Origin of the sequence: Streptomyces cylindrosporus (assembly GCF_022698165.1) — a bacterium.
Classification (GTDB): domain Bacteria; phylum Actinomycetota; class Actinomycetes; order Streptomycetales; family Streptomycetaceae; genus Streptomyces; species Streptomyces cylindrosporus.
The window spans coordinates 1-109148 of record NZ_JALDAY010000003.1 but is presented as its reverse complement, the minus strand read 5'-3'; the positions used below and the strand labels follow the sequence as shown (position 1 = coordinate 109148).

The 109148-nt window shown below is 71.4% G+C and carries 120 protein-coding genes and 2 pseudogenes (1 of these 122 running past the window's edge); 86 read left to right on the top strand and 36 right to left on the bottom strand.

The genetic code is table 11. The features are described 5' to 3' along the window. The 12 genes from MQP27_RS09925 to MQP27_RS09870 form a co-directional block, all read left to right on the top strand. Positions 1 to 192: the 3' portion of a hypothetical protein gene (locus MQP27_RS09925; protein WP_242763993.1), read on the top strand. 114 nt of this gene lie to the left of the window's left edge; only the last 192 of its 306 coding nucleotides appear in the window; its start codon lies off the left edge, out of view; it ends in the stop codon at positions 190 to 192. A 109-nt stretch (positions 193 to 301) separates the two neighbouring features. Continuing rightward, on the top strand, positions 302 to 520 hold the full coding sequence (locus MQP27_RS09920) for a helix-turn-helix domain-containing protein (protein ID WP_242763990.1): 219 nt from the start codon (positions 302 to 304) through the stop codon (positions 518 to 520). Then, the gene (locus tag MQP27_RS09915) at positions 520 to 768 is read left to right on the top strand and encodes a hypothetical protein (protein ID WP_242763987.1); all 249 of its coding nucleotides are present in this window, start codon (positions 520 to 522) and stop codon (positions 766 to 768) included. The genes MQP27_RS09920 and MQP27_RS09915 overlap by 1 nt, the downstream gene beginning before the upstream one ends. Next, positions 765 to 1190, top strand: a complete 426-nt coding sequence (locus MQP27_RS09910) for a hypothetical protein (protein ID WP_242763984.1) — start codon at positions 765 to 767, stop codon at positions 1188 to 1190. The genes MQP27_RS09915 and MQP27_RS09910 overlap by 4 nt, the downstream gene beginning before the upstream one ends. A gap of 57 nt (positions 1191 to 1247) precedes the next feature. Further along, complete coding sequence (locus MQP27_RS09905; protein ID WP_242763981.1) at positions 1248 to 2108, top strand: hypothetical protein; 861 nt, start codon at positions 1248 to 1250, stop codon at positions 2106 to 2108. Next, positions 2105 to 2332, top strand: a complete 228-nt coding sequence (locus MQP27_RS09900) for a helix-turn-helix domain-containing protein (RefSeq protein ID WP_242763979.1) — start codon at positions 2105 to 2107, stop codon at positions 2330 to 2332. Before MQP27_RS09905 ends, MQP27_RS09900 begins: the two co-directional genes overlap by 4 nt. A gap of 50 nt (positions 2333 to 2382) precedes the next feature. Beyond that, positions 2383 to 3000 (top strand): hypothetical protein, encoded by a 618-nt coding sequence (locus MQP27_RS09895; RefSeq protein ID WP_242763976.1) that lies wholly within the window; start codon positions 2383 to 2385, stop codon positions 2998 to 3000. Beyond that, positions 2997 to 3581 carry an Lsr2 family DNA-binding protein gene (locus MQP27_RS09890; RefSeq protein WP_242763973.1) on the top strand — a complete coding sequence of 195 codons (585 nt, stop codon included), beginning with the start codon at positions 2997 to 2999 and terminating at the stop codon, positions 3579 to 3581. The genes MQP27_RS09895 and MQP27_RS09890 overlap by 4 nt, the downstream gene beginning before the upstream one ends. Positions 3582 to 3720: 139 nt before the next feature. After that, on the top strand, positions 3721 to 4074 hold the full coding sequence (locus MQP27_RS09885) for a hypothetical protein (protein ID WP_242763970.1): 354 nt from the start codon (positions 3721 to 3723) through the stop codon (positions 4072 to 4074). Then, positions 4071 to 4553, top strand: coding sequence for a hypothetical protein (locus tag MQP27_RS09880; RefSeq protein ID WP_242763967.1), 483 nt, complete (start codon positions 4071 to 4073; stop codon positions 4551 to 4553). Before MQP27_RS09885 ends, MQP27_RS09880 begins: the two co-directional genes overlap by 4 nt. Positions 4554 to 4576: 23 nt before the next feature. Beyond that, the gene (locus MQP27_RS09875) at positions 4577 to 4783 is read left to right on the top strand and encodes a hypothetical protein (RefSeq protein ID WP_242763964.1); all 207 of its coding nucleotides are present in this window, start codon (positions 4577 to 4579) and stop codon (positions 4781 to 4783) included. A 124-nt stretch (positions 4784 to 4907) separates the two neighbouring features. Next, a complete protein-coding gene (locus tag MQP27_RS09870) occupies positions 4908 to 5711 on the top strand; it encodes a hypothetical protein (protein WP_242763961.1) in 804 nt (267 codons plus the stop codon). 283 nt (positions 5712 to 5994) lie between these two features. Here MQP27_RS09870 and MQP27_RS09865 read toward each other — a convergent pair whose 3' ends face one another. Continuing rightward, complete coding sequence (locus tag MQP27_RS09865; RefSeq protein ID WP_242763959.1) at positions 5995 to 6429, bottom strand: DUF6233 domain-containing protein; 435 nt, start codon at positions 6427 to 6429, stop codon at positions 5995 to 5997. A 59-nt stretch (positions 6430 to 6488) separates the two neighbouring features. Next, the gene (locus MQP27_RS09860; protein WP_242763956.1) at positions 6489 to 6788 is read right to left on the bottom strand and encodes a helix-turn-helix domain-containing protein; all 300 of its coding nucleotides are present in this window, start codon (positions 6786 to 6788) and stop codon (positions 6489 to 6491) included. A 160-nt stretch (positions 6789 to 6948) separates the two neighbouring features. On the opposite strand from MQP27_RS09860, the gene MQP27_RS09855 reads away from it, so the two are divergent. The 9 genes from MQP27_RS09855 to MQP27_RS09815 all read left to right on the top strand — a co-directional run bounded on the left by MQP27_RS09855 (position 6949) and on the right by MQP27_RS09815 (position 10373). Continuing rightward, complete coding sequence (locus tag MQP27_RS09855; protein ID WP_242763954.1) at positions 6949 to 7137, top strand: hypothetical protein; 189 nt, start codon at positions 6949 to 6951, stop codon at positions 7135 to 7137. After that, positions 7137 to 7328: a hypothetical protein gene (locus tag MQP27_RS09850; RefSeq protein WP_242763951.1), complete on the top strand. Its 192-nt coding sequence runs from the start codon at positions 7137 to 7139 to the stop codon at positions 7326 to 7328. The genes MQP27_RS09855 and MQP27_RS09850 overlap by 1 nt, the downstream gene beginning before the upstream one ends. Positions 7329 to 7394: 66 nt before the next feature. Next, the gene (locus tag MQP27_RS09845; RefSeq protein ID WP_242763949.1) at positions 7395 to 7778 is read left to right on the top strand and encodes a hypothetical protein; all 384 of its coding nucleotides are present in this window, start codon (positions 7395 to 7397) and stop codon (positions 7776 to 7778) included. Continuing rightward, entirely contained in the window at positions 7760 to 7939 is a 180-nt protein-coding gene (locus tag MQP27_RS09840) for a hypothetical protein (RefSeq protein ID WP_242763946.1), read from the top strand. Before MQP27_RS09845 ends, MQP27_RS09840 begins: the two co-directional genes overlap by 19 nt. 3 nt (positions 7940 to 7942) lie before the next feature. After that, positions 7943 to 8449: a hypothetical protein gene (locus tag MQP27_RS09835; protein WP_242763944.1), complete on the top strand. Its 507-nt coding sequence runs from the start codon at positions 7943 to 7945 to the stop codon at positions 8447 to 8449. After that, a complete protein-coding gene (locus MQP27_RS09830) occupies positions 8446 to 9084 on the top strand; it encodes a hypothetical protein (protein WP_242763941.1) in 639 nt (212 codons plus the stop codon). The genes MQP27_RS09835 and MQP27_RS09830 overlap by 4 nt, the downstream gene beginning before the upstream one ends. A 69-nt stretch (positions 9085 to 9153) precedes the next feature. Beyond that, positions 9154 to 9333: a hypothetical protein gene (locus MQP27_RS09825; protein WP_242763939.1), complete on the top strand. Its 180-nt coding sequence runs from the start codon at positions 9154 to 9156 to the stop codon at positions 9331 to 9333. 43 nt (positions 9334 to 9376) lie between these two features. Next, positions 9377 to 9895 (top strand): hypothetical protein, encoded by a 519-nt coding sequence (locus MQP27_RS09820; protein WP_242763937.1) that lies wholly within the window; start codon positions 9377 to 9379, stop codon positions 9893 to 9895. Positions 9896 to 10058: 163 nt separating this feature from the next. Continuing rightward, positions 10059 to 10373 carry a hypothetical protein gene (locus tag MQP27_RS09815; protein ID WP_242763935.1) on the top strand — a complete coding sequence of 105 codons (315 nt, stop codon included), beginning with the start codon at positions 10059 to 10061 and terminating at the stop codon, positions 10371 to 10373. 56 nt (positions 10374 to 10429) lie between these two features. On the opposite strand, the gene MQP27_RS09810 is transcribed toward MQP27_RS09815, so the two are convergent. Beyond that, positions 10430 to 10615 (bottom strand): hypothetical protein, encoded by a 186-nt coding sequence (locus MQP27_RS09810; RefSeq protein WP_242763933.1) that lies wholly within the window; start codon positions 10613 to 10615, stop codon positions 10430 to 10432. A gap of 70 nt (positions 10616 to 10685) precedes the next feature. Between MQP27_RS09810 and MQP27_RS09805 the strand changes: the two genes are divergently transcribed. The 26 genes from MQP27_RS09805 (at position 10686) to MQP27_RS09680 (ending at position 33159) form a co-directional block, all read left to right on the top strand. Then, a complete protein-coding gene (locus MQP27_RS09805) occupies positions 10686 to 11231 on the top strand; it encodes a helix-turn-helix domain-containing protein (protein WP_242763930.1) in 546 nt (181 codons plus the stop codon). Further along, on the top strand, positions 11218 to 12495 hold the full coding sequence (locus tag MQP27_RS09800) for a PBSX family phage terminase large subunit (RefSeq protein ID WP_242763927.1): 1278 nt from the start codon (positions 11218 to 11220) through the stop codon (positions 12493 to 12495). The genes MQP27_RS09805 and MQP27_RS09800 overlap by 14 nt, the downstream gene beginning before the upstream one ends. Further along, the gene (locus tag MQP27_RS09795; protein ID WP_242763924.1) at positions 12495 to 14087 is read left to right on the top strand and encodes a phage portal protein; all 1593 of its coding nucleotides are present in this window, start codon (positions 12495 to 12497) and stop codon (positions 14085 to 14087) included. Before MQP27_RS09800 ends, MQP27_RS09795 begins: the two co-directional genes overlap by 1 nt. Beyond that, positions 14047 to 15207 carry a phage minor capsid protein gene (locus MQP27_RS09790; RefSeq protein ID WP_242763922.1) on the top strand — a complete coding sequence of 387 codons (1161 nt, stop codon included), beginning with the start codon at positions 14047 to 14049 and terminating at the stop codon, positions 15205 to 15207. Before MQP27_RS09795 ends, MQP27_RS09790 begins: the two co-directional genes overlap by 41 nt. A gap of 276 nt (positions 15208 to 15483) precedes the next feature. Continuing rightward, positions 15484 to 16230 (top strand): hypothetical protein, encoded by a 747-nt coding sequence (locus MQP27_RS09785; protein ID WP_242763919.1) that lies wholly within the window; start codon positions 15484 to 15486, stop codon positions 16228 to 16230. 14 nt (positions 16231 to 16244) lie between these two features. Further along, the gene (locus tag MQP27_RS09780; RefSeq protein WP_242763918.1) at positions 16245 to 17447 is read left to right on the top strand and encodes an SU10 major capsid protein; all 1203 of its coding nucleotides are present in this window, start codon (positions 16245 to 16247) and stop codon (positions 17445 to 17447) included. Between the two features lies 1 nt (position 17448). Continuing rightward, positions 17449 to 17796, top strand: coding sequence for a hypothetical protein (locus tag MQP27_RS09775; RefSeq protein WP_242763916.1), 348 nt, complete (start codon positions 17449 to 17451; stop codon positions 17794 to 17796). Next, on the top strand, positions 17796 to 18305 hold the full coding sequence (locus MQP27_RS09770; RefSeq protein ID WP_242763913.1) for a hypothetical protein: 510 nt from the start codon (positions 17796 to 17798) through the stop codon (positions 18303 to 18305). Before MQP27_RS09775 ends, MQP27_RS09770 begins: the two co-directional genes overlap by 1 nt. Positions 18306 to 18316: 11 nt before the next feature. Further along, positions 18317 to 18736, top strand: a complete 420-nt coding sequence (locus MQP27_RS09765; protein ID WP_242763910.1) for a head-tail connector protein — start codon at positions 18317 to 18319, stop codon at positions 18734 to 18736. Then, entirely contained in the window at positions 18733 to 19050 is a 318-nt protein-coding gene (locus tag MQP27_RS09760; RefSeq protein WP_242763907.1) for a hypothetical protein, read from the top strand. The genes MQP27_RS09765 and MQP27_RS09760 overlap by 4 nt, the downstream gene beginning before the upstream one ends. Continuing rightward, the gene (locus MQP27_RS09755; protein ID WP_242763903.1) at positions 19047 to 19397 is read left to right on the top strand and encodes a minor capsid protein; all 351 of its coding nucleotides are present in this window, start codon (positions 19047 to 19049) and stop codon (positions 19395 to 19397) included. Before MQP27_RS09760 ends, MQP27_RS09755 begins: the two co-directional genes overlap by 4 nt. Next, positions 19390 to 19815 carry a minor capsid protein gene (locus tag MQP27_RS09750; RefSeq protein ID WP_242763901.1) on the top strand — a complete coding sequence of 142 codons (426 nt, stop codon included), beginning with the start codon at positions 19390 to 19392 and terminating at the stop codon, positions 19813 to 19815. The genes MQP27_RS09755 and MQP27_RS09750 overlap by 8 nt, the downstream gene beginning before the upstream one ends. Before the next feature lie 66 nt (positions 19816 to 19881). Then, on the top strand, positions 19882 to 20331 hold the full coding sequence (locus MQP27_RS09745; protein ID WP_242763898.1) for a phage tail tube protein: 450 nt from the start codon (positions 19882 to 19884) through the stop codon (positions 20329 to 20331). After that, a complete protein-coding gene (locus tag MQP27_RS09740; RefSeq protein ID WP_242763896.1) occupies positions 20328 to 20795 on the top strand; it encodes a hypothetical protein in 468 nt (155 codons plus the stop codon). The genes MQP27_RS09745 and MQP27_RS09740 overlap by 4 nt, the downstream gene beginning before the upstream one ends. A 161-nt stretch (positions 20796 to 20956) precedes the next feature. Further along, positions 20957 to 24163: a phage tail protein gene (locus MQP27_RS09735; RefSeq protein WP_242763893.1), complete on the top strand. Its 3207-nt coding sequence runs from the start codon at positions 20957 to 20959 to the stop codon at positions 24161 to 24163. A gap of 3 nt (positions 24164 to 24166) precedes the next feature. After that, a complete protein-coding gene (locus MQP27_RS09730; protein WP_242763890.1) occupies positions 24167 to 27985 on the top strand; it encodes a carbohydrate binding domain-containing protein in 3819 nt (1272 codons plus the stop codon). 12 nt (positions 27986 to 27997) lie between these two features. Next, positions 27998 to 28393, top strand: a complete 396-nt coding sequence (locus MQP27_RS09725; RefSeq protein ID WP_242763887.1) for a hypothetical protein — start codon at positions 27998 to 28000, stop codon at positions 28391 to 28393. Positions 28394 to 28403: 10 nt separating this feature from the next. Beyond that, on the top strand, positions 28404 to 28649 hold the full coding sequence (locus MQP27_RS09720) for a hypothetical protein (RefSeq protein ID WP_242763884.1): 246 nt from the start codon (positions 28404 to 28406) through the stop codon (positions 28647 to 28649). A gap of 64 nt (positions 28650 to 28713) precedes the next feature. Then, positions 28714 to 29034 (top strand): hypothetical protein, encoded by a 321-nt coding sequence (locus tag MQP27_RS09715; protein WP_242763880.1) that lies wholly within the window; start codon positions 28714 to 28716, stop codon positions 29032 to 29034. Then, the gene (locus MQP27_RS09710) at positions 29034 to 29942 is read left to right on the top strand and encodes an N-acetylmuramoyl-L-alanine amidase (RefSeq protein ID WP_242763877.1); all 909 of its coding nucleotides are present in this window, start codon (positions 29034 to 29036) and stop codon (positions 29940 to 29942) included. Before MQP27_RS09715 ends, MQP27_RS09710 begins: the two co-directional genes overlap by 1 nt. Before the next feature lie 3 nt (positions 29943 to 29945). Further along, entirely contained in the window at positions 29946 to 30239 is a 294-nt protein-coding gene (locus MQP27_RS09705; protein WP_242763875.1) for a hypothetical protein, read from the top strand. After that, on the top strand, positions 30236 to 30487 hold the full coding sequence (locus tag MQP27_RS09700; protein ID WP_242763872.1) for a hypothetical protein: 252 nt from the start codon (positions 30236 to 30238) through the stop codon (positions 30485 to 30487). The genes MQP27_RS09705 and MQP27_RS09700 overlap by 4 nt, the downstream gene beginning before the upstream one ends. Before the next feature lie 130 nt (positions 30488 to 30617). Next, positions 30618 to 31346 (top strand): DUF6879 family protein, encoded by a 729-nt coding sequence (locus MQP27_RS09695; protein ID WP_242763869.1) that lies wholly within the window; start codon positions 30618 to 30620, stop codon positions 31344 to 31346. Between the two features lie 17 nt (positions 31347 to 31363). Then, positions 31364 to 32203 (top strand): helix-turn-helix domain-containing protein, encoded by an 840-nt coding sequence (locus MQP27_RS09690; protein ID WP_242763867.1) that lies wholly within the window; start codon positions 31364 to 31366, stop codon positions 32201 to 32203. Positions 32204 to 32290: 87 nt separating this feature from the next. Next, complete coding sequence (locus MQP27_RS09685) at positions 32291 to 32758, top strand: hypothetical protein (protein ID WP_242763864.1); 468 nt, start codon at positions 32291 to 32293, stop codon at positions 32756 to 32758. Next, positions 32755 to 33159, top strand: a complete 405-nt coding sequence (locus MQP27_RS09680; protein WP_242763861.1) for a hypothetical protein — start codon at positions 32755 to 32757, stop codon at positions 33157 to 33159. Before MQP27_RS09685 ends, MQP27_RS09680 begins: the two co-directional genes overlap by 4 nt. Before the next feature lie 83 nt (positions 33160 to 33242). On the opposite strand, the gene MQP27_RS09675 is transcribed toward MQP27_RS09680, so the two are convergent. Next, positions 33243 to 33476: a helix-turn-helix domain-containing protein gene (locus MQP27_RS09675; protein ID WP_242763859.1), complete on the bottom strand. Its 234-nt coding sequence runs from the start codon at positions 33474 to 33476 to the stop codon at positions 33243 to 33245. Positions 33477 to 33967: 491 nt separating this feature from the next. On the opposite strand from MQP27_RS09675, the gene MQP27_RS09670 reads away from it, so the two are divergent. Continuing rightward, on the top strand, positions 33968 to 35302 hold the full coding sequence (locus tag MQP27_RS09670; protein WP_242763856.1) for a winged helix DNA-binding domain-containing protein: 1335 nt from the start codon (positions 33968 to 33970) through the stop codon (positions 35300 to 35302). A gap of 3 nt (positions 35303 to 35305) precedes the next feature. Here MQP27_RS09670 and MQP27_RS09665 read toward each other — a convergent pair whose 3' ends face one another. After that, positions 35306 to 35953, bottom strand: a complete 648-nt coding sequence (locus MQP27_RS09665) for a LysE family translocator (protein WP_242763855.1) — start codon at positions 35951 to 35953, stop codon at positions 35306 to 35308. Positions 35954 to 36020: 67 nt separating this feature from the next. Here MQP27_RS09665 and MQP27_RS09660 point away from each other — a divergent pair, with 67 nt between their 5' ends. Both MQP27_RS09660 and dmpI read left to right on the top strand, forming a co-directional pair. Continuing rightward, positions 36021 to 36887, top strand: coding sequence for a LysR family transcriptional regulator (locus tag MQP27_RS09660; RefSeq protein WP_242763852.1), 867 nt, complete (start codon positions 36021 to 36023; stop codon positions 36885 to 36887). Between the two features lie 92 nt (positions 36888 to 36979). Beyond that, positions 36980 to 37162 (top strand): 4-oxalocrotonate tautomerase DmpI, encoded by a 183-nt coding sequence (gene dmpI, locus MQP27_RS09655; RefSeq protein ID WP_242763849.1) that lies wholly within the window; start codon positions 36980 to 36982, stop codon positions 37160 to 37162. A gap of 57 nt (positions 37163 to 37219) precedes the next feature. Here the strand turns inward: dmpI and MQP27_RS09650 are convergent, their stop codons facing one another. From MQP27_RS09650 to MQP27_RS09640, 3 genes are all read right to left on the bottom strand, one after another. Beyond that, the gene (locus tag MQP27_RS09650; protein ID WP_242763847.1) at positions 37220 to 38011 is read right to left on the bottom strand and encodes a S1 family peptidase; all 792 of its coding nucleotides are present in this window, start codon (positions 38009 to 38011) and stop codon (positions 37220 to 37222) included. A gap of 205 nt (positions 38012 to 38216) precedes the next feature. Continuing rightward, positions 38217 to 41039, bottom strand: a complete 2823-nt coding sequence (locus tag MQP27_RS09645) for a helix-turn-helix transcriptional regulator (RefSeq protein WP_242763845.1) — start codon at positions 41037 to 41039, stop codon at positions 38217 to 38219. Positions 41040 to 41195: 156 nt separating this feature from the next. After that, a complete protein-coding gene (locus tag MQP27_RS09640; RefSeq protein WP_242763842.1) occupies positions 41196 to 42050 on the bottom strand; it encodes a helix-turn-helix transcriptional regulator in 855 nt (284 codons plus the stop codon). Between the two features lie 116 nt (positions 42051 to 42166). Here MQP27_RS09640 and MQP27_RS09635 point away from each other — a divergent pair, with 116 nt between their 5' ends. Both MQP27_RS09635 and MQP27_RS09630 read left to right on the top strand, forming a co-directional pair. Beyond that, a complete protein-coding gene (locus MQP27_RS09635; protein WP_242763839.1) occupies positions 42167 to 43840 on the top strand; it encodes an AMP-binding protein in 1674 nt (557 codons plus the stop codon). Beyond that, positions 43837 to 45429, top strand: coding sequence for an AMP-binding protein (locus tag MQP27_RS09630; RefSeq protein WP_242763837.1), 1593 nt, complete (start codon positions 43837 to 43839; stop codon positions 45427 to 45429). Before MQP27_RS09635 ends, MQP27_RS09630 begins: the two co-directional genes overlap by 4 nt. A gap of 46 nt (positions 45430 to 45475) precedes the next feature. Here MQP27_RS09630 and MQP27_RS09625 read toward each other — a convergent pair whose 3' ends face one another. Beyond that, positions 45476 to 46153 carry a hypothetical protein gene (locus tag MQP27_RS09625; protein ID WP_242763835.1) on the bottom strand — a complete coding sequence of 226 codons (678 nt, stop codon included), beginning with the start codon at positions 46151 to 46153 and terminating at the stop codon, positions 45476 to 45478. Between the two features lie 181 nt (positions 46154 to 46334). Between MQP27_RS09625 and gcl the strand changes: the two genes are divergently transcribed. Next, on the top strand, positions 46335 to 48119 hold the full coding sequence (gcl, locus tag MQP27_RS09620) for a glyoxylate carboligase (protein ID WP_242763832.1): 1785 nt from the start codon (positions 46335 to 46337) through the stop codon (positions 48117 to 48119). A 215-nt stretch (positions 48120 to 48334) separates the two neighbouring features. Here gcl and MQP27_RS09615 read toward each other — a convergent pair whose 3' ends face one another. From MQP27_RS09615 to MQP27_RS09600, 4 genes are all read right to left on the bottom strand, one after another. Then, positions 48335 to 48574 (bottom strand): hypothetical protein, encoded by a 240-nt coding sequence (locus MQP27_RS09615; RefSeq protein ID WP_242763830.1) that lies wholly within the window; start codon positions 48572 to 48574, stop codon positions 48335 to 48337. Positions 48575 to 48875: 301 nt separating this feature from the next. After that, the gene (locus MQP27_RS09610; protein ID WP_242763828.1) at positions 48876 to 50333 is read right to left on the bottom strand and encodes a catalase; all 1458 of its coding nucleotides are present in this window, start codon (positions 50331 to 50333) and stop codon (positions 48876 to 48878) included. Positions 50334 to 50456: 123 nt separating this feature from the next. Next, complete coding sequence (locus MQP27_RS09605; protein WP_242763825.1) at positions 50457 to 51350, bottom strand: 2-hydroxy-3-oxopropionate reductase; 894 nt, start codon at positions 51348 to 51350, stop codon at positions 50457 to 50459. Positions 51351 to 51377: 27 nt separating this feature from the next. Next, entirely contained in the window at positions 51378 to 52199 is an 822-nt protein-coding gene (locus MQP27_RS09600; protein ID WP_242763823.1) for a TIM barrel protein, read from the bottom strand. 109 nt (positions 52200 to 52308) lie between these two features. Here MQP27_RS09600 and polX point away from each other — a divergent pair, with 109 nt between their 5' ends. The 9 genes from polX to MQP27_RS09555 all read left to right on the top strand — a co-directional run bounded on the left by polX (position 52309) and on the right by MQP27_RS09555 (position 60388). Beyond that, on the top strand, positions 52309 to 54051 hold the full coding sequence (polX, locus tag MQP27_RS09595; RefSeq protein WP_242763821.1) for a DNA polymerase/3'-5' exonuclease PolX: 1743 nt from the start codon (positions 52309 to 52311) through the stop codon (positions 54049 to 54051). Positions 54052 to 54097: 46 nt separating this feature from the next. Then, entirely contained in the window at positions 54098 to 54349 is a 252-nt protein-coding gene (locus tag MQP27_RS09590; RefSeq protein WP_242763817.1) for a thiamine-binding protein, read from the top strand. Beyond that, positions 54346 to 54714, top strand: coding sequence for a helix-turn-helix domain-containing protein (locus MQP27_RS09585; protein WP_242763815.1), 369 nt, complete (start codon positions 54346 to 54348; stop codon positions 54712 to 54714). The genes MQP27_RS09590 and MQP27_RS09585 overlap by 4 nt, the downstream gene beginning before the upstream one ends. A gap of 76 nt (positions 54715 to 54790) precedes the next feature. After that, positions 54791 to 55300 (top strand): 2-oxo-4-hydroxy-4-carboxy-5-ureidoimidazoline decarboxylase, encoded by a 510-nt coding sequence (gene uraD, locus MQP27_RS09580; protein ID WP_242763812.1) that lies wholly within the window; start codon positions 54791 to 54793, stop codon positions 55298 to 55300. Between the two features lie 7 nt (positions 55301 to 55307). After that, complete coding sequence (gene uraH / locus MQP27_RS09575) at positions 55308 to 55703, top strand: hydroxyisourate hydrolase (protein ID WP_242763810.1); 396 nt, start codon at positions 55308 to 55310, stop codon at positions 55701 to 55703. Between the two features lie 3 nt (positions 55704 to 55706). After that, a complete protein-coding gene (pucL, locus tag MQP27_RS09570; RefSeq protein WP_242763807.1) occupies positions 55707 to 56630 on the top strand; it encodes a factor-independent urate hydroxylase in 924 nt (307 codons plus the stop codon). A 104-nt stretch (positions 56631 to 56734) separates the two neighbouring features. Continuing rightward, positions 56735 to 58114 carry an 8-oxoguanine deaminase gene (locus tag MQP27_RS09565; protein ID WP_242763804.1) on the top strand — a complete coding sequence of 460 codons (1380 nt, stop codon included), beginning with the start codon at positions 56735 to 56737 and terminating at the stop codon, positions 58112 to 58114. A gap of 243 nt (positions 58115 to 58357) precedes the next feature. Next, on the top strand, positions 58358 to 59725 hold the full coding sequence (locus MQP27_RS09560; RefSeq protein WP_242763802.1) for a nucleobase:cation symporter-2 family protein: 1368 nt from the start codon (positions 58358 to 58360) through the stop codon (positions 59723 to 59725). Between the two features lie 42 nt (positions 59726 to 59767). After that, positions 59768 to 60388, top strand: a complete 621-nt coding sequence (locus MQP27_RS09555) for a TMEM175 family protein (protein ID WP_242763799.1) — start codon at positions 59768 to 59770, stop codon at positions 60386 to 60388. A gap of 14 nt (positions 60389 to 60402) precedes the next feature. Here the strand turns inward: MQP27_RS09555 and MQP27_RS09550 are convergent, their stop codons facing one another. Further along, positions 60403 to 61200: a helix-turn-helix domain-containing protein gene (locus MQP27_RS09550; RefSeq protein ID WP_242763796.1), complete on the bottom strand. Its 798-nt coding sequence runs from the start codon at positions 61198 to 61200 to the stop codon at positions 60403 to 60405. Between the two features lie 87 nt (positions 61201 to 61287). Here MQP27_RS09550 and MQP27_RS09545 point away from each other — a divergent pair, with 87 nt between their 5' ends. Further along, the gene (locus tag MQP27_RS09545) at positions 61288 to 62145 is read left to right on the top strand and encodes an NAD(P)H-binding protein (protein ID WP_242763793.1); all 858 of its coding nucleotides are present in this window, start codon (positions 61288 to 61290) and stop codon (positions 62143 to 62145) included. On the opposite strand, the gene MQP27_RS09540 is transcribed toward MQP27_RS09545, so the two are convergent. Beyond that, positions 62033 to 63592 (bottom strand): MFS transporter, encoded by a 1560-nt coding sequence (locus tag MQP27_RS09540; protein WP_242763791.1) that lies wholly within the window; start codon positions 63590 to 63592, stop codon positions 62033 to 62035. The genes MQP27_RS09545 and MQP27_RS09540 overlap by 113 nt on opposite strands. On the opposite strand from MQP27_RS09540, the gene MQP27_RS09535 reads away from it, so the two are divergent. Further along, a complete protein-coding gene (locus tag MQP27_RS09535; RefSeq protein WP_242763788.1) occupies positions 63591 to 63998 on the top strand; it encodes a winged helix-turn-helix transcriptional regulator in 408 nt (135 codons plus the stop codon). The two genes, MQP27_RS09540 and MQP27_RS09535, sit on opposite strands and share 2 nt — an antisense overlap. Positions 63999 to 64024: 26 nt before the next feature. Here the strand turns inward: MQP27_RS09535 and MQP27_RS09530 are convergent, their stop codons facing one another. Beyond that, positions 64025 to 64447 (bottom strand): acyl-CoA thioesterase, encoded by a 423-nt coding sequence (locus tag MQP27_RS09530; RefSeq protein WP_242763785.1) that lies wholly within the window; start codon positions 64445 to 64447, stop codon positions 64025 to 64027. Positions 64448 to 64501: 54 nt separating this feature from the next. Next, a pseudogene (locus tag MQP27_RS09525) lies at positions 64502 to 64909 on the bottom strand (hypothetical protein); the annotation flags it as partial. Here MQP27_RS09525 and MQP27_RS51890 point away from each other — a divergent pair. Continuing rightward, positions 64829 to 65116, top strand: coding sequence for a hypothetical protein (locus MQP27_RS51890; RefSeq protein WP_278196045.1), 288 nt, complete (start codon positions 64829 to 64831; stop codon positions 65114 to 65116). The pseudogene MQP27_RS09525 and the gene MQP27_RS51890 sit on opposite strands and share 81 nt — an antisense overlap. A 450-nt stretch (positions 65117 to 65566) precedes the next feature. On the opposite strand, the gene MQP27_RS09515 is transcribed toward MQP27_RS51890, so the two are convergent. Then, the gene (locus MQP27_RS09515; RefSeq protein ID WP_242763783.1) at positions 65567 to 66166 is read right to left on the bottom strand and encodes a histidine phosphatase family protein; all 600 of its coding nucleotides are present in this window, start codon (positions 66164 to 66166) and stop codon (positions 65567 to 65569) included. Positions 66167 to 66234: 68 nt separating this feature from the next. Beyond that, positions 66235 to 67443 carry a pyridoxal phosphate-dependent aminotransferase gene (locus MQP27_RS09510; RefSeq protein ID WP_242763780.1) on the bottom strand — a complete coding sequence of 403 codons (1209 nt, stop codon included), beginning with the start codon at positions 67441 to 67443 and terminating at the stop codon, positions 66235 to 66237. Between the two features lie 87 nt (positions 67444 to 67530). Between MQP27_RS09510 and MQP27_RS09505 the strand changes: the two genes are divergently transcribed. Next, positions 67531 to 68175: a winged helix-turn-helix transcriptional regulator gene (locus MQP27_RS09505; protein WP_242763778.1), complete on the top strand. Its 645-nt coding sequence runs from the start codon at positions 67531 to 67533 to the stop codon at positions 68173 to 68175. Between the two features lie 88 nt (positions 68176 to 68263). Here the strand turns inward: MQP27_RS09505 and MQP27_RS09500 are convergent, their stop codons facing one another. From MQP27_RS09500 to MQP27_RS09490, 3 genes are read right to left on the bottom strand one after another with little or no spacing between them, the layout of a single operon-like run. Beyond that, positions 68264 to 69073 carry a hypothetical protein gene (locus tag MQP27_RS09500; protein WP_242763774.1) on the bottom strand — a complete coding sequence of 270 codons (810 nt, stop codon included), beginning with the start codon at positions 69071 to 69073 and terminating at the stop codon, positions 68264 to 68266. After that, complete coding sequence (locus MQP27_RS09495) at positions 69073 to 70347, bottom strand: VWA domain-containing protein (protein WP_242763771.1); 1275 nt, start codon at positions 70345 to 70347, stop codon at positions 69073 to 69075. Before MQP27_RS09495 ends, MQP27_RS09500 begins: the two co-directional genes overlap by 1 nt. Positions 70348 to 70403: 56 nt before the next feature. Beyond that, a complete protein-coding gene (locus MQP27_RS09490) occupies positions 70404 to 71903 on the bottom strand; it encodes an IucA/IucC family protein (RefSeq protein WP_242763769.1) in 1500 nt (499 codons plus the stop codon). Between the two features lie 93 nt (positions 71904 to 71996). Between MQP27_RS09490 and MQP27_RS09485 the strand changes: the two genes are divergently transcribed. Continuing rightward, positions 71997 to 73475, top strand: a complete 1479-nt coding sequence (locus MQP27_RS09485; RefSeq protein WP_242765049.1) for an IucA/IucC family protein — start codon at positions 71997 to 71999, stop codon at positions 73473 to 73475. A gap of 36 nt (positions 73476 to 73511) precedes the next feature. Here the strand turns inward: MQP27_RS09485 and MQP27_RS09480 are convergent, their stop codons facing one another. Genes MQP27_RS09480 through MQP27_RS09470 form a run of 3 tightly spaced genes read right to left on the bottom strand, consistent with a single transcriptional unit; the run spans position 73512 to position 78338 of the window. Then, on the bottom strand, positions 73512 to 74243 hold the full coding sequence (locus MQP27_RS09480; protein ID WP_242763767.1) for an ABC transporter ATP-binding protein: 732 nt from the start codon (positions 74241 to 74243) through the stop codon (positions 73512 to 73514). Beyond that, complete coding sequence (locus MQP27_RS09475) at positions 74240 to 77026, bottom strand: branched-chain amino acid ABC transporter permease/ATP-binding protein (RefSeq protein WP_242763764.1); 2787 nt, start codon at positions 77024 to 77026, stop codon at positions 74240 to 74242. Before MQP27_RS09475 ends, MQP27_RS09480 begins: the two co-directional genes overlap by 4 nt. Positions 77027 to 77066: 40 nt before the next feature. Next, positions 77067 to 78338 (bottom strand): ABC transporter substrate-binding protein, encoded by a 1272-nt coding sequence (locus tag MQP27_RS09470; RefSeq protein ID WP_242763761.1) that lies wholly within the window; start codon positions 78336 to 78338, stop codon positions 77067 to 77069. A 395-nt stretch (positions 78339 to 78733) separates the two neighbouring features. Here MQP27_RS09470 and MQP27_RS09465 point away from each other — a divergent pair, with 395 nt between their 5' ends. Continuing rightward, complete coding sequence (locus MQP27_RS09465; RefSeq protein WP_242763758.1) at positions 78734 to 79639, top strand: HipA family kinase; 906 nt, start codon at positions 78734 to 78736, stop codon at positions 79637 to 79639. Beyond that, positions 79636 to 79917: an Rdx family protein gene (locus MQP27_RS09460; protein WP_242763755.1), complete on the top strand. Its 282-nt coding sequence runs from the start codon at positions 79636 to 79638 to the stop codon at positions 79915 to 79917. The genes MQP27_RS09465 and MQP27_RS09460 overlap by 4 nt, the downstream gene beginning before the upstream one ends. A gap of 1 nt (position 79918) precedes the next feature. On the opposite strand, the gene aceB is transcribed toward MQP27_RS09460, so the two are convergent. Together aceB and MQP27_RS09450 are read right to left on the bottom strand one after the other, a co-directional pair. Further along, positions 79919 to 81544: a malate synthase A gene (aceB, locus tag MQP27_RS09455; RefSeq protein ID WP_242763753.1), complete on the bottom strand. Its 1626-nt coding sequence runs from the start codon at positions 81542 to 81544 to the stop codon at positions 79919 to 79921. A gap of 184 nt (positions 81545 to 81728) precedes the next feature. Next, positions 81729 to 82328, bottom strand: a complete 600-nt coding sequence (locus MQP27_RS09450; protein ID WP_242763750.1) for a nucleotidyltransferase family protein — start codon at positions 82326 to 82328, stop codon at positions 81729 to 81731. A 219-nt stretch (positions 82329 to 82547) separates the two neighbouring features. On the opposite strand from MQP27_RS09450, the gene MQP27_RS09445 reads away from it, so the two are divergent. Then, positions 82548 to 82835: a DUF5955 family protein gene (locus MQP27_RS09445; RefSeq protein ID WP_242763747.1), complete on the top strand. Its 288-nt coding sequence runs from the start codon at positions 82548 to 82550 to the stop codon at positions 82833 to 82835. Positions 82836 to 82875: 40 nt separating this feature from the next. On the opposite strand, the gene MQP27_RS09440 is transcribed toward MQP27_RS09445, so the two are convergent. After that, positions 82876 to 83301, bottom strand: coding sequence for a VOC family protein (locus MQP27_RS09440; RefSeq protein WP_242763744.1), 426 nt, complete (start codon positions 83299 to 83301; stop codon positions 82876 to 82878). A gap of 24 nt (positions 83302 to 83325) precedes the next feature. Further along, positions 83326 to 84117: an IclR family transcriptional regulator gene (locus MQP27_RS09435; protein WP_242763741.1), complete on the bottom strand. Its 792-nt coding sequence runs from the start codon at positions 84115 to 84117 to the stop codon at positions 83326 to 83328. A gap of 271 nt (positions 84118 to 84388) precedes the next feature. On the opposite strand from MQP27_RS09435, the gene allB reads away from it, so the two are divergent. Together allB and alc are read left to right on the top strand one after the other, a co-directional pair. Then, positions 84389 to 85726, top strand: a complete 1338-nt coding sequence (gene allB, locus MQP27_RS09430; RefSeq protein WP_242763739.1) for an allantoinase AllB — start codon at positions 84389 to 84391, stop codon at positions 85724 to 85726. A 38-nt stretch (positions 85727 to 85764) separates the two neighbouring features. Beyond that, positions 85765 to 86880 (top strand): allantoicase, encoded by a 1116-nt coding sequence (gene alc / locus MQP27_RS09425; RefSeq protein ID WP_242763736.1) that lies wholly within the window; start codon positions 85765 to 85767, stop codon positions 86878 to 86880. Between the two features lie 54 nt (positions 86881 to 86934). Here alc and MQP27_RS09420 read toward each other — a convergent pair whose 3' ends face one another. Next, the gene (locus MQP27_RS09420) at positions 86935 to 87681 is read right to left on the bottom strand and encodes a 3-oxoacyl-ACP reductase family protein (protein WP_242763733.1); all 747 of its coding nucleotides are present in this window, start codon (positions 87679 to 87681) and stop codon (positions 86935 to 86937) included. Between the two features lie 100 nt (positions 87682 to 87781). On the opposite strand from MQP27_RS09420, the gene MQP27_RS09415 reads away from it, so the two are divergent. The 3 genes from MQP27_RS09415 to MQP27_RS09405 all read left to right on the top strand — a co-directional run bounded on the left by MQP27_RS09415 (position 87782) and on the right by MQP27_RS09405 (position 89814). Then, positions 87782 to 88594 (top strand): AIM24 family protein, encoded by an 813-nt coding sequence (locus MQP27_RS09415; RefSeq protein WP_242763731.1) that lies wholly within the window; start codon positions 87782 to 87784, stop codon positions 88592 to 88594. A 74-nt stretch (positions 88595 to 88668) separates the two neighbouring features. Continuing rightward, a complete protein-coding gene (locus tag MQP27_RS09410; RefSeq protein WP_242763727.1) occupies positions 88669 to 89295 on the top strand; it encodes a dihydrofolate reductase family protein in 627 nt (208 codons plus the stop codon). Between the two features lie 132 nt (positions 89296 to 89427). Further along, positions 89428 to 89814, top strand: coding sequence for a guanyl-specific ribonuclease (locus tag MQP27_RS09405; protein ID WP_242763725.1), 387 nt, complete (start codon positions 89428 to 89430; stop codon positions 89812 to 89814). 68 nt (positions 89815 to 89882) lie between these two features. Here MQP27_RS09405 and MQP27_RS09400 read toward each other — a convergent pair whose 3' ends face one another. Continuing rightward, the gene (locus MQP27_RS09400) at positions 89883 to 90083 is read right to left on the bottom strand and encodes a hypothetical protein (RefSeq protein WP_242763723.1); all 201 of its coding nucleotides are present in this window, start codon (positions 90081 to 90083) and stop codon (positions 89883 to 89885) included. Positions 90084 to 90251: 168 nt separating this feature from the next. On the opposite strand from MQP27_RS09400, the gene MQP27_RS09395 reads away from it, so the two are divergent. The 3 genes from MQP27_RS09395 to MQP27_RS09385 all read left to right on the top strand — a co-directional run bounded on the left by MQP27_RS09395 (position 90252) and on the right by MQP27_RS09385 (position 93786). Next, the gene (locus tag MQP27_RS09395; protein WP_242763720.1) at positions 90252 to 91508 is read left to right on the top strand and encodes a sensor histidine kinase; all 1257 of its coding nucleotides are present in this window, start codon (positions 90252 to 90254) and stop codon (positions 91506 to 91508) included. A gap of 325 nt (positions 91509 to 91833) precedes the next feature. Further along, positions 91834 to 92514: a response regulator transcription factor gene (locus tag MQP27_RS09390; protein ID WP_242763717.1), complete on the top strand. Its 681-nt coding sequence runs from the start codon at positions 91834 to 91836 to the stop codon at positions 92512 to 92514. A 72-nt stretch (positions 92515 to 92586) separates the two neighbouring features. After that, positions 92587 to 93786 carry a cytochrome P450 family protein gene (locus MQP27_RS09385; RefSeq protein ID WP_242763715.1) on the top strand — a complete coding sequence of 400 codons (1200 nt, stop codon included), beginning with the start codon at positions 92587 to 92589 and terminating at the stop codon, positions 93784 to 93786. Positions 93787 to 93882: 96 nt separating this feature from the next. Here the strand turns inward: MQP27_RS09385 and MQP27_RS09380 are convergent, their stop codons facing one another. Next, positions 93883 to 94905: a Gfo/Idh/MocA family protein gene (locus tag MQP27_RS09380; RefSeq protein WP_242763712.1), complete on the bottom strand. Its 1023-nt coding sequence runs from the start codon at positions 94903 to 94905 to the stop codon at positions 93883 to 93885. A 129-nt stretch (positions 94906 to 95034) separates the two neighbouring features. On the opposite strand from MQP27_RS09380, the gene MQP27_RS09375 reads away from it, so the two are divergent. From MQP27_RS09375 to MQP27_RS09360, 4 genes are all read left to right on the top strand, one after another. Next, the gene (locus MQP27_RS09375; protein ID WP_242765047.1) at positions 95035 to 95772 is read left to right on the top strand and encodes a GntR family transcriptional regulator; all 738 of its coding nucleotides are present in this window, start codon (positions 95035 to 95037) and stop codon (positions 95770 to 95772) included. A 126-nt stretch (positions 95773 to 95898) separates the two neighbouring features. Beyond that, a complete protein-coding gene (locus MQP27_RS09370) occupies positions 95899 to 97047 on the top strand; it encodes an ROK family glucokinase (RefSeq protein ID WP_242763710.1) in 1149 nt (382 codons plus the stop codon). After that, a complete protein-coding gene (locus MQP27_RS09365) occupies positions 97044 to 97625 on the top strand; it encodes a sugar kinase (RefSeq protein ID WP_242763707.1) in 582 nt (193 codons plus the stop codon). Before MQP27_RS09370 ends, MQP27_RS09365 begins: the two co-directional genes overlap by 4 nt. A gap of 101 nt (positions 97626 to 97726) precedes the next feature. Then, complete coding sequence (locus tag MQP27_RS09360) at positions 97727 to 100555, top strand: SCO1167/SCO6262 family helicase (RefSeq protein WP_242763704.1); 2829 nt, start codon at positions 97727 to 97729, stop codon at positions 100553 to 100555. Positions 100556 to 101595: 1040 nt separating this feature from the next. Here MQP27_RS09360 and MQP27_RS09355 read toward each other — a convergent pair. Beyond that, entirely contained in the window at positions 101596 to 101751 is a 156-nt protein-coding gene (locus MQP27_RS09355) for a hypothetical protein (protein ID WP_242763701.1), read from the bottom strand. Positions 101752 to 102024: 273 nt separating this feature from the next. Between MQP27_RS09355 and MQP27_RS09350 the strand changes: the two genes are divergently transcribed. From MQP27_RS09350 to MQP27_RS09335, 4 genes are all read left to right on the top strand, one after another. Next, positions 102025 to 103512, top strand: coding sequence for an SWIM zinc finger family protein (locus MQP27_RS09350; RefSeq protein ID WP_372511151.1), 1488 nt, complete (start codon positions 102025 to 102027; stop codon positions 103510 to 103512). A gap of 187 nt (positions 103513 to 103699) precedes the next feature. Continuing rightward, positions 103700 to 105013: a bifunctional 3-oxoadipate enol-lactonase/4-carboxymuconolactone decarboxylase PcaDC gene (pcaDC, locus tag MQP27_RS09345; protein ID WP_242763695.1), complete on the top strand. Its 1314-nt coding sequence runs from the start codon at positions 103700 to 103702 to the stop codon at positions 105011 to 105013. A 97-nt stretch (positions 105014 to 105110) separates the two neighbouring features. Continuing rightward, positions 105111 to 105746 carry an MBL fold metallo-hydrolase gene (locus MQP27_RS09340; protein ID WP_242763691.1) on the top strand — a complete coding sequence of 212 codons (636 nt, stop codon included), beginning with the start codon at positions 105111 to 105113 and terminating at the stop codon, positions 105744 to 105746. A 68-nt stretch (positions 105747 to 105814) separates the two neighbouring features. Beyond that, a complete protein-coding gene (locus tag MQP27_RS09335) occupies positions 105815 to 106594 on the top strand; it encodes an exodeoxyribonuclease III (RefSeq protein WP_242763689.1) in 780 nt (259 codons plus the stop codon). A 3-nt stretch (positions 106595 to 106597) separates the two neighbouring features. On the opposite strand, the gene MQP27_RS09330 is transcribed toward MQP27_RS09335, so the two are convergent. The 3 genes and pseudogenes from MQP27_RS09330 to MQP27_RS09320 form a co-directional block, all read right to left on the bottom strand. Continuing rightward, a complete protein-coding gene (locus MQP27_RS09330) occupies positions 106598 to 108349 on the bottom strand; it encodes an SGNH/GDSL hydrolase family protein (RefSeq protein ID WP_242763686.1) in 1752 nt (583 codons plus the stop codon). A 94-nt stretch (positions 108350 to 108443) separates the two neighbouring features. Beyond that, positions 108444 to 108764, bottom strand: a complete 321-nt coding sequence (gene fdxA, locus MQP27_RS09325; RefSeq protein ID WP_242763684.1) for a ferredoxin — start codon at positions 108762 to 108764, stop codon at positions 108444 to 108446. Continuing rightward, positions 108761 to 109148, bottom strand: a pseudogene (locus MQP27_RS09320) (2-oxoacid:ferredoxin oxidoreductase subunit beta); the annotation flags it as partial. The gene fdxA and the pseudogene MQP27_RS09320, both read right to left, overlap by 4 nt.

Here is a 109148-nt window from a genome sequence, read left to right as displayed (position 1 = left end):
CGGGGCTGCAGCAGGAGCATTCCCGAGCCCGAGGTGATCCCGAGCTTCGACGGCAAGGGCCGCGTTGTGGAGCGGGTCATCGAGCCCGGCGACGGGCTCGCCTCCATGAGCGACAGCCCGACCGTCAGGACGTGCCCCTGCGAGGCATGCGTGGCCCTCTATGCACAGGTCACCGCCACACAGCCCGCCTGACCACGCGGCCGCACGCTCAGGGCGCCCCCACGCCCGCGGCCGCCACCCCGGGAGCCCGCGCCCCCCAGCGCGGGCTCCCGGACCCGCATCGACCCCAGACAGGAACACCATGACCGATCCCGCCCCGGGCGCCGTCCTCAGAGGCGAACGCCGTGAGGAAGTCGCCCGCCGCGCCGCCGAGTTGTACCTCGCGGGCTGCTCGATCAAGTCCACCGGCCGACAGATCGGCCGCTCGTACGGTGCCACGCACACCCTGCTCCTGGAGGCCGGCGTCACGCTCCGGCCCCGCGGCGGCATGCGCACCCGCGCCGGATCGGCGGACCGCTGATGGCCCGCTCAATCGGCATGGCCGCCGATGCCACCGTGTACCGCGCGGTCATCGAGTTCACGAACCGGGACGGCACCAAGGACACGAAGCACGAGGGCCCGTACGGCTCCATCGCGGCTGCTCGTGCCCGCGTCTCGTTCTGGGCCAACTACTTGGCCGACCGCGACGAAGAGACCGGCGAGCGCACCGGCACCAGCCGCGCGAGCGGCTACGTCGAGCGCGGCAGCGTCGAGTGGGAGCGGGCATGACGCGCTACTTCCACGGCGGCATACCTGACCTGAAGCCCGGCGACCTGATCACCCCGCACGCGCCGAACGTCGTCGACGGCTGCGCGATCTGTGCCGCCAAGGCCGCAGGACAGCAGCCCGTCGTCGAGGGCCTCGGCGTTGTCGACCCGCTCACCGAACGCACCGACCGCGTGTACGTGACCAGCGACCGCGAGTACGCCCGCTTCTACGCCTCGAAGTACCCGCTCGGCGACCTATACGTCATCCAGCCGGTCGGCGAGCTGGAGCCGTCCATGGAGGACCACTTCCCCTCCTGGACAGTCCTGGCCGCGCGCGTCGTCAGCGTCTACGACCGCGCCGTACGGCTCACCCCGCACCGCCGCAGGACGCTGCTCCGCCGCTGGCAGATCGCGGACCTCAAGCACGCGCGCGCCCGCGAGTAGACGCCTCGCACGGATCTTGCCGTATCGGTTCCGCAACATCACGGAAAGCAGAGGCAGTTGAGCAACGCCGAGCAGGACCCTCGCGCCCCAGGCAGCGTGCCGAACGCCTTCGGCAACGCGCTGGCCTGGCGTTGGGCACGCGAGATGCCCAGGGCCCTCAAACCCGGCCTGCTCACACTGCTCTACGCCCTGCGCGCCATGGCCAACGCCTCCGGCGAGCTCCGCTTCGGGAGCGGCAAGCCCATCCGGATCCAGGACCTCGCGAAGGCCGCCGGCGCCGACGAGCGGGACGTCCGCGACCGCCTGGAGGCAGCGATCCGGGCGGGGGTCGTCAGGGTCCTCGGGGAGCGCCGCCGGGGCCGTCCCGCGCTGTACGCCCTCGCCATGGCTCCGTGCCCGGACTGGGCTGCCGCGGTGGCCTACCTCGACGGCGTGAAGCAGCTGCGCGAGGAGGCGAAGAAGGAGCGCGCGGCGAAGAAGGGGGCGGCTCTGAAGGCGGGTCCGTGGGCCGACGAGGAGGCCGACAAGTTCGAGGGGCGGACCCCTGAACTTCCCGGCACAGAGTTCGAGGGACCGACCCCAGAAGTTACCGCCGGTACGCGAAACGAAGTTCAGGGGACCGACCCCCGATTGAGTTCGGGGGACCGACCCCCGAATGGTTCAGGGGACCGACCCCCGAACAACCCAGGTAGTAACCAAGGGTCTTTCCATGAGGTGGCTGAGGTTGTTGATCAACCTCAGGTGGATGGGACGCCAGGGACTCCCGACAGCGACCTCCACGACAACCAGCACCCCAACGCCCAGACGTCCGGCTGGACCCTCTGCGCCCGCTGCGGCGACCCCATGCTCCCGCGCTACGGCCGCACCACCCACGCCCACTGCCAGCCCATCACCGAACCCGACAGGACCGCGTCATGAGCACCACCGACGCCGACGACATCCGCGCCGTCGTCCACGACCGCCTCCCCGACACCGGGCTCAGCCGCACCGCACGCCGCACCGCCACCCGACAACTCACCGCCGCCGGCGCCCCCGCCGACGAGATCGCCCGACTCATCGGCGTCACCGAACGCACCGTCTACCGCTACCGCGCCGCCGACCGCCGACACGACACACACGAAACCCAGACCAGCAGCACCTGACCCGCCGTTCATCCGGTTCCGCCCGCCATCGCGCACAGAGAGAAACGATCATGATCGACCGTCTCAGCCTCACCCGCGACCAGCTCGCCGCGCTCCTCGCCCACCACGCCGACGTCCTCGCCGCCGGGTTCCGCGCCGATCTGTCCACCGCGATCCCGGAAGACCAGGAGGGGATTGGTCGTGCGGCTGGCCTCCTGGACCTGCATGCTCAGCGCCTGACCGCCGACGAAGAGACCGTGGCGGTAGCCGAGCTCCTCGACTCGATGATGACGTGCCCGGTCGACCAGCCGGCCGTGGAGCCTGCCGACCAGCCGCGGCTGTTCCACCTCCAGCGCGACCACGACGTCTCCGGTGTCTCTGGCACCGGCCGCGTCGCCAACGGCGTCCTCTGGCCCGACGGCACGGTATCGCTGCGCTGGATAGGCGAGCGCCCGTCCACCGTCCACTGGGACCGCCTCGCCGACGCCAAGCACGTCCACGGCCACGGTGGGGCCACGCGGATCGTGTGGGCCGAGGAGCAGCTCGCTGCACTGACCGAGGCCGACCGCCGCTTCCTGACCTTCGCCCTCGACCAGGCCGCCGAGGAGATGTCCCTCGGCGACGGCTTCACCGATGCCGACCAGTCCGCGCTGGACAAACTCCGCCGCATCGCCAACGAGCAGCCGTGACCATCGCCGCCCTGCGCCGCCTCCTCGACGAGATCGACGAGCAGGGCGGCCCCGAGGCCGCACGCCACTGGCGCCTCCAAATCCCCGACGAGCTGCCCGACGAAAGGACCAGCGCACCCATGTCCCAGCCCATCCCGACCGCCCCGGCCCCGATCGTCGACGTCCAGCTCAAGACGTCCGCCGACGTCCGCCTCCGCGAGCCCGAGAACCTCCCAGTCGGCCAACTCCTCAAGTGGGGCGACAACCACCCCGACCCCGACATCCAGGACCAAGCCGCCCGTGCCCGCGCCACGTTGGCCGGCCTCCGCCAACGCCACGCCGCCGACCAGGAGCTGACCGCGATCACCACGGAGGCCGAGCAGCTGGAGAAGCGCCTCGCCGAACTCCGCGCGCGTGAAGCCGAGCTGGCGCCCAAGCCGAAGCGGAAGCCCACCTCGTACGTCCGCGACTACGACACCCGCGAGGTCCGCGCCTGGGCCGACGCGAACGGCATCGACTGCCCCCGCGTCGGCCAGCTCCCGAAGCGCGTCCTCGACGCCTGGCGCGCGTCCCGGCCGCAGGCCTCCGAGGAGCCGCAGTGATCGCCGTCCTCGGGTTCGTCGCCCTCGTCGTCCTGTGGACCGCTGCGCCACTGATCGCGCTGGCCCCACGCCGAAGCCCAGGCCCGTCGTGGGCCCGCGGCCCCATCCGTGCCGCCCTCTACGCCCGCCGGAGCACCCGATGAGACGCACCACCCACTTCCTCGCAGCCCTCTACACCGTCCTCGCCCTCGGCCTCCTCCGCTGCGCCCTCGTCAGCTACCAGGCCGACGCCTGGGGCTACACCGCCTTCTTCACCGCGGCCTCCATCGGCTCGGCCCTCGCGATCGTCCACGGCTCGTGGCTCCTCGACGAGTACCGCCACCTCCTCGCCCGCGCCGACGCCGACAACCGGGCACACGCCCGCGCCAACGCGAACGACGACGAGACCGTGCGCCGCGTCCTCTCGGCTGCCTGCTGCGAGACCTGGTGGACGTCCTGCGGCTTCCACCACGACCCGACCTGCCCCAACGACCAGCACCGGAGCAACGCATGACCGACCGCCTGACTGCCGACACGATCACCAGCGACCAACTCACCGACCTGTACGAGCGCCTGGCGCAGACCGAGGAACTCCTCCGCGTTGCGAACGACACTTCCAACCGGTCCGAGGCCGAGCGCGCTAAGGCAGTGAGGCGCGCCAAGCTGGCCGACTCGGTGACCGCTGAGACGAAGCGGCTGATGGAGCGCCGCACGACGACTCTGCGCGAGCGCGCCGAGCGGGCCGAGGCCACCAACGCCCGCGTGCGCTCCCTGGCCGAGCAGTGGGTGAAGGCCGGGCCGCCGCCGCTCGGCACGTCCATGTCCCGCTGGTGGGACGCCCGCCTCGCCGAGCTGCGCACCGCCGTCATCAACGAGCCCGACCACGGCGCCGAGGACACCACCACGTTCCTCGTCGACCGCCCGTTCCGCTCCCACCGCACGTCCGCCTGCGGCTGCACGTACGGCGAGCGCTGCCCCAACTGTCGCGACTGACCAGGACCACGGAGGACTGACCCATGCCCGAGATCACGGACGAGCAGCGCGACCGGATGCTCGAACGCATCGTCACCGTCGTCGCCGAGATCCGGAAGATGGCCGAACTCGTCGCGCCCGCCATCGTCGCCGCCGTCGCCCAGATGAAAGAGGCGATGGACGGGCTGCGCGAGGCCGGACTCCTCGACGAGGACTACAAGCCCATCAAGCCCACCGACCGGCCCGCCTGACAGTCCCCATACGGGCCACCGCGCCGCCGCTGAGCATGCGGAAGGGGCGCGCTCAACGTCTCCCCAGACCAGCGCGCCCCCAGGCGGAGATCACCATACGCCCCACAAGCACCCGGAGCGCACGATGACCACCGCCCCCCAGCACCTCCTCACCGTCCTGCGACACTGGTCCGACCTCCAAGACGCCCTCGGTGCCCAGACCGCCCCCGTCTGGCCCCCCGCCGGCCGCATGTCCGACTTCCTTCGCGCCCTGGACCAGCGCGACGCCGAAGAGGTCGCCTACGAGCGCTCGCAGGCCCTTCTCGATCGCATCCTGGAGCGGGCCGACAGCGCCTCGGACGCCCCCGGCGAGCGGCCCATCCCGATCCGGCTGACCATCCACGAGACGATGCGCGTCGTCCAGGCCTCCCTGGTCCACTGCGCCGACGTCACCGCGGCCGCCGTGCAGCGCTCCCCGATGCCCGGCCCGCCCGCCCACTGGCCGGCCGCCGACCGTACCCGCCGTGAACTCCTCGCCCTCCGGGACTCCAAGGACCCGCGCCGTTGGAAGTTCGTCGGTGACCGTACGGCCGTCGACGCCGCGCTGTGGCTGTACTGCCGCGTCACCGACCAGCACGGCCCCTTCCGGCCGCTCTCCGAGGCGCAGCGGGGGCAGATCGCCAACGTGGCGGCGGGAGCAGCCGAGCGCGTCGAGCAGGCCCTGGACGTCGGCGAGCGCACTGTCCCGCTCACGCGCCCCTGCCCGGAGTGCGGCGGCCGCATCGAGATGCACGGAGGGGCTGGCGTCTCACCAATCGCTCGCTGTACCTCCTGTGGGCACATCTGGACCGAACAGCCCAACCCCGCCGCGTTGTTCAAAAAGGATCAGCCGGAAACCTGCATGAGGTTCAGGCAGAAGGACACAAGTCAATCAGCCGAGAGCCACTGAGCCTCCCGAAACCAGCTTGGCGGCAGTCCGGGAGGCCTTCAGCGGTTCAACCAGATGGATCCGAGCAGGGTAGGTGAACCACCTTGAATTGCGATTGCCCTCCTGGCAGGGCTCAAACCCGTAAGAAGACAATCCGTCGCGTAGTGCACACGGCGCTCTTCAGCGCGACCCGGGGTGCCGCGTATGGACTCGGGGTTGCCGCAGCGAGTGGCCTCGCTGCTTGGTGGGCCAGCACTCGCTAGGCAGTTCAGCGCCGAGCCCCCGCACCCGGCGGTGCGGGGGCTCAGTCGAGGATGCCCAGCTCGGTGTCCGGGCGGCAGAACGCGCACGCGTCGAGCTGGGCATCCGTGAGGGCCAACCGTGCCTCCTGCGGCTTCACCGGATGCGTGAGGTAGGCCGTCATCTGGCAGTCGTCCATATGTACCTTGGCCTCGATCGGCCCGTCCGGCGTCCGCCGCTGCTCGATCATGAACCCCGTGGAGCCGCGCTCGCTGCGAGTTGGTGAAGGCCCCAGCGCGGTCGGACGCACGGCCGCGTGGCGAGGCTGCGGGGTGCCGGCCTTCACGGGCTGCCCAGCCTCGGCCACTGCCAGGGCGCGGCGTACGGCGTCCGCCTGGAGCCGCAGGTAGATGACCACGGCCTCTTCCTCGGCGAGCTGCTTGTCCAGGAACGCCAGGATCGCTGGCAGGCGGGGCGGATCAGGGGGCAGCTCGTGCATGTGTTCGATTCAAACATCAAGCCCCCGCCTGGTCGAGGTGGGGGCTCGCGTGCGGTCGTCTACTGCTCGGTCTGGTCCTTCTTCGGCCGGGTGGTGCCCGAGCCTTTGTAGCCGCGGAACACGTCCTGGACGGTGCTGAGCTTGATCTTGAGGTAGTCCGCGATCTCCCGGTACGACATGCCCTCGCCGTCGGCGTTGAGCTCGCGGATGAGCTCGGATCGCTCCTTGGACCACTCTGGGTTCCGGCGCACCTGCTCGGCCATGATCCGGCTCTTCGCGCGCACTCGCTCCACGCGATCAGTGATCTGCTCGACCGCATCCAGGGCGTCCGACACGCGGCGCACCTCCTCGTCGCTCATCCCGGCCCTTTCATTCCGGTGGGCCGCTTGCTCTGGACTGTAGGGGACCCCTACAGTCATGGGCAAGCAGCACGCGCTGCACAACAGTGAGCCCCCGACCCGGAGTTGCCGCTCCATATGGGCCGGGGGCGCCCACCTTCAACACCACGAAGAGGCAGGCATGCCCGAGCGTATCCACCGGCCCCCTGACCAGCCCAGCCCCGTCGTCGAGGACGCGCACGCCACCGCGCCCCAGCTCCTCGCGCGAGCCCACGTCGACTACCAGCACAGCCAGTACGCCACCCAGGAGCACCAGGCCCAGGGCGGCGCCGGCGTCCGCGAGGGCGTCCTCCCGGGAGGTTCGAGCTGATGAGCCTCCGCGACATCGCCCGCAGCCTCCGGCCGGGCAACGACCAGCAGCTGGCCACCGACCTCAGCACCCAGCGCCGCCAAGGCCACCACCGCAGCGTCGGCAAGGCCGCGGCCGAGGGCCAGGCCTGGGAGGACCGCGACCGCAAGCTCGACCGACTCGGCGACCGCCAAACCGACTGGGACGACTGACCATCACCGACCGGCCGGGCCCGCGAAATCCCCCACGCGGGCCCGGCCACGCCTCTTGGAGCCCCCATGAGCACCCCGCCGCCCGTCGGCAAGCCCATCTCCGTCAAGGTCGACGCCCAGCTGTACTACGACCTCCAGACGATGCTCTCCACCGGTATGACGATCACCGACGCCGTACGGTCCGCGATGCGAATCGTGGCCGGCACCTACCGCAAGGTGTGGGATCACACCGACGTCCCGTCCGGCGTCCGTCCGACGATCGAGCGCTTCTGGATCACACGGTATGACCCTGGTGACGAGCCCGAGCGCGGCACATCCCAGTCGACCGTCCCTACCGCGTACTGGCTCCGTGCGACGCCCGAGCGCACCGAGACAGCCCCACGTCCTACCGAAGCGCCAGCGCCTGCGGCGGCGGTACGACCGGAGGGGCCATGGCCGGACTCGCAGTGATCCAGGCGATCCTCTGGCCGGTCCTCGCCGCCCTCAGCGCGGCCGGCCTGCTCGCCATCGCACCTCGCCGCGCCCCGCTGCTCTACCTCGGCCCGGCCGCGTGCACCGTCGCCCTCATCACCCTCGCCGTGGCCTACGCCGCGGCCGACTGGAGCCACTGACCCATGCCGTACATGGCCATCAACCTCGGAGGCGTCACCGCCGGCGTCTCCGTCATCCTCTGGTTCGCCGTCCGCTGGTGGTTCGCCGAGCACCGACGCTGGACCGCCCTCGTCCCGTTCGTGCTCGCCCTCCTGTACGGCATGCTTGCCGCGCTCGCCGCCTTCGGCTCCGCGTCCGCCCTCGGCCTCGCCGTGTGGCTGAACCTCTGGGCTGCGAACGTCGCCGGGTACGTCGGATTGGTCTGGGGCGTCGGCGGTAACGCACCCGACGTCACCCGCGCCAGCCAGCTGGCCCTCACCGACGGCGGATACGTCACCGTCCTGCTCATGACCGTCGTCTTGATCGCCCTGTGCAAGTTCGCGAAGAAGATCCCCACGGGAAAGATCGTCGCGGGCGCGTTCGCGGGCATCGCCATCGCCCTCTCCGGCAGCGTGGCCGGCGTCGCAGCCATCCCGCTCGGCTCCGGCGCCAACTTCATCGGCGCCGGCTTCGCGCAGGCCTTCGGATGAGCACCGCAGAGAGCGAGCCCGAGGAGCCGACCGCTGAGGCCGCCGACGCCGAGGAGCCGGGGGAGAGGGCCGAGAAGGCCGCCCGCCTTGTGCTCACCGTCGTCGCCGGTCTCGCACTGTGGGGCCTGATCGCCGCGTTCCCGTGGATCGCGTACGTCGTGGTCGGGATCCTCGGCACCGTCGGCTGGCAGAAGATCCGGGCCTGGTCCGCAGCGCGCCGCGGCGAGACGGCCGAGCCCGCCGAGGAACCTGCCGCGCCGGACGTCGGCGAGGCCCTGCGGCGCCTCGTCGGCGACGACAAGGGCGTCCTTCTCACCGCGCTGCGCGAGGACTTGAAGCTCCCCGACACCAAGGCCGTGAAAGCGCTCCTGGCGGCCGAGGGCATTCCGTGGAAGGCCGGTCGTACACGAGCGGGGAATGGGCCGTCCGTACGCCGGGAGGACATCCCGGCCGCCCCCTCCCCGGTTGCTGGCGGCCCTCACCGCGACGGTTGTTGTTGCAGGTCAGGCGGCAACACCAACAGCAACAACGATCCCGAAACTGGCTCGGGGGAGGGGTTGCGTGTCGTGGTCATCGGCAATGACGGAAAGATCATCTACGACCCGAGGGACAACACAAGCCACCACGTCCAGTAGCCCGCCTCACACCTCGGCCCTGTCGCGAACCCCTCCCGCGGCGGGGCCTTCGTGCGCCACCATGAGCCCATGCCTGCCTCCCTGACGTTCCGCGGCGACGACAAGGACATGACCTTGGACGAGCTCGCCGACTTCATCGAAGCCGCCCGCCGAGCTGGTGTGCCGAAGACGAACCCGGTCCGAGCCGAGCTGTCGACGAGCGGAAAGATCAAGGAAGTTGAGGTCGCACTCTCCGAGGACGACGACTGAGCGCCTGCACGCGGAATCCGGGCGGACGACGTAGCCTCCGCGCGTGGACTGGAAATGGACCATCACCGCCGTACTGCCCGTCATCACGTTGGTCCTTGGCGCGTGGCTGAACCAGCGAAGCGATGAACATCGCGAAGAAGCGGCGCTGCGGCGTGAAGAGAGGCTCCGCCAACTGGAGCGAGAGCACGCACGGTTGGACCGCAGGGAGTCGTTCGAACTGACTCATCTTGAAGAGGTCTACGCAGCCCTGAGAAAGGCAAACACGGCAGCCCTCAAGTTCCGTGTAGTCCGTACGTCCGGCGGCGATGTAGACGCGCCTGGTCGGGAGCTCAATGAAGCAAACCGCGAGCTCAGCAGCTTGACGCGACTCGTCCTTGACGATGACATCCGGGAGAAGGTGCAGCAGGCGCAGATTGACGCCGGTGCCATGGCTATTGACCCAGCTACTCATGCTGACGCCCCTTCGACGGGAGTGCAGGCTCAGCACAGTCTGGGTGAGGCCCAGGAAGCGATCGCTAAGCGCCTCAGGGAGATCTATGGGCCACGACCACTGCGCCCGTAGTTGCACTCTGCACGATCATGTCGCATCCTGGCCTCACGTCCGGCGTGCCCGGACCCAGACACCCCGAAGGCCCACCAAAGCGTGGGCCTTCACCGTTTCCCCACCAACCGCCCAGGTCCCATGCGATTCTGACCTCCAACGCGACTCCTGGGGGGAGATGAGCATGGGCTCGACACAGCGCGTCGTCGAGAAACGTGGCGCGAACCACGGACTGCACCTGGTCCTCACGATCCTGACCTGCGGCATCTGGGCTATCACCGGCTGGCCGATCGCGGCCGCCATGGGCCGCAAGAAGGTCACGCACATGCCCGTACAGCAGCAACTGCCGCCGCCTCAGCAGGCGTACGGCTACCCGCCGCAGCAGCCCTACCCGCAGCAGTACGGCCAGCAGCCCCCACCGCAGTACGACGCCCCGCCCGCCGGCACCCCGCCGTACGGCTACCAGCAGCCCCCGGGGCAGTACCCGCCGCAGCAGTAGCTTCGCCCCCGAGACTGGCCCGGCTCGCGCCCCTGCGCGGCCGGGCCTTCGCACGCCTACGCGGTCGTGGCGATGTCTCCCACGTAGTGGAGCTGCACGGTGTCGGGGAGCCCGTTGATCGGACCGTCCCCGTCGTTGATGGAGTACCGGCAGTGGATGCCCGGCTCGGTGGGGTGCGGGAGGTGGAACTCCGTTGGCCCTGCGGTCGCTTCGAGCGTCTGGCCCTGGTGTGGCCCGCTCATGATGTGAAGGTTCATAGCGGCGCACCCTGCATCCTTGGCGCGTAGATATGCAAATCGGGCGGAGGTGGCCATGCCCAACCAGTGGACCCCGGTCACCGTCGAGGACCGAGCCGAGATCATCCGCCTCCACGGCGAAGGCAAGGGCCGCAACGAGATCGCCCGGCTCACGGGCCGCGCCCAGCGCACCGTCAGCGTCATCTGCGCCGAGGAAGGCCTCGTGTTCGACGCGTCGATGACCGAGGAAGCCACTCGGCACCGCGTCGCCCAACTTGCCGCGCTCCGGGCCGACACCGCCGTTGACCTTCACCTCGACGCGCTCCGGCTCACGCAGCAGATGTGGGAGCCCGCGACCATCTACAACTTCGGGGGCAAGGACAACACCTACAACGACCACCACGTGGACGAGCCGCCCGCCGGCGACAAGAAGAACCTCATGGCCGCGGCCGGGATCGCCCTGGAGAAGTCCCTCAAGCTCGTCCCGCCCGCGGACGACGCCGGCGCCGAGGACGCCCGCTCGATGCTCGGTCAGCTCATGGTCGGCCTCAAGGCCGCCTACGACCAGGCCGTCGCCGAGGAGGGCAGCACCGGCGAGGAGGCGGAGGGTGAGTCTCCTTGATGCGCTGCCCCTGTCCCGCAAGCAGATCATCTCCGTCGTGGAGGCCGACTCGCGGATCAACGCCTGGGAGGGCTCGGTCCGTTCAGGGAAGACCATCGCCTCGCTGCTGCGCTGGCTCATCTTCGTCGCGAACGCCCCCACTGGTGGCGAGCTGGTCATGGTCGGGCGCACCCGCGACTCGCTGTACCGGAACGTCATCGCACCGCTGACCAACCCGGAGATCTTCGGGAAGCTCGCCAAGCAGGTCGACTACAACCCCGGCGCGCCGATCGCGATCATCATGGGCCGGATCGTGCACGTGATGGGCGCCAACGACGCGAAGGCCGAGCCCAAGGTCCGCGGCATGACCTGTGCCGGCGCGTACGTCGACGAGGCGACCACCCTCCCGCAGTCCTTCTTCGACCAGCTGGTCGCGCGCTGCTCGGTCAAGGGCGCGAAGATCTTCACGACGACCAACCCCGACAACCCGGCGCACTGGTTCCGCCGCGACTACCTGAAGCGGCCGGCCGAGACGCGCCTCCGCTCCTGGCACTTCACCCTCGACGACAACCCGTACCTCGACCCCGAGTACGTCGCCAGCCTCAAGTCCACGTACGTGGGCCTGTTCTACCGGCGGAACATCCTCGGACACTGGGTCCAGGCAGAGGGCGCCATCTACGAGGCCTTCGACGAGCAGCGGCACGTCGTCGACGAACTTCCGCACATCCAACGGTGGCTGTGCGACGCGATCGACTACGGCACCACCAACCCGTACTCGGACCTGTTGATCGGTCTGGGCGTCGACCAGCGGCTCTACGTCGTCTCCGAGTACCGCTGGGACTCGCGCGCCGAACGGCGGAAGAAGACCGACGCCGAGTACTCGGCAGCCCGACGGCAGTGGCTCGCCGGAGTCGCGCACCCGCACTCCAACGTCCTGGGTGTGCAGCCGGAGTGGACGGTCGTCGACCCGTCCGCCGCCTCGTACATCGAGCAGCTGCACCGCGACGGCGTCTCCGGCGTCACCCCCGCCGAGAACACGGTGCTGGACGGCATCCGCACGGTCTCCTCGCTGTTCGCGGGCGACCGTCTGCGAATCCACCCGTCCGCCGTCGGCCTGATCGAGGAGATCCCGGGCTACTCCTGGGACGACGAGGCCGCGGAGAAGGGCGAGGACAAGCCCATCAAGGTCAACGACCACTCCTGCGACGCGCTCCGGTACGGCGTCCGTACGACTGAGGCCCTGTGGCGGCCGCACATCCCGATGCTCCTGGAGGTGGCCGCGTAATGCCTCTGCCCACCGCAGACACCCCGTGGCCGCCGATCGACGACCGCGTACAGAACGCCCTCGCCGACTGGGACGCCTGGTACTCCAGCGAGCCCGACCGCCTCGAAGCCCGCTACACCGGCCGCGGCTACCGCGAAGCCGTCGACCGGCCGGCCCAGTACCGCGGCGGCATCGTCGGACGCCTCGCCCGCTGGTTCTGGGGCAACCCCACCCCCGAGGGCGAGAAGCGCGACAAGCTCCATGTCCCCCTCGCTGGGGACATCGCCCGTACGTCGTCCGAGCTGCTCTTCTCCGAGCCTCCGAAGCTCGTCGCCCCCGAGGGCGCCAGCGACGCCACCCAGCAGGCCCTCGACGACCTCATGGAGAAGGGCCTCCAGCCGACCCTCCTGGAGGCCGGCGAGGTCTGCGCCGCGCTCGGCGGCGCGTACCTGCGCGTCGTCTGGGACGAGGACGTGTCGGACCGGCCATGGATCGACACCGTGGCCGCCGACCGCGCCGTCCCCGAGTTCCGGTACGGCCGGCTCGTCGCGGTCACCTTCTGGACCGTGCTGGAGACCGAGGGCCGCGCCGACAACCGGGTCTTCCGGCACCTGGAGAAGCACGAGAAAGGGCGCATCTACCACGGCCTGTACGAGGGGTCGACGACGAGCCTCGGCGCGGTCCGGCCGCTCGACGACCACCCCGCCACGGCACCGCTCGCCTCCATGGTCGACGCGGAAGGCGGCCTCGACACCGGCGCCCCGGACCACCTCACCGCCGCGTACGTGCCCAACGTCCGCCCCGCACGCGCCTGGAGGCACATCCCCACGGCCGCCTACTGGGGACAGTCCGACTTCCAGGGCATCGAGGGCCTGATGGACGCCCTCGACGAGACCTACTCGTCGTGGATGCGGGACGTGCAGAACGGCAAGGGCCGCATCGTCGTGCCCCAGTCGATGCTGGAGTCCCAGGGACCCGGGCAAGGGGCATCGTGGAGCGAGGAACGCAGGGTCTACAGCGGACTCAACATGCTCCAGCGGCCGGGCGACCCCAACCCGCTGGAAGTCGTGCAGTTCGAGATCCGCGTCCAGGAGCACCGCGACACCTGCGCCGAGCTGATCGAGCAAGCCGTACGACAGGCCGGCTACTCGGCCAGCACCTTCGGGGAGACCGGCGACGGGTCCGCCATCACCGCGACCGAGATCCGCGCCCGCGAGCGCCGCAGCATGAGCACGCGCGGGCGCAAGGCCCTGTACTGGGGCCCGGCCATCGCGGACATCACCGCGGCGCTCCTGGCCGTCGAGGCAGGCGAACGGTTCCGCGTCCAGGGCCTGGAGCTGGAGCCGCCGAAGGTTGAGTTCCAGGACTCGATCAGCGAGGGGCCGACCGAGCTGGCGACCACGGCCGAGCTGCTCCGCCGCGCCGAGGCCGCCTCCACGGAGACGCTCGTCCGGATGGTCAACCCCGACTGGGACAAGGACCAGGTCGCCGCCGAGGTCGACGCGATCCTCGGCGAGTCAGGCCGCGTGGTCGCGGACCCGACGCTGACCGGAGCCGAAGGGGGCGCGCCGGATGCCGGTTTCCCCAGCGATGGCGGAGGATCTGGCGGCTGAGGTCGCCCTCCTGTACGAGGATGCCGAGGCCGCGCTCCTGGAGCGCCTCGCCAAGGCGCTGGAGGCCGACATCGAGTCGCCCCGGTGGGCGGAGCTCAAGCTCGCCGCGATCGGCAACCTGCGGACCGCCGTCGAGACCGTGGCCGAGGCCCTCCAGCGGGACAGCGACGGCGCCGTACGCCGCGCGCTGATCGAGGCATACAACCGCGGCCGGCAGGCCGCGGTCGCCGAGCTCGGGGCGCTCGACATCGGCCGGGAGCTGGTGGCCCGCAGGACGCTGCCGAACGCGCCCGCCGTGGACCGGCTGGCAGCGTCCATGGCCCAGGACACGCGCCCCGTGTACGCGCGGATCACCCGCTCGGTGATGGACGCCTACCGGCGCGTGGTCGCCCGCGCGTCCGGCAACGTCCTGCTCGGCACCACGACCCGCCGGCAGGCCGCGCAGCGCGCCCTGGACCAGTTCGCCCAGCGAGGCATCACGGGGTTCGTCGACCAGTCGGGCCGGTCGTGGGACATGGCTTCGTACGCCGAGATGGCCGTCCGCTCGGTCACCGCCCGCGCCGCCGTCGAAGGCCACGTCGACGCCCTCGCCGAGATCGGCGTGGGGCTGGTCATCGTGTCGGACGCTCCGCTGGAGTGCCCCCTGTGCCGACCGTGGGAGGGCGAAGTCCTCGCCCTGTCCGGGCCGTCCGGCCCGCACACCGTGCGCGCCGAGCACGTCGCCCCGCCCGCGCAACCCCGCCGCGGACTACTACGCCGCGGCGGCCCGGCGCCGACGGTCGTCGTGCACGTCGCCGGATCCCTCGTCGAGGCGCGCGCAGCAGGCCTGTTCCACCCGAACTGCCGGCACTCGCTGTCCGCGTACCTACCCGGGCTGACGACGCGGCCTCCGCACCACGCGACCCCGGGTACGACGTACGAGGACACGCAACGGCAGCGGGAGATCGAGCGGCACATCCGGGCGTGGAAGCGCCGCCAGGCCGCGGCGGTGGACGAGGCCGCACGTCGCCGCGCTGGCGCCTTCGTCCGCAAGTGGCAGGCGGAGATGCGCGGGCACGTGGCCGCGCACCCGGACCTGCGCCGCAAGCCGCAGCGCGAGCAGATCGGCGCCGCGCACTAGTCGGCGGGATGCTCCCGGTTGAACTGGGTCAGCTCCTGCTCGGTGCAGTTAGGACAACGCGGGGAGCCCTGGGGCTTCTTGATGCTTGGCCCACCCCAGGAGCGCTGCTCGAACACGCGCTGCACCAGACCAGCACCACACCGTCGGCACTCCCCGCTTGCGGGGACGTCGTAAGTCGCCATGCCCTCACGGTAATCCGCTGTACAGCGGCTCGGGGCTGGCACAGCAATTGAGGTGATCCGCACGGATCCCTCGAACCCGAAACGGGAGAACACCATGCAGGTCCCTTTCAAACACCCGCTCGCCACACACCACGCCATGGAGGTGCTCGGCTACCGCCGCAACGGCTCGCCGATCTACGCCATCGCGGGTGGCAACGGCGAGGGCGCAGGCGGCTCCGGATCCGGCGCGAGCAGCGGCGGTGAGGGAGGCCAGGGCGGCTCCGGCGACGGTGGCGCGGCTGGCGGCAACGACGGCCAGGGCTCCGGCCAGCAGGGCGCCGACGGAGGCCAGGGCAGTACCGGGTCGGGCAGCGAGCCCGACTGGAAGGCACTCGCCCGCCAGTGGGAGAAGCGCGCCAAGGACAACAAGGATGCGGTCGACGAGCTCGCCGCTCTGAAGGCGTCCCAGATGAGTGACCAGGAGAAGGCCGTCGCCGACGCCGAGAAGCGGGGCCGCACGGTCGCCGCCATCGAGCACGGCAAGGAACTCGCCGCCGCCCGCTTCGAAGCCGCCGCCTCGAAGGCCGGCGTCGACCTGGGCGAGGCAGCCGAACTGATCGACACCGCACGGTTCGTCGACAAGGACGGCAAGGTCGACAGCGACGGCATCACGGCCGCCGTGAAGAAGCTCGCCAAGCTCGCCCCGAAGGGCGCCGGGCGCTCCGGCGGGGACATGGGCGGCGGAGGCGGCTCCGGCGACCAGGCCGCATCCATCGACAAGCAGATCGAGGACGCCACGAAGGCCCGGAATTTCCCCGAGGTCTTCCGACTCAAGCGGCTCAAGTCCGCACAGACCACATGACCTGAGGAGGCACCATGGCCGGCATCACCGGAATGGGCACCACCTTCAACCTGCCCAACTACGCGGGCGAGCTCTTCGCGATCACGCCCGACGACACCCCGCTGCTGTCGGCCATCGGCGGCCTCACCGGCGGCGGTCAGACGACGTCGACCGAGTTCGAATGGTCCACCTACGACCTGCGCGACCCGGCGCAGCGCACCAAGACGGAAGGCGCGACCGCGCCGACCGCCGAGGAGAGGGTGCGCGGCAACGTGCGGAACGTGTGCCAGATCCACCAGGAGAAGGTGTCCGTCTCGTACACCAAGCAGGCCGCCGTCGGGCAGATGGCGACCCCGCAGTCCGCGCCCTTCAACAGCGTGAACGGGTCGAACGCGGTCACCAACGAGCTGGACTGGCAGACCGCCCAGGCCCTGAAGTCTGTCGCCCTGGACGTGAACTGGAGCTTCATCAACGGCTCGTACGTCAACCCGACCACCAACGCGACCGCGCGGCAGACCCGCGGCCTGCTCCAGGCGATCACCACGAACCGCATCGCGAGGGGCACTTCGGTGTCCGGCGCGACCTCGGCGACGGACACGATCACCGCGACCGCGCACGGGCTGTCCGTCGGCAACAAGATCGTGTTCACGGCGATCGGTGCGATGGCGGGCGTGGTGCCGGGCCGCATCTACTACGTCGTCACGGTGACCGACGCGAACAACTTCAAGATCAGCAGCACGTCCGGCGGCGCGGCGATCACCGTCGGCACCGCGACCGGCATCGCCTTCACGAAGCCGTGGGCGACCGCGCTGACCACCGACCACGTCAACGACATGCTCCAGCTCGCCTACGACAACGGCGGCATCAGCGAGCAGGAGACGGCGACGCTGCTGTCCAACAGCGTCCAGAAGCGGGCCATCACCAAGGCGTTCGCCTCGGCCTACGGGCAGTACCGGGAGACCTCCCGCAACGTCGGCGGTGTCAACATGACCACCATCGTCACGGACTTCGGCACGCTGAACCTGATGATGGACCGTCACATGCCGCAGGACACCATCGCCGCGGTGTCCCTGGAGCAGCTGATGCCGGTCTTCCTGAACATCCCCGGCAAGGGCGTGTTCTTCGACGAGCCGCTCGCCAAGACCGGCGCCTCGGACGAGCGCCAGCTGTACGGCGAGATCGGCCTGAAGTACGGGCTGGAGCGCGCGCACGCCGTGCAGACGGGCCTGGTGATCTGACATGGCGATCTACCAGCGTGGCGCGGGCGACCACATCGCCGAGCGCGTGCAGCCGGAGCCCGGCAGCGAGGAAGAGCAGCGGCTCGAAGAGCTGGTCGCCCGCAGCGAGGGCGGCTGGCACCGAGCCGAGGACGAGGCGCCGGCCAAGCTGGCGCCGAAGGACCCGCCTGAGGGTGGCGGTGGTGAGGGGAGCGGTAGCGGGCCGGAGGACGTGAAGCCTCCGGCCCGTTCCGCGTCCAAGGCGGACTGGGTGGCCTACGCCGTCGCCCAGGGCGCCGATCAGGCCGAGGCGGAGGGCAAGACGCGCGATCAGCTTGTCGAGCTCTTCGCGGACGGGAGCGGTGACTGATGGCCCTGACGCGCACACGGGTGTCGCTGTCCCTGGCGGCTACGCAGACCAAGCCGGACGATCTGTCCGTCCCGCAGGATGTCGTCGAGTACCTGAAGTCGCTGTCCTTCGCGGACGGGGCGGGGGCGGGCGCGGCGAACCTGATCTTCCACGATCAACGGACCGTGGCCGCATCCGCGACCGACACCCTGGACCTGGCGGGGACCCTGGCCGACAAGTTCGGCCAGACCCTCACCTTCGCCCGCATCAAGGCGATCATCGTCGTCGCGGCCTCGGCGAACACGAACAACTGCCAGGTCACCCAGCCCGCCTCCAACGGTGTTCCGGGCGTCTTCCTCGCCGCGGGCGACGGCATCGTCGTCCAACCGGGCGGCATGTTCATGTGGGTCGCCCCGTCCGCCGCGGGCGCCGTCGTCACCGCGGGCACCGGCGACCTGTTGGCCGTGACCAACAGCGCGGCCGGCACATCGGTGACCTACGACGTGCTGATCCTCGGCGCGGCGACGTAGGGGGGTGCCCGGTGGCCCGGACCTACGCCACGCAGGCGGACTACCAGAGCTTCACCGGGCAGACCCCGCCCACGGACATCAACGCGCTGCTCGCCAAGGCCTCCAGGTTCCTGGAGAGCAACGTGTTCCGGCTGTGCCGGTACGAGGTCGACGCCGACGGCTACCCCGCGAACACCGTGGTGAAGCAGGCCTTCACCGATGCCGTGTGCGCGCAGGCCGAGTGGTTCGACGAGACCGGCGACACCACTGGCGCGGCCGGCGCCGGGTGGGGCAGTGTCTCGCTCGGCTCGGCCCAGCTGTCCCGGTCGGTCACCAACGTGACCGGGAACGCGTCACCCGCGCGGGAAGTCGCCCCGGCCGCGGTGGATGCGCTGTCCTCGCCGGACCTGACGCCGGACATCTTCCGGCTCGGGGAGGTGTGCACCTGGTGAGACTTCCCGGCATGTGGCTGCGCCACCAGGTGACCGTGGAGCCGTACGAGGGGGATTCCGCGGTCGGCCCGCTGTACGGCGACCCCGTGGTGGTGCGGTGCTTCCTGGAGGAGAAGAACCGGCTCGTGCGCGCACCGGACGGCCGCGAGGTCACCTCCGGCGCCACTGTCTACTGCCGCCTCGACGCCGTCGACGCGCCGCCGGAGTCCAGGGTGACGCTGCCCGGCGGCCGGCAGACGACGGTCATCGACCAACTGCGGCGCGACGGCGGCGGGTTGCCGCTCCCCGACCACCTGGAGGTGCAGCTCGTATGAGCCAGTACACCCGCTTCCGGTTCGAGGGCCGCCGCCTGTGGACCACACGGGGCCAGCGCCTCGCGAGCGAAGGGCTGCGGCGCGGCCTGGAGCACGTCCTCGCCGAGTCGAGGAAGATCGTGCCGCTGGAGGAGGGCACCCTCGAACGCTCCGGCCGCGTGGACGTCGACGGACTCAACGGCGCGGTGTCGTACGACACCGTGTACGCGCGTCGGCAGCACGAGGAACTGACCTGGAAGCACTTGCCGGGCCGCAGCGCGAAGTACCTGGAGATCCCGATGAACCGGGAGCGGGACGTCGTGCTGCAACTGATGGCGGTGCCGCTGCGGAGGTGGCTGCGTGGCTGACCTCCTCGACGGCATCGCCCGCCACCTCCAGGACAAGGCGCTGGTGTCGTACCAGACGGCGTCGGCGGCCGGTGACTGCTTCCTGGAGTCCATGCCGCCCACGCCGGACGAGGCGGTCTCCCTGACCATCTACGACGACGGCCGCGAGCCGGATAGCCGCCTCGGCTACGACGAGCCGCGCGTGCAGGTCCGCGTGCGCGGCACCAAGGACCCACGGGTGTCCCGCCAGCGGTGCGCGGCGATCCGCGACGAGCTGCACGGCCTCGGCCCGCTCACGCTGCCGGACGGCACCCAGCTGATCCTGTCCGTCGCCCTCCAGAACTCGGCAGCCTCCATCGGTATCGACGAGCTCGGCCGGCACGAGCACGTCGCGAACTTCCGCATGGAGATCCGCGCGGTGACCCAACACCGCGTCTGACCCCAACTCCCTTATCCAGCCCGGGCGGTGGTCGCTGCGGGCATTTCGTCATGCCCGGAGGAGATCATGGCGCTCCAGAAGTACAACGCCCGCGACGTCGACTTCCAGATCGAGGACTTCCTGTCGCCCGGCACGTGGATCACGATCGGCGGCCTCAACACCTTCACCAAGGGCCACAGCGAGGAGACCACCGACACCACGACCTACGCATCCGCGGGACAGGAAGAGTCCCAGAAGATGCAGATCGGCAAGACCCTCGGTCTTCAGGGACTGCGGCTGCGGGACGACACGACCGGCGCCGGCGACTCGGGCCAGGCCAAGGTGGAGGCCCTGGCGGAGCGCCTCGGAGAGAACAGCCTCGGCCGGGTCCGCTTCTCCCACAAGAACGACACCACCTGGCTCGTCTGGACCGCCCACGTCGCCCTCGGCGACCAGGGCGGCGGCAACAACGACAAGGTGTCCTGGGAGTGCACGTTCACCCGGTCCGGGGCCGAGTCCACGGTGGCCAAGCCGTGACGGCCCGCAAGAGCCCCGTGGGGGAATCGTGGGACGCGTTCTGGGCCGAGGTCTCGTCCGGCCGTACGGAGGTCATCCGCGGCGTCGAGGTCCAGGTGCCGAACGACATGCCGCTGATCGTCGAGCGGCGCGTCGAGGAGCTCCAGGACTCCTCCAGGTCTGAGGACGTCGAGGAACTCGTCAAGCTGATCTTCGGCACGGACTGCATGGAGCACTGGCGCGAGGCCGGCATGGGGCTGAAGGAGTTCCAGACCGTACTCACTTGGGGCCTCGCGCACGCCAGCGGACGCGAGATGACCTTCGCCGAGGCGTACGAACTCGTCCAGAACGGCGAGGGGGCGAGCGGGGGAAAAGCGACGCCGAACCGAGCCGCACGACGCGCGCCATCCGCCAGTGGTGGTGGGCGCTCGAAGCGGACTTCCAGCGTGAGTACGGCCTCAACCCGGACGAGATCGCAAACCTGACTCGGCGCCGCTTTTACGCGCTGATCGCAGGCTTGTCGCCCCAGTCGATGTGGCGTCGCCTCGCCGGCGACGAGATCACGATCGTCGACGACGACGAGCAGATCCGCAGGGCCCTGCACTCCTGATCCACCACAACTCAACAGCGGCTGGGGGTGCTTCGGGTGGCCCTCACCATCGGCGAGCTCGTCGGCTACATCCGTACGGACGACACCGGCATGCGCCGCGGCCTCACCGACGCCGAACTGCGCATGCGCGGGCTCCAGCGGTCGTGGGACGGCCGCCTGCGCGACATGCGCGGCCGGTTCACCTCCGAGTCCCGCGGGATGGGGCAGGCACTGGGCAACGGCATCGGCCGCAACGGTGACCGGGCCAGCCTGTCCCTGCGCAGGCTCGGAAGCCTCGGAAGCGTCATCGGGACGGCCGCCTCGCAGGCCGGCCTCATGGCGCTGCGGGTGGGCGCGATCGTCCCCGTGGCGGCCGCGGCCGCGGCGGCGCTCGCGAACATCGCTCCGGCTGCGGCGGTCGGCGCGACGGCGATTCTGTCGCTCGCGCAGGCCACGGCCGCATTCAAGATCGGCACGTCGGGCATCGGCGAGGCGATCGGGGCCGCCTTCAAGGGGGCTGGAGCGGCTGCCGGCGGGGCGGCATCGGGGGCGAACGGTGCCGCGGCCGCACAGCAGGCGCTCAAGGACGCCGTCAAGCAGGCGGCTGAGGCCAACGCGCAGGCCGCGAGGAGGGTCCAGGACGCTGAGCGGTCCCTCGGCGATGCGCAGAAGGAGGCGCGGGCGGCCCAGCTCGCGCTCAACGACGCCCGCAAGCAGGGCGCGAGGGATCTGGAGGACCTGAACAACCAGCTGGCGGACGCCCAGTTGGACCAGCGCGACGCGATCCTCGACGTCGAGGACGCCCAGAAGGCCCTGACCGAGGCGCAGGCAGAGGGCGACCCGGAAGAGGTCGCACGGGCCCAACTCGCCTACGACAGCGCCGTACAGCGCCTCAAGGAGGCGCAGACCCAGACCAAGCGCCTCCAGGAAGACACGGAGAAGGCCAACAAGGCCGGTGTCGAGGGCACGGACGCGGTCCGCGACGCGCAGCAGCGCATCGCGGACACGCAGCGCGAAGTCGCCGACCGTGAGCGGGACCTCGCCGACGCCCGCCGCGAGCAGGCCAAGACCGCAGCGGACGGGATCGAGCAGGTACGGCGCGCCCAGGAGGCCCTCAACCAGGCGCTCGCCGGCGGCGGGGGCGGCGGAGGCGGGGGCATCGACCCCTTCGCCGAGGCGATGGCCAAGCTGGCCCCTGCGGCACGGGAGTTCGTGTACGCGGTGCTCGCGCTGAAGCCCGCGTGGGACGCGCTGCGCCTGGACGTGCAGCAGCACCTGTTCCAGGGCCTCGCCGCGGACCTCACGTCGACGGCCAAGAGCGTGCTGCCGGTCCTGCGTGCGGGCCTGGTGGACTCGGCGGACGCCCTCAACGACATGGCGCAGGGGGCGCTCGCGTCGGCCAAGGAGCTGGCCACGTCCGGCACCCTCGGGCAGGCCATGGCCTCGGCGAGCGCCGGCCTGCACAACCTGTCGGGGCTCCCGGGCATCGCCGTGACGGCCTTCGGGCAGCTCGCGGCGGCGGCCGGGCCGTCCTTCGACCGGCTGACTGCGGCGGCGGGGACGGCTGCGGCGGACATCGGTGACCGGCTCGGCGCCGCGTTCGAGAGCGGCAAACTCCAGGACGCCATCGAGCACGCGATCGACCTGATCGGGGAGATCGTCGACGTCGCCATGAACGTCGGCAGCATCCTGGGCAGCGTCTTCAACGCCGCGCAGGCCTCCGGCGGCGGTCTCCTCGGGGTCCTCAAGGAGGTCAGCGGGGCGCTGGCCGAGGCGTTCGCGACGCCCGAGGTCCAGAACGGGCTGAAGGCCCTGTTCGACACCATGGCGGTCCTGGCGAAGACCGTCGCTCCGCTGCTCGGTCAGGCCCTGGGCGTGATCGGTCCCGTCCTGGCGGCACTTGGGCCGCCGGTGCAGACCCTGATCCAGGCTCTCGGGGACGCGCTGTCTCCGATCATCGACGCGCTCGGGCCCGTTCTCGTGGCGGCCGCGAAGGCGGTCGGTGTCCTCGTCGAAGCCGTCGCACCGCTTCTGCCCGTGATCGGTGATCTTGTTGGGGCGCTCCTGCCTGCGCTCACCCCGCTCCTGGGGGTGGCTCAGGAGACCTTCGGGGCGCTCGCGCCGGTCGTCGAGGAGGTCGCGGGCATCCTCGAGGACACGCTGTCGCCCGTCCTGGCGGTGCTCCCGGGCATCCTGGAGCCCATCGCGAAGATCTTCGCCGACCGGTTGGTGTTCTTCCTCCAGCTCTTCGCGGACATCCTCGTCGAGCTGGGGCCGAGCCTGGCCACCCTCGGCCAGAGCTTCGCGGATCTCCTGGTCGCGGTGTCCCCGCTGATCGAGGCCTTCGCCAACATGCAAGCGCAGGTCCTCGTCGGCGTGCTGCCCGCCCTGCAACCACTGATCAGGCTGGTTGGCACGCTCGCGTCCGACTTCGCTATCGGGCTGGCCGCGATCATCACCAACGTCGTGATCCCGGCCATCGAAGGCTTGATCAAGTTCTTCCAGGGGCTGCAACAGGCCTTCAAGCCCGCCATGGACGCAGTGCTGTGGCTCGTCAACGGCATCGTGAAGCTCTTCGAGTGGCTCTACGACACCCTCGTCGGGCACAGCATCGTCCCCGACATGATCACCGCGATCTTGGGCTTCTTCGCAGGTCTGCCGGGCCGCGCAGTGTCCGTCCTGTCCAGCCTCGGGCCGCGCATCGCCAGCACGGCGAGCTCCGCCCTGAAGTCCATGGGCAGTGCCATCGGGAAGGGCCTCTCCAGCGCCGTCAGCGCGATCGGGGGCCTTCCCGGCCGCGCAAAGAGCGTGCTGTCCGGCCTCGGCGGCACCCTCTACAACGCCGGATGGAGCCTGATCACCGGACTCATCAACGGCATCAAGGACCACATCCCATCCGTCAAGGGCCTGCTCGGGGACCTGACCTCCAGCCTGACGGACTGGAAGGGCCCCGAGTCCGTCGACAAGCAGATCCTCCGCCCCGCCGGCCGTCTGGTCCTCGCCGGCTTCCAGGCTGGCCTCGACGACCAAACCCCGGCCGTGCGCGACCAGTTGCAGGCCCTCACCGGCCAGCTTCCCGGCATGGCCGCCGGTACCAGCGGCGGCGCGTCCGCGGCTCCCGCAGGGACCGGTCGTGTCATCTGGGAGGTCCGCTCCGGCGGAGGCCGATTCGAGGACCTCCTCACGGAGGTCATCCGCCACGCCGTCGACGTCAAGGGCGGCGGCGACGTCCAGGTCGCCTTCGGCAGAGGCAAGAGGAGGTAGCGCATGGCCTCGTTCTCACCGCGTGCCGAGATGCTCCTCGCAGGGGTGTGGACGGACATCACCGACCGCGTCTTCAAGCGGGGCGACCTGCGCCACACGCGGGGCAGCAGTACGCCCGTGGTCATCCCGGACCCGGGCGACTGCCGCCCCCAGCTCAACAACAAGGACGGCCGGTTCAGCCCCGACAACCCTGTGGGGCCGTACTACGGGCAGATCGACCGCAACACGCCCTTCCGCGTGTCCGCACGCGCGGGCACACCCGGCCTGGACCTGACCGGCAACTTCACCGACGCCGCGACCACCCCGGACCTCGCGGCCCTCGACATCACCGGTGACATCGACGTCCGCCTCGACGCCACGCTCGCCAACTGGACCGGCTACACGGCCAGCATCAACACCGTGCACCTGGTCGGCAAGCTCGACTTCTCGGCCGGCACGAAGTCGTGGTTCGTGGGCACGCGGGACGGGCTGTTGTACTGGGAGTGGTCGGCAGACGGCTCCAACGCGCTGTCGGCGTCCTCGACAGCGCCGCCGCCGGTCGCCAGCAACGGCCGCCAGGCGGTCCGCGTCACCATGGACGTCGACAACGGCGCGAGCGGCCGCACGATCACCTTCTACACCGCGCCGACGATGTCCGGCCCCTGGCAGCAGCTCGGGGACACGGTGGTGCAGGCGGGCACCACCAGCATCTTCAACTCGTCCACGCCCCTGCGGATCGGACAGGCTACGGGCGTCAACTTCACCCCGCCGCTGGGCCGGTTCAACAGCGTGCAGGTGCGCAACGGCATCAACGGCGCCCTCGTCGCGTCGCCCGACTTCACCGTGCAGGCGGTGGGGACCACCGGCTTCACAGACAGCGCGGGCCGCGTGTGGTCGCTGGCGGGATCGGCGTCGATCACCGATCGGCGCGTCCGCCTGTATCACGAGATGGCTGCGCTGCCCACCCGCTGGCACGTCTCCGGCAAGGACGTGTGGGTGGACGGCCAGTCCGCCGGCCTGCTGCGCCGGTTGGGCCGTGGCGGCAAGCCGCTCAAGAGCGCGCTGCGCCGCCGCATCCCCTCGTACGCGCCGCTGGCGTACTGGCCGATGGAGGAGGGCTCGTCAGCGACGAAGGCCTCCTCTCCGATCGCCGGCGTCCGGTCGCTGTCCCTGACTGGTGTCCAGTGGGCTCAGGAGGACAGCCTTCCCTCCTCCGAGGCGCTGCCCGTGCTGAGCAGCTCGACGGGCGTCGACCGCATCATGATGGGCCGGGTGCCCGCGCCGGCCTCCACGCTCACCGAGTGGGGTGTGCAGTGGCTGTACCGGCAGAACTCCGTGAACACGGCGCTGCGTACCTTCATGCGCATCCTGTCCACGGGCACGGTCACGGAGTGGTCCATCCAGATCAAGAACGACACCACTCGCGTGCTGGGCAAGGACGACGACGGCAACACGATCTTCACCCAGGACGTCGCCACCGGCACCGACCTGTACAACCAGTGGATCAAGGTGGAGTTCAACGCCGTGCAGAACGGCGGCAACGTCAACTGGCACCTCGGTTTCGTCAAACTGGACGGCAGCGCAAGCGCCATCAACTCCTCCTTCGCGGGGACGATCGGCCGCCCCACCGCGGTCGCCTCGCCCGCGGCCGGCTACTCGGCCGACCTCGACGGCATGGCCATCGGGCACATCTCCGTCTGGCCGTCCGACGACACCGCCGCGTTCGACAACGCACTCAACGGCTGGACCGGCGAGACAGCAGGCGCTCGCCTGCGCCGCCTGGCCACCGAGGAGGCGCTCCCGCTCCGGGTCAACGGGGCCGTCGCCCTGGAGACACCGCTGGGCCCCCAGCGGACGCGCGCAGTCCTCGACCTGATCGGGGAGTGCGTGGAGGCTGACGGCGGCATGCTGTACGAGGAGCGAGGCCGCGGCTTCCTGCGCTACCGGGACCGCAACTCCCTGTACAACCAGCCGGCGCAACTCGTCCTGGACTACACCGCGCCCGGGCTGGCGCCCCCGCTGGAGCCCACCCCGGACGACGACGGAGTCACCAACGACGTCACCGTGAGCCGCGAGGACGGCGCCTCCGGGCAGGCCGTCTTGGACGACGGACGGCTGTCCGTCCAGTCCCCGCCCAACGGCATCGGGACCGGCTACGACACGTCAACCACGCTCAACCTGGCCACCGACGACCAGGCCGAGCCGATCGCCTACTGGCGGCTGCACCTCGGCACCGTGGAGGGCCCGCGCTATCCGCGCGTGCACGTCATGCTGCACAGGGCCTCGGACCTGGCAGACCAGATCCTGGCCGTCGATATCGGCGACAAGATCATCATCAGGAACCCGCCCGCATGGCTGCCGCCCGGCGACATCGAGCTGATCGTGCAGGGCTACGAGGAGACGATCGACGAGTACGCCTGGGACGTCATCTTCAACTGCACACCTGCAACGCCCTGGACGGTGGGCGACGTGCAGAAGCCCGCTGGAGCGTGGGTGGACACCAGCGGCAGCCAACTCGCCACCGCGGCCACCAGCACGGCCACCACGCTGGACGTGCTCGCCACGGCGGGCCTGCCGTGGACCAACGACCCGTTCGACTCCCCATGGGACCTCAAGATCAGCGGGGAGGAGGTACGGGTCGCCGCCGGCGGCCGCCTGGTCAACAGCAACCCCTTCTTCGACACTGACACCAGCAGCTGGTCAGCGCAGAACGGCAGTATCAGCTGGTCGACCGAGATCGTGCACCCGCAAGCCCGCGGCTCGCTGTTCATCACCCCGAACGGCACGAGCACAGAGGGCGGCGCGACATGCGCGTTGACACCCGTTGGCAGCATCATCCCCGGCGCCTCGTACGTGCTGAGCATGTGGGTGTACAGCCCTTCGGGCCAGACCCTGGACCCGTCAGTAGACTGGTTTACCGCCGGGGGCAGCTACATCAGCACCGGCTTCTCAGCAGGCACCGCCGTGCCGGCCGGGCAGTGGACGTTCCTCAAAATCACGGCGGTCGCACCAGCCACTGCCTCGCGCGCGAGTATGCGTGCGCGGCACGCGGGCACCCCGTCGCAGGCGCAGACGTGGTTCGCCTGGGCTGTCCGCATCACCCAGGCGAAGGCGAGCTGGTTGCACGACGCCTTCGGCCGGACAGTGTCCTCCAGCTGGGGCACGTCGGACGCTGGCCTGGCGTGGAACCAGGTCGGCGGCGGATCGGCGAGCGACTACAACGTGGGTAGCGGGTACGGGTCGCACATCCTGTCCACGCTGGACACCTCCCGCCGCAGCGCGGTCACGGCCCCGCACGCCGACTTCGACATCTACTGCGACATCACCACCTCGGCCCTGGCGACCGGCACGGAGAGCTTGTACGGCGCGGTGACCGCGCGCATGCAGGACGCCTCCAACATGTACATGGCCCGGCTCCAGTTCACGACGTCGAACACGATCGTCTTGTCCCTGCGGAAGGTCATCGCGGACGTCCAGACCGAGCTGGGCACGTACACCCTCGCCGGGATCACGCACGTTGCCGGGACCTTCATCAGGGTGCGCTTCCAGGGGAGGGGCACCGCGTTGAAGGCGAAGGCCTGGCTGGCGTCGTCCTCGTTCGAGCCGGGCGTGTGGAACATCGAGGCGACCGACAGCGCGATCACCGCCGCGAACCAGTACGGCACGCGCAGCATCCGCCCCACGGGCAACACCAACGCGGCCACCGTCGAGGTCAGGTACGACAACTACGACGTCGTCACACCGCAGATCTTCACCGTTGCCCGGAGCCGCAACGCCATCGTCAAGGCCCAGGCAGCGGGCGCGGACGTACGGCTCGCCCGCCCCACCATCGTCGCTCTGTAAGGGAGGCTGACTGTGACCCTGTGGCGTCCCGGCATGCGGATCACGGACGACCGGCTCAACGACGGCCTGGACCCGACGATCGTCACGACCGGTCTCGTCGCTGCAACCGACTTCTCGGTGAACGACTTCTACGCCTCGAAGTCGGGGAAGTCGGTGTTCGTGCACTGCTACCTGCTCTACTCAGGCACCGGTATCAACCTGGTCAGCGGCAACCTGCCGGACACGACGCTGTGCACGCTGCCGACTGGTTGGCGGCCCCCGAACACGATCAACGCTGTATGGGGTGACGGCACTGAGGACGGCGAGTGCACGATCGGTACGACCGGTGCCATCACGCTCCGCTCGTCCACCCTGAGCATCCCCACCAGCCGGAACATCCGTGTGACGGCAGCCTGGAACACGACGTAGGAGGTTCCGCATGCCCCTGGGAAGCCCGCAGGGTCCGACCCAGAGCGAGTGGCGGGTCAGCGCCCGCAGTGTGGCGCACGTTGGCGACTATCCCGTCGACTTCAACATCGCCGTCCTGGTCGACAACCCCGACGACCCGGCCGTTGGCCCGATCGTTCAGAAGCTCGTCGACTTGATCGATGGGTCGGAGGACTTCGACCTGGGTGTGGCCTCGCGCACCTACGCGTACACGGAGGCGATGACGCCTACCGCCTGACGCCCGCTCACCCGTACGCCCCGCGCCACCCGGCCGGGGCTTTCTTCATGCCCTGGAGGGCCCCTTGAAGCCAACGATCGGACGCATCGTCCACTACACCCTCAGCCAGCAGGACGCCGACGCGATCAACAAGCGCCGCGCCGATGCGCACAACCTCAACGCCGCCGGCGTCACCCTGGCGAGCCAGGCACTCGGCCCCCAGATACACGTCGGCAACCACGCCTTCGAGGGCGACGTTTACCCCGCCATGGTCGTCCGGATCTTCCACCCGGAGACGACGACCGCCAACCTCCAGGTGTTCCTGGACGGCAACGACACCTACTGGGCGACCTCCCGAACCCTCGGCGACGGCCCGTCCCACTGGGCATGGCCGGAGCGTGTGTGATGGCGGCCCCGCTGACCGCCGAGCAGCTGCTCACCGTCCTGCGCGCCGAGGGCGTACACGTCGTCGAGCACACGAACTGGCGCACCCACAACCGCAACCACAAGGGCCCCTGGGGGCCGATGAACGGCGTGGTCATCCACCACACCGCCGGCCGTAGCTCGCTCGGCCTCTGCTACGAGGGGACCAGCGACCTGCCCGGCCCGCTGTGCCACACGCACCTCGCCAAGGACGGCACGGCCACGATGCTCAGCGCCGGGCGGGCCAACCACGCCGGAACCTTCGCGAAGAACGCGTACGACGCAGTGGTTGCCGAGTCCTCGACGCACCCCCGGCCCGACAGTGCCGAGCCGGTCGACGGCAACCAGCACTTCTACGGCCTGGAGATCGAGAACATGGGCAACGGCAAGGACCCGTACCCCGACGTGCAGTACGAGGCGGCAGTGCGTTGGGCCGCCGGGCTCTGCCGAGCGCACGGCTGGAGCGCGAACAGCGTCATCGGCCACAAGGAGGGGACGCGCCGCAAGGTCGACCCGTCCTTCGACATGGCGAAGTTCAGGCGCGACGTCGCCGCCCGGCTCAAGACGCAGCCCGGAGGCACCAGTTCGTCGAGCGGCTCGGACAAGCCCGTCATCGACCTGTCCAAGCTCATCGCCGCGGCCAAGTCCGACCCGCCGAAAGCCGGCACCCCGGTGTCCTACGCGGGGACCAAGACCGTGGAGGCCGCGCTCGTCACCGAGGGCCTCCTCGACAAGAAGTACGCCGACGGCCACTTCGGCGAGCTGACCCGCACGGCGTACGCCGCGTGGCAGCGCCGCTGCGGCTGGTCGGGGAAGGCCGCCGACGGCATCCCCGGCAAGGCCTCGCTCACCAAGCTCGGCAAGCGCCGCGGCTTCGACGTCAAGGAGTAACCCATGCTGCTGCCCTCCCTCCTCCGTACGGTCGTGCCGCTGCTCGCCGGGTGGGCCATCACGGTCCTGTCCGGGCTCGGCCTGGTCGCCGACTCAGCGACGATCTCCGGGGGGATCACGGTTGCCGTGGCGGCCATCTACTACCTGATCTTCCGGGTCGTTGAGCGGGCCTCCGAGAAGCTCGGCGGTCCGGCCTGGGTGCGCGCGGCTGCCGGGCTCCTACTCGGCTACGCGAAGCCGCCGAAGTACGAGTCGACGGACGACGTCGCCTCCCTGGTCCGGGCGAGCCGCTCGTGACGGTGCCGGAGGCGTCGGTGGCCGTGGAGTTGGAGCGGCTGCGCGGCACCGTCGAGACCGGTTTCGCGCGGATCGACGGCCAGCTGGCGCTCTTGGTGCAGCGCGGCGACCAGACGGACAAGACGCTGGACGACCACGAGAAGCGCCTGGACGCGATCGAGCGGAACAGGTGGCCACTGCCGGCGATCGCCGCGTTGACGGGCGTGGGAGCGCTTGTCGTGTCGATCTGGCAGGCCACCGGCCGCTGACGCATCGGTTTGCCCCCTCTCGCCTTCGGGCGGGAGGGGGCCCTTTTGTCGTGCGAAGGCGCCCTGTTGCATCCGTCCGGCGTGCCGCTACGGTGCGCGGACAGATCACCCGACCCACGAAGGGACCGCCATGACCAGGCGACTGTGGAAGGTCGGCACCAACAGTGGCAACGACGGATGCCCCACCCTGTACGAGATCACCGGCACGGACCGCTACGTCGTGCAGGGCGACCGCGTCACCGACCCCGGTGAGCTCGGCCAGCTGGAGAACCTCACCGCGGACGAGGACGCCGTCACCGTCCCGCGGGAACTGCTCGCAAACTTCGGCCCCAGGGAGCCCGTGCACGTGCCTCAGTTCATCAGCTTCGCCGAGTTCGGCGGCATGTTCACCACACTGAAGCACTCCGCCTGGCGGCTGGAGACCCGCACCCGATACGCCGAGGACGAGGCCACGGACACCTACCGGCAGTTCGCCGCGGGCGAGCCCGTGACCTGGGATCTCGACGACCCTTGGTGCACCAACCGACGCGAGCAGACCGCGGCCGGCAAGCGGTTCGAGCGCGTACGGATCCTCGACGAGCCCCCGACAGAGGGGCAGCGTTACCTCCTCGACAACGCCCGCCGGAACACCGCGGTCGGCGAGACCATCCGGGTCCTGACCCGCAGCAACGCCGACGAACTCGGCCTGCCCCGAGAGGACTTCTGGCTGTTCGACGCCCGCGTCGTCGCCCTGCTCCACTTCGACCAGGACGACGTCATGACCGGCGTGGAGCTGATCACGAACCCCGTCGAGGTGCTCCGCTACGCGCAGGCCCGCGAGGCCGCGTGGCACCACGCGGTGCCGTACGACCAGGTGTGAGCGGGTAACTTGCCCGTGTGCCCACCGACTTTCAGCAAGGCCGCGAGGCCCTCGGCCGCCGACTGCGCGAGCTGCGCGGCGAGGCGACCCAGCGCGAACTCGCGGCCCTGCTGGAGTGGCCGCAAGCGAAGGTGTCCAAGCTGGAGACCGGACGTCAGACGGCCACGCCCGACGACCTGAAGGCGTGGGCCGAGCACACCGGCCACGTCGAGGTCGCGGGCGAACTCGTCGCCCGCCTTCAGGGCTTGGAGACCCACACGCGGTCGTGGCGCCGCCAGCTGCGCGCCGGCCACCGCCCGGTGCAGGACGTCCTGACCATCGAGTACGAGCGGACCGCGGACTTCCGCGTGTGGCAGGGAGCGATGGTCGTCGGCATCCTCCAGACGCCGGACTACGCCCGGCACGTCTTCTCCCGCATGGCCGAGCTCCAGCAGTCTCCGCGGGACGTCGAGGACGCTGTACGGGCCCGGGTGCGCCGCCAGGAGCTGCTGTACCAGCCGGGCCGGACGTTCCACATCCTGCTGTGGGAGGCCGCCTTGCATGCCGGGATGGCGCCGCCGGACGTGCTCGCCGCGCAGCTGGACCGCCTCGGAAGCGTCATCGGACTGGACACGGTGCGCCTCGGTATCGTCCCCTTCGGTGCGCAGCTGGCGGTGCCCCCGGCCAACGGGTTCTGGGTGTACGACGAGCGCCTCGTCATCGTCGAGGAGTGGCACGCTGAGCTGTGGCTCGACGACGCCGACAGCCTGGCGCTGTACCGGCGGGTGTGGGACAGCCTCGACTCGGCCGCGGTGTACGGCACGCATGCGCGGCGCCTCATCTCCCGGGCGCGGGCTCACTTCGCTGACCTGGCCTGAGCATCACCGCGCATCGGCACGGGCCGGAAGCGAATATTCGCGAATCAGACTGGGTGTTGATTCTCGGGGCTTCCTACGGTGCTGGTCATGGCCCACCCAAGGATGCGGTTCACTGCCGTGTACGAGGCCGGGGACGCGTGGCTCGCCGACTGCTCCGCGCACCCGACCCTCGTCCGCACGGCATGGAGCGCGGAGACACTCGCACCGATTCCATCGGGCAAGGTGTGGCTCGTCGCCGAGACGCTCCTCCTCACCTCGATGAAGGCGCTCAACCGCATTCGCGAGGAGCACCGCGGGCCCGTTCTCGTCGACCCGGAGCTGGACAAGGCCTGGTGGCTCGTACCGCTCGACGCCGCCGAGGAGCTCGCCGATGTACGGCAGGTAACGGTGCATTCGCCTGGCTGGCCCCTGCACTGTCCGCCGACCGGCTGGCATCTCGACACCCGAATGTGGATGTGCCGGCCCGACGGCTCCGGGCGACTCACCGATCCAGCCGTACTCGCCGCCGCGGTCGGGCCAGGCGGGTACCGACCTCGCGCGGAGGCAACACGATGACGACCCCCCAGACCAGAGGCGCCCCCGAAGACGAGGTCGACCTCCCCCAGCTCGGTGAGCTGCTCGTCGCGTCGGCGAAAAACGACCGCGACCGTGCCGCGGCGCAGGCCCTCGCCGAGGAGGAGACCCTCCTCGCCCATGACGGGGTGCGCAGGGCTCTCGTCGTGAAGGAGGGCGGCCGGATGACGGCCGTGTGGGAGCGCCTCATGGGGCGCCTCTACACACTGGGTCTCGATGACCAGCAGCGAGCGTTCCTCGGCCTCGTGCTCTCGATGGTAGGCATCGGCCAGGTCTCGCTCACGGCCGTTGAGTCGCTCGACGAACGGCGCCTGATCATCATGCAGCGCGCGATCCTGCGCCTGGCAGGCAACGACCGAATCGCGGTCGGCACGCGCCTGTGAACTCCCGAGGCCGTCACTCCGTAACCCATGTCCGGCCGGTTTCGGGGCGAGCGGCCGTCTCCGTCCCCCGCGGGGACGGCCGTTCAGCGGACGAGTTCGGTGACGTCGACCTCGAAGGCCCGGGCGATGGCGAGCAGGTGGCTGTAGCGCGCGTCTGCCTGGCCGCGTTCGAGCCGCTGGTAGGTCGTGCGGGGGATGCCGGTTAGTTCGATGGCCTGGTCCTGGACGAGGTTGCGGGCCACGCGCAGCTCGGTGATGCGGTCGCCTAGAGCTCGACGGCGGTCGAGGACCCAGGTCGGTTGATCTTTGGCTGGCACTCGACAAACGTTCTGACCTGCTTAACGATTAGTCAGCACCAGATTTGGGGCTTTTTTTGATCATGGAATCAGCCTCGTAGACGCCCGTCCCGCCGGAGGACCGGAAACCTCTGGTGGGGCGGGTCACCTTTGGCGCGACCGCCGGGTATATGCCCGGACTGCTAGAAAACTTGTTCGAATCCAGATAGCGTTTGTGCGCGACGGCCCCGGATGGGGGAGGACCGGAAACCTCCGCCATCCGGGGCCGCGTCGTGCATGCTGGACGAGCCGCGTCCCACGGCCGCCGTCTCACACGTGTCTCACAGAGCCGGTGCGAGACGATGGCCGTGGTGCTCCTGACCTGGGCCTTTCGTGGACAGTGGAGCCCTCACAGACATCACGAACGCCGTAAAGGATCTACGGGGCAAACGACACCGAGGTGGCCCGGGGAGCCGGGAATCGGTGAGAGTTGCGGACAGAGGGTGTCCGCAAGTGCCGTTAGCGTGCTGAGCATGACGAAGACGACCGCAGCCACGGCCCCCGTTCTCGGCACCCGCGCCCTCGGCCGGGCCACCCTCGCCCGCCAGCTGCTCCTGGAGCGGTCGCCGCTCACCGCCGCAGCCGCCGTCGAGCACCTCCTCGGCCTCCAGGCGCAGAACGTCAAGCCGCCGTACTACGCGCTCGCCGCCCGCCTCGACGGCTTTGAGCCCGAGCAGCTGTCCCGGCTGATGGCCGACCGCGAGGTCGTCCGCATCGTCACCATGCGCTCGACCATCCACACCCACACCGCGGCCGACTGCCGCACGCTGCGCCCACTGGTCCAGCCCGCCCGCGACCGCGAACTCGTCAACTTCCGCAAGGGACTCCAGGGCGTCGACCTCGACCGGCTCGCCGTCCTCGCCCGGGAACTCGTCGAGACCGAGCCGCGCACCATGAAGCAGCTCCGCGAGGCCCTCCTCGCCGAGTGGCCGGACGCCGACCCGCAGTCCCTCGCCATCGCCGCCCGCTGCAAGCTCCCGCTCGTCCAGGTCACCCCGCGCGGACTGTGGGGCCGCAGCGGCCAGGTCGCCCTGACGACCGCGGAACACTGGCTGGGCCGAGACCGCACAGATCAGCCGACCGCCCCACCCACGACCACCTCCGCACCGCGCACCCCGCGCTCGACACTCGCCGCCCCAACCCCGGCCCTCGACCACAGCTCGGCTCCCGCCCCAACCCCGGCCCTCGACCACGGCTCGGCTCCCGACCCGACCCCGGCTCCCGGCCCCACCTCGGCTCCCGGCCCGACCCCGGCTCCCGGCCTCACCCCGCCTCCCGGCCCCACCTCGGCCCCCACCCCCACCCCGTCCCCCGACGCCACCGTCCTCCGCTACCTCGCCGCCTTCGGCCCCGCCTCCGTCAAGGACATGCAGACCTGGGCCGGTCTGACCCGGCTGCGGGACGCCTTCGAGCGGCTGCGGCCCCGGCTGGTGACCTTCCGGGACGAGAACGGCGTCGAGCTCTTCGACCTCCCCGACGCGCCGCGCCCCGACGCCGACACCCCGGCCCCGCCCCGTTTCCTCCCCGAGTTCGACAACCTGCTGCTCTCTCACGCCGACCGCACCCGCGTCGTACCGCCCGAGTACTGGGGCCGCAGCTGGGTCGGCAACATCGCCCACCCCACGTTCCTCGTCGACGGCTTCCTGGCCGGTGTGTGGAAGCTGACCGAGGACGCCCTCGTCGTCCAGCCCTTCGGCAGGCTCACCAAGGCACAGCGGACGGACCTGGTCACGGAGGGCGGGCGGATGCTCGACACCATGCACCCGGGGACGCCGTACGACATCCGCTTCGGGACCGTGATCCCGTAACCCTCAGTCCGCCCGGCCGGTGACCGCCACCGTCAGGCCCAGTCCGATCATCGCGAACCCGCCCGCCCCGCCGATCATCGACAGGCGCCGGTCCGAGCGGGCGAACCAGGTGCGGGCCGCCGATGCGGTCAGGCCCCACAGGGTGTCCGTGACCAGGCCGATCGAGATCGGGATCAGGCCCAGGACCAGCATCTGCGCGGGGACGTGACCAGCCGAGTGGTCCACGAACTGGGGGAGAACGGCCGCGAAGAACACGACCCCCTTGGGGTTGGTGACCCCCACCAGGGCCCCGTCCAGCACGGTCCGCAGGTCACCGCGCGCCGGATGAGTGGGCCGGGTGCTGATCGTCGCGGCCTTCAGCTCCTTGCGGTGCCGGAAGGCATGCACGCCCAGGTGGACCAGGTAGGCCGCGCCCGCCAGCTTCACCGCCAGATACACGGTCTCCGAGCGCTCCACCAGCGAGCCGATCCCGACCGCGACCGCCACCACCAGCAGATACGAGCCGAAGACGTTGCCGATCGCGGTCGCCACGGCGGTCCGGCGCCCGTGTGCCAGCGCCCGGCCGATCACGAACAGCACGCTCGGCCCCGGGATCACGATCACCAGCAGCGACATCGCGGCGAAGGCGAGGAAACGGTCGGCGGACACCATGTCTCATCAACTCCCATCGGGCGCTCATTGAAACAGCCGCCCGCCGCCTCCCTCTAGAGTCGGTCCCATGGAACTGCGGCAGCTCACCTATTTCGTGACGGTGGCCGAGGAGCTGCACTTCGGACGGGCGGCCGAGCGGCTGCACATCGTGCAGTCCGCGGTGAGCATGCAGATACAGCGGCTGGAACGGGAGCTGGGCGCCGAGCTGTTCGACCGTTCCCCGCGCCGGGTGCGGATGACGGCTGCGGGACAGCGGCTGCTGCCCGAGGCGCGGGCCGTGCTGGCCGCGGCGGACCGGGCGCGGGCGGCCGTGGCACCGCCACCGGGGCTGCGCATCGGCACCAGCACGGGCCTGGGCACCCACCTCGACCGGTTGCTCACCGCGTTCGCCCGCCGCGCGCCGGACGTGCCGGTCGAGCTGTTCTCGCTGCCGGTCGCCGACCGCCTCGCCCGGGTCGCGAGCGGGGAGCTGGACGCCGCGTTCGTACGGGCCGTCGAACCGGTGCCGGGCGTACGGGTGCTGCCGCTGTGGCCCGACCCCCTGGTGGCGGCCCTCCCGGCCACCCACCCGCTGGCCGCCCGCCCGGAGATCGGCGTCGAGGAACTGGCCGGGCTGCCCCTCTCCCTCACCGAGCGCCGCAACAATCCCGCCCTGGTCGACCTGGTGATCGGCGCCTGTCAGGAAGCGGGCTTCGAACCACCGCCGGGACCGGCGAGCGGCTCCCTCCAGGACACCCTCGCCACCATCGGCACCCGGCCCCTGTGGACGGTCGTGTACGCCTCCCACGCCCGGGTCCTGAACAGCCCCCGGGTGGCCTTCGTACCGTTCCGGGCGCCCGGCCTCGCCCTCTCCACGGGCCTCGCCGTGTCCGCGGCCACCCCGCCCCCGCATCTGGACACCCTGCTCCTGGCGTGCGGCGATCACGAGAGCTGATCGCTGCGGTCGCGGTCTGCTTCTTGGTCACGGACGCCCGGCGCGATGGACTGGACCCACCGAACAAGCAGCACACTCAAGGGAGTCCGGTCATGCCGATCGTCACCGTCCAGCAGGGTCCCCGCGACATCGAACTCAAGCGGGACCTCGTCAAGCGGGTCACCGACGCGTTCGTGGACGCCTACCGGATCCCGGCCGAGACCGTGCAGGTGTGGATCCACGAGGTCCCGGCGGACAGCTGGGGCGCGGCGGGGAAGCTCACCGCCGACAAGTAGCCACATGGATAGGGGGCGTTGCGGGCTGCTCGTGGTAGCCCGCAACGCCCCCTGGCTTCAGGAGTTGACCTGCGCGGTCACCAGGCTGGAGAAGGTGGTCAGCCGGGTGTAGACACCCGGGTAACCGGCCTCCGCGCAGCCCTCGCCCCAAGAAGTGATCCCTGCCAGGACGCCCCCGATGAGCAGGGGACCGCCGCTGTCGCCCTGGCAGGTGTCTGTGCCGCCGGACGTGTATCCGGCGCAAACCATGTCGGTCTGGACGAAGTCCGAACCGTAGGAGCTCTTGCAGCTGGAGTCGGACACGATCGGGACGGTCGCGGTCCGCAGCTGGTTGGAGGAGCTGCCGTTCTCCGAGGTGGTGCCCCAGCCGAGGATGCGGGCGGTGGTGCCGGCCGCGTACACGCTGGTCTGGGAGGAGGAGACGTACGAGGCCGGGGTGTACGACATCGACGTCGACAGGGTCAGGACGGCCACGTCGTCGCCGTTGGTGGCGTCCGTGTAGTCCGGGTTGATCCAGATCTTGCTGACCTTGCTGACCGTGCCGTTGGTGCCGTTCAGGTAGGTGCGCCCGCCGACGACTCTGACGCTGCTGGTGGTCTCGCCGACCATACAGTGCGCGGCCGTCACCACCTTGGTCGCCGAGACGAGGGTGCCGCCGCAGAACTGGTTCTGCGAGGCGTCCGTGATCTGCATCATGAACGGGTACGCGGTCGTCGTGGTCGTCGCACCGCCGACGATGGGCTGGGGGGCGGCCACAGCGGTGGGGGCGCTGAGCAGGGCCGTTGCTGCGGCGGCAGCGGTCGCCGCCACGACGGCGGCTGTCTTCTTGGCGCGGTTGAGCCCGAACATGAGTCTCCTCAGTGGGGGTTGCCGGTGGGGGTCGCACGGGTGTGGGGGGTGGTGCACGGGGGTCGCGGGACCGACCCCCGTATGCCCGGGCGAGCGGCACGCCCTTACGCTAGAACCCGGTGCGCCCTCACCCCAATGAGGGAACCCCCTAGGGGAGTTGGGCAGGGAAAACCCTCGGTCGCCGCACAGTAAACCCGGACAAAGCTCACTTCGTACGGCGCCCCGCCGCCAGTCGGACGATATCCACCCGAGAGCGGATGCCGAGCTTGCGGTACACCCGTGTGAGCGTCGCCTCGACCGTCTTCACGCTGATGAACAGTCGTGCCGCGATCTCCCGGTTGGTCGCGCCCTCCATGACGAGCGCGGCGACCTGACGCTCCATCGAGGCGAGTCCCTCCAGACCCGCCGGCCCGTCCGAGCCCTCTGACGTGTCGGAGGGCGCGTTCGGTTCCACCGGGTGCACGGCCGCCGCCGCCTCCACCTGCCGCAGCCACGGCAGCGCACGGCAGCGCCGGAAGAGCCGGGCCGCCTCGTCGTACGACGTCGGCCCCGGCCGCCCGCCGCGCAGCGCGGCCAGCGCGAACGCGGCCCGCGCCTCCTCCAGGCCGTATCCCAGCTTGGCCAGCCGGTCCTGAACGGACGTCAGCTGGGCGAGCGCGGCGTCCCGCTCCCCGCGCGCGGCCCGCACCAGCGCCTCCGCCCGGTCCAGAACCGCCAGCACGCTCTCCCGGCCGAGCCGCAGCGCGTGCGTCCGGGCCCCGGCGACGAGTTCCTGAGCCTCGTCGACCTCGCCGATCCGCAGCAGGGCCTCGGCGAGGTCGCCGTGCCAGCGGCCGCGCGCCGGGTCGTTGATGCCGAGGGCGTGCTCCAACTCCCGTACCCGGCGCAGCGAGTGCACCGCGCCCTCGGCGTCCCGCGCGACCAGCTGGGCGTGCCCGAGCGCGGTCAGCCCACGCGAGAGGTACATCTGGTCGCCGGCCTGCTCGGCCAGCTCCACCGCCTCCCGGCCGAGCGCCAGCGCCCGGTCCACGTCCCCGCCCGCGGCCTCGGCGAGCGAGGCGAGCACGGCGGAGGGCACCTCGCCGATCCCGGAGTCGCGGGCCAGCCGCATGGACTCCCGGGCCAGGTCGAGGGCGCGCCCGCAGTGCCCGGAGCGCAGCTCGGTCTCGGCCAGCAGGCGCACGAAGTGCACCTCGCTCTCGACCATGCCGCGCCGCCGCGCCTCGCGCAGCAGCGCGCTGACCGTGGAGCGGGCCTCGGGCAGCTGGTCGCTCATGATCAGCCAGCGGAAGCGGGCCGCGCCGGCGCCGTTGTGGTGGCACGCCAGCTCGGGGAGCTGAGGCTCCTTCAGGGCGCGCTTGATGGTCGCGGGCCCGTCGGGGTGGCCCATCAGGATCTCGGTCTGCGCCTGGAACGAGAGCGCGAGCAGCTCGGTGCGCCGCTCGCCGGCCCGGGCCGCGAGCTCCGCCGCGTGCGCCGCCTCCTGGCGGCCCTCGGCGAAGTCGCCCTCCACGACCAGGGCCCGCCAGGCCAGCTGGTAGTGGACCAGGGCGAGCAGCCGCGGGTCGTCACCGGCGTCGGCGAGCACCTGCGGGTAGACGGTGTCGACCTCGCCGAGCGCCTGCCCGGCCGCCTCGATCACCACCATCCAGGCCCGCACCCGGTCGGCCGGCGCGGTGGCCCGGGTCAGCACCTCGCGGGCGATGTCCCGCGCGAGGTCCACCTCGCCCGCGGTGATCGCGTCCTCGGCGGCCTGCAGCCGGCGCTCGTCGGCGGCCGGGTCGTGGTCGGCCGGGGTGTGCCGGGCGGCGAGCAGACCGAGCGACGCGGCCACCGAGGGGGCCCCGCGGTCCCGGGCCAGCGCCGCGGCCTCGGCGAGCCGGGCCGCGGCCTCCGGGTCGGTGCCCGTGGTCGCCAGGGCCAGATGCCGGGCCCGCTCGATGGGGTCGGAGGCCGCCGTGGACAGCGCGGCGTGCACGGCACGGCGCTCCTGCGCGGGCGCCTCCGCGTACAGCGCGGCCGAGATCAGCGGGTGCGCGAAGCGTACGGCGGGGCCCTCGGGCTCGGTGGCCAGCAGGCCCAGCTCGGCCGCCTGGGCGGTCTCGGCCTCGGCGTTCTCCCGGCCGGCCGCGTGCAGCAGGGCCACCGTGGGGCGGGCGCCGGCGCTGGCCACCAGGAGGGTGCGGCGGGCCTCGGCGGAAAGCATCTCCAGCCGGTTGAGGACGAGGGCGCGCAGCGAGGTCGGCACCGGCAGCGGCTCGCCGGGGCGCGGCGGGGTCGGGTTCTCGGCCAGGGCGCGGCCGAGCTCCAGGGCGAAGAGCGGGTTGCCGGCGCTGGTGCGGTGGATGTCGCGGACCGTGGAGCGGGGCAGACCGGTGTAGCCGCGGTGGTCGAGCAGGGCGGAGACCTGGGCGCGGGAGAACGCGCCGAGCCGTACGGCGAGGGTGTCCGGGGGTGACGCGCGTAGGTGGCGGTCGTACTCCTGGCCATCGGTGCGCACCGCGCACAGCAGCTGCACCGGGGTGTCGCCGAGGCGGCGGGCGGCGAAGCCGAGGAGTTCGGCGCTGGCCGAGTCGAGCCACTGGAGGTCGTCGGCGACCACGAGGACGGGCCCCTCGGCGGCGAGTGCGCGCAGCGTGGACAGCACGGCCAGGCGCAGGGCGAGGGCGTCGCGCTGGAGGGTGGACTCGCGTCCGGTGAGCGCCGACTCCAGGGCCGTGCGCTGGGCCGCGGGCAGCTTCTCGGCGACCTCGTCGAGGACCAGGCCGAGCAGGTCGGCGAGGGCCAGGAACGGGAGATGGGATTCGGACTCGGTCGCCGAGCAGCGCAACACGGTGCGGGCGGGTGTCCCATATTCGGATGCCAATGCCCGCAGGACGGTCGACTTTCCTATTCCGGCGGGGCCGTGGAGCAGCACACTGCCGCCGCGCGCGAGCTGCTCACGCGCGGCCCCGATCAGCTCCTCCCGGCCGATGACCAGGTCGGGGCGGCATCTGGCAGGCTCCTTGAAGTCCCCGCGCACGGTCACCGCTCCCCTCCGTGTGTCGTGTCCGGACCAAATTCTAGGCAATGTCTCTTTGAAATTCGGACGGACGGGGTGGTGAGGGATATAACAATGGTGCAGCACACGGAAATTCAAAGCCCCGCCGCATGAATAGCGAGCCGCCCAACCGGTTGCCGGGAGCTACGGGAGCAGCCCCGCCCGGCGTGCCGCGGCGACCGTCTCGCCCCTGGTGTGGGTGCCCAGCTTGCGCATCGCCGAGCGCAGATAGCTCTTCACCGTCTCCGGGCGCAGCCCCAGCCGCTCCGAGGCCCCGGCGTTGGTCGCGCCGGCCGCGAGACAGGCCAGGACGTCCAGCTCACGGGGGGTCAGCCGGACCCCGGCCGGGCGCGGGACAAGGGGCGCGGCCCCCGGCGTCAGCAGCTCGCAGGCGTCCAGCAGCTCGGCCCGCAGCGCCGGGTCGGCGATCCGCGGGGCCAGCGCCCGCAACGCCGCGTGGGCCTCGCGCACCTGCTCCCAGGCGGCGCCCGCGGCGGGGTCCCGGGCCGCCTCCTCGCTGCGGGGCGTCTGCGCGAGCAGTCCCCGCACCCGGTCCTGCACGGCCAGCGTCTGCTCCACGTCCCGGGCGGCCTCCACCGCCGCGTCCAGCGTGCGGTCGCCCAGCGGCTGGGCCGTGCGCAGGGCGCCGTACAGGACACCGCGCACCCGTCGCCGTACCACCACCGGGACCGCGAGGATCGAGCGCAGCCCCTCGGTGGCGACCGGGACGTCGTACTCGTGGCTGATCTGCCGCGACGAGGAGTAGTCCGTCACGGCGCACGGGCGGGCGAGCGCCACCGCCCGGCCGCCGAGGCCGTTGCCGGAGGTCACCGGGAGGCCGCTCAGGGCGAGGGTCGTGTTCCCGTTGAGCTCGCTGATGCGCACGTGCTGCCGGCCCGGCTCCACCAGGCCCCCGAAGGCCACCGGGAGCCCCGTCGCGCGCCGCAGGCGCACCAGTGCGTTGCGTATCTCGACCGCCCCGGCCGCGTCTGCTGTCACCTGCTCGCCCTTTCCCCGCAGCGCACACCCCCGTTCGGGGGTAGTGAGACCTGCATCACGGATTACACGATGGCAGAGAGCCGCCCGGCAATGGTCCGGTACGAGGAGGACACACGATGACGACGGCGACGGAGGACTTCCGCAGGGCCCGGGACTTCCTGCTGGAGCACCGCGAGGACTACGCGAAGGCGTACGAGGGTTTCGCCTGGCCGCGCCCCGAGCACTTCAACTGGGCGCTCGACTGGTTCGACGTCATCGCCGACGGCAACGACCGGACCGCCCTGCACATCGTCGAGGAGGACGGCAGCGAGGTCCGGGTCTCCTTCGCCGAGATGGCCGAGCGCTCGGACCGAGTGGCCAACTGGCTGCGCGACCGGGGCGTGGCGGCCGAGGACCGCATCCTCGTCATGCTCGGCAACCAGGCCGAGCTGTGGGAGACGGCCCTCGCGGCGATGAAGCTGCGCGCCGTGGTCATCCCGGCCACCCCACTGCTCGGCCCCGCCGACCTGCGCGACCGGGTCGACCGGGGGCGCGTGAAGCACGTGATCGTACGGGCCGGGGACACCGCGAAGTTCGACGACGTCCCCGGCGCCTACACCCGGATCTCCGTGGGCGGTCTGCCGGAGGAGGGCTGGGAGCCGTACGAGGACGCGTACGTCGCCCCCGCCGAGTTCCTGCCCGACGGCCCCACCCTCGCCGACGACCCGCTGATGCTGTACTTCACCTCGGGCACCACCGCCCGCCCCAAGCTGGTCGAGCACACCCACACCTCGTACCCGATCGGCCATCTGGCGACGATGTACTGGGTCGGTCTCAAGCCCGGTGACGTGCACCTCAACATCTCCTCGCCCGGCTGGGCCAAGCACGCCTGGTCCAACCTCTTCGCGCCGTGGAACGCGGAGGCGACCGTCTTCATCCACAACTACACGCGCTTCGACGCGGGCCGGCTGATGGCCGAGATGGACCGTGCCGGGGTTACGACGTTCTGCGCGCCGCCGACCGTGTGGCGGATGCTCATCCAGGCCGACCTGACCCAGCTGGGGGCCAGGCCGCGCGAGGCGGTGGCGGCCGGGGAGCCGCTGAACCCTGAGGTCATCGAGCAGGTGCGGCGGGCCTGGGGCGTCACGATCCGGGACGGCTTCGGGCAGACGGAGACGGCCGTGCAGGTCGCCAACAGCCCGGGCCAGGCGCTGAAGACCGGCTCGATGGGGCGGCCCAGCCCCGGGTACAAGGTCGAGCTCCTCGACCCGGTGACGGGCGCGCCCGGCGCTGCCGAGGGCGAGATCGCACTCGACCTGTCCGCACGGCCGGTCGGCCTGATGACCGGCTACCACGGCGACCCGGACCGTACGGCGGAGGCGATGGCCGGCGGCTACTACCGCACGGGCGACATCGGCGCGCGGGACGAGGACGGCTACATCACGTACGTCGGGCGGGCCGACGACGTGTTCAAGGCCAGCGACTACAAGATCTCCCCGTTCGAGCTGGAGAGCGCCCTGCTGGAGCACGAGGCGGTGGCCGAGGCCGCTGTCGTGCCCGCGCCGGACGAGCTGCGGCTGGCCGTGCCCAAGGCGTACATCGTGCTCGCCGAGGGCTGGCAGCCGGGCCCCGACACCGCGAAGGTGCTGTTCGAGCACTCCCGCGAGATCCTGGCGCCGTACAAGCGCATCCGCCGGCTGGAGTTCGGCGCGCTGCCCAAGACCGTCTCCGGCAAGATCCGCCGGATCGAGCTGCGCGAGGCCACGGCCGCGGGTTCGGCCGACGAGTACCGCGAGGAGGACTTCCGGTGACCGGACTGTCGTACACCCACGGGACGAGCGGGACCGTCCTGCTCGGGGACACCATCGGGGCCAACCTCGACCGGGCCGTCGCGACCTGGCCGGAGCGCGAGGCGCTCGTCGACGTGCCGTCGGGGAGGCGCTGGACGTACGCCCAATTCGGTGCGGACGTCGACGAGTTGGCGCGGGCGCTGGTCGCGAGCGGGGTCGCCAAGGGGGACCGGGTCGGCATCTGGGCGGTCAACTGCCCGGAGTGGGTGCTGGTCCAGTACGCGACCGCGCGCATCGGCGCGATCATGGTGAACATCAACCCGGCCTACCGCACCCACGAGGTCGAGTACGTCCTGAACCAGGCCGGGGTCTCGCTGCTCTTCGCCTCCCTCAGCCACAAGACCAGCGACTACCGGGCGATGGTCGAGGAAGTGCGGGGCAGGTGCCCGGAGTTGAGGGAGACCGTCTACATCGGCGACCCGAGCTGGGCGGCGCTGCTGGGACGCGCGGCACCCGAGGCCACGTACGAGCCGCTGTCCTGCGACGACCCCATCAACATCCAGTACACCTCGGGCACGACCGGCTTCCCGAAGGGGGCCACGCTTTCCCACCACAACATCCTCAACAACGGGTATTTCGTAGGGGAGTTGATCGCCTATACCGAGCAGGACCGGATCTGCATCCCGGTCCCCTTCTACCACTGCTTCGGCATGGTGATGGGCAACCTGGCGGCCACCTCGCACGGCGCCTGCATGGTCATCCCGGCCCCGTCCTTCGACCCGAAGGCCACGCTGGAGGCGGTCCAGCAGGAGCGGTGCACGTCCCTGTACGGCGTCCCGACCATGTTCATCGCGGAGTTGAACCTCCCCGACTTCGCGACGTACGACCTCACGTCCCTCCGCACGGGCATCATGGCGGGCTCGCCCTGTCCGGTCGAGGTGATGAAGCGGGTGGTCGCCGAGATGCACATGGAGCAGGTGTCCATCTGCTACGGCATGACGGAGACGTCCCCGGTCTCGCTGCAGACGCGCATGGAGGACGACCTGGAACACCGCACCGGGACGGTCGGCCGGGTCCTGCCGCACATCGAGGTGAAGGTCGTCGACCCGGCGACGGGCGTGACCCAACCCCGCGGTGAGGCGGGCGAGTTGTGCACCCGCGGCTACAGCGTGATGCTCGGCTACTGGAACGAGCCCGAGAAGACCGCCGAGGCCGTCGACCCCGGCCGCTGGATGCACACCGGCGACCTCGCGATGATGCGCGACGACGGCTACGTCGAGATCGTCGGCCGGATCAAGGACATGATCATCCGGGGCGGCGAGAACATCTATCCGCGCGAGATCGAGGAGTTCCTCTACGGCCACCCGAAGATCGCGGACGTCCAGGTGGTCGGCGTACCCCACGAGAAGTACGGCGAGGAGGTCCTGGCCTGCGTCATCCCGCGCGACCCGGCCGACCCGCCGACGCTGGAGGAGGTGCGGTCGTTCTGCGAGGGACGGCTGGCGCACTACAAGGTGCCGAGCCGGATGCAGGTCCTGGAGGCCTTTCCGATGACGGTGTCGGGGAAGGTGCGGAAGATCGAACTCCGGGAGAAGTACAGCGCCCCGTAAGGGGCGCGGGGAACGGCGCGACCAGCCCCCACTGTCCCGCAGCCGCTTACGTGCCCTTCGCGTCCATTTCGTCGGCGAGGCCGTTCACCGGCTGCGGCGTCCCCGTGAGGTCCAGGACGAACAACGGGACGCCGAGGCTGTCGGCGCGGACGCGGGCGTCGGTGGCGTAGCCCGCGAGGGAGAAGTAGACACAGGTCGCCGACTCCGTCATGGCGGTCAGCCACAGGCACTCCACGTCCCGTGACGAGGCCGGGCGGACCGTCGGGTCGACCTGGGCCAGCAGTCCGCGCGCGGCGAGGCCGATGCCCGACGGCGGCCGCTGGTCGGCCCGCCGGATGTCCTTGAAGCCGAGCCAGCGCAGATACAGCGCGGCGGCCGTGACCGCGTCCCGCGCGGTACGGATGGTGACGGGCTGGAAGCGGGGGCGCCGGCCCCGGGGGCCGGGAGCGCGGGGCGGGCCCGCCAGCGGCACCCGCAGCAGCGTGCCGCACGGACAGCCCAGCTCCGGGCGGGGCCACTGGGCCCGGCGGCCACAGGTCGTGCAGCGCAGGGTGATCCAGTCCTCTTCCCAGACGGGATGGGTGACGGCCGTCGCCGTCCCGTGCCGGTCCAGCGACGGGGCGACCGGCGCCCCGCACACGCACGGATACGACGGCGCCGAGTACAGGTGCTCGCGCCGGCAGGCCGGACAGCGCACCGGGACGCTCTCGGACATGGCCCACATCGTCCTCCAGCCGACCCCCGCTTGTCCGTCTCTTGACGGCCTTCCCTCACCCACCTACATTGCTTCCAGATAGTAGAAATTAGTTTCCACGATACGGAAACTTTGCGGAAGTCGAAGACGGAAGAGCTCACCGCGGGGCGCGACGGGCGTGCGAATCCGACAGCCGAGGCAGGAGTACTCGATGGCACGTATGACCGCTGCCCGCGCGGCAGTTGAGATCCTCAAGCGCGAAGGTGTCGGCGACGCGTTCGGTGTGCCGGGCGCGGCGATCAACCCCTTCTACGCGGCGCTCAAGGCCTCCGGCGGCATCAACCACACCCTCGCCCGCCATGTCGAGGGCGCCTCGCACATGGCCGAGGGCTACACCCGCACCAGGGCCGGCAACATCGGCGTCTGCATCGGCACCTCCGGCCCGGCCGGCACCGACATGATCACGGGCCTGTACTCCGCCATCGGCGACTCGATCCCGATGCTGTGCATCACGGGCCAGGCCCCGACCGCCGTGATCCACAAGGAGGACTTCCAGGCCGTCGACATCGCCTCGATCGCCAAGCCGGTCACGAAGATGGCGGTCACCGTCCTGGAGGCCGCGCAGGTCCCCGGCGTCTTCCAGCAGGCCTTCCACCTGATGCGTTCCGGCCGTCCCGGCCCCGTCCTCATCGACCTGCCGATCGACGTCCAGCTCACCGAGATCGAGTTCGACCCGGAGACGTACGAGCCGCTCCCGGTCTACAAGCCGGCCGCGAGCCGCGCCCAGATCGAGAAGGCGATCGGGATGCTGAACGCGTCCGAGCGCCCGCTGATCGTCGCCGGCGGCGGTGTCATCAACGCCGACGCGGCCGAACTCCTCGTCGAGTTCGCCGAGTTGACCGGCACCCCGGTCGTCCCGACCCTGATGGGCTGGGGCCTGATCCCCGACGACCACGAACTGAATGCCGGCATGGTCGGCCTGCAGACCTCGCACCGCTACGGCAACGCGACCTTCCTGGAGTCCGACTTCGTCCTCGGCATCGGCAACCGCTGGGCCAACCGCCACACCGGCAAGCTGGACGTCTACACGGCCGGCCGCACCTTCGTGCACGTCGACGTCGAGCCCACCCAGATCGGCAAGATCTTCGCCCCGGACTACGGCATCGCCTCCGACGCGAAGGCCGCGCTGGAGCTCTTCGTCGAGGTGGCAAGGGAGTTGAGGGCGGCGGGCCGCCTGCCCGACCGCAGCGCCTGGGCCGCCGCGGCGCAGGAGAAGAAGGCGACCCTCCAGCGCCGTACCCACTTCGACGACATCCCGATCAAGCCGCAGCGCGTCTACGAGGAGATGAACAAGGCCTTCGGCCCGGAGACCCGGTACGTCTCCACCATCGGCCTCTCGCAGATCGCCGGAGCCCAGATGCTGCACGTCTTCAGGCCGCGCCACTGGATCAACTGCGGCCAGGCGGGCCCTCTCGGCTGGACCGTCCCGGCCGCGCTCGGCGTCGCCAAGGCCGACCCGGAGGCGCAGGTCGTCGCCCTGTCCGGCGACTACGACTTCCAGTTCATGATCGAGGAACTGGCCGTCGGCGCGCAGCACAAGATCCCGTACGTCCATGTCCTCGTCAACAACGCCTACCTGGGCCTCATCCGCCAGGCGCAGCGGGCGTTCGACATCGACTTCCAGGTCAAGCTGGAGTTCGAGAACATCAACTCGCCCGAGCTGGGCGTCTACGGCGTCGACCACGTCAAGGTCGCCGAGGGCCTCGGCTGCAAGGCGATCCGCGTGACCGACCCGAACGAGCTGGGCGCGGCCCTGGAGCAGGCGAAGAAGCTCGCCGCCGAGCACCAGGTGCCGGTGGTCGTCGAGGCGATCCTGGAGCGCGTCACCAACATCGCCATGTCGACGACGAACGACATCTCCGACGTCGTCGAGTTCGAGGAGCTCGCGACCGAGCCGGGCCACGCGCCGACCTCGATCAGGACGCTGAAGGTCTGACACGCGAGACAGACGAAGAGGGGCGGCCCGCCGACGGGCCGCCCCTCTTCCGTGTGCCGTGCGGCGGGGCCCGCCGCCCCCGTGTCGGCGGGCCCCGTGTGACGAGAATGTGCCCGCCCCCGGGGGCGGTTGAAGCCTCTTGAATCAGATTCAGAGCTGGATTTGAGGATTGCGTAGACATCCTACGTCCCCAGGTGTACGCGCGTAGTACGCCGTCACGGTTGCTCGTGATGCTCGGAGAGGCCGGGCCAGTCGTCCGGGCCGCCGCCCTGCCACTCGATGAGGTCGCTGCCCTCGACGTCGGTGACGTACAGGTCGGCCAGGCGCAGGATCTCGCCGACGTCGTCGACGTGCGTGGCGACGCCCAGGGTCCTGTCGCCGTCCGTGACCCGCCGGGAGCCGTCCAGGGCCGGCGAGTGCACCACGATGTGCGGATGCTCGGTTGGATGTGCCATGCCATCAGCGTCCTGCGGAAGCGGCGTGGACGCACCCCGTGCACACCGAAAGGCGCCGGATGCGGGACCGTCCGCATCCGGCGCCTTCCGCCCCGGTGAGGCCTTCTGGTGATGTCTTCCGTGATGGCCGGGACCGCGGCGGCGGCGACGGAACCGGGCGCTCCTTCCCTCAGGTCGAAGAAGGAGGGCCCGGCCCTTCACCACCGCACTGGCTCGCACACCGCCGCGGTCCTCGCCTCGCCCGCGACCGCCGACCGGCCACCCCTCATCCGGGCCGTTCGATGGTCGCGGGCCGTCTGGGTCAGTCCTCGCGCAGGGCGTGGACCGCCTCCTCCACGCGCTTGCCGTACTCCGGGTCGGCGGCGTGGAAGTGGGACAGGTTCTTCTCGATCACGTCGTCGCGGGAGACCTGGGAGAGGCCGCCGGCGATGTTGGCGACCAGACGGGACCTCTCGTCCTCGGACATCAGGCGATACAGCTCGCCCGCCTGGAAGAAGTCGTCGTCCTTGGTGTGCTGCGGGGCCTCGTGGGTGCCGGTCCAGCCGGTCACCGCCAGCGGGGCCGACAGCGCGCGACCCGTCTCGACCGGGCCGTCGTAGGAGTTCGGCTCGTAGTTCTTCGCCCCGCGGCCCTGGGAGTTGACCGCCATGAAGCCGTCGCGGCCGTAGTTCTGCGCGGTCGTCGCCCTGGGGGCGTTCACCGCGAGCAGGGTGTGGTTGACGCCCAGGCGGTAGCGGTGGGCGTCCGCGTAGGCGAACAGGCGGCCCTGGAGCATCTTGTCCGGCGAAGGACCGATGCCGGGCACGAAGTTGTTGGGGGAGAACGCGGCCTGCTCGACCTCGGCGAACACGTTGTCCGGATTGCGGTCGAGGACGAGGCGGCCCACCCGCCGCAGCGGGTAGTCCTTGTGCGGCCACACCTTGGTCAGGTCGAAGGGGTTGAAGCGGTACTCCGCCGCCTCCGCTGCGGGCATGATCTGCACGTACAGCGTCCAGGACGGGTGCACGCCCCGCTCGATCGCCTGCAGCAGGTCCGTCTGGTGCGAGTTCGGGTCCTTGCCCGCGAGCTCGGCGGCCTGCTCGGACGACAGGGACCGTACGCCCTGGTTGGTCTTGAAGTGGTACTTGACGAAGAAGGCCTCGCCCTCGGCGTTCGTCCACTGGTAGGTGTGCGAGCCGTAACCGTTCATGTGGCGGTACGACGCCGGGATGCCGCGGTCGCCCATCAGCCAGGTCACCTGGTGCGTGGCCTCGGGGGAGTGGGCCCAGAAGTCCCAGACGTTGTCCGGCTCCTGACGGCCCGTGAAGGGGTCGCGCTTCTGCGAGTGGATGAAGTCCGGGAACTTGATCGGGTCCTTGATGAAGAACACCGGCGTGTTGTTCCCGACGAGGTCGTAATTGCCCTCCTCCGTATAGAACTTGACCGCGAAACCGCGCGGGTCGCGGACCGCGTCGGCGCCGCCCAGCGAGTCGGCCACCGTCGAGAAGCGCAGGAACACCTCGGTGCGCTTGCCGACCGTGCTCAGGAAGTCGGCGTACGTGAAGCCGGTGACGTCGTCCGTCACCTCGAAGTGGCCGTAGGCACCGCTGCCGCGGGCGTGCACCACGCGCTCCGGGATGCGCTCGCGGTTGAAGCGGGCGAGCTTCTCCAGGAGGTGCTGGTCCTGGAGGAGGAGCGGGCCGCCGACGCCGGCGGAGGCTGAGTTCTGGTTGTCGGCGACCGGGGCGCCGGACTCGGTCGTGAGCACGCGCTTCGACATGGTGATCTTCCAGACGTGAACGGTTAGTTGAAGGAGTGGGCGTGGGTATCCGGGCCGCGGCGGCGCCTGGGCGCGACAGGACAGATGTCAGCGCCGCCGCGGCCCGGAAGTCCGGGTGCTGCGTCAGACCTGGGCGCCGGAGAGGCGCTCCACGGCCCGCAGCAGGGCGGAGTGGTCCAGGCCGCCGTCGCCCTGGGCGCGCAGCGACGCGACCAGCTGGGCGACGACCGCGCCGACCGGCAGCGCCGCGCCGACGTTGCGGGCGGCGTCGGTGACGATGCCCATGTCCTTGTGGTGCAGGTCGATACGGAAGCCCGGCTTGAAGTCGCGCTGCAGGAAGTTGTCCTTCTTGCGGGTCAGCACGGTGGAGCCCGCGAGGCCGCCGTTGAGGACGTCCAGGGCCGCCTTCAGGTCCACGCCGGACTTCTCCAGGAAGACCACGGCCTCGGCGCACGCCTGGATGTTCACGGCGACGATCAGCTGGTTGGCGGCCTTCACGGTCTGTCCGGAGCCGTGCGGACCGCACAGCACGATGGTCTTGCCGAGGGCCTCCAGGATCGGCCGCGCGGCGTCGAAGTCGGCCTGCTCACCGCCGACCATGATGGACAGCACGGCCTCGATGGCACCGGCCTCACCGCCGGACACGGGGGCGTCCAGCACACGGATGCCCTTGTCCGCGGCGGCCTTCGCGAGGTCCACCGAGGTCTGCGGGGTGATCGAGGACATGTCGATCAGCAGGGCGCCGGGCCGGGCGTTCTCCAGGATGCCGTCGGGGCCGTACGAAATGGCCTCGACCTGCGGCGACGCGGGCACCATCGTGATGATCACGTCGGCGGCCTGCACCGCCTCGGCGATCGACCCGGCCACCGTGCCGCCGGCGGCGGCCAGGCGGTCCAGCTTGTCCTGCTCCAAGGTGAAGCCGGTGACGTCGTAACCCGCCTTGATCAGGTTCTCGGACATGGGGGAGCCCATGATGCCGAGGCCTATCCAGGCGATCTTGGGAAGGTTGTCGCTCATGCGGGGGTGCCTCTCAATACAGGGTGGTCAGCGGGACAGCCAGGCGAAGGTCTCGGAGCTCGGGCGGTCGCCCGGCTTGTACTCCAGGCCCACCCAGCCGTCGTAACCGGCCTTCTTCAGCTGGTCGAGGAGCTCCTCCAGCGGGAGCGAGCCCGTGCCCGGCGCGCCGCGGCCCGGGTTGTCGGCGATCTGCACATGGCCGGTCTTCGCGGCGTACTCGTCGATCACCGACGGCAGGTCCTCGCCGTTCATGGACAGGTGGTAGAGGTCCATGAGGAAGCGGGCGTTGCCCAGCCCTGTCGCGTCGTTGACCTTGTCGACGATGCCGACCGCGGCGGGTGCGCTCACCAGCGGGTACAGCGGGGACTCCGGCTTGTTCAGCGCCTCGATCAGCAGGATCGCGCCGATCCGGTCGGCCGCCCGGGCCGCGAGGACCAGGTTCTCCAGCGCGAGGGCGTCCTGCTCGGCCGGGTCCACGCCCTCGACGCGGTTGCCGTACAGGGCGTTGAGCGCCCCGCAGCCGAGGGCGGCGGCGAAGTCGGCGGCCACGTCGATGTTGGCGCGGAACCTCTCCGACTCCTCGCCGGGGATGGACAGGGCGCCGCGATCCGGGCCCGGCAGCTGTCCGGCGTAGAAGTTGAGGCCCGTGAGCCGGACGCCCGCGTCCTCGATCGCCTGCTTCAGGGCGTCGAGTTCGGACTGCTCGGGGGTGGGGGAGTCGACCCAGGGCCACCACAGCTCGACCGCGGTGAAGCCCGCCGCGGCGGCGGCCGCGGGGCGCTCCAGGAGCGGGAGTTCCGTGAAGAGGATCGACAGGTTGACGTTGAAGCGCTGGTCTGCGAATCCCATGGGCCGCCGCGCTCCCTTCCGTGTCGAGTGATTCCGTATTGCGGAAGTTCATTTCTGCTTAACGGAAGACTGCCTGTGGTCCGGGAGCCCTGTCAAGTACTCTGAGGTGGTGGCCCGGTCCAACGACGAGGTCGCCGCGCTGCTCCAGGAGTACGCGGACCTCATCTCGATCACCGGCGGAGACGCGTTCAGGGCACGCGTCTACGAGAAGGCCGCACGCGCGGTCGGCGGCCATCACGCCGATGTCTCCACGCTCGACCTCAAGGGCCTCCAGGAGATCCCGAACGTCGGGAAGTCCATCGCCCAGAAGGTCCGCGAGTACGTCGACAGCGGCAGCGTCTCCGCCGTCGAGGAACTGCGGGCGAGGATCCCCGCCGGGGTGCGCCGGCTCACCGCCATCCCCACCCTCGGCCCGAAGAAGGCCATGGCGGTCTACGAGGAGCTGGGCATCTCCTCCGTCGACGAACTCGCCGACGCCATCCACGAGGAGCGCCTGCGCGACCTCAAGGGCTTCGGCCCGAAGACCGAGGAGAACATCCTCCACGGCATCGAACTGCTCCGGTCCTCCGGCGGACGCGTCCGGCTCGACGTCGCGACCGGCCTCGCCGAGGACATCGTGGCCGCGCTCTCCGCGGTGCCCGGCTGCGAGCGGTGCACCTACGCCGGCTCGCTGCGCCGGGGCCGCGAGACCATCGGCGACATCGACATCCTCGTCGCGTCACGGAAACCCGCGCCGATCATGCGGGCGTTCACCGAGCTGCCGTACGTCACCGAGGTGATCGGCACCGGCGACAAGAAGACGTCCGTGCGCACCGGCAAGGGCCTCAACGTCGACCTGCGCGTCGTACCGACGGACTCCTGGGGCGCCGCCCTCCAGTACTTCACGGGCAGCAAGGTCCACAACATCCGCACCCGCGAGCGGGCCGTGCACCAGAAGCTCAAGCTCTCCGAGTACGGGCTCTTCGACGTCGAGAGCGGCGACAAGATCGTCTCCGAGACCGAGGAGGAGGTGTACGAGCGGCTCGGTCTGCCGTGGATCCCGCCCGCCCTGCGCGAGGACCGCGGGGAGATCGAGGCGGGGCTGCGCGGCGCACTGCCCGACCTCGTCACCGAGGCCGACCTGCGGGGCGACCTGCACACCCACACCGACCTCACCGACGGGCTCGCCCCGCTGGAGGAGATGGCCGAGGCGGCCGCCGCGCGCGGCTACGCCTACTACGCGATCACCGACCACGCGCCCGACCTCGCCATGCAGCGCATGACCGACGAACGGATGCTGGCCCAGCGGGCCCGGGTGCGCGAGCTGGACGGCACGTACCCCACCCGGGGCCGGCGCGGCGGGCTGCGGCTGCTGCACGGGACCGAGCTGAACATCGGGCCCGACGGGCGGGTGGACTGGCCGGACGAGTTCCTCGCCGGGTTCGACCTGTGCGTGGCCTCCGTGCACTCGCACTTCAACCAGGGGCGCGAGGCGCTGACCCGCCGGCTCGTGCGGGCCTGCGAGAACCCGTACGTCAACATCATCGGCCACCCCACCACCCGGCTCATCGGCAGACGGCCCGGCATCGACGCCGACCTCGACGCGGTCTTCGCCGCCTGCGCCCGCACCGGCACGGCCCTGGAGGTCAACGCCCACCCCGACCGCCTCGACCTGCGCGACGAGGACATCCTGCGGGCCCGACGGCACGGCGTGCGGTTCGCCGTCAACAGCGACGCGCACGCCGTCCCGCACCTGGCCAACATGCGCTACGGCATCGCCACCGCCCGGCGCGGCTGGCTCACCGCGGAGGACGTGATCAACACCTGGCCGGAGCGGCGACTGCGCGCCTTTCTGCGCAAGACCAAGCCGTAACCGGTGCGGCCACCCGAAAACGTGTCCAGGGCGTTAGGTTGAGCGCGTGCGATTGAGAGTGGAGTTCACGACCGAGCCCTTCGACCTGGACGAGGCACCCGCGCACGCCGTGGTCGCCCGCGAGGTCGTCGAGGCGGCCGAGCTGGACGCGGTGGACGTCGGCCCCTTCGGCAACACGGTGGAGGGCGGTGCCGACGCGGTCCTGACCGCCGTGGACGCCCTGCTGCGCAAGTCCCTGGAGGCCGGCGCCACCCGGATCTCGCTGCAGGTCAACGTGATCGGGGAGGGCGCCGAGTGACCGGCACCGGGGACGAGCCGTTCATCACGGCCGTGAAACCGCTGGTCGACGCCATGGGCGGGGAGATGCTGCCGCCGGACGAGGCCGGACCCGACGACGTCGTGCTCTCCTGGGAGGGCGTCGACGCGGTCGCCGTACGGCTGCCGCAGCTCGCGGACTCGCTCGATCACATCCTGGCCGCCATGGAGCGCAAGCAGGGCAAGCCGCTGGCCGAGCTGGACCGCAAGGCCAAGCAGGAGGTCGTACGGATACTGGAGGCCCGTGGCGCCTTCGCCGTGCGGCACGGCGTGGAGACCGTCGCGGGCGCGCTCGGCGTCAGCCGGTTCACGGTCTACAACTACCTCAACCGTGAGAAGGACAGCTGAGCGCCGTCGGGTTTGTTACCCCGAATTTTCAACAAAGTGTTGACTCGATGTTGCGTGGGGGCGTTAGCTGACTCCCGTGACTTCGACTTCCGCGTCCCCCGGTCTGGCCCGGTTCAACGCCCTGGAGGAGCACGCGGCCTACGCCGCCCTCCACGAGGCGTGCGCCTCCGCGACCTGGGCGAAGCGACTGCTGGCCGCCCGCCCGTACGCCACCGCCGACGACCTCTTCGCCGCCAGCGACGCCGCCATGGCCGAGCTGACCACCGCGGACCTCGACGAGGCCATGGCCGGGCATCCGCCGATCGGCCGCCCCAAGGAGGGCGACCCGACCTCCGCCCGGGAACAGGCGGGCATGGCCGGTGCCGCGGACGAGCTCAAGGCGGAGATGCTCGAACTGAACCTGGCCTACCAGGAGCGGTTCGGCCATGTCTTCCTCATCTGCGCCACCGGCCGGACCGGCGAGCAGATGCGCGACGCGGTCAAGGAGCGGATCGGCAACTCGCCGGAACAGGAACGGGAGATCGTCCGCACCGAGCTGGGCAAGATCAACCGCATCCGGCTCGCCCGACTCGTCGAAGAGGACTGAGACCAGCATGAGCACCAGCACCACCGCCTCGGTGTCGACGCACATCCTCGACACCAGCATCGGCCGCCCCGCCGAGGCAGTCGCCGTCGAGCTCTCCGCCCGCAGCGGCCGGGACGCCGACTGGCGGACGCTCGGCGGCTCGGCGACCGACGCGGACGGGCGGTGCAAGGACCTGCCGGCGCTGCCGGAGGGGACCACACACGTACGGCTCGACTTCGCCGTGGAGCCGTATTTCGAGAAGAAGCAAGCCGATGCGCAGCAGGACGCCCCCGCGAATCGGGACAGCGGTGCGGCCGTGTTCTTCCCGGAGGTGGCGATCACCTTCGCCGTGAAGCCCGGGGAGCACTACCACGTACCGCTGCTGCTCAACCCGTTCGGCTACTCCGTTTACCGAGGGAGCTAGCGAATGCCCACGATTCTGGGACAGAACCAGTACGGCAAGGCCGAGAACCGAGTCGTAAAGATCACGCGGGACGGCGCCACCCACCACATCAAGGACCTGAACGTGTCCGTGGCGCTGAGCGGCGACATGGACGAGGTCCACTACTCCGGCTCCAACGCCAACGTGCTGCCGACCGACACCACCAAGAACACGGTGTTCGCCTTCGCCAAGGAGCACGGCATCGAGTCGGCCGAGCAGTTCGGCATCCATCTCGCCCGCCACTTCGTCACCTCGCAGGAGCCGATCAAGACCGCGCGGATCCGCATCGAGGAGTACGCCTGGGAGCGGATCGAGGCCTCCGACGCCAACTCGCAGTTCATCGGCGCGGACGAGGTCAAGCACTCCTTCGTGCGCAAGGGCCAGGAGACCCGCCTCACCCAGATCACCTACGACGGCTCGTCCTGGGAGGTCGTCTCCGGCCTCAAGGACCTCGTCGTGATGAACTCGACGAACTCCGAGTTCTGGGGCTACGTCAAGGACAAGTACACGACGCTCCAGGAGGCGTACGACCGCATCCTGGCCACCCAGGTCGCCGCTCGCTGGCGGTTCAACTGGACCGACGACGAGCAGAAGATGCCCAACTGGGAGAAGTCCTACGAGCAGGTGAAGAAGCACATGCTCCAGGCCTTCGCCGAGACGTACTCGCTCTCGCTCCAGCAGACCCTCTACCAAATGGGTTCGCGCGTCATCAACAACCGCGGCGAGATCGACGAGATCCGCTTCTCGCTGCCCAACAAGCACCACTTCCTGGTGGACCTGGAGCCGTTCGGCCTCAAGAACGACAACGAGGTCTACTACGCCGCCGACCGGCCCTACGGCCTGATCGAGGCGACGATCCTCCGGGACGGCTGCGAGCCGAGGATCCCGGTGGACCTGACCAACCTGTAGCAACTGCATTGCGGCACCCGCGGCCGGGACTCCGGAACCGGCCGCGGTACTCAAATCTCCAGGGTCCTGCCGTGCCCACTCCACAACAGCGCAAAGGACGAACCATGGCAGCAGCCCAGCGCATCGTCATCGAGAACTGTGCCGTCGCGACCGTCGACGCGAACGACACCGAGTACCCGAGCGGTCATGTCGTCATCGCGGGCAACCGCATCGAGTCGCTCGGCGCGGGCAGGGCCCCCGAGGGCCTGGAGAACGTCGTACGCCGTATCGACGCATCCGGCCATCTGGTCACCCCCGGCCTGGTCAACACCCACCACCACTACTACCAGTGGATCACCCGGGGTCTGGCCACCGACCACAATCTCTTCAACTGGCTGGTCGCGCTGTACCCGACGTGGGCGCGCATCGACGAGGAGATGACGTACTCGGCCGCGCAGGGCTCGCTGGCCATGATGGCCCGCGGCGGTGTCACCACCGCGATGGACCACCACTACGTCTTCCCGCAGGGCGCCGGCGACCTGTCCGGCTCGATCATCCGCGCCGCCCGCGAGATGGGCGTCCGCTTCACCCTCGCCCGTGGCTCCATGGACCGCAGCGAGAAGGACGGCGGACTGCCCCCGGACTTCGCCGTCGAGACCCTCGAAGGCGCCCTCGCCGCCACCGAGGCCACCGTCAAGGAGCACCACGACGCCTCCTTCGACGCCATGACCCAGGTCGCCGTCGCGCCCTGCTCGCCCTTCTCCGTCTCCACCGAACTCCTGCGCCAGGGCGCCGAGTTGGCCCGCCGCCTCGGCGTGCGCCTGCACACCCACGGCTCGGAGACCGTCGAGGAGGAGCAGTTCTGCAAGGAACTGTTCGGCATGGGCCCGACCGACTACTTCGAGTCCACCGGCTGGCTCGGCGAGGACGTGTGGATGGCGCACTGCGTCCACATGAACGACTCCGACATCGCAGCCTTCGCCCGTACGAAGACGGGTGTCGCCCACTGTCCCTCGTCGAACGCCCGGCTGGCCGCCGGCATCGCCCGCGTCCCCGACATGCTCGCGGCCGGCGTCCCGGTCGGCCTCGGCGTCGACGGCACCGCCTCCAACGAGTCCGGCGAACTCCACACCGAGCTGCGCAACGCCCTGCTCATCAACCGCCTCGGCGCCCACCGCGAAGCCGCCCTGAACGCCCGCCAGGCGCTGCGCCTCGGCACCTACGGCGGCGCCCAAGTCCTCGGCCGCGCAGGCGAGATCGGCTCCCTGGAGCCCGGCAAGCTGGCCGACCTGGTGCTGTGGAAGCTGGACACCCTCGCCCACGCCTCCATCGCCGACCCGGTCACCGCGCTGGTCTTCGGCGCGGCGGCCCCGGTCACCGCCTCCTTCGTGAACGGCCGTCAGATCGTCGAGGACAGCCGCCTGTTGCACGTCGACGAGGACACGATCGCCCGCTCCACACGGGAGCAGGCCCAGCGGCTCGCGCGGATCGCCGCGCAGGGCTGAGCGCCGAACACCCTTGTGACGTACGGCAATTGAAGATCTCCGGTCGAGGGGGACGGCCCTCGACCGGTAGCCGTGGACCCCAGCGGTCCCACGGCGGCCGTGTCCGGTGCGCGCATGGACGTGCGCGCACCGGAACGGTCACCGTCCCCGGCCCAGTTCAGGCCTTCGGTCCCGCACGACCGTGCACCACCTCCAAGAAACCCACGTCAGAGCCGACGTGTTAGCTGACCCGGAGGAACCGCCGTGACCGCCCACCCCGTTGACGAGAAACTCCCCGCGCTCAAGATGGCCACCACGGGCCTGCAGCACGTGGCCGCCATGTACGCGGGGGTCGTCGCCCCGCCCCTGATCGTCGGGGCGGCCATCGGCCTCTCCGCCGCCGAGCTGACCTTCCTCACCGGTGCCTGCCTGTTCACCGCGGGCCTCGCCACCTTCCTCCAGACGCTCGGCATCTGGAAGATCGGCGCCCGGCTGCCCTTCGTCAACGGCGTCACCTTCGCCGGTGTCGCCCCCATGACCGCGGTCGTCGCCTCCACCAAGGACAAGTCCGACGCACTGCCGGTCATCTTCGGCGCGGTCATCGTGGCCGGCCTGCTCGGCTTCATGGCCGCCCCCTTCTTCAGCAAGGCGGTCCGCTTCTTCCCGCCGGTCGTCACCGGCACGGTGATCACACTCATCGGCGTCTCGCTCCTGCCGGTCGCCTTCGGCTGGGCCCAGGGCCCCAACCCCGCCGCGCACGACTACGGTTCGACGACCAACCTCGCACTGGCGGGCGCGACTCTCCTGATCGTGCTGGCACTGCGCCGCTTCACCCGCGGCTTCGTCAAGCAGATCGCCGTGCTGCTCGGCCTGGTCGCGGGCACGCTGGTCGCGATCCCCTTCGGCGCCACGGACTTCGGCCCGGTCGCGGACGCGGACGTGATCGGCTTCCCGACGCCGTTCCACTTCGGCGCACCGCAGTTCCAGGTCGCCGCGATCGTGTCGATGTGCGTGGTGATGGTGGTCTCGATGACCGAGTCGACGGCCGACATGCTCGCGCTGGGTGAGATCGTCGACCGACCGGCGGACGAGAGGACCATCGCGGCCGGCCTGCGCGCCGACACCCTCGGCTCGGCCCTCAGCCCCCTCTTCAACGGCTTCATGTGCAGCGCCTTCGCGCAGAACATCGGCCTGGTCGCGATGACACGGATCCGCAGCCGGTACGTCGTCGCGACCGGCGGCGGCTTCCTCGTCCTGATGGGCCTGTGCCCGATGGCCGCCTCGCTCATCGCCGTCGTACCGCGCCCGGTGCTCGGCGGCGCGGGCGTGGTCCTCTTCGGCTCCGTCGCGGCGAGCGGCATCCAGACCCTGGTGCGGGCCGGCCTGGACAAGGACAACAACGTCCTGATCGTCGCCGTCTCGCTGGCCGTCGGCATCATCCCGATCACCGCGCCGGAGTTCTACCACGCCTTCCCCGAGACCGCGCGGATCGTCCTGGACTCGGGCATCTCGACGGGCTGTGTCGCGGCCGTCGTCCTGAACCTGGTCTTCAACCACCTCGGCAAGGACCGCGACGCCCAGGACGTGACCCACCCGATGGAGGCCGGCGACCGGATCGCCGCCGCCCACTGATCCACCGCCCGCGGGGTGCGGCGATGGGGCAGGCTGTCTGCCATGAACGAGTCCGGCCGCGTCGAGGCCTTCAGCGACGGTGTGTTCGCCATCGCCATCACCCTGCTCATCCTGGAGATCAAGGTCCCCGAGGTCGGCGAACACGGCGGCCTGTGGCACGCGTTGGGGCAGCAGTGGCCCTCCTACGCGGCCTATGTGGTGAGCTTCCTGGTCATCGGCATCATGTGGATCAACCACCACCAGCTGTTCAGTTACGTCGCCCATGTCGACCGCACGCTGATGTTCCTGAACCTGCTGGTCCTGATGGTGGTGGCCGCGGTGCCCTGGCCGACGGCGATGCTCGCGGAGTACCTGCGCGAGGACGCGGCCTCGCATGTGGCGGCGGCGGTCTACAGCCTGGTCATGGTCCTGATGGCGCTGACCTTCCAGGCCCTGTGGTGGCATCTGACCCGCACCGGCCACCTCTTCGACGACCGGGTCGACGTCCCCGCCGCCCGGGCGACCCGCGCCCGCTTCGCCCTCGGCACCCTGGCCTACCCGGTCACGGTGGGCCTGGCCTTCGTCTCGGCCCCGCTCACCCTGGCCGCGCACGGCCTGATCGCCCTGTACTACGGCTTCAACCAGGTACCGGTACCGACCCGTCCGGCCCCGGCCGGCCCATGAGGCCGGCCCGACGTTCAGGCGCGGCGGAGGGACTGGCAGGGGGTCGCTTCCGGGAGGCGGCCGGTGAAGTAGGAGCGGGGCGGGACGCCCATCAGGGTGCGGAAGTCGGTCGTCATGTGGGACTGGTCGTAGTAGCCGGTGGCGGCGGCGAGCTCCGCCCAGGGGCGGGTGGCCGCGTGGTCCAGTACCGTGCGGACGCGGTTGATACGGGCGTAGTGCTTGGGGGAGAGGCCGACGCCCTCGGCGAACAGGTTGCGCAACTGCCGCTCGCTGACGGCCAGTTCACGGGCCACGTCGGCGACCTGGGCCGGGGGCCGGCCGGTACGGACCGACAGCGCGTCGACGCCCGCCCGCACCAGCTCGGTGCGCGAACGGTCCGCCGCGGCCCCGAGCCGCTCCGGAAGCACCTCCGCCAGGTGCTCCAACGCCTCGTCCGGCGCCAACCACCGCAACTCGTCGGCCAGTCGGCGGGCCATCACGCCCGGCAGGTCCCCCAGCCGCACCGCACGGCCGACCAGCTCCACCGCCGGGACACCGAGCAGCGGGCGGACGCTGCCGGGTGCGAGCCGCAGCTCCACGCAGGACACCCGGCGCTTACCGCTGTGGTACGACGCCCTCGCCCGCGGGCCGACGACCAGCGTGCTCCGGCTGCCGTGCTCCCCAGTGCGCACGACCACCCTGGTCGCGGCCTCCGGGAGATGCACGAACGGCTCGGTCGGCACATCGCCCACCGACACGGACCCGACCCCGGCGAACCACGGGCGCAGCGCCTCGGGCGTGGGCAGGGTCTCGCGGAGCACGGCGTTCGTCACCCCTCCACGGTAAGCGCGCCGCACGGCCGCCCGGGCCCCGGAACCGTGCCGGAATTTCCAAGAGTTACCGCGCCCCGGCCGCCCACCGTGGTGGACATGATCCTTGTGACCGGTGCCACGGGCACCATCGGCAGTGAAGTCGTACGACAGCTCGCGGCGCGCGGCGAGAAGGTCCGCGCGCTGACCCGGGACCCGGCGGGGGCCCAGGTGCCGCCGGGAGTGGAGACCGCGCCCGGCCACCATCGCGACCGGGCCTCGGTGGCGGCGGCGATGGCCGGCGCGCAGGCCGCCTTCCTGGTGGGCGTGTTCGGACCGGACGACGCCGAGCACGACCGCGGTCTGGTCGAGGCGGCGAAGGCGGCGGGCGTACGGCGGATCGTGAAACTCGGGGCGATCGGCACCGGCGACCCGCGCCTCGGCCGGTTCGGGACCTGGCATCTGCACGGCGAGGAGGCGGTCCGGGCGAGCGGCCTGGAGTGGACGATCCTGCGTCCCTCCGCCTTTGCCTCCAACACCCTGAGCTGGGCGGCGGCCGTCCGGGAGGGGATCCCCGCGCCGAACATGATGGGCGCGGGCAAGCAGGGGGTGGTGGACCCGCGGGACGTGGCCGGCGTGGCGACGGCCGCGCTGCTCGACCCACGGCACGCGGGCCGCACGTACACCCTGACCGGCCCCGAGACCCTCAGCGCCCACGAACAGGCCGCCGTCCTCGCCGAGGTCCTCGCCCGCCCGGTCCCGCTGCACGACCTGACCCCGGAGGAACGCCGCGAACAACTCCTCGCGTCCGGCCTGAACGAGACGTACGCGGACGGCCTGCTGGTGACGGCACGGTTCATCCACGAGGGCGGCAACGACGTGGTGACCGGGGATGTGGAGGAGGTGCTGGGGAGGCCGGCGCGGACGTATCGGGAGTGGGCGGAGGACCACAAGGGGGCGTTCGCCTGAGGGGCGGGGAGGGGGTGGGAGCGCGGTGTGGTGGCCGCAGCACCCCCGCCGCCAGACCCAGCGCCGCCACCGCGATCACCGCCGCGACCCCGAACGCCAGGCGGTACCCTGCCGCCGTCGCTTGCACGAGCGTGGCGCCTCCCGCGAGCAGGGTGGCGGTGTGGTTCGCCGCCAGCACCGACAACACCGCCAGGCCCAGCGAACCTCCCACCACCTGCGTCGTGTTGAACAACCCGGACGCCAGCCCCGCGTCCTCCTCCCGCGCGCCGGACATCGCCAGTCCGGTCAGCGCCGGCATGGCCGCGGCGAAGCCGGTGGCGAGCAGGAGGAGGGGCGGGAGTACGTCGGTGGCGTACGAACCGTCGGCAGGGGCCCGGCTCAGCAGCGCCATCCCGGCGACGATGAGCACCAGCCCGGCCAGCAGCACCCGGTACGCGCCGAACCGCCCGATGGTCCGCGCCGACAGCCCCAGCATCAGCACCCCGATCGCGACCGGCGCCGGCAGGAACGCCGTTCCGGTGAGCAACTCGTCGTAACCCAGCACGCGTTGGAGGTAGAGCGCGCCGATGAACTGGAAGCCGTACATCGTCGCGATCATCAGGATCTGGACGGCGTTGGCACCGCTCAGCAGGCGTGAGCGGAACAGGCGCAGGCGGAGGAGCGGGCGGGCGGCGCGGGCCTGGCGGAGGGTGAAGGACGCGAGGAGGGCGAGAGCCAGGGCGGCGAGCAGGAGCGTGGCCGTGAGGGAGCGGTCGCCGGAGCCGACGATCACGTACACGCTCAGCATCAGCGCCCCCGTGACCAGTGCCGCCCCCGGATAGTCGGCGCCCTTGCCGAGACCAGCGCCCGGCTCGGGGGCGAGCACGCGCACGGCCGCGACCAGCGCGACCGCGCCGATCGGCAGGTTGATCAGGAAGATCCAGTGCCAGCTCAGGGCCTGGGTGAGGGCCCCGCCCAGGAACGTGCCGAGCGCTCCGCCCGCCGCGCCGACCGCGCTGAACACCGCGATGGCACGCGCCTGTTCACCGGGCTCGGGGAACAATGCGACCAGCATCCCGAGCACCACCGCCGAGGTCATCGCCCCGCCAGCCCCCTGGACGGCCCGCGCCGCGATCAGCATGCCCTGGCCGTCGGCCACCCCGCACAGCACGGACGCCGCCGTGAAGACGGCCAGCCCGGCCGTGAACATCCCCTTGCGGCCCAGCAGATCGCCGAGCCGGCCGGCCAGCAGCAACAGCCCGCCGAACGGGATGAGATACGCGTTCACCACCCACGCGAGCCCCGGTGCCGAGAAGGCGAGGTCGTTCTGCATGGCCGGCATGGCGACCGTGACGATGTTGCCGTCCAGGATCGTCATCAGCGTCCCCGCGCACAGCACGACCAGGGACGCCCAGGGTGAGTACGTCCGGTGTGACGCTCGTGTCGATGACTCGGTGAGGGCCGTCATGAGGAACACCGGTGTTACCGCCCAGGTGGTGAACGCGCACGCCTGCCCGGTCCGCGAGGTTCTTGACAGGGTCTCCGGGAAATGGAGTGTGCAGATCCTGGTGGCGGCCGCGCACGGACCCATCCGCTTCACCGAGCTGGAGCGGAGCATCGAGGGCATCAGCCGCCGCATGCTGACCCTCACCCTGCGCAACCTGGAGCGCGACGGCCTGGTCACCCGCACCGTCCACCCGACCGTCCCGCCGAAGGTCGAGTACGAACTGACACCGGTGGCGCGCGAGTTGCACGAAACCCTGCTGCGGCTGACCGACTGGGCCGAGCGCAACAGGGTCTACATCGCACAGGCGCGGGCAGACTACGACGCCGAGCGGGACCCGGAGTCGGAGTCGGAGTCGGAGCCGACCTGACCTGTGGCGTCGGACGGTGTGGGTGTCTAGAGCCCGAACAGGCCTGGGTCGGAGGCCAGTTCCTTGAAGACGTCGCCGGGACGGGTGACCAGGCGCCGCGCCTTGAGGTCCATCAGGCCGCCCACCGCGGTGATCTCGGCCGCCACGGTGCCGTCCTTCTTGCGGATCGTCTGCTGTACTCGGAACGTCTTGCCCTCGCCCCACTCGAAGCCGCAGGTCACCTCCACCTCGTCACCGGCGACCAGTTCCCGCTGGTAGCGGATGGTCGTCTCCAGGGCGACCGGGCCCACTCCGGTGCCGATGAGCGCGGTCTGGGTTATGCCCGCCGCCTCGAGCATCGACCAGCGGGCGTGCTCCGCGTAGTTGATGTACACGCTCTGGTTGAGGTGTCCCTGTACGTCCGTCTCGTACCCGCGGACGGTCACCGGGACGGAAAACGCCTCAGCCACGACAATCCCCTCTCGCACCACGTCAGTTGACGGTCCGATCCTGACACGTGCCCTCTACACCCGGCGCGGCGAGGCCAGCAGATACCGGACCCTGGTCCGCGGCTCGGTGTACTCCCCGGCCTGCCAGCCCGCCCTCTCCAGAGTGATCGCGCAGGTCCGCAGCGCCTCCGCGTCCGGTACGTGCACGGCGACGGCGTCCGGCTGCGGGGTCGCGCGCACCCGGTAGCCGGGCGAGTCCCCCGTTTCCGGTGCGTGCCCCGCCGCCTCCAGCGCCAGCGCGGCGGCCTGCACGAGATGCGTACGCTCCCAGCCGCAGGGCCGGCCGGTGGCGGCGTCGGGATTGGTCATCCGGCGCAGCTCCAGCAACCCCTGCCAGGCGCTGTGCACCTCACGAACCCGAGCGGACGCACGGACCGGCGCACTCTCCTCCCCACCGACCCGAGCAGCGAACACCCCACTCGCCTCGCCGGCCCCGGCCCCGCCACGCCCGGCCCCGGCCCCGCCGACACGTCCGGCCCCGACAGCGGCACCCACACCGGCAACCGCTCCCGAAGCGCCACCACCTCCCACCCCGGCACCGCCACCTCCGACACGACCAGGACCTGGCCCCGCACCGCCTGGATCCGGCCCCGTACCGCCCGCACCCGGCCCCGTACCGCCCACACCTGACCTCGCCTCGGCTGCACCTGACCCCGCCCCACCCGGACCCGGCCCAACACCGCCCGAACCCGGCCCCCTACCGCCCGCACCCGACCCCGCGCCGATCACCCCCAGCCCCTCGACGGCGCCACCCGACCCCCCACCGATCGCTCCCAACCCCGCACCGCCCACCCCCGGCTCCTCGCCCTCCCGTATCCGGTGCCCGGCCGGTGTCAGGAAGTGGTCGTGCGGTGGTCGTGGATGTCGAAAGGCCAGCCCGCGCTTCACCAGCGCCGTGAGCTGCGTCTCCGTACCCCTCAGCCGCCCGGTGACGGGATCGGCGGCGTCGATGACACGCCGCTGGGCGGCGGTCGGCGGTCGTGTCACGGCGTACTCCCTCCGGCACGGGGGAGGCTCCTGCTCCCACCTGCCTCGAAGGTACGACGAGGGTCTGACAGTCGGCCTCGGGGCGGGCCCGGTCTATGCCCCCGGCCGCACGTTCCACCCCGCGATCACCGGCCGCCCGTGCTCCGTCCCCAGCCGGCACACTGTCCCCGTCGCCAGCTGGAAGAGCGCCCCGTCCGAGGGCGGCAGGCCCAGCCGGCGGGCGGTGAGCACCCGCAGGAAATGCCCGTGGGCCACCAGCACCACGCACCCCTCGGTGTTCGCGAACGCCGCGTCCACCTTGGCGAGCATCCGGTCCGCCCGCTCGCCGACCTGCTCCGGCGTCTCCCCGGGATGCTCCGGCGGCCCGGGCGCGACCCCGTCCGTGAACAGGAACCATCCGGGCCGGGTGCGCTGGATCTCGACGGTGGTGATCCCCTCGTAGCCGCCGTAGTCCCACTCCCGCAGGTCCACGTCGACCCGCGTGTCCTGCAGCCCGATCAGCTCGGCGGTCTCCCGCGCCCGCTGAAGCGGACTGACGAACGCGGCCCCGATCCGGTGCGACCGGATGAGCGGCACCAGCCGCCGCGCCTCCTCCCGCCCACGCTCGGTCAGCGGAACGTCCGTCCACCCGGTGTGCCGCCCGGACCGCGACCACTCGGTCTCACCGTGCCGCACGAGGAAGAGATCACCCATGCCTCCCAGGCTAGGAGCCCGGCGGACCCCGCGCCCGACGGCGCTGCCCGACGGCTCTACCGGTCGCGCTACTGGCGGTACCCGCCGAGGAACCGCCCGATCCGGCCGATCGCCGCCTCCAGGTCCTCCGCGTGCGGAAGGGTGAGGATGCGGAAGTGGTCAGGGGTCGGCCAGTTGAAGCCCGTGCCCTGGACCACCTGGATCTTCTCGCGGAGGAGGAGGTCCAGGACGAACTTCTCGTCGTCGTGGATCCTGTGGACCTTGGGGTCGAGACGCGGGAAGGCGTAGAGGGAGCCCCGGGGCTTCACGCACGACACACCCGGGATCTCGTTGAGCTTCTCCCAGGCCACCGTCCGCTGCTGGTGCAGTCGCCCGCCCGGAGCCGTCAGGTCGTTGATGGACTGGCGGCCGCCCAGCGCGGCCTGGATGGCGTACTGGGCGGGCGCGTTGGCGCACAGCCGCATGGACGCCAGCATCGTCAGGCCCTCCAGGTAGTTCTTCGCGTGCTGCTTCGGGCCCGTCACCACCAGCCAGCCCGAGCGGAAGCCGGCCACCCGGTACGTCTTCGACAGGCCGCAGAAGGTGAGGACGACCAGATCGGGGGCGAGTGCCGCGACCGAGTGGTGCACGGCGTCGTCGTACACGATCTGGTCGTAGATCTCGTCGGCGAAGACCATCAGGCCGTGCCTGCGGGCGAGGTCGAGGATGCCCTCGATGATCTCCTTCGGATAGACCGCGCCGGTCGGGTTGTTGGGGTTGATGATGACCACCGCCTTGGTGCGGTCGGTGATCTTCGACTCCATGTCGGTCAAGTCCGGGTACCAGTCGGACTGTTCGTCGCAGAGGTAGTGCACCGCCTTGCCGCCGGCGAGCGTCGTCACCGCCGTCCACAGCGGGAAGTCGGGGGCGGGGATGAGGATCTCGTCGCCGTCCTCCACGAGCGCCTGTACGGCCATCGAGATCAGCTCGGAGATGCCGTTGCCGAGGTAGACGTCGTCGACGTCCACCTCCAGGCCGAGGTTCTGGTAGCGCTGGGCGACGGCCCGGCGGGCGGAGAGGATGCCGCGGGAGTCCGTGTAGCCGTGGGCCTGCGGGAGCATCCGGATCATGTCCTGGAGGATCTCCTCGGGCGCCTCGAAGCCGAAGAGGGCGGGGTTGCCGGTGTTCAGGCGCAGCACGCTGTGGCCCGCCTCCTCCAGCGCGTTGGCGTGCTCGATCACCGGGCCGCGGATCTCGTAGCAGACCTCGCTGAGCTTGTTCGACTGCCGGAACTCCATGCTCGCTCGCCCCTCCGCTTTCGTGTGTTGCTTGGTTTTACCAAGTGCGAGCTTGGAAAGTCCAACAACATGTCTAGACTGCGTCGCATGTCACCACGCCGAAGCTACGACCAGTACTGTTCCGCCGCCCGCGCCCTCGACCTCGTCGGCGACCGCTGGACCCTGCTGATCGTCCGGGAGCTGCTGGCCGGACCGCGCCGCTACACCGACCTGCACGCGGACCTGCCGGGCGTGAGCACCGACGTACTCGCCTCGCGGCTGAAGGACATGGAGCGCGACGGGCTGAGCACCCGGCGCCGGCTGCCACCGCCCGGTGCCGCGTACGTCTACGAACTGACCGACCGCGGACGGGAGTTGATGCCCGTGCTGGCCGCGCTGAGCGCGTGGGGGAGGGCCGAACTGGGCGAGCGGCGGCCCACGGACGCCGTACGGGCGCACTGGTTCGCGCTGCCGCTGCTGCGCGCGCTGGAGGCCGTCGCGGAGGGGCAGGGGGAAGGTCTCGTCGAAGTCCGGCTGGAGGAAGGGGAGTTCCATCTCCACGTCGGCACCGAGAAGGGGCCCGTGTACGGCGACGGGCCCGCGCCCGGCGAGCCCGACGCGCGGCTGGTACTGGACGCGGCGACGTGCGAGGCCGTCAGCCGCGGGGAGTTGAGCCTGGTCGACGCCGTGCGGGCCGGGCGGGTCACGGTGACGGGCGACGGTATGGCGGCCAAGGCGCTGCGCGAGGCATGAGACGCCAGGCATGAGCCGCCAGCCATGAGCCGCCAGGCATGGGAAGGGCCCGCCGACTCCGAAGAGCGGCGGGCCCTTTGACGTACCGTCAGGCGCCCGGCGGCATCCGCCGGGGCCGTCCCGAGCCACGCGTCAGCGCGTAGCCGCCCACTCCCGCGAGCGCGGCCAGCGCACCGCCGATCGCGGTCCACACCCACCGGTCCGACCACCAGCCGGAGGCCCAGCCGTCATCGGGTTCGAGGCTGGAGAGCACCGCCGCCTTGGCCGAATCCCCGTCGCCGTCCCCGGAGTCGGAGGTCGCCGCGATCCCCGGCACCAGCGGCTGCGCCAGCGAGCCGTCCACCGCCGCCGAGCCGCCGATGTCCTTGGAGTCGACCCGCACCGAGGCGTCGATGGGCTGGCCGAGGTCGGCCGTCGTCAGGTTCACCGCGGTCAGCCGGATGTAGTACGTCCCCGGCAGCGGGTCGTCGGCCCACGGCTCCGACCAGGCCCGCACCGTACGCATCACACACGTCAGCTCCACCGACGAGGCACCCTGCGCGGCCGTGCGCGTCTGCGCCCCGTACTGGCAGGCCTGGCGGCGACGCAGGCCGTCGTACACGTCGACCTGCCAGGTCTGGGCCGCGTGCGAGTCCGGGAGCTTCACCGTCGCCTTCACGGTGGGGCGTTGGCCGGCGTCCGCGGGGAACGACCAGTACAGGTAGTCGCCCGTGGAGGCGCTCGCCGTCGCGTCCTGGCCCTGCTCGAACTCGGTCGCCGTACGGAAGGACGTGCCCGCCGAGGTCGGCGCGCCGGCGTCCGAGGAGGCCGAGGGGGACGGCGAGGAGTCGGCGGCGGCCGGTGGGACCGCCAGCCCGAACAGCAGTGCCGCAGTGCCCAACACTCTTGTGATCCGCATCAGTTGGTCCTCCAGACCGCGACCCGCCAGCGCGACACCCAGCCCCAGAGCAGGCCCGCGAGGAACCCGACCAGGACCAGCAGGCCGAGCAGCCACCAGCCGCGTCCGAGGCCGAAGGAGGCCACGTCGGCGGAGTGCGAGGGGCCGTCCACGACGTCGACGGTCAGTTCCAGCGGGAGGCCTGGGGTGGTCTTCACTCCGGCGGCCGGCGAGAAGGAGTTGGTCACCTGGAGGCACACGGTCTCCGCGGCCGGTTTGTCGCTGTCGTCGTCGTCCCGTTCGGGCTTCGGGTACCGAAGTCCCGTGGAGATGACGTCCGTTCGGCCGTTCCCCGCGGCCTCGCCGCGCACGATCTCCCGGCCATGCAGGGTGACGGCCCGCAGCAGCGTGCCGTAGTCGGGGCCGACGGCCCGATCGGCGGACACGCTGACGGAGGCGCGCAGTTCCTGGCCCGCCTGGACCTCCACGCGGTACCAGCGCTCCTGCCCGAACTCCTCGCGGTCGGTGTACAGACCGGACTTGAGCACCGGAGCGTCGGTGCACTGCGCGGCGCCCTCGGTGGCCACCGGCGTCACCACCGGATCGGCCGCCCGGTCCACCAACTGGTTGACCTTGTCGGTGAGTTCATCGGTGTGCTCGACCGAGGTGTACGTGCCGCCGGTCGCCTCGGCGATGCAGCTGAGCTGCTTGCTCAGCTTGGTGCTGGGGACCAGGCCGAGCGTGTCGATGGTCGTGCCGATGCCCTTCGCGGCGATCTCGCGGGCCACCTCGCACGGGTCGAGCGGGGCGCAGGTGTCCTCGCCGTCGGTGATCAGGACGATGCGCTTGGAACCCTCGCCGGAGCCGAGGTCGTCGGCCGCCTTCAACAGGGCCGGTCCGATCGGGGTCCAGCCGGTCGGCGAGAGCGTGGCCACCGCGGTCTTCGCCTCGGTGCGGTCCAAGGTGCTGACCGGGTAGAGCTGCGCGGTGTCCTTGCAGCCCGTCTTCTGGTCGTCGCCCGCGTAGTCGGCGCCCAGCGTGCGGATGCCCAGCTGGACCTCCTCGGGCGTCGCGTCGAGGACCTCGTTGAACGCCTGCTTCGCCGCCGCCATCCGGGTCCCGCCGTCGATGTCCCGGGTCCGCATGGACCCGCTGACGTCGAGCACGAGGTCGACCTTCGGGGTGGCGTCGCCCGTGGGTTCGCCGGCGCTCGCCGCGGCCGGGAACGCGAGCCCGGCCGCCAGGGCGGCGAGCAGAGCGCACACTCCTGCCGCCAGCCGTTGTGTTCTGATCATCGGCGGATCTTATTGATCACAGGCGCCGGGCTCCAAAACGCGCGGTCAGGCCCCCTTCAGCGCAGGGGGTTGGGCAGGCCGGTCCACTGGTCCCCGGGCGTCCCTGGCGACATCCGCATCAGCGTCAACGCCTTCGCGGGCAGCGGTTCTTTGAGCAGCGCGACCAGGTCCGGGGTGCGCGGCAGATCCCGTACGGCCGTCTCCAGCGCCGCCCCCAGCGCGGGCGCCGAACCCGCCGTACCGGCCAGCGCGCCCGCGACCAGCGACCCGAACAGCTTGCGGCGCAGGGCCCGCACGTCGTCCGTGACGATCCGGCCGGTCAACTCGGGGACGGGGACGCCGTGTCGGGCCAGCCGGACCGGGCTGACCCGGATGTCCGCGAGGTCGCGGTAGACCAGCCGCAGCGGGGCACCCGTGTCCGAGAGGACGACCAGGAAGTTCTGGCCGTGCGCCTCGAGGGCCACACCGAGTTCCAGCAGGCGCAGGCCGACGGTGAGGGTGAGGCGGGTGAAGTCCGCGAGCCAGCCGGGGGATTCGGGCAGCTCGGTGGTCGAGAGCGCCGCCACCGGCACTACTCGTTCGCCGCGCTCGGTCGCCGCGTACGTCTGCGGCGACTCCCGCAGTACGGCGGCCAGGTCGGGGGAGCCGGCGGTCGCCGCGCCCAGCGTCCGCGTGACGTGCAACAGGCCGTCCGAGCGGGCCGAGAGGGACTCCGCGAACGCCGACAAGGTCGCCGAGAGCCCGATCGAGTAGGCCGAGATGTCGCGGACCGAGGACGTCAGCCGGGCGCTCAGCGCGGTCTTGACGTGGGGCCCATCCGGCACGGCGAGCGTACGCAGGGACATGAGCGGGTGCGCCGTGAACCCCGCCTCGATCGCCCCTTTCAGCACATGCTTCGCCTGCCACGGATGCACCGGCAGCAACAGCCGCCCCGCGTCCCGCAGTTCCTCCGGCCACACCCCGGTCACCAGGCACTCCTCGGCCCGCACCGGCACCGACCCGAGCTCCACGACCGGCCGGTGCTCGGGCCCGTACGCGAGCTGCTCGGCCACCGAGAAGCCGGGCCGGGAACGGCAGCCCGGGTGGTACGGGTGCCCGTCGACCACCCGCTGCTCCCACTCCCAGTCCCGCATGGGCCACTCTTTCGGGCGGTCCTCCTGCCCGGCCCGGGACAGCGCCAACGAGGCGACGCTGTGCCCGAGTTCGGCCGCGAAGCCCTCGCCGTGCGGTACGGCGAGCTCGGTCATCAGCCGCGCCGGATGGTCGCACGACACCTCGCCGAGCCGTACGGCGGTGACGTACGCGGCGGTCGCGTACGGGTCCGCGGCCGGGCCGTGCAGCCGCCGCCCGTCGCGCAGGCGCAGCGTGAGGCCCTCCCGGCCGGGCTCCCGTCCGCCGATCCACGGCAGCGGCTCGTGCGCGAGCGCCCGCCACAGCCGGGTCAGCACCGCGGCCCGGGCACCCGGCAGCTCGGCCGCGTACCGTGGCAGAAGGCCGGGGCGTACGGCGGCCAGCTCGTCGGCGACCTCGGCCTCCGCGGGGTGGGGACGGTGCACGGGCGGGCTCCTCGGGTACGAGTAGGGCGTCACGAACGGGAGGTGACGACGTACATACTGATCATCTCCGCCCGAACGGACATCGAAGAACGAGTGGATCGCGTGGAACTCATCCCCCCGCCGGCCGGTGACGACGCCGCCGACGCGTACGCGGCAGCACCGCTGCTCAACTGTCTGCTGCGCGAGGTCGCCGAGCCCGCCGGACGCGGCAGGTACCGGCTGCCCGGCGTGGACCGGCTGCTGCGGGTGCGCGGTGGACGGCGCCCCCGCGACCCCGAGGTCTACGCGGCGGGCCGCTGGCACCACATCGGCCACACCGAGCTGGTCAAACTCGTCGCCGAGGAACTGCGCCGCCACACCGGCCTGTCCAACCACGAGCTCCCCGCCGAGATGATCGACAGCCGTGACGCGGTGGCCGCGATCCTCGCCGCGCGCGCCCGGGCGACGCCGCCCGAGGACCCGTACCTGCGCTCCGAGCAGTCCCTCATCACCGGCCACCCCTACCACCCCGCCCCCAAGGCGCGCGGCGGCGGCCCGGTCGCCGGGTGGCTGCCGTACGCGCCCGAGGCGTACGCCCGTTTCCCGCTCACGCTGCTCGGCGTGCGCGCGGACACGGTCGTCGAGGAGGGCGACACCTCCGCGCTCGACGCCCTCGGCGAGGCCCCGCCCGGCTACCGGCTGCTGCCCGCCCACCCCTGGCAGCTCGACCTCCTTGACCTCGACGCCGCCTTCGCCGACGGCCGGCTGATCCGGCTGGGCACCACGTCCTTCGAGGTGTGGCCGACGGCCGCGATCCGCACGCTGTACGCGCCCGGGCCGGACCTGTTCCTGAAGTTCAGCCTCGATGTCCGCATCACCAACGACATCCGCCGGCTGTGGCGCCACGACCTGCGGAAACTGCGCCGCACGGACAAGGCGGTGACGAAGGCCTTCGCGTCGATCGCCGGACCGGCCGCCTGGCTCAGCGACCGCGGCTACCGCACCGCCGATTTCGCCTTCGAGGAACTCGCCGTCCTGGTCCGCGACGGACTGCGCGGCCACCTCCTGCCCGGCGCGACCCCGCTGCTGGCCGCGGGCCTGGTGGAGGGCTTCGAGGGCAGCCCGCTCGCCGCCGCTGGAGAGCCGGACGCCTGGTGGCAGGCGTATCTGAGGGCCGTCGTACCCCCTGCGCTCGCGGCCTTCGACGACCACGGCGTCGTACTCGAGGCACACCTGCAGAACACGCTGGTCGCGGTGGATCCCGAGGGCACCCCCGTGCAGGCGCTGTTCCGGGACGCGGAGGGCGTGAAGCTGCTCGCGGACGTGGGGCGGGCGGCCGGGTGGGAGCGGCTGGTGTACTGCCTGGTCGTCAACCACCTCACGGAGGTCGCGGCGGCCCTCGCCGAGCGCCACCCCGGCCTCGACCCGTGGCCCGCCGCGCGCCGCGCCTTCGCCCGCCACGACCTCCCGGAGATCGCCGGACTGCTCACCTCCCCGACCCTCCCCGGCAAGACGAACCTGCTCCTGCGCTGGACCGGCGCGGACGGCGCCGCCGCCCGCTACCTGCCGCTGCCGAACCCGCTGGCGGGGTGAGCCGCCGCAGGCCGGCCGGTCCGTCCCGGCCGGCCGCTACGGAACGGTTTCCGCCACCGGCTCGCCCAGATACGCCCGTTCCAGCAGCCCGGGGTCGGCCACGAGGCTCGCGGCGGACCCGCTCAGAAGGGTGTCGCCGTGCACCAGGACCACCGCCCGGTCCGCCAGCTCCAGGGCCAACCGGACATGCTGCTCGACGAGCACGACCGCCGTACCGGTGTCCTCGGCGATCCGCCTGACGATCGGCAGCAGTTCCTCGACGATCACCGGCGCCAGCCCCATGCTGAGTTCGTCGATGAGCAGCACCCGCGGGTTCTGGATCATGGCACGGCCCAGGGCGAGCATCTGCTGCTCCCCGCCGGAGAGCATGCCGGCCGCGACCTTCAGCCGCTTGCCCAGCGCCGGGAAGTAGTCGAGCACCTGCTCCAGGGTGCCGCCCCGGCGCCGCCGGGCGAGCGTCAGGTTGTCCCGCACCGTCAGCTGGGTGAACAGCGCCCGGTCGTCGGGTACGAGGACCAGCCCCCGCCGCGCGACCTCACGCGCCCGCCCGGCGTGCGTCGGCCGCCCGTCCAGGGTGACCGACCCGCCCAGACGTGGCAGCAGGCCCGCCAGTGTCGACAACAGGGTTGTCTTCCCGGCGCCGTTGGGCCCCAGCAGCACGGTGATCTCGCCGGCGAGCAGCCTCAGGTCGAAGGCGCGCACCACGGGCCGCCCCTTGGTGTAGCCCGCGTCCACGCCCTCACATGTCAGTAGTTCCCGCCCGGTCACTGGACGACCTCCCCACGTACCTCGCGCTCCTCGACCCCGGCCGCGCCGAGATAGGCGGTGGCGACCCTCGGATCTGCCTTGATCTCGGCGGGAGTTCCGTCCGCTATCACCTTTCCGAGGTCCAGTACGACGATCCGGTCGCACACGTCGAGCACCAACCCCATGTCGTGGTCGATCAGCAGGACAGTCACACCGTCTGCGCGTACGGCCCGCAAGCGGTCGCCCAGCCAGCGGCTCTCGGAGCTGTCCAGGCCGGCCGCCGGCTCGTCGAGGAGCAGCACCCGGGGGCGTCCGGCGAGAGCACGGGCGATCGACACCAACTGCCGCCTGCCCTGGGACAGTTCACGCGCCGGCTGGGACCGGTACCGGCTCAGGTGCAGGGTCTCGAAGAGCCGGGTCCGCAGCGCCGGCCCCTGCATGCTGCCGACATGGTCGCCGCCGTGCCGGGCCGCGGCCTCGCCGACCAGTACGTTCTCCTCCACGCTGAGGTCCTCGTAGAGCTCGATGCCCTGGAACGTGCGCCCGAGTCCGGCCCGGCCCCGCTGATGCGGCTTCAGCGACGAGACCGGCCGCCCGTCGAACTCGACCGTTCCCGTACTGCGGTTGTAACCGCTGATCGCGTCGAGCAGCGTGGTCTTCCCGGCGCCGTTCGGGCCGATCACCCCGACGATCTCACCCGAGCGCACGTCGAAGGAGACGGAGTCGACGGCCACCACACCGCCGTAGCGCACGGACACATCGCGCACCGACAGCACCACCTCGCCCGGATCGGGTACCGGTGCCCGGGCGGGCGGCGCCGTGCCGGTCAGCGCCTCGGAGTCCTGGTCTTCGGCGGTGTCGGCGGCGGGCCGGCGGCGCTGTCGCAGTCTGGCCATCAGCTCGTGCGCCGGTCCGACGAGGCCCTCCGGGTTCGTGATCACGGTGAGCACCAGGCCGATGCCCATGACCACGCCGTACCACTCGCCCATGGAAAGGGCCCGGTCCAGCAGTACGGGCAGCAGCGCCCCGGCCCCCATCACCCCGGCCAGGATGCCGCCGGACAGGGCGGTGATGCCCGCCAGGTACGCGGTGGCGAACAGCCCGAGCCCGCCGATCGCGGTGAACATCTCGGCGTCGGCGACGGACTGCTGGTAGCCCAGCAGAGCACCCCCGAGCCCGGCGATGAACGCTCCGATCGCGAAGGCGACGATCTTCGTACGGGCGACGTCGATGCCCGCTGCGGCGGCCGACCTCTCGTTGGCGCGCACGGCCAGCATCGCCGCGCCGAGCCGGCTGCGGCGCAGCCACGCCACACCCAGCCCGACCAGCAGCAGCACCGCCAGACACAGCAAGGCGAACGGGATGCGCGGATAGTCCTCGCCGGCGCCGATGCCGAGGTCGATCCCGAACAGGTGCGGCGACGGGATCTTCGAGCCGTCCAGGCCGCCGTTGAGTTCGGTGTTGCGGAACCAGAAGGCCTCAAGGGCCACGGCCAGCGCGACGGTCACCACGGCGGCCGGCAGTCCGCGGATCCGCAGGGCGGGAAGCCCGATCACCACGCCGATCACCATGGCCGCCACAGCCGCCAGCAGGGGGGCGAACGGGAAGGGGATCCCCCACCCCGAACTCAGTTTGCTGAGGCTGAAGGCGCCCACTCCGGCCAGGGTCAGCTGGGCGAGCGATATCTGGCCGGCGAATCCGGTGACGACCACCAGCGACAGCGAGATCACCGCCAGGGTCAACGAGGTGATCACCGCGGCACGGATGCTCCCGCGGGTGGCGAGGAGGACGACGACACCCGCGACCGTGCTCACCAGCGTCGGGACCAGGACGCGGTCGGGCCGCGGCGCGCGGCCGAGCGCCTGCTGGATCAGTGCCCCGCGGGTGGGCAGGGGCCTGCCGCGGGCCACCAGGTAGGCCAGGATCACGGCCAGCGGCACCAGTTGGGCCACACCGGTCTGCGGCAGCCAGGACCACTTGCCCTGCAGGAACTGCAACTCCGACTGAAGCATCCCGATCACCAGGCCGGCTCCCACCGCGGGGACCAGCGCGGTGAAGTTGCCGACCAGCGCCGCCGCGAGGGCCGGCACGATGAACAGGGTGTACGAGATCGGCACCAGGGGCACGATCGGCGCGATCAGAATGCCGGACAGGCCGGCGATCGCCGAGCTCAGCGCCCAGTTCGCCACGGCGATCCGCTCCGGTGACAGTCCGCTGACCAGCGCGCCCTTCTCCGACTCCGCCGCCGCCCTGGCCGCCAGCCCGAACCGGGTCAGCCGGAACACCAGCGCCAGCGCGACGGTCAGTACGACGATGACGGCCGCGAACCACAGCCGGTCGCCGGGGATGCGCGTCCCGCCCCAGTCGACGGGGTCGTTCGGCAGGATGGCCCTGACCGACACCGCCGCGGTGCCCACCCGCGCGGCGAGCACGGCCTGGATCACCAGCATCACCCCGATCGAGGCGACGGCCTTGGCCACCGGAGGCGCCGAGCGCAGCTGCCGGAAGACCAGCCCGTACAGCACCGTCCCCAGCACGGCGGCGAGCACCAGCGAGATCGCCATCGCCGGGAGGAGCCCGAGCGGTCCGCCGAGCCCGACCGTGGTCGGCAGGCCCGGTATCGGCACCAGCAACTCACCCTGGCGCAGGAACGCGTAGGTGTACGCGCTGTACAGCGCGATCGCCCCGGTCGCGAAGTTGACCACTCCCGAACTGCGGTAGGTCAGCGTCAGCGCCAGCGCGAGCGCGCCGAACACCGCCCCATTTCCCAGTCCCAGCAACAGAAACACGATGTACTGGCTCATCGGCGAGACCGTTCCTTCCGGCTGCTCCGACTACTTCGAGCTACTTCGAGAACAACGGACTGGGATCGATGACCCGCACCTTCTCCAGCTTGCCGCCGGCCATCGTGCCGGTGACCACGTTCGCCGAGCAGGGCGCGATCATCCCCGGTACCGCCTTGGAGTCGCACGTGAACTTGGTGCCGTGGCCGGCGGGCAACGGGATGTCCTTGGCCGCGTGCAGGGCCGCGGTGATCGTCTTCGGTGTGACCTCGCCGGTCAGGCCGTGCAGCGCGCGCACCAGACCGAGCACTCCCTGGTACCCGACCGCCGCGTATCCCTGAGTCGGGGTGTGGGGGCTGTACCGCTGCATCACCTGGCGGTAGAGCCGGGCCTCGTAGTCGTCGCTGGCCGTGTCGAACCCGCTGAACACCTGCGCGCCGTCCATGGTCGCGCCGACGGCGTCGAGGACCTCGGGGGCCGCGCACGACTGGACGACCTCCCGCGGGATGCCGGCGCCGAGTGTGCCCATCGCCTGCAGCACCGAGGTGCACACGGTCGACTCGCCGATGACGGCGACGCCGTCGGGCTTCTTCGCCAGTGCGGCACTCACCTGGGGCGACGCGTCCGGCGTGCCCGCGGCGATGGTCACGATCTGCAGGTCGATGCCGGCCTTGGCGAAGACCGGCTTGCCGATGGCCTGCATACCGCTGACCGCGGCCGGAACGTCGATCACGAACGCGGCGACCTTCTTGTACCCCTGCTCCTTCGAGTACGAGGCCATCGCCGTCATGTTCGCCACGAAACCGCCCGTCCAGGAGAACGCGTCGGCGCTGGTGGCCTCGGAGTTGCTGGCGCCCACGGCCGTGGTCCAGGGAATTCCGGCCTTGGTCACGATCGGCACCATGGAGTCACCCAGACCGCTGCTCGTCAGGACGACCGCGGCGACCTTCTGCTCGACCATCCGGTTCGCGCAGTCCCGTGCGGTCGCGGGCTCCTCCTTGGTCTTGCAGATCACGAAGGTGATCGGCCGGCCCGCGATCCCGCCGAGGTTGGCGTTGGCGTACTGCCGGGCCGCTTCGGCGGCCTCCCTGTTCTCGGGCTGGCTGGTGGCGGCGCCGCCCTCGTTGGTGATCAGGCCGATCCTGACCGGCGTGCCCGTGGCCTTCTTGCCCGGGAACGCGCTCGCCAGCGCGGCGGGTATCTCGGTGCTGCTCGCGGTCGTGGAGCCACCGCCGCTGTCGGAGCAGCCGGCGAGCAGGACCGCGGCCGAGACCAGCGTGGCCGATGCCCGTGACCGAGGGGAGGAGAAGACGCGTCTGACCGACTCAATCATGTTTGCTTCCCGAAGTGTCGGCGAGTGCCCGGCACTCGCTGCGATCAGCGATCGGCGAATCGGCGGCGCAGCGGCTCGGAGCACGGCTGCGCTGCCGCCTGAGATGTTCGTCAGCCCGTGACGGGCCGCGGGATCGGTAACTGCGGGGGCAGTGCGCTCATCTCCGCTCCTTCGCGACAAGATGCTGCGGCTCCGCAGGCCGAGATCATGTGGTCACTCTGTGTAGCATCCGGCCCGCAAGGAAGAAGAGTATACGCAATTGGCCTCTGCTGGAATATGTTGCGCAGCCTCCCGTTGCGCGGACAGCGTCCAGGCTCGTAATGAGGATGCGGAATTTGGGTCATCCTGCTTTGGTTACTATGTCTACTTCACGCCCGGAGCGGTGGGAGTCGCCCATGTTGAGAGAGGTCACCGCGACCCGCTACGTCGCTCCCCTCCACTCCGGCGGGTCCGTCCCCGGGGTCGTCGAGGCCGACGACCTCGGCGTCTACGTCGTGAAGTTCACCGGCTCCGCGCAGGGGCGCAAGGCGCTGGTCGCCGAGGTGATCGTGGGGGAGCTGGCGCGTGCGCTGGGGCTGCGCTTCCCCGAGCTGGTCCTGGTCCACTTCGACCCGGCGATCGCCGAGAGCGAGCCGCACCAGGAGGTCCGCGACCTGCATGCCGCGAGCGGCGGCGTCAACCTCGGCATGGACCACCTGCCGGGCGCCAGGGACTTCACCCCCGAGCTCGCGAAGCACTTCCGGGTGGACCCCCTGGAGGCCGGCCGGATCGTCTGGCTCGACGCGCTGACCACCAATGTGGACCGTACGGTCCACAGCTCCAACCTGATGGTCTGGCCGACGCTCGGCGTCGCACCCCCGCGGCTGTGGCTGATCGACCACGGCGCGGCCCTCGTCTTCCACCACCGCTGGGACGGCGCGGACCCGGAGAAGGCGTACGACTTCCGGCACCACGCCCTCGGCCACTACGGTCCCGATGTCCGCGCGGCCGACATGGAGTTGGCGCCGAAGGTCACGCGGGAGCTGCTGCGGCGGATCGTCGCGGAGGTCCCCGACGCCTGGCTGACGGACTTCGCGACGCCCGACGAGGCCCGGGACGCCTACGTGACCTACCTCCACGCGCGCGTGCGGGCCTCCGCGGCCTGGCTGCCCACCGACTTCCCCACCCGGGAGGAACTCGCCGCCGAGGAAGCCCTCAGGGCGGCGCGCACACAGGAAGGCCGGCCGAAGTGGCTGAAGCGGGTCCCCGACCTGCACGGCAAACCGGCCGCGGAACAGGATTGGTCGGTGCACCTCGGATGAGTCCCGTCGTACAGATCGAGTACTGCACCCAGTGCCGCTGGCTGCCCCGCGCGGCCTGGCTGGCGCAGGAGCTGCTCACCACCTTCGAGGCGGAGCTGGGCGAGCTGTCGCTGAAGCCCGGCACGGGCGGGGTGTTCGTGGTGCGGGTCGACGACGAGGTGGTCTGGGACCGCAGGGAACAGGGCTTCCCGGAGCCGACGGCCGTGAAGCGGGCCGTACGCGACCGAGTGGCCCCGGGGAAGTCCCTGGGCCACTCGGACAAGGCGTCACAGGAGTAGGTCAGCCCTTGAGCTGCTCGTACGCGGGCAGTGTGAGGAAGTCCGCGTAGTCGTCGTCGAGGGAGACCTGGAGGAGCAGGTCGTGGGCCTGCTGCCAGTGGCCGGCCGCGAAGGCCTCCTCGCCGATCTCCGCCCGGATGTCGGAGAGTTCCTCGGCGGCGATCTTACGGGCCAGCTCCGGGGTGGCGAGTTCGCCGTTCTCGAACTCGACGCCCGCGTTGATCCACTGCCAGATCTGCGAGCGGGAGATCTCGGCGGTCGCCGCGTCCTCCATGAGGTTGAAGATGGCGACCGCGCCGAGCCCGCGCAGCCAGGCCTCGATGTAACGGATGCCCACCTGAACGGCGTTGACCAGTCCGTTGTACGTCGGCTTCGCGTCCAGCGAGTCGATCGCGATCAGGTCGGCCGCCTCGACGTGGACGTCCTCGCGCAGCCGGTCCTTCTGGTTCGGCTTGTCGCCGAGGACGCGGTCGAAGGACTCCATGGCGATCGGGACCAGGTCGGGGTGGGCGACCCAGGAGCCGTCGAAACCGTCGTTCGCCTCACGGTCCTTGTCGGCGCGGACCTTCTCGAAGGCCACCTTGTTGACCTCGGCGTCCCGGCGCGAGGGGATGAAGGCCGCCATGCCGCCGATCGCGTGCGCGCCCCGCTTGTGACAGGTACGGACGAGGAGTTCGGTGTACGCCCGCATGAACGGGGCCGTCATCGTCACGGCGTTGCGGTCCGGCAGCACGAACTTGGCGCCGCCGTCACGGAAGTTCTTCACGATGGAGAACAGGTAGTCCCAGCGGCCGGCGTTCAACCCCGAGGCGTGGTCGCGGAGTTCGTAGAGGATCTCCTCCATCTCGTACGCCGCCGTGATCGTCTCGATCAGGACGGTGGCGCGGATGGTGCCCTGCGGGATGCCGACGTAGTCCTGCGCGAAGACGAACACGTCGTTCCACAGGCGGGCTTCGAGGTGCGACTCCGTCTTCGGGAGGTAGAAGTACGGGCCCTTGCCGAGGTCGAGCAGCCGCTGGGCGTTGTGGAAGAAGTAGAGCCCGAAGTCGACGAAGGCGCCGGGGACTTGCGAGCCGTCGGCGTCGACGAGGTGCCGCTCGCCGAGGTGCCAGCCGCGCGGCCGCATGACGACGGTGGCGAGTTCGGCATCGGCCTTGAGGGCGTACGACTTGCCGGAGGCGGGGTCCGTGAAGTCGATGTTGCGGGTGTACGCGTCGGCCAGGTTGACCTGGCCGAGGACCACGTTTTCCCAGGTGGGCGCGGAGGCGTCCTCGAAGTCCGCGAGCCAGACCTTTGCGCCGGAGTTGAGGGCGTTGATGGTCATCTTGCGGTCGGTGGGGCCGGTGATCTCGACGCGGCGGTCGTTCAGGGCCGCGGGGGAGGGGGCCACCTTCCAGGAGTCGTCGGCGCGGATCGCGGCCGTCTCCGGAAGGAAGTCGAGCGTTGAGGTGCGGGCGATCTCGGCGCGGCGCTCCGCGCGGCGGGCGAGGAGCTCGTCACGCCGGGGCGTGAACCGCCGGTGCAGCTCGGCCACGAAGGCGAGCGCCGCGTCGGTGAGGACCTCCTCCTGCCGGGGCAGGGGCTCGGCGTCGACGATGGCCAGCGGGGACGGCGCTGGTGCGGACATGAGCTGTCACTTCCTTCAGCGGTGGCACCGGGTGCCAGTCGAACCGGGTACGTCGGGAAGCGCCCCTGGAGCGGCAGGGCGCTTCTGAACAGTGGATACTAGTTTCCTCATTGTGGAAGTTCAATGGTTTGTTGATATCGAGATTCTCCGGGTCGAGGCAAGGTGGCGCTGAGTGCCACCACGCTCACTCAAGGTGGACCAGGTCGGCCTCCGTGTCGATGTCGTACGGCTCGGCCACGTCCCCGCACTCGACGAGCCCGACCGCGTCCGCATGCGCCTTGAGGTAGGCCCGAGCCCCCCGGTCCCCGGTCGCGCTCGCGGCGATGCCGTCCCAGTGCGCGGCCCCGAACAGCACGGGATGCCCGCGAACGCCGTCGTAGGCGGCGGACACGAGCGAGGACTCGTCCGCGAAGCCGGCGAGCACCCGGCGTACGGCCGCCACTCCGACCCCCGGCTGGTCGACGAGCGAGACCAGCGCGGCCCGGGCCCCCGTCCCCGCGAGCGAACCCAGCCCGGCCCGCAGCGAGGACCCCATCCCCGCCTCCCACTCCGGGTTCTCCACGAGCACGCACCCGTCCAGCCGCGCCCGCTCCCTCACGTCGGCTGCGCGCGCCCCCAGGACGACATGGACGCGGGCGCAGCCGGCCGCGCGCAGCACGCCGACGGCGTACTCGACGAGCGGCCGGCCGCGGTGTTCCAGCAGCGCCTTGGGCCGCCCGCCGAGCCGCCGCCCACCGCCCGCGGCGAGCACCAACCCGGCCACCTGCTGTTCGTTCTGCGTCATGGGTCCTGCTTACCTGACGCGGAGGCGAGTGCCCGGTTTCAGGGGGCTGAATTTCGGTCCGCACTGTGGCGCACCCGGCATCGGGTGGCGTTTACTGACCCGCGTCCCCGGCGCCCGACCAACGCCACGGGACTGTTTCGCGGGAGCAGGGCACCGAGTGAGGGCGCACGACGGCGTGCGAGGGGGAGAGCTGTGTTGCGGAGCTTGGGACAGAGGCCAGTGACCGGCAGCGACGAGGACCCGAGAGTGGCGGAACTGCGCACGGCGGTCTCCCGCCTGCGCCGTGAACTGGCCGCGCACCCCGCGGAGTTCCCCGACCGCGGCATCGCGGAGGACGAACTGGCCGCCCTGGCCGCGATGACGATCGACGGCGCCCCCGAGATCCCCCGCCTGCGCCGCTCCCTGCTGCTGATCGCGGGCGCGATCGGCTCGGTGAGCGCCCTGTCCCGGGGCCTGTCGGAGGTACGCAGCGCGGTGGAGCTGTTCGGGGAGCCACCGCGAGGCTGAGCCGGCGGGCCGGACAACTCACCGGACACTCACCGCGCGCTCAGTCGATGCAGAACTCGTTGCCCTCGACGTCCTGCATCACGATGCACGAGTCGGTGCCGTCGTACAGCAGCCGCTGGCGTACGGCGCCCAGCGGAAGCAGCCGTGCGCACTCGGCCTCCAGAGCGGCCAGGCGCTCCTCGCCGACGAGTCCGGTGCCCACCCGCACGCACAGATGCACCCGGTTCTTGACGACCTTGCTCTCGGGAACCCGCTGGAAGAACAGCCGCGGGCCCACGCCCGTGGGGTCGACGCAGGCGAACCACGAACCCCGGTCCTCGGGCGGCCGCGTCAGATCGAAGTCGGCCCAACTGGCGAAGCCCTTCGGGGGTGTTGCCTCGTACCCCAGCACCTCGCACCAGAAGCGGGCGACACGCTCGGGGTCCGCGCAGTCGAAGGTGACCTGGAACTGCTTGACCGTTGGCATCGGCGCACCCTAACAGGCGCGCCGCTAGCCGCCGGAGCTGGCCAGCGCCGCGGAGAGCTCGACGGCCACCTGCTGGAGCACCGGCACGATCTTCTCCGTGGCGGCCTCGGTGACCCGGCCGGCCGGACCGGAGATCGAGATCGCCGCCGCCGTGGGGGAGTCGGGCACGGAGACCGCGAGGCAGCGCACCCCGATCTCCTGCTCGTTGTCGTCCACGGCGTACCCCTGCCGGCGCACGTCCTCCAACGCCGCCAGGAAACCGTCCGGCGTGGTGATCGTCTTCTCCGTCGCGGCCGGCATCCCGGTCCGGGAGAGCAGCGCCCGCACCTCGTCGTCGGGGGTGTTCGCGAGCAGCGCCTTGCCCACGCCGGTCGAGTGCGGCAGCACGCGCCGGCCCACCTCGGTGAACATCCGCATCGAGTGCTTCGACGGCACCTGCGCCACGTAGACGATCTCGTCCCCGTCCAGCAGCGCCATGTTCGCGGTCTCCCCGGTCTCCTCGACCAGCCGGGCCAGATAGGGCCGGGCCCAGGTGCCCAGCAGCCGGGCGGAGGACTCCCCGAGCCGGATCAGCCGCGGCCCGAGCGCGTACCGCCGGTTCGGCTGCTGACGGACGTAACCGCAGGCCACCAGCGTGCGCATCAGGCGGTGGATGGTCGGCAGGGGCAGCCCGCTGCTCGCGGAGAGCTCGCTCAGGCCGACCTCGCCGCCCGCGTCGGCCATCCGCTCCAGCAGGTCGAAGGCGCGCTCGAGGGACTGGACCCCGCCGCCGGCGGACTTGACGGGGTCGGTGGTGCTGGCGCTGGACGTCGGCACGGCGCGTTCCTTTCGGGGCGGACAGGAAGGGCAGAAGCCTACCCGGCGGTCGGTTGACTCCCCGGTTGTGCGTAGCTACGTTCTGCTTGCCGGAATTCTAATTCCGCCTTGTGGAAACGTCCAGAGTGGAGGCGTGTGGAGCACTCTGGAGAAGTGTGCCCTTGACGACGCGGAAGCGGGAGTGAAGACTCCTTCAACAGAACGTTGAATTCCGTTACGTGGAAGTAAATCCCGTGTCTCGGAAGCAACGGCGGCAGAGAGAGGGGTCGGGGTGTCCGACGTAGAACTGGTGCTGCGCTCGACGCGCGTCATCACGCCCGAGGGGACGCGCGCGGCCTCGGTCGAGGTCGCCGACGGCAGGATCACGGCCGTACAGCCGTACGACGCCCCCGTCGCGGAGGGCGCCCGGCTGGAGGACCTCGGCGACGACGTCCTGCTGCCCGGCCTGGTCGACACGCATGTGCACGTGAACGACCCGGGCCGCACCGAGTGGGAGGGATTCTGGACCGCCACGCGCGCCGCGGCGGCCGGCGGCATCACCACCCTCGTCGACATGCCGCTCAACTCCCTCCCGCCGACCACCACGGTCGACAACCTCCGTACGAAGCGGGAAGTCGCCGCCGACAAGGCGCACATCGACGTCGGCTTCTGGGGCGGCGCCCTGCCCGACAACGTCAAGGACCTGCGCCCGCTGCACGAGTTCGGCGTCTTCGGCTTCAAGGCGTTCCTGTCGCCGTCCGGCGTGGACGAGTTCCCGCACCTGGACCAGGACCAGCTCGCCCGGTCCCTGGCCGAGATCGCCTCCTTCGGCGGCCTGCTGATCGTGCACGCCGAGGACCCGCACCACCTGGAGGCGGCCCCGCAGCAGGGCGGCCCCAAGTACGCCGACTTCCTCGCCTCCCGCCCGCGCGACGCCGAGGACACGGCGATCGCCCAGCTCATCGCCCAGGCGAAGCGTCTCGACGCGCGCGTGCACGTGCTGCACCTGTCGTCGTCCGACGCGCTGCCGCTGATCGCCCAGGCCAAGGCGGACGGCGTCCGGCTCACCGTCGAGACCTGCCCGCACTACCTCACCCTGACCGCCGAGGAAGTCCCGGACGGCGCGAGCGAGTTCAAGTGCTGCCCGCCCATCCGCGAGTCCGCCAACCAGGACCTGCTGTGGCAGGCGCTGGCCGACGGCACGATCGACTGCGTGGTCACCGACCACTCCCCGTCCACGGCCGACCTGAAGACCGCCGACTTCGCGACTGCCTGGGGCGGCATCTCCGGCCTCCAGCTGAGCCTGGCGGCCGTCTGGACCGAGGCCCGCCGACGGGGGCACGGCCTGGAGGACGTGGTGCGGTGGATGTCGTCGCGGACCTCCGAACTGGTCGGACTCGACCGCAAGGGCGCCATCGAGGCCGGCCGCGACGCCGACTTCGCGGTCCTTGCGCCCGACGAGACCTTCACCGTCGACCCGGCGGCCCTCCAGCACCGCAACCGCGTCACCGCGTACGCCGGCAAGACCCTGTACGGCGTCGTGCGGTCGACCTGGCTGCGCGGCGAACGGATCGTCGCGGACGGCGAGTTCACCGAGCCGAAGGGGCGACTGCTCACCCGGACCGACTGAATCCCACCCATCGACCTCGAAAGGCAGACCTGATCACCGTGACGGCGATACCCAGCTTCACCGGCGACGCGAACCCCTACGGCGGCGGCGACCCCTACGCGGACTACCGCACCGCCGACTTCCCGTTCACCCAGTACGCCGACCTGGCCGACCGCCGGCTGGGCGCCGGAGTCATCGCCGCCAACGACGAGTTCTTCGCCCAGCGCGAGAACCTGCTGGTGTCCGAGCGGGCCGAGTTCGACCCCGAGCACTTCGGGCACAAGGGCAAGATCATGGACGGCTGGGAGACCCGGCGGCGGCGCGGTGCCTCCGCCGAGCACCCCTGGCCCACGGCCGAGGACCACGACTGGGCGCTGGTACGGCTCGGCGCGCCGGGCGTCGTACGCGGGATCGTCGTCGACACGGCCCACTTCCGCGGCAACTACCCGCAGGCGGTGTCGGTCGAGGGCACGTCGGTCGCGGGCTCCCCGTCCCCCGAGGAACTCCTCGGCGACGACGTGAAGTGGACGACGCTCGTCCCGCGCACCCCGGTCGGCGGCCACGCGGCGAACGGCTTCGCCGTCTCCGTCGAACAGCGCTTCACACACCTGCGCGTCAACCAGCACCCCGACGGCGGCATCGCGCGCCTGCGGGTCTACGGCGAGGTGGTCCCCGACCCGAAGTGGCTGGAGACGCTCGGCACCTTCGACGTCGTCGCCCTGGAGAACGGCGGCCAGGTCGAGGACGCCTCCAACCTCTTCTACTCGCCGGCGACCAACACCATCCAGCCCGGCCGCTCCCGCAAGATGGACGACGGCTGGGAGACGCGCCGCCGCCGCGACCAGGGCAACGACTGGATCCGCTACCGCCTCGCCGCCCAGTCGCAGATCCGCGCGCTCGAGATCGACACGGCGTACCTCAAGGGCAACAGCGCCGGCTGGGCGTCGGTGTCGGTGAAGGACGGCGAGAGCGGCGACTGGACGGAGATCCTCCCGCGCACCCGCCTCCAGCCCGACACCAACCACCGCTTCGTCCTCCCGACCCCGGCGATCGGCACGCACGCGCGCGTGGACATCTATCCCGACGGCGGCATCTCCCGCCTGCGCCTGTACGGCTCCCTGACGGAACAGGGCGCGAGCACGCTGGCGGCACGGCACCAGGAGCTGGGCGGCTGACACGCGCGCGTGGGGCGCACCGGTCCGACACTTCCGGTGCGCCCCACGTGGTGCTCACGCCGCGTGGCCTCCGTCCACCGCGAACTCTGCCCCCGTCACGTAGTCCGCCCCCGCCAGATACGCGACGGTCGCCGCCACCTCCTCGGCCGTCCCGAAACGGCCCACCGCGGTCATCGCCGCCTGATCCGCCGCGTACGGCCCGTCCGCCGGATTCATGTCCGTGTCCGTCGGTCCGGGATGCACGATGTTCGCCGTGATCCCGCGCGCGCCCAGCTCCCTGGCGAGGGCCTTCGTCAGGCCGATCAGCGCCGACTTGCTGGTCGCGTACAGCGTCCCGCCGGGCCCCGGCACCCGCTGCGTCATACAGCTGCCGATCGTGATGATCCGTCCCCCGGACGCCATCCGGGAGGCCGCCGCCCGCGAGGTCAGGAACACCCCGCGCACATTCACGGCCAGCACCCGGTCGACATCGGCGAGGGACAGCTCGCCCACCGGCCCGAGCACCCCCACCCCCGCGTTGTTCACCAGCACGTCCAGCCCGCCCAGCGCCCGAGCCGTACGCTCCACCGCGCCCGCCGCCTCGTCCGCGACCGCGGAGTCCGCCCGCAGGGCCACCGCCCGGCGCCCCAGCGCCTCGATCCGCCGTACGACCTCCTCGGCCGCCCCCTTGCCGTTCACATAGGTGAGCGCGACGTCCGCGCCGTCCCTGGCCAGCCGCAGCGCCGTCGCCGCGCCGATGCCCCGGCTGCCGCCGGTCACCAGGGCCACCTTGCCGTTCAGAGATCCGTAAGTGGTTGTCATGGGTCCATCCCAGCGGCCGTCGCCCGAGGGCGCTGGCGGCGAACGGACACCGAGGTCGTACGGCCGGAACTCTTTGCTCCACCTCCGGCGTTCTCCTCACGTGACACTTCAGCAAGAGATCGTCGGCAACGCCATGCAGATGGCGGTCGTCAACCTGCGCCCCGGGCAGACCGTGTACTGCGAGGCGGGCAAGTTCCTCTTCAAGACCACGAACGTGACCATGGAGACCCGCCTCTCCGGCCCGTCCGGCAACAACGGCGGCCAGCAGCAGGGCGGCGGCGGCATGGGCGGCATGCTGCGCCAGGCCATGGGCACCGCCATGCAGGTCGGCCAGCGCATGCTCGCGGGCGAGTCGCTGGCGTTCCAGTACTTCACCTCCCAGGGCGGCGAGGGCACCGTCGGGTTCGCGGGCGTGCTCCCTGGCGAGATGCGCGCCCTGGAACTCGACGGCACGCGCGCGTGGTTCGCCGAGAAGGACGCCTTCGTCGCCGCCGAGTCCACCGTCGACTTCGGCATCGCCTTCCAGGGCGGCCGCACCGGCACGAGCGGCGGCGAGGGCTTCGTCCTGGAGAAGTTCACCGGGCACGGCACGGTGATCATCGCGGGCGCCGGCAACTTCATCGACCTGAACCCGGCCGACTTCGGCGGCCGCATCGAGGTCGACACCGGCTGCGTGGTCGCCTTCGAGGAGGGCATCCAGTACGGCGTCCAGCGCATCGGCGGCCTCAACCGCCAGGGCATGATGAACGCCGTGTTCGGCGGCGAGGGCCTCTCCCTGGCCACCCTGGAGGGCAACGGCCGGGTGATCCTGCAGTCCCTCACCATCGAGAGCCTGGCCAACGCCCTGAAGAAGGCCCAGGGCGGCGACAAGCAGGGCCCGACCGGAGGACTGTTCTCCACCCACGCCGGGTGAAGCGATGAGTTGCGGGGGCCCGCGCGGTCTGAGGTGATGACAACAGACCCCGCACCAGGAAGCAGGCACCCATCATGGGCAAGCTCGTCTCCACGATCTTCGTCACCCTCGACGGCGTCTACCAGGCCCCCGGCGGCCCCGAGGAGGACACCAGGGGCGGCTTCGAACACGGCGGCTGGAGTTTCGTCTACGGCGACGAGGACTTCGGCCGGTTCATCGCCGAGGTCTTCGAACACCCCGCCGCCTTCCTCCTCGGCCGCCGTACGTACGACATCTTCGCCTCGTACTGGCCGAAGATCACCGACCCGGCCAACCGGATCGCCGCCCAGCTGAACGCGCTGCCGAAGTACGTGGCCTCGTCCACCCTCACCGACCCCGAGTGGTCCGCGACCACCGTGATCAGCGGCGACCTGGCCAAGGAGGTCACCGCCCTCAAGGAGCGCACCGACGGCGAGCTCCAGGTGCACGGCAGCGGCGCCCTGGTGCAGTCCCTGCTGGCGCTCGGCCTCGTCGACACCCTCCACCTGGCGACCTTCCCGGTGGTGCTGGGCTCGGGCCGCCGCTTCTTCACGGAGGGCGCCGTACCGACCAGGTTCCACCACACCGGCGGCAGGGTCACCGCGGGCGGGGTCTCCATCCAGACGTACGACCTGGCGGGGCGGCCCGAGTACGGCTCGTACGAGCTCCCGGAGAACCCCTGACGGACCTCTCGTGGGGGCCGTGTGCGCTCGCGCGGCCCCACGTTAACTCCCGGAAAACTCATCGGACTTGCCGGGAAAATCTCCGGAGTTGTCATTGACATGCCACGGTCTACGCGCGTCATCATGTGGGGCATGAGATTCCCCCCACGCGCCACCCGCATCGGCGCCGCAGCCGCTCTTCTGTCCGCCCTGCTCGTGGGCGGCACCGTCGCAGCCACTCCGGCGTCCGCCGCTGTCGGCAGCATCTGCTACAGCGACCTGCCCTCCCAGGCGTACGACACGCTCGACCTGATCGACTCGGGCGGCCCCTTCCCGTACTCGCAGGACGGCACCGTCTTCCGCAACTCGGAAGGCGTCCTGCCCTCCCAGCCGTCCGGCTACTACCACGAGTACACGGTCAAGACGCCCGGTTCGTCCACGCGCGGTGCCCGTCGCATCGTGACCGGTGAGGAGTACCAGGAGGACTACTACACCGCGGACCACTACGTCACGTTCGACCTGATCGACTTCGGCTGCTGAGCGACTTCCCCCGCTCGGTGGCACGGCCGGCCAGGAACGGCGCGACCAGCCGGGAGTCCGGTCCGCGTTCAGCCGGACTTCCGGCTCTCCGCGGCGGCGAACAGCGCGAACGCCAGCACCAGCAGGGCGACGCTCGCGTAGATCCCGTAGCCGTCGAGGAAGCCGAGCCGCTGGACGAGGCCCACATGCCAGTGGGTGAACTCGTGCAGCAGGCCCAGCACACCCTGTACCAGGGCAAGGAGACCGAGTAGCTCCAGCAACCGCTTCATGGCACGACCCTCGCCCCGCGGACCCCCCACGCACATCGTCCGCGGGGCGAGGCGCGTCCGACGGAAGTTCCGCTTCCCGCGGGGCCCGCCGCCGAAAGTCTGAGGCGCCGCGACTTTGGTCGGGGATCCCGCGCGAGGAGAGGTGCCCGGGCCCTGTGCTGCGTAGATTTGTCGACCGTGAACGATGACGAGGCGACGCCGGCCGGGCCGGGAACCGTGGGGCGCAGGTGGCTGTTCCCGTCCGCCGTGCTCCACGAGATCGACCCCGACGCCGGCCGGTCCGGACGGCCCCGGCGCACCGCGCGGGACTGGATCGTCGACTTCACCTGCTTCGTGCTGGCCGTGGCGATCGGCCTCGCCGCCGCCGACACCCTGAACAACGACCCGCACACCCCGCACTCCCTCGCCGTCCTCGACCAACTGCTGGGCGCCCTGGCCTGCGCCGCGGTCTGGCTGCGCCGCCGCTGGCCGCTCGGGCTCGCCGTCGCCATGATCCCCGTGGGCTTCCTGTCGAACACGGCGGGCGGCGCCGCGATGATCGCCGTCTTCACCCTCGCCGTGCACCGGCCGTTCCGGTACGTCGCCTGGATCGGCGGCGCCCAGCTCGCCCTGATCCCGCTGTTCTACTGGATGCGCCCAGACCCGGACCTGCCGTACGCCGGGGCGGTCGCGTTCACCGAGCTGTTCGCCGTCACGGTCGTCGTCTTCGGCATGTTCGTCCGCTCCAAGCGGCAGCTCATGGTGAGCCTGCGGGACCGGGCCCGGCGTGCCGAGACGGAGGCGCGGCTGCGCGCCGAGCAGGCGCAACGGCTGGCCCGCGAGGCCATCGCCCGGGAGATGCACGACGTCCTCGCCCACCGGCTGACCCTGCTCAGCGTGCACGCGGGCGCCCTGGAGTTCCGGCCCGACGCGCCCCGGGAGGAGGTCGCGCGGGCGGCTGGGGTCATCCGGGAGAGCGCGCACGAGGCGCTGCAGGACCTGCGGGAGATCATCGGCGTACTGCGGGCGGGCGAGCCGGACGACGCGGGCCGGCCCCAGCCGACGCTCGCCGCCCTGGACGCGCTGGTCACCGAGTCCCGCGAGGCCGGCATGAAGGTCACCCTCGTCAACCGCGTGAGCGATCCCGCCGCCGTCCCCGCCTCCGTCGGCCGCACCGCCTACCGCATCGCCCAGGAGGCCCTCACCAACGCCCGCAAGCACGCACCCGGCGCGGAGGTCACCGTGACCGTCGAGGGCAGCCCCGGCGACGGCCTTGTCATGACCGTGCGCAACCCGGCCCCCGAGGGGGACGTGACGCCCGTCCCCGGCTCCGGGCAGGGCCTGATCGGACTGACCGAGCGGGCCACGCTGGCCGGGGGCCGGCTGGAGCACGGCGCGGAGGCGGGCGGCGGTTTCCTCGTCCGCGCCCGGCTGCCGTGGGGGTGAGCACGCGCGTGCGCGACGGACCGGCCTCGGCTCGTGCTCACTCGTCAGCGGGCGGCGAGTGCGGGAGGGCGCGCGTGCGCGACGGGACCGGCCCCGGCTCCTGTTCACGCGTCCGACGGCGGGCGAGTACGCGCGCGTGCCCGGCGGGGCGGCCTCGGCTCGGGTTCGCCCGTTCGCGGGCGGTGCACGCGCGCGTGCTCGACAGGCGGGCCTCGGCTTCCGCCCACCGGCACTCGCGCGGCGAACACGCGCGCGTGCCCGCCGGGACGCCCTGGAGTGGCCGACGGGGCATCTCCCGTTGCCGCAACCGTGATTACGTAACCCCATGACTGCGATCAGACTGCTCCTCGTCGACGACGATCCCCTGGTGCGGGCCGGCCTGTCCCTGATGATGGGCGGCGCGGACGACGTCGAGATCGTCGGCGAGGCCGCCGACGGCGCCGAGGTGGAGGCCCTCGTCGACCGCACGCGCCCGGACGTCGTCCTCATGGACATCCGGATGCCGTCGGTGGACGGGCTCACGGCCACGGAGCGGCTGCGGGCCCGCAAGGACCCGCCGCAGGTCGTCGTACTCACCACCTTCCACGCCGACGAACAGGTGCTGCGCGCCCTGCGCGCGGGCGCGGCCGGCTTCGTCCTCAAGGACACCCCGCCCGCCGAGATCGTCGACGCGGTGCGCCGGGTCGCGACCGGCGACCCCGTGCTGTCGCCCACCGTCACCCGGCAGCTGATGGAACACGCAGTCGGCAGCGCCGGCGACACCCGGCGGGCACGCGCGCGTGAACGCATCGACACCCTCAACGACCGCGAGCGCGAGGTCGCCGTCGCGGTCGGCCGCGGCCTCGCCAACGCCGAGATCGCCACCGGCCTCTTCATGAGCGTCGCCACCGTCAAGACCCACGTCTCCCGCATCCTGGCCAAGCTCGACCTCAACAACCGTGTGCAGATCGCTCTGTTGGCGTACGACGCGGGACTGCTGGAGGAACCGGAGGCGAACGGGCACTAGCGGGCCGCCCCGAGCGTTGTCCGTGCACCGGGAGGAGAACCGGACGGGGGACGGGGGAGGGGCGGCAGGAGCATGGCGGAACTGATCGACCTGGCGGAGTTCGGCGACGGCTTCCGCACGGATCCGCATCCCGTGTACGCGCGGCTGCGCGAACTCGGGCCCGTGCACCGGGTACTGGTGCCCGGATTCACCGGCGAGCGGGCCGAGGGCCGGTACGAGACCTGGCTCGTCGTCGGGTACGAGGAGGCACGCGCCGCCCTCGCCGACCCACGGCTGGCCAAAGACGGCAGCAGGATCGGCGTGAACTTCCTCGACGAGGAGCTGATCGGCGATCACCTGCTGACCACCGACCCGCCCCAGCACACCCGCCTGCGCGCCCTGGTCTCCCGCGCGTTCACCATGCGCCGGGTGGAGGAACTGCGCCCCAGGATCCAGCAGATCACCGACGAACTGCTCGACGCGATGCTGCCGCGCGGCCACGCGGACCTGGTGGAGTCCTTCGCCTACCCGCTGCCGATCACCGTGATCTGCGAGCTGCTCGGCGTGCCGGAGATCGACCGCACGGCGTTCCGGCAGATGTCCACGGAGGCCGTCGCGCCAAGGGACTCAGGGAGCGAGTACGAGGCGTTCGTGCGGCTCGCCGAGTACCTCACGGAGCTGATCGAGGACAAGCGCTGCGCCGGCCCGAGCGGCGACCTGCTGAGCGACCTGATCCGCACGACCGCGGAGGACGGCGACCGGCTCTCCCCAGGCGAACTGCGCGGCATGGCCTTCGTGCTGCTGATCGCCGGCCACGAGACGACGGTCAACCTCATCACCGGCGCCGTCCACGCCCTGCTCACCCACCCGGACCAACTCGCCGCCCTGCGCGCCGACATGAACCTCGTGGACGCCGCGGTGGAGGAGGCGCTGCGGTACGAGGGGCCGGTGGAGAACGCGACGTTCCGTTTCGCCGCGGAGACCCTGGAGATAGCCGGCACGAAGATCGTGCGCGGCGACGCGGTGATGATCGGCCTCACCGCGGCCGACCGCGACGCTCTGCGTTACCCGGCCCCGGACCGCTTCGACCTGAACCGCGACACCCGCGGCCACCTCGCCTTCGGCCACGGCATCCACTACTGCCTGGGCGCGCCCCTGGCCCGCCTGGAGGCGCGTACGGCGATACGCACCCTGCTGGAGCGGGCGCCGGGCCTGGCTCCGGACGGCCCGCCCGGCGAGTGGCTGCCGGGGATGCTGATGAGGGGGGTGCGGAGCCTGCCGGTGCGGTGGTGACACCCGCGCGTACGGTGACGGCACACGCTCACCCGGAACGCCGACTCGCCCCCGAACCGGTCTCACCGGAACGCCGACCGGACCTCCGAACCGGACTCACCGGTACGCCGACTCGACCCCGCCCGGAATCTCGATGAGCGCCACGGGTCTGCGTTCCCGTCTGGAGACCTCGCAGGCCTCGGCGATCCGCAGCGCCTGCAGGGCCTCGCGTCCGTCGCAGGGGTTGGCCCGCTGTCCGAGCACCACCTCGACAAACGCCGCCAGCTCGGCCTCGTACGCGGGCCCGAAGCGCTCCAGGAAGCCCGACCAGGGCTTGTCGGCGGCCGGCGGCCCGGTCGGCTCGGTGGACGCGATGGGCGTACGGTCGTCCAGGCCGACGACGATCTGGTCGCGCTCCCCGGCCAGCTCCATGCGGACGTCGTAGCCGGCGCCGTTCATCCGCGTCGCGGTGGCCGTCGCGAGCGTGCCGTCGTCCAGGGTCAGCAGCGCGGCGCCCGTGTCGACGTCGCCCGCCTCCCGGAACATCGGGGGACCGGCGTCCGACCCCGCCGCGAACACGTCGACGACCTCGTGTCCCGTCACCCAGCGCAGCATGTCGAAGTCGTGGATCAGCGTGTCCCGGTACAGCCCGCCGGACAGCGGGAGCCAGGCCGGCGGGGGCGGGGCCTGGTCGGAGGTCAGCGCCCGCACGGTGTGCAGCCGGCCCAGCCGCCCCGAGCGCACCGCCTCCCGGGCACCCGTGTAGCCGGTGTCGAAACGGCGCTGGAACCCCATCTGCAGAATCGTCCCGGCGGTCTCCACCTCGGCGATCGCCTGCAGTGTGCCGGGCAGGTCGAGGGCGATGGGCTTCTCGCAGAACACCGGGAGCCCCGAGCGCGCTGCCCGACCGATCAGTTCGGCGTGGGCCGCCGTCGCCGTCGTGATGACCACGGCGTCGACGCCCCACCTGAAGATCTCGTCCACCCCCGGAGCCGCGGTCTCGCCCAGCCGGTTCGCGAGCTCCTGGGCCCGCGCCGGATCCGCGTCCGTGAGGATCAAGGACCCCACCTCGCGGTTACGACTGAGCGTGTTCGCATGAATGGTGCCGATCCGCCCCGTACCGATGACCCCGATGCGCATGGAAACAAAGTGGGGGTTCGGTGTGCGCGCTGTCAATGCGTATGTCCGGACAATCGAACTACACAACTTCCCGTCAACAACTCGTGGAGCTACGCTCGGCGGGTGCCGAAACCAGAAGTGGACCCGACCGTGTCGCTGGAGCTCAGTGTGGACCGGAGCTCTCCCGTGCCGTTGTACTTCCAGCTGTCGCAGCAGCTGGAGGCGGCGATCGAGCACGGAGCGCTCACGCCCGGCAGCCTGCTGGGCAACGAGATCGAGCTCGCCGCACGGCTCGGCCTGTCCCGGCCCACCGTCCGCCAGGCCATCCAGTCGCTGGTCGACAAGGGCCTCCTGGTGCGTCGCCGCGGCGTCGGCACGCAGGTCGTGCACAGCCAGGTCAAGCGCCCGCTGGAGCTCTCCAGCCTCTACGACGACCTGGAGGCGGCCGGCCAGCGCCCCGCCACGAAGGTGCTGGTCAACACGGTCGTCCCGGCCACCGCGGAGGTCGCCGCGGCCCTGGGCGTGGCCGAGGACGGCGACGTCCACCGGGTCGAACGCCTGCGCCTGGCCCACGGCGAGCCGATGGCGTACCTCTGCAACTTCATCCCCCCGGGCCTCCTGGACCTGGACACCGCCCAGCTGGAGGCCACCGGCCTGTACCGCATGATGCGCTCGGCGGGTATCACCCTGCACAGCGCCCGCCAGACCATCGGCGCGCGCGGTGCGACGGCCGCGGAGGCCGACCGGCTGGCCGAACCGGAGGGCGCGCCGCTCCTCACGATGCAGCGGGTGACCTTCGACGACACGGGCAGAGCGGTCGAGTACGGCACGCACACGTACCGCCCGACCCGGTACTCCTTCGAGTTCCAGCTGCTCGTACGGACATGAGGATCCGAACGACGGAACCCCGATTGTCGTAATGTCGCGACAAAGTCGGTCGTGTGCCGCAAGGCATACCCTGCTTTGCTCCCCGGCTCGGCACTCACCGTGAGCGTGCGGCAGAATCGGGCCTTGATGAGCACCTACGGCAACTTCACGGCCCCCATAGGCTCCCGCCGCGCGCCCGCACTGCGAACCGTCGGCACCCGGGAGCGTCGGTCACACCTGACCGCCCCCCGTGTCCCCACGGTCGGCATCGACATCGGCGGAACCAAGGTGATGGCCGGCGTCGTCGACGCCGACGGCAACATCCTGGAGAAGCTCCGCACGGAGACGCCGGACAAGTCCAAGAGCCCCAAGGTCGTCGAGGACACCATCGTCGAGCTGGTCCTCGACCTGTCCGACCGGCACGACGTGCACGCGGTCGGCATCGGCGCGGCCGGCTGGGTCGACGCCGACCGCAACCGCGTCCTGTTCGCACCCCACCTCTCCTGGCGCAACGAGCCGCTGCGCGACCGCCTGGCCGGCCGCCTCGCCGTGCCCGTCCTGGTCGACAACGACGCCAACGCCGCCGCCTGGGCCGAGTGGCGCTTCGGCGCCGGACGCGGTGAGGACCACCTGGTCATGATCACGCTCGGCACCGGCATCGGCGGCGCGATACTGGAGGACGGCCAGGTCAAGCGTGGCAAGTACGGCGTCGCCGGCGAGTTCGGCCATATGCAGGTCGTGCCCGGCGGCCACCGCTGCCCGTGCGGCAACCGCGGCTGCTGGGAGCAGTACAGCTCCGGGAACGCGCTGGTCCGGGAGGCCAAGGAGCTGGCCGCGGCCGACTCCCCGGTGGCGTACGGGATCATCGAGCACGTCAAGGGGCAGATCGGCGACATCAGCGGTCCGATGATCACGGAGCTGGCCCGCGAGGGCGACGCGATGTGCATCGAGCTGCTCCAGGACATCGGCCAGTGGCTCGGCGTCGGCATCGCCAACCTCGCCGCCGCCCTCGACCCGTCCTGCTTCGTCATCGGCGGCGGGGTGTCCGCGGCCGACGACCTGCTGATCGCCCCCGCGCGCGACGCGTTCAAGCGCCAGCTCACCGGCCGCGGCTACCGCCCCGAGGCCCGTATCGTGCGCGCCCAGCTCGGCCCCGAGGCCGGCATGGTGGGCGCCGCCGACCTGGCCCGCCTGGTCGCCCGCCGCTTCCGCCGCGCCAACCGGCGCCGGGTGGAGCGCTACGAGCGCTACGCGCGCTACACCGAGGGCCGCCGCTCCACCCGGGACACCGCATGACGGCATCGCTGCCGCGCCAGGCGGCACCCCCGGACGAACCCCGGCAGCCGGCCGAGGACCGCCGTCACAAGATCCGCCGCCGGGCCATCACTTTGCTCATCATCGGGCTGCTCATCGGCGTCCCGGCCGGCTATCTGGTGATCTCCGCCGCCCAGAGCCGCGACAGCGGCAAGGACAAGGAGGCCAAGTACGCGGCGACCGGCCTCACCAAGGGCTGGCCGTCGAAGGTGCAGCGCCGCCTCTACCAGGTGCCGATGCCGCACCCCTCGGGCAAGGTCGCCTCTTACGAGACCAACAACTGGAAGACCAGCCGCCTCTACGTCCAGTTCCAGACGCCCCTGCGGAACCTCGACGTCTTCCTCGCCGACATGGGCGTGAGGCGCACCGATCTGAAGAAGGGCGACATCACCATCAGCGCCCGCGACCAGAAGATCACCGGCTGGAAGTTCGACGGCCCCGGCCCCTGGTACGGCCTCGTGCACAAGCAGAAGAACCCGAAGCCGACGCAGGACGTGGTCGTCAGCCTCGCCGACCCGAACAACCCGTTCTTCTACGTCGTCTCCCGCACCGTTCCGTGACAGGCGGGCCCCGGCGCGCCGTCGCCGGGGCCGATTGTCAGACCCCGCCCGTACAGTCGAAGACGTCTGATCCGACACACGGGTGGGAGGTGACAGGTCGTATGAGCACAGGCACGGCCGCGGTGGCCGAGCGGGAGCGTGGAGCGGGGGATTCCGTCCCGGTCCGGCTGGCGGCCGTCTTCCTGCCCGCGCCCTTGCCCAGGGACGGCCGCCTCGCCTTCTGGGACCCCGACGGCGGGCAGCTGCCGACCGAGGACACCGAGCTCACCGTCGTACGACCGCACGGCGCGGGAGTACGACGCAGGACCGCCCCCGCGCTCACCCTCCCGGTCGGCGAGGCCCTGCCGCTGCTCGTCCGGGCCCGGCGCGACCCGGCCGCCCACCCCGCCACCGCCTGCTGGGGAGCGGCCGCGCTGCACGCCCTGCGGCTCGTCGCCCGCGGACGCCTGCTGCCCGGCCTGACCGCCGCCGGCCACGACGCCTGGCGGGCCGGCCCGCTCGACCCGGACGACATCGCGCACATCCGGGCGGTCGCCGCCGCCCTGCCGTACGAGGGCCACGCGGTCCCGCTGCCCGGCCCGGGCCCGCTCCGGCTGCCCGAGCCGGAGGCGCTGATGCGTGCCTTCCTGGACGCGGTCGCGGACACCCTGCCCCGCACCCCGGCCGCGCCGCACGCCTCCGGGAAGCCCTTCGCCGACCGCCGACCGCAGCGGCTGCCCGGCGCCCACGACTGGGCGGCGGAGGTCGCCGCGGGCATGGACGCGGGCGTGCGCATCTCGCTGCGCCTCGACCTGTCGGCCTACGAGCTGTTCGACGGCGAGGAGGGCATGCGCATGGCGGGCGCCGCCATCGTCCAGGTGCACAGCCTCGCCGACCCCACGCTCGTGGCCGACGCGGCGGCCCTGTGGGCGGGCCAGGCCGACGCGGTGTTCGGGCCACGCGCACGGGTGGACGCGGCCCTCGCCGTGCGGCGCGCGGCCCGGATCTGGGCACCGCTCGACCGGCTCGCCGAGCAGGACGTGCCCGACGTGCTGGCACTGTCCGACGAGGAGCTGGGCGAACTGCTCGGCGTGGCCGCCACCCGGCTCGCGGCGGCCGGGGTCGCCGTGCACTGGCCACGGGACCTGGCCCAGGACCTCTCCGCGGCGGCGATCGTACGGCCCGCGCCCGGCTCGGCGACCGACGGCACCGGCTTCTTCGAGAGCGAGGAACTGCTCCAGTTCCGCTGGCAGTTGGCGCTCGGCGGGGACCCGCTCAGCGAGGCCGAGATGGACGCGCTGGCCGAGGCCCACCGGCCGGTCGTCAGGCTGCGGGACAGCTGGGTCCTGGTCGACCCCGCCCTCGTCCGCAAGGCCCGCAAGCGCGAACTGGGCCTGCTCGACCCGGTCGACGCGCTCTCCGTCGCCCTCACCGGCAGCGCGGAGGTGGACGGCGAGACGGTCGAGGCGGTGCCGGTCGGCGCCCTGGCCGCCCTGCGCGACCGCCTCACGACAGGAGTGCAGCCGGCCGCCCCGCCCCCGGGCCTGCACGCCACCCTCCGCGACTACCAACTCCGCGGCCTGGCCTGGCTGGACCTCATGACCACCCTCGGCCTCGGCGGCTGCCTGGCCGACGACATGGGCCTCGGCAAGACGATCACGGTCATCGCCCTCCACCTCAAGCGTGCCCGCGGCGAGCCGACGCTGGTGGTCTGCCCGGCCTCCCTGCTGGGCAACTGGCAGCGGGAGATCACCCGTTTCGCCCCCGGCGTCCCCGTCCGCCGCTTCCACGGCCCGGACCGCACCCTCGACGGCCTCGACGCGGGCTTCGTCCTGACGACGTACGGAACGATGCGCACGGCCGCACCGCAACTGGCCGAGCAGCGCTGGGGCATGGTCGTCGCGGACGAGGCACAGCACGTCAAGAACCCGTACTCCGCGACGGCGAAGGCCCTGCGCACGATCCCGTCCCCCGCGCGCGTGGCCCTCACCGGCACCCCGGTCGAGAACAACCTCTCCGAACTGTGGGCCCTGCTCGACTGGACCACCCCGGGACTCCTCGGCCCCCTGAAGTCCTTCCGCGCGCGGCACGCGCGCGCGGTGGAGAACGGCGAGGACGAGGAGGCGGTACAGCGACTGGCCCGCCTGGTACGGCCCTTCCTCCTGCGCCGCAAGAAGTCCGACCCGGGGATCGTCCCCGAACTGCCGCCCAAGACCGAGACGGACCATCCCGTGCCGCTCACCCGGGAACAGGCGGCGCTGTACGAGGCGGTGGTGCGGGAGTCGATGCTCGCCATCGAGACTGCGCAGGGGATCGCACGCCGGGGGCTGGTGCTGAAGCTGCTGGGCGCGCTGAAGCAGATCTGCGACCACCCCGCGCTGTACCTCAAGGAGGAGCCCGCGGCCGACGCCCGCGCCCTCGCCCGCTCGGGCAAACTCGCCCTCCTGGACGAGCTGTTGGACACCCTGCTGGCGGAGGACGGCTCTGCGCTCGTCTTCACGCAGTACGTCGGAATGGCCCGTCTGATCACCGCGTATCTGACCTCCCGAGCGGTCCCGGTCGACCTCCTCCACGGCGGCACACCGGTCCCCGAGCGGGAGCGCATGGTGGACCGCTTCCAGAGCGGCGCGACGCCGGTCCTGGTGCTGTCCCTCAAGGCCGCCGGCACCGGCCTGAACCTCACCCGCGCGGGTCACGTCATCCACTTCGACCGCTGGTGGAACCCGGCGGTGGAGGAACAGGCCACCGACCGCGCCTACCGCATCGGGCAGACCCAGCCCGTCCAGGTCCACCGCCTCATCACCGAGGGCACGGTCGAGGACCGCATCGCCGAAATGCTGGAATCCAAGCGGGCGTTGGCCGACGCGATCCTGGGCAGCGGCGAGTCGGCCCTGACGGAACTGACCGACCGCGAGCTGTCCGACCTGGTGTCCCTGAGGAGGCCGACATGACAGGCGGCCCGGCGGACGAGGCCCGGCGGGCTTTGCGGGAGGCACGGCAGCGGCGGGAGCCGGTACCGGGCGGAGACGCGGAGTCTGCGCCGACGGAGGGGGCTCCGGCGAGGGAGGGGTCTGCTGCGGGAGGGCAGGGGGCGGCTCTGGCTTCGGCAGGGCGGGGGGCGGCTCAGGCGGGGCAGCGGTCGGCTCAAGCAGGGCGGGGGGTGGCTCAGGCGAGGCAGGGGTCGGCTCAGGCGGGGCAGGGGGCGGCTCAGGAAAGGCAGGGGACCGCTAAGACTGGTCAGGGGTCGGCTCAAGCAACGCAGGGTTCCGTTCAGACTGGGCAGGGGTCGCCTTTGGAGGAGGGCGCGGCGTCGGAGCGGGGCGCTGTGCAACCTGGGCGTCGCGGGGCGCGGCCGGCCGACGCCGCTCGGGCCGCGCTGAGGCAGGCGCTGTCCGCCAGGCGCGCCGCGGCTGACGGGGAGCGCGGCGAACGGGGCGTGGAGGAGGGGGAGTCCGGAGGGGGTCGTACGGATGAGGTGCCTTCTGCCGCGGGCGACGCGCACGGGCCTGCCGATGAGCAGAGGGTCGACGGCGAGGTCTCCGGCGGGTCGGTGGTCGGCTCGGGGCGGAGCACGGGGGCGGTCGATGAGTCGGGTGGGGACAGCGTGACCTTTGGCGGGTCCGAGGCCGACTCGGGGCGGCGCGTGGGGTTGGCTGATGAGCTGGGTGAGGACGTTGCCACGTCCGGTGGGTCCGCGGTCGACTCAGGGCGGCGCGTGGGGACGGTCGATGAGCCTGGCGGGGACGTTGTGGCCTCCGGTGGGGTCACGGCCGACTCCGGGCGGCGCGTGGGGCTGGTTGATGAGCTGGGTGGGGACGTTGCGACGTCCGGTGGGTCCGCGGTCGGCTCAGGGCGGGGCGTGGGGGCAGTCGACGGGCTGGGTGGGGAGGTTGTGACTTCGGGTGGGTCCGCGGTCGGCTTGGGGCGGGGCGTGGGGGCGGTCGATGAGCCGGGCGGGGACGTTGTGGCCTCGGGTGGGGTCACGGCGAACTCAGGGCGGCTCGCGGGGTCGGTTGATGAGCTGGGTGGGGATGTTGTGACTCCGGGTGGGTCCGCGGTCGGGTCGGGTCGGGGCGCTGGGGCCGTCGATGAGCTGGGTGGTGGCGTCGCGGTGTCGGGTGGGGCCGGTGGTGACTCTGGTGGGCATGAATCGAGGCGGACATCTGGCGTCGGGTCGGGGCGGTCCGGTCCTGATGCGGTGGGGCCGCGGCCGGGGGACGCGGCGCGGGAGGCGTTGCGTGCTGCGCGTGGGGAGGCGCGGCGGGCTCGGGCCGACGAGGCGGTGGTGAGGGGTGCCGGGCGCGGGAGTGGGGCGGGCCGGGGTGTGGCCGCTCGGCGGACGTCGGTGGGCGGTGCACGGGGGCGTGGTACCGGTGGACGAGCCCTTGAGCTGCGCGAGTTGCTGGCGAACGCGTTTCGGATGCCGACCGGGGCGGAGGAGCCGGGGGAGGGGGCCGGCGACAGCAACGCCGATTCGGAGCAGGGCGCGGCCTCGCATCGAACCGCACCGATCGCCAGTGACGAGGTCGAAACCCTCGTACCCTCCGCGGAACACCCGCACGCGACGACACCCGGCGCCACCCCGCCCCCGCCCCTCCCGCGGGTCCCGCACTCCATGGCCGCCCCCTCGCGCGACGGCGAACTGCGCCGTACCTTCCCGGCGTTCCCGTCCCCCGCGCCCCGCGCTTCTTCCAGCGACGCCGGTCCCGACACCTCCCCCCGGTTCGCCGAAACCTGGTGGGGCAACGCCTGGATCGCCGCGCTCGAACAAGGCGCCCTGGACCCCAAGCGGCTGGCCCGTGGGCGGAGTTATGCCGAGCAGGGGCACGTGGACGCCATCACCGTCACCCCAGGCGTCGTGCTCGCCTATGTGCAGGGCAGCCGGCCCCGCCCCTACCGCGTCCAGGTCCGGCTGCGGACGCTGGACGACGCCGAGTGGGCGCGGTTTCTGGACGTCGCCGTGGAGCGCCCCGGACACATCGCCGCCCTGCTGGACCGGGAGTTGCCGCACTCGCTCGCGGACTGCGGGGTGCCGCTGCTGCCGGGGCCGCGCGATCTCGACCCGCACTGCAGCTGCCCCGACCGCGGTCACCCCTGCAAGCACGCCGCCGCCCTCTGCTACCAGACGGCCAGGCTCCTCGACGCCGACCCCTTCGTACTGCTCCTGCTCCGCGGCCGAGGTGAACGCGAGCTGCTCGACGCCCTCTCCCGGCTCAACGCCGCCCGCGCGGCCCGCGCCGCACAGGAGCGGGAACCCGCCCCGCTGCCCGGCGTACGCGCCACCGAAGCGCTCGCGGCCCGCCGACTCCCACCGCTGCCGCCACCGTTGCCCGCGCCCGCGCACCCCGAGCAGCCCCCGGCCTACCCGGCCGCACCGGGCGGCCCCGACCCCTTCGCGCTCGACCAGCTCGCCACCGACGCCGCCGCCCGCGCGCACGCCCTGCTCACCACCGGCCGTGACCCGGTCGGCGAGCTGACGCTGTGGCAGGACGCGGTCCGGCTCGCCGCCGCCCGCCCCGGCTCCGGCCTCACCGCCGGCACCCGCGCGCTCTACGCCTCGCTCGCCTCCGCCGCCCAGCGCACCCCGTCCGAGCTGGCGCGCGCGGTCGCCGCGTGGCGGCAGGGCGGGCTGGAAGGGCTCGCGGTGCTGGAGGAGCCCTGGGATCCACCGGCCGGACGCTTCGACCGGGCCCGACCCCTGCTCCTGGCCGCCGACCTGCCGGCGTTCCGGCCCTGGCGCAACCACCTCAGCCACCCCCGCGGACACGTCCAACTCCGCTTCGGCCGCGACGGCCTGTGGTACGCCTACGAGTCGGAACCGGGCGACGAGGACTGGTGGCCCCGCGGCACCCCCGACCTGGACCCGGTGGGCGCCCTCACCGGCCTGGGCACACCGAACGACCTCTGAGCCCGCCCGCGATGCCCCGCGAGGCCGCGTGTGCTGCCGACCCGCCTCCTCCAGGCCACCGCTTCGACCCGTTCCTCCGACATCCCGTGAAGGCGGTGTGAGGGTTCGCGGGTGATCCACGGGAGTCAGGTGTGAGGACTGGGGGCCACTGGGCGTAAGGGACAGAAACGGCGGTTAGCGTGGAGCGGTGAGTGAGACGACGACCCCCGCCCTCCAGTACCGCTTCGACGGCCCGGAAGACGCCCCGGTCCTCATCCTCGGTCCCTCTCTCGGCACCACCTGGCACATGTGGGACCGGCAGGTGCCCGAGCTGATCAAGCAGTGGCGCGTGTTCCGGTTCGACCTGCCGGGACACGGCGGAGCCCCCGCCTACCCCGCGGCCTCCGTCGGCGACCTCGTCGCCCGGCTCCTGGTCACCCTCGACTCGCTCGGCGTGCAGCGCTTCGGCTACGCGGGCTGTGCGCTCGGCGGCGCGATCGGCGTCGAGCTCGCGCTGCGCCACCCGGAGCGGCTCGCCTCGCTCGCGGTGATCTCCGCCTCGCCCCGGTTCGGAACGGCGGACGAGTTCCGGCAGCGCGGAGTGATAGTGCGCACCAACGGGCTCGACCCGATCGCCCGTACGTCCCCGGACCGCTGGTTCACCACCGGTTTCGCCGCCGCGCAGCCCGCGATCACCGACTGGGCCGTGCAGATGGTGCGCACCACCGACCCCGGCTGCTACATCGCCGCGTGCGAGGCGCTGGCCACCTTCGACGTGCGGGCCGAGCTCGGCAGCGTGGGTGTGCCGACGCTCGTCCTGGTCGGCTCGGACGACAAGGTCACCGGGCCCGCCGAGGCCCGCACCCTGGTCGCCGGGATCCCCGACGCCCGGCTCGCCGTCGTCCCCGGCGCCTCCCACCTGGTGCCGGTCGAGCAGCCCGCCGCCGTCACCGACCTGCTGGTACGGCACTTCTCCACGGCCTGGCAGCCCGGCTACGTCGAGTCCTCCACCGGCCAGATCGCCATCCCCGCGGCGCCGGTCAAGCCGGTGCTCGCCGCCGCGCCCCAGCAGCCTCCGCAGTCCGTGCCGATCGCCGAGATCGCTCCCGCGGCCGTGGTGCCCCCGCGGACGAACGGGCGGCCCGATCCGTACGACGCCGGCATCAAGGTCCGCCGCGAGGTGCTCGGCGACGCCCACGTCGACCGGGCGCTGGCGCAGGCCGACGAGTTCTCCGGGGACTTCCAGGAGTTCATCACCCGCTACGCCTGGGGCGAGATCTGGGACCGGCCCGGTCTCGACCGCCGCTCGCGCAGCTGCGTCACGCTCACCGCCCTGGTCGCCGGCGGCCACCTGGAGGAGCTCGCCTTCCACGTGCGCGCCGCCCTGCGCAACGGCCTCACCCCGGCCGAGATCAAGGAGGTGCTGCTCCAGGCGGCCGTCTACTGCGGCGTACCGGCGGCGAACAGCGCGTTCAAGGTGGCCCAGCAGGTCATAAAGGAGGAAACCACTCCCGAGGAGTGACCCGCGCACCCGCGGCGAGGAGTGATCTTCAGGCTGGTGGCGAGAGCACCGGGCTGGTGTCGTCCCGGAGCGTGCGGGACGCGGCAGGATGAGAGTCATGAAGCTCACGAAGAAGTCCCACTCGTGCGTACGACTCGAGAAGGACGGGCGGACGCTCGTCCTGGACCCGGGCGGGTTCAGCGAGGAGGACGCCGCGATCGGCGCGGACGCGATCCTCGTCACGCACGAGCACCCCGACCACTTCAACGAGGAGCGGCTGCGGGCGGCGATGGAGGCCGACCCGGCCACCGAGATCTGGACCCTCGCCTCCGTGGCGGAGCAGATCTCCGCCGCCTTCCCGGGCCGTGTGCATACCGTCGGCCACGGCGACACCTTCACCGCGGCCGGCTTCGACGTCCAGGTCCACGGCGAACTGCACGCCGTCATCCACCCGGACATCCCGCGCATCACCAACGTCGGCTACCTCGTCGACGGCGGCAAGCTCTTCCACCCCGGCGACGCCCTCACCGTCCCCGACCACCCCGTCGAGACGCTGATGCTCCCCGTCATGGCCCCCTGGAGCAAGATCTCCGAGGTCATCGACTACGTCCGCGAGGTCAAGCCGCAACGCGCGTACGACATCCACGACGCCCTGCTCACCGATCTCGCCCGCCCCATCTACGACCGCCAGATCGGCGCGCTGGGCGGCGCCGAGCACCTGCGGCTCACGCCGGGCGACTCCGCCGAGGTCTGAGCGCCTGCCCCAGCTGTCGGCCGGGCGGGGCGAGGGCGTTGTCAGTCCTGCCCGGTAGGTTGTGAGGCATGCGCATCGCGACCTGGAACGTGAACTCGATCACCGCCCGCCTGCCCAGGCTCCTGGCCTGGCTGGAGAGCAGCGGCACCGACGTGCTGTGCCTGCAGGAGGCCAAGCTCGCCGAGGAGCAGTTCCCGTACGACGAGCTGCGCGCGGCGGGCTACGAGGCGGCGGTGAACGCGACCGGGCGGTGGAACGGCGTGGCGGTCGTCTCCCGGCTCGGCCTGGAGGACGTCGTCAAGGGCCTGCCCGGCGACCCCGGCTACGACGGCGCGGAGGAGCCCCGGGCCATCTCGGCGACCTGCGGCCCGGTCCGCGTCTGGTCGGTGTACGTGCCGAATGGCCGTGAGGTGGACCACCCCCACTACGCCTACAAGCTCCAGTGGTTCGAGGCCCTCAAGGCAGCCGTCGCCGGTGACGCGCAGGGCAGCCGCCCCTTCGCGGTCCTCGGTGACTACAACGTGGCGCCGACGGACGAGGACGTCTTCGACGTGGCCGCCTTCGAGGGCCTCACCCATGTCACCCCGGCCGAGCGCGCCGCCCTGGCCGCGCTGCGCGAGGCCGGCCTGTCCGACGTGGTCCCGCGCCCCCTCAAGTACGACCGCCCGTACACGTACTGGGACTACCGCCAGCTCGCCTTCCCCAAGAACCGCGGTATGCGCATCGACCTGGTGTACGCCAACGAGCCGTTCACCAAGGCCGTCACGGACGCGTACGTGGACCGGGAGGAGCGCAAGGGCAAGGGTGCCTCGGACCACGCGCCGGTGGTGGTGGACCTGGACGTCTGACGCCTACAGCAGCTTCAGGTCGACGGACCGGGCGAGCGCGGCCAGCCCGGCGTCCCCCGGATGGAGATGGTCCCCGCTGTCGTAGGCGGGCAGCATGCGCGTCGGCAGGGCGGGGTCGCGGATCACGGCGTCGAAGTCCAGGACGCCGTCGAACCGGCCCGTGCTCCGCAGCCAGTCGTTGACGGCGGTCCGTTCGGCGTCCACGTCGGCCGTGCAGCCCGTCCGGCCCCCGCAGGGCAGGATCGTCGCCGCCAGTACGCGCAGCCCCCGTGCGTGCGCCCGGTCCGCGAGTTCCCGCAGTCCGGCGGTCACTTGTGCGCCGGTGGCCTTCGCCAGCAGATCGTTGATCCCCTCGAAGACGATCACGCTGCGGACCGAAGTCTGGGCGAGGACGTCCCGGTCGAACCGGTGCAGGGCGCTCACACCGGCCGAGTCCGTCGAGACCCCGTTGCCGGGGTAGCGGTCGGAGACGACACGGTTGCCGGAGATCCCCTGGTTCAGCACCCCGTAGCGCGGGACCAGGTCCTGCTCCGACAGCCGTGCGGCCAGCACATCGGGCCAGCGCCGGTTGGCGTCCGTCGTCGACCGGTCGCCGTCGGTGATCGAGTCCCCGAGCGCCACCACGGATCCCGGCCCGCCGGTCACGTCCACGCCTGTCAGCAGCGGCCAGTTCGTCAGGACCGTCGGATACGCCGTTGCGGAGTCGTCCGCCGAGTGGTCGCCGGGTTCGCTCAGATACGACCGCTGCACGGCCAGCCGGTGCACGGGCGCCGCCGTCACGAGCTCCGGCAGATGGAAGCTGACCAGCAGGTTGGCGCCCGCGGGCACCACGAAGTCCAGCGGATCGCTGAACGCCTGCGCCCCCGCCGGGATCTCGGCACCGCCCGCGCCCCCGAAGGACACCGGCACCGGCGCCTCCACCGGTGTCGCCCCCGCCCGCTGCACCGCCACCGTCGCGCTTCCGATCCGCACCGGCGCCGCGGCGAAGGTGTTGTCGAACCGCAGCCGCACCCGCGGCCCGCCCACCGAGGTGTGCACCACGAGCCGCAGCGTCCGGTCGCTCCACGGTCCGACGGCCGGAAAACCGGACGTCGAAACGCCCCAGCTTCCGCTCCACCCCCGGACCGAGCCCCGTACCGCCAGCGCGAACACATGCAGCCCGGCCGCCCGCGGCAGCCGCACCGAGGCGACCTCGCGCTCCGCCACCAGCGGCACCGTCACGACGTACAGCCGCGTCCGCTCGGCGAGTTGGCCGGTCGGCTCGTTGACATGCGGCAGCGCGACCGCCTTCGTGGCGAGCGGGCCGGTACGCCAGTCGGGCGCGGTGATCCGGTACGTCGAGCGACTCCCGTTCCTGTACGACACCGAGCCCGTGCCGGTGACGTCGGTGCCGCTCGTGCCGGCCACCAGGAAGGCGAGGGCGTCACCGCGGCCGCCGACGCGCACGGTCTGTCCGTCGGCCCGGACGTTGTCCGGCTCGCCCGGCTGCCGGCGCGGCCAGGTCAGCCGGGCCCCCTGGACGGTGAGTTCCCGTCCCGGTGTCCAGCCGGCGGCCGCCAGGTCCTGCGCCGACAGCGAGGCTCCGGAGCCGTCGAAGTCCGCGTCGGCCGGGCGGGCGTCGTCGCTGACGGCCGTGTTGTCGAATAGCCGCTCCAGCGGGAGCGGCTCCTTCGTCTGCGCCGCGTGCGCGGGCACGGTCACCGCCGGCGCGGCGAGCAGCGCGGCCACGACAGCGGGCACCCCTCGTACACGCACGTCCCGTCTCCCTTCCCACCGCGGAAACTGACGTGCCGACAGTAAGCACAGGTCACGGCGGAGCGCAGGAGACACTCAGGCCGATCGGGGCCGCTCAGCCGGTGGACACGGGCTGCCCGGCGACCACGGGGTGGTCCTCGTCCACCGGACCGTGGCCGCTCGCCCCGCCCGGCGAGCCCAGCTCGGCGAAGAACTCGGTCTCTGCCACCCGGAAGGCCGACCACTCCCCGGGGACGTCGTCCTCGAAGTAGATCGCCTCGACCGGGCAGACCGGCTCGCAGGCGCCGCAGTCGACGCACTCCTCCGGGTTGATGTACATCTTGCGCGGACCCTCGTAGATGCAGTCCACGGGGCACTCGTCGACACAGGCCTTGTCCTTGATGTCGACGCAGGGCTGGGCGATGACGTACGTCATGAGGAACTCCCCACGGTCCAGGTGTCGTTGCCGGCGAGGAGGGCGGCCAGATCGCCCTTCCCGTTCTGTTCGATCGCGGTGTCGAGCTGGTCGGCCAGCTGCCTGTCGTAGACCGGCCGGTCGACGGCGCGGAAGACGCCGATCGGGGTGTGGTGCAGGGTGTGCGGGTCGGCGAGGCGGGAGAGGGCGAAGGCGGTGGTGGGGGAGGGGGAGTGGGCGTCGTGGACCACGATGTCCGCCTCGTTGTCGTCCGTCACGTCGACCACCTTCAGATCGCCGGTGGCCCGGTCGCGGACCACGCCGCGGGTGCCGCCGAAACGGATGGGCCGCCCGTGCTCCAGCCGGATGACCTGGTTCTGCTGCTTGTCCTTGAGGGCGTCGTAG

What these genes read in the sequence shown, in the direction of transcription:
- MQP27_RS09920 (WP_242763990.1), top strand. Translation starts at nt 302, where the DNA reads ATGACCGATCCCGCCCCGGGCGCCGTCCTCAGAGGCGAACGCCGTGAG.
- MQP27_RS09915 (WP_242763987.1), top strand. Translation starts at nt 520, where the DNA reads ATGGCCCGCTCAATCGGCATGGCCGCCGATGCCACCGTGTACCGCGCG.
- MQP27_RS09910 (WP_242763984.1), top strand. Translation starts at nt 765, where the DNA reads ATGACGCGCTACTTCCACGGCGGCATACCTGACCTGAAGCCCGGCGAC.
- MQP27_RS09900 (WP_242763979.1), top strand. Translation starts at nt 2,105, where the DNA reads ATGAGCACCACCGACGCCGACGACATCCGCGCCGTCGTCCACGACCGC.
- MQP27_RS09895 (WP_242763976.1), top strand. Translation starts at nt 2,383, where the DNA reads ATGATCGACCGTCTCAGCCTCACCCGCGACCAGCTCGCCGCGCTCCTC.
- MQP27_RS09885 (WP_242763970.1), top strand. Translation starts at nt 3,721, where the DNA reads ATGAGACGCACCACCCACTTCCTCGCAGCCCTCTACACCGTCCTCGCC.
- MQP27_RS09880 (WP_242763967.1), top strand. Translation starts at nt 4,071, where the DNA reads ATGACCGACCGCCTGACTGCCGACACGATCACCAGCGACCAACTCACC.
- MQP27_RS09875 (WP_242763964.1), top strand. Translation starts at nt 4,577, where the DNA reads ATGCCCGAGATCACGGACGAGCAGCGCGACCGGATGCTCGAACGCATC.
- MQP27_RS09870 (WP_242763961.1), top strand. Translation starts at nt 4,908, where the DNA reads ATGACCACCGCCCCCCAGCACCTCCTCACCGTCCTGCGACACTGGTCC.
- MQP27_RS09865 (WP_242763959.1), bottom strand. Translation starts at nt 6,429, where the DNA reads ATGCACGAGCTGCCCCCTGATCCGCCCCGCCTGCCAGCGATCCTGGCG.
- MQP27_RS09860 (WP_242763956.1), bottom strand. Translation starts at nt 6,788, where the DNA reads ATGAGCGACGAGGAGGTGCGCCGCGTGTCGGACGCCCTGGATGCGGTC.
- MQP27_RS09855 (WP_242763954.1), top strand. Translation starts at nt 6,949, where the DNA reads ATGCCCGAGCGTATCCACCGGCCCCCTGACCAGCCCAGCCCCGTCGTC.
- MQP27_RS09850 (WP_242763951.1), top strand. Translation starts at nt 7,137, where the DNA reads ATGAGCCTCCGCGACATCGCCCGCAGCCTCCGGCCGGGCAACGACCAG.
- MQP27_RS09845 (WP_242763949.1), top strand. Translation starts at nt 7,395, where the DNA reads ATGAGCACCCCGCCGCCCGTCGGCAAGCCCATCTCCGTCAAGGTCGAC.
- MQP27_RS09840 (WP_242763946.1), top strand. Translation starts at nt 7,760, where the DNA reads ATGGCCGGACTCGCAGTGATCCAGGCGATCCTCTGGCCGGTCCTCGCC.
- MQP27_RS09835 (WP_242763944.1), top strand. Translation starts at nt 7,943, where the DNA reads ATGCCGTACATGGCCATCAACCTCGGAGGCGTCACCGCCGGCGTCTCC.
- MQP27_RS09830 (WP_242763941.1), top strand. Translation starts at nt 8,446, where the DNA reads ATGAGCACCGCAGAGAGCGAGCCCGAGGAGCCGACCGCTGAGGCCGCC.
- MQP27_RS09825 (WP_242763939.1), top strand. Translation starts at nt 9,154, where the DNA reads ATGCCTGCCTCCCTGACGTTCCGCGGCGACGACAAGGACATGACCTTG.
- MQP27_RS09815 (WP_242763935.1), top strand. Translation starts at nt 10,059, where the DNA reads ATGGGCTCGACACAGCGCGTCGTCGAGAAACGTGGCGCGAACCACGGA.
- MQP27_RS09810 (WP_242763933.1), bottom strand. Translation starts at nt 10,615, where the DNA reads ATGAGCGGGCCACACCAGGGCCAGACGCTCGAAGCGACCGCAGGGCCA.
- MQP27_RS09805 (WP_242763930.1), top strand. Translation starts at nt 10,686, where the DNA reads ATGCCCAACCAGTGGACCCCGGTCACCGTCGAGGACCGAGCCGAGATC.
- MQP27_RS09795 (WP_242763924.1), top strand. Translation starts at nt 12,495, where the DNA reads ATGCCTCTGCCCACCGCAGACACCCCGTGGCCGCCGATCGACGACCGC.
- MQP27_RS09790 (WP_242763922.1), top strand. Translation starts at nt 14,047, where the DNA reads ATGCCGGTTTCCCCAGCGATGGCGGAGGATCTGGCGGCTGAGGTCGCC.
- MQP27_RS09785 (WP_242763919.1), top strand. Translation starts at nt 15,484, where the DNA reads ATGCAGGTCCCTTTCAAACACCCGCTCGCCACACACCACGCCATGGAG.
- MQP27_RS09780 (WP_242763918.1), top strand. Translation starts at nt 16,245, where the DNA reads ATGGCCGGCATCACCGGAATGGGCACCACCTTCAACCTGCCCAACTAC.
- MQP27_RS09775 (WP_242763916.1), top strand. Translation starts at nt 17,449, where the DNA reads ATGGCGATCTACCAGCGTGGCGCGGGCGACCACATCGCCGAGCGCGTG.
- MQP27_RS09770 (WP_242763913.1), top strand. Translation starts at nt 17,796, where the DNA reads ATGGCCCTGACGCGCACACGGGTGTCGCTGTCCCTGGCGGCTACGCAG.
- MQP27_RS09755 (WP_242763903.1), top strand. Translation starts at nt 19,047, where the DNA reads ATGAGCCAGTACACCCGCTTCCGGTTCGAGGGCCGCCGCCTGTGGACC.
- MQP27_RS09745 (WP_242763898.1), top strand. Translation starts at nt 19,882, where the DNA reads ATGGCGCTCCAGAAGTACAACGCCCGCGACGTCGACTTCCAGATCGAG.
- MQP27_RS09730 (WP_242763890.1), top strand. Translation starts at nt 24,167, where the DNA reads ATGGCCTCGTTCTCACCGCGTGCCGAGATGCTCCTCGCAGGGGTGTGG.
- MQP27_RS09720 (WP_242763884.1), top strand. Translation starts at nt 28,404, where the DNA reads ATGCCCCTGGGAAGCCCGCAGGGTCCGACCCAGAGCGAGTGGCGGGTC.
- MQP27_RS09710 (WP_242763877.1), top strand. Translation starts at nt 29,034, where the DNA reads ATGGCGGCCCCGCTGACCGCCGAGCAGCTGCTCACCGTCCTGCGCGCC.
- MQP27_RS09705 (WP_242763875.1), top strand. Translation starts at nt 29,946, where the DNA reads ATGCTGCTGCCCTCCCTCCTCCGTACGGTCGTGCCGCTGCTCGCCGGG.
- MQP27_RS09695 (WP_242763869.1), top strand. Translation starts at nt 30,618, where the DNA reads ATGACCAGGCGACTGTGGAAGGTCGGCACCAACAGTGGCAACGACGGA.
- MQP27_RS09685 (WP_242763864.1), top strand. Translation starts at nt 32,291, where the DNA reads ATGGCCCACCCAAGGATGCGGTTCACTGCCGTGTACGAGGCCGGGGAC.
- MQP27_RS09680 (WP_242763861.1), top strand. Translation starts at nt 32,755, where the DNA reads ATGACGACCCCCCAGACCAGAGGCGCCCCCGAAGACGAGGTCGACCTC.
- MQP27_RS09670 (WP_242763856.1), top strand. Translation starts at nt 33,968, where the DNA reads ATGACGAAGACGACCGCAGCCACGGCCCCCGTTCTCGGCACCCGCGCC.
- MQP27_RS09665 (WP_242763855.1), bottom strand. Translation starts at nt 35,953, where the DNA reads ATGGTGTCCGCCGACCGTTTCCTCGCCTTCGCCGCGATGTCGCTGCTG.
- MQP27_RS09660 (WP_242763852.1), top strand. Translation starts at nt 36,021, where the DNA reads ATGGAACTGCGGCAGCTCACCTATTTCGTGACGGTGGCCGAGGAGCTG.
- dmpI (WP_242763849.1), top strand. Translation starts at nt 36,980, where the DNA reads ATGCCGATCGTCACCGTCCAGCAGGGTCCCCGCGACATCGAACTCAAG.
- MQP27_RS09650 (WP_242763847.1), bottom strand. Translation starts at nt 38,011, where the DNA reads ATGTTCGGGCTCAACCGCGCCAAGAAGACAGCCGCCGTCGTGGCGGCG.
- MQP27_RS09635 (WP_242763839.1), top strand. Translation starts at nt 42,167, where the DNA reads ATGACGACGGCGACGGAGGACTTCCGCAGGGCCCGGGACTTCCTGCTG.
- MQP27_RS09625 (WP_242763835.1), bottom strand. Translation starts at nt 46,153, where the DNA reads ATGTGGGCCATGTCCGAGAGCGTCCCGGTGCGCTGTCCGGCCTGCCGG.
- gcl (WP_242763832.1), top strand. Translation starts at nt 46,335, where the DNA reads ATGGCACGTATGACCGCTGCCCGCGCGGCAGTTGAGATCCTCAAGCGC.
- MQP27_RS09615 (WP_242763830.1), bottom strand. Translation starts at nt 48,574, where the DNA reads ATGGCACATCCAACCGAGCATCCGCACATCGTGGTGCACTCGCCGGCC.
- MQP27_RS09610 (WP_242763828.1), bottom strand. Translation starts at nt 50,333, where the DNA reads ATGTCGAAGCGCGTGCTCACGACCGAGTCCGGCGCCCCGGTCGCCGAC.
- MQP27_RS09605 (WP_242763825.1), bottom strand. Translation starts at nt 51,350, where the DNA reads ATGAGCGACAACCTTCCCAAGATCGCCTGGATAGGCCTCGGCATCATG.
- MQP27_RS09600 (WP_242763823.1), bottom strand. Translation starts at nt 52,199, where the DNA reads ATGGGATTCGCAGACCAGCGCTTCAACGTCAACCTGTCGATCCTCTTC.
- uraH (WP_242763810.1), top strand. Translation starts at nt 55,308, where the DNA reads ATGAGCACCAGCACCACCGCCTCGGTGTCGACGCACATCCTCGACACC.
- pucL (WP_242763807.1), top strand. Translation starts at nt 55,707, where the DNA reads ATGCCCACGATTCTGGGACAGAACCAGTACGGCAAGGCCGAGAACCGA.
- MQP27_RS09565 (WP_242763804.1), top strand. Translation starts at nt 56,735, where the DNA reads ATGGCAGCAGCCCAGCGCATCGTCATCGAGAACTGTGCCGTCGCGACC.
- MQP27_RS09555 (WP_242763799.1), top strand. Translation starts at nt 59,768, where the DNA reads ATGAACGAGTCCGGCCGCGTCGAGGCCTTCAGCGACGGTGTGTTCGCC.
- MQP27_RS09535 (WP_242763788.1), top strand. Translation starts at nt 63,591, where the DNA reads ATGAGGAACACCGGTGTTACCGCCCAGGTGGTGAACGCGCACGCCTGC.
- MQP27_RS09540 (WP_242763791.1), bottom strand. Translation starts at nt 63,592, where the DNA reads ATGACGGCCCTCACCGAGTCATCGACACGAGCGTCACACCGGACGTAC.
- MQP27_RS09515 (WP_242763783.1), bottom strand. Translation starts at nt 66,166, where the DNA reads ATGGGTGATCTCTTCCTCGTGCGGCACGGTGAGACCGAGTGGTCGCGG.
- MQP27_RS09510 (WP_242763780.1), bottom strand. Translation starts at nt 67,443, where the DNA reads ATGGAGTTCCGGCAGTCGAACAAGCTCAGCGAGGTCTGCTACGAGATC.
- MQP27_RS09505 (WP_242763778.1), top strand. Translation starts at nt 67,531, where the DNA reads ATGTCACCACGCCGAAGCTACGACCAGTACTGTTCCGCCGCCCGCGCC.
- MQP27_RS09500 (WP_242763774.1), bottom strand. Translation starts at nt 69,073, where the DNA reads ATGCGGATCACAAGAGTGTTGGGCACTGCGGCACTGCTGTTCGGGCTG.
- MQP27_RS09495 (WP_242763771.1), bottom strand. Translation starts at nt 70,347, where the DNA reads ATGATCAGAACACAACGGCTGGCGGCAGGAGTGTGCGCTCTGCTCGCC.
- MQP27_RS09475 (WP_242763764.1), bottom strand. Translation starts at nt 77,026, where the DNA reads ATGAGCCAGTACATCGTGTTTCTGTTGCTGGGACTGGGAAATGGGGCG.
- MQP27_RS09470 (WP_242763761.1), bottom strand. Translation starts at nt 78,338, where the DNA reads ATGATTGAGTCGGTCAGACGCGTCTTCTCCTCCCCTCGGTCACGGGCA.
- MQP27_RS09465 (WP_242763758.1), top strand. Translation starts at nt 78,734, where the DNA reads ATGTTGAGAGAGGTCACCGCGACCCGCTACGTCGCTCCCCTCCACTCC.
- MQP27_RS09460 (WP_242763755.1), top strand. Translation starts at nt 79,636, where the DNA reads ATGAGTCCCGTCGTACAGATCGAGTACTGCACCCAGTGCCGCTGGCTG.
- aceB (WP_242763753.1), bottom strand. Translation starts at nt 81,544, where the DNA reads ATGTCCGCACCAGCGCCGTCCCCGCTGGCCATCGTCGACGCCGAGCCC.
- MQP27_RS09450 (WP_242763750.1), bottom strand. Translation starts at nt 82,328, where the DNA reads ATGACGCAGAACGAACAGCAGGTGGCCGGGTTGGTGCTCGCCGCGGGC.
- MQP27_RS09440 (WP_242763744.1), bottom strand. Translation starts at nt 83,301, where the DNA reads ATGCCAACGGTCAAGCAGTTCCAGGTCACCTTCGACTGCGCGGACCCC.
- MQP27_RS09420 (WP_242763733.1), bottom strand. Translation starts at nt 87,681, where the DNA reads ATGACAACCACTTACGGATCTCTGAACGGCAAGGTGGCCCTGGTGACC.
- MQP27_RS09410 (WP_242763727.1), top strand. Translation starts at nt 88,669, where the DNA reads ATGGGCAAGCTCGTCTCCACGATCTTCGTCACCCTCGACGGCGTCTAC.
- MQP27_RS09405 (WP_242763725.1), top strand. Translation starts at nt 89,428, where the DNA reads ATGAGATTCCCCCCACGCGCCACCCGCATCGGCGCCGCAGCCGCTCTT.
- MQP27_RS09400 (WP_242763723.1), bottom strand. Translation starts at nt 90,083, where the DNA reads ATGAAGCGGTTGCTGGAGCTACTCGGTCTCCTTGCCCTGGTACAGGGT.
- MQP27_RS09390 (WP_242763717.1), top strand. Translation starts at nt 91,834, where the DNA reads ATGACTGCGATCAGACTGCTCCTCGTCGACGACGATCCCCTGGTGCGG.
- MQP27_RS09385 (WP_242763715.1), top strand. Translation starts at nt 92,587, where the DNA reads ATGGCGGAACTGATCGACCTGGCGGAGTTCGGCGACGGCTTCCGCACG.
- MQP27_RS09380 (WP_242763712.1), bottom strand. Translation starts at nt 94,905, where the DNA reads ATGCGCATCGGGGTCATCGGTACGGGGCGGATCGGCACCATTCATGCG.
- MQP27_RS09370 (WP_242763710.1), top strand. Translation starts at nt 95,899, where the DNA reads ATGAGCACCTACGGCAACTTCACGGCCCCCATAGGCTCCCGCCGCGCG.
- MQP27_RS09365 (WP_242763707.1), top strand. Translation starts at nt 97,044, where the DNA reads ATGACGGCATCGCTGCCGCGCCAGGCGGCACCCCCGGACGAACCCCGG.
- MQP27_RS09360 (WP_242763704.1), top strand. Translation starts at nt 97,727, where the DNA reads ATGAGCACAGGCACGGCCGCGGTGGCCGAGCGGGAGCGTGGAGCGGGG.
- MQP27_RS09355 (WP_242763701.1), bottom strand. Translation starts at nt 101,751, where the DNA reads ATGCCCACCAGAGTCACCACCGGCCCCACCCGACACCGCGACGCCACC.
- MQP27_RS09350 (WP_372511151.1), top strand. Translation starts at nt 102,025, where the DNA reads ATGCCGACCGGGGCGGAGGAGCCGGGGGAGGGGGCCGGCGACAGCAAC.
- MQP27_RS09340 (WP_242763691.1), top strand. Translation starts at nt 105,111, where the DNA reads ATGAAGCTCACGAAGAAGTCCCACTCGTGCGTACGACTCGAGAAGGAC.
- MQP27_RS09335 (WP_242763689.1), top strand. Translation starts at nt 105,815, where the DNA reads ATGCGCATCGCGACCTGGAACGTGAACTCGATCACCGCCCGCCTGCCC.
- fdxA (WP_242763684.1), bottom strand. Translation starts at nt 108,764, where the DNA reads ATGACGTACGTCATCGCCCAGCCCTGCGTCGACATCAAGGACAAGGCC.